This is a genomic window from Ectobacillus panaciterrae DSM 19096 (assembly GCF_000430785.1).
Lineage (GTDB): Bacteria > Bacillota > Bacilli > Bacillales > Bacillaceae_G > Ectobacillus > Ectobacillus panaciterrae.
Genome location: NZ_AUMR01000003.1, coordinates 115,344 through 230,686, shown reverse-complemented (window position 1 = coordinate 230,686; position 115,343 = coordinate 115,344). Strand labels below are relative to the sequence as shown.

General features: G+C 43.8%; 105 protein-coding genes, 4 pseudogenes and 1 riboswitch (2 of these 110 cut by a window edge). Of the genes and pseudogenes, 4 read left to right on the top strand and 105 right to left on the bottom strand.

From position 1 onward, the window contains the following. The 63 genes and pseudogenes from H540_RS0101200 to sucC all read right to left on the bottom strand — a co-directional run. Window positions 1-1,126 carry the 5' portion of a 2-oxoacid:acceptor oxidoreductase subunit alpha gene (locus H540_RS0101200; RefSeq protein WP_028399058.1) on the bottom strand. It extends 629 nt beyond the left edge of the window, so 1,126 of the gene's 1,755 nt are visible here — the first part of the coding sequence; its start codon is at window positions 1,124-1,126; its stop codon lies beyond the left edge, outside the window. Between the two features lie 259 nt (window positions 1,127-1,385). Next, a complete protein-coding gene (locus tag H540_RS0101195) occupies window positions 1,386-2,309 on the bottom strand; it encodes a dipeptidase (RefSeq protein WP_028399057.1) in 924 nt (307 codons plus the stop codon). A gap of 62 nt (window positions 2,310-2,371) precedes the next feature. Next, window positions 2,372-2,632: a stage V sporulation protein SpoVS gene (gene spoVS, locus H540_RS0101190; protein WP_028399056.1), complete on the bottom strand. Its 261-nt coding sequence runs from the start codon at window positions 2,630-2,632 to the stop codon at window positions 2,372-2,374. A 149-nt stretch (window positions 2,633-2,781) separates the two neighbouring features. Then, window positions 2,782-3,576: a TIGR00282 family metallophosphoesterase gene (locus tag H540_RS0101185; protein ID WP_028399055.1), complete on the bottom strand. Its 795-nt coding sequence runs from the start codon at window positions 3,574-3,576 to the stop codon at window positions 2,782-2,784. 74 nt (window positions 3,577-3,650) lie between these two features. After that, window positions 3,651-5,213 carry a ribonuclease Y gene (rny, locus tag H540_RS0101180; RefSeq protein WP_028399054.1) on the bottom strand — a complete coding sequence of 521 codons (1,563 nt, stop codon included), beginning with the start codon at window positions 5,211-5,213 and terminating at the stop codon, window positions 3,651-3,653. Between the two features lie 618 nt (window positions 5,214-5,831). Continuing rightward, window positions 5,832-6,875: a recombinase RecA gene (gene recA / locus H540_RS0101175; protein WP_028399053.1), complete on the bottom strand. Its 1,044-nt coding sequence runs from the start codon at window positions 6,873-6,875 to the stop codon at window positions 5,832-5,834. Window positions 6,876-7,084: 209 nt separating this feature from the next. Continuing rightward, on the bottom strand, window positions 7,085-8,320 hold the full coding sequence (locus H540_RS0101170; RefSeq protein ID WP_028399052.1) for a competence/damage-inducible protein A: 1,236 nt from the start codon (window positions 8,318-8,320) through the stop codon (window positions 7,085-7,087). A 35-nt stretch (window positions 8,321-8,355) separates the two neighbouring features. Further along, window positions 8,356-8,943 (bottom strand): CDP-diacylglycerol--glycerol-3-phosphate 3-phosphatidyltransferase, encoded by a 588-nt coding sequence (gene pgsA / locus H540_RS0101165; protein ID WP_028399051.1) that lies wholly within the window; start codon window positions 8,941-8,943, stop codon window positions 8,356-8,358. Between the two features lie 62 nt (window positions 8,944-9,005). After that, window positions 9,006-9,911: a helix-turn-helix domain-containing protein gene (locus H540_RS0101160; protein WP_028399050.1), complete on the bottom strand. Its 906-nt coding sequence runs from the start codon at window positions 9,909-9,911 to the stop codon at window positions 9,006-9,008. Between the two features lie 21 nt (window positions 9,912-9,932). Next, a complete protein-coding gene (locus H540_RS0101155; protein ID WP_028399049.1) occupies window positions 9,933-10,718 on the bottom strand; it encodes a DUF3388 domain-containing protein in 786 nt (261 codons plus the stop codon). A 145-nt stretch (window positions 10,719-10,863) separates the two neighbouring features. Next, entirely contained in the window at window positions 10,864-11,115 is a 252-nt protein-coding gene (locus tag H540_RS0101150) for a DUF3243 domain-containing protein (protein ID WP_028399048.1), read from the bottom strand. Between the two features lie 65 nt (window positions 11,116-11,180). Continuing rightward, window positions 11,181-11,897, bottom strand: a complete 717-nt coding sequence (gene ymfI, locus H540_RS0101145) for an elongation factor P 5-aminopentanone reductase (protein WP_028399047.1) — start codon at window positions 11,895-11,897, stop codon at window positions 11,181-11,183. A gap of 64 nt (window positions 11,898-11,961) precedes the next feature. Beyond that, a complete protein-coding gene (yfmH, locus tag H540_RS0101140; protein WP_028399046.1) occupies window positions 11,962-13,248 on the bottom strand; it encodes an EF-P 5-aminopentanol modification-associated protein YfmH in 1,287 nt (428 codons plus the stop codon). Between the two features lies 1 nt (window position 13,249). Beyond that, window positions 13,250-14,524: an EF-P 5-aminopentanol modification-associated protein YfmF gene (gene yfmF / locus H540_RS0101135; protein ID WP_342665999.1), complete on the bottom strand. Its 1,275-nt coding sequence runs from the start codon at window positions 14,522-14,524 to the stop codon at window positions 13,250-13,252. 226 nt (window positions 14,525-14,750) lie between these two features. Then, window positions 14,751-15,710: an ABC transporter permease gene (locus H540_RS0101130; protein ID WP_028399044.1), complete on the bottom strand. Its 960-nt coding sequence runs from the start codon at window positions 15,708-15,710 to the stop codon at window positions 14,751-14,753. After that, window positions 15,711-16,769, bottom strand: a complete 1,059-nt coding sequence (locus H540_RS0101125; RefSeq protein ID WP_028399043.1) for an ABC transporter permease — start codon at window positions 16,767-16,769, stop codon at window positions 15,711-15,713. Further along, window positions 16,762-18,294, bottom strand: coding sequence for an ABC transporter ATP-binding protein (locus H540_RS0101120; protein WP_028399042.1), 1,533 nt, complete (start codon window positions 18,292-18,294; stop codon window positions 16,762-16,764). Before H540_RS0101120 ends, H540_RS0101125 begins: the two co-directional genes overlap by 8 nt. Window positions 18,295-18,395: 101 nt before the next feature. Then, a complete protein-coding gene (locus H540_RS0101115) occupies window positions 18,396-19,469 on the bottom strand; it encodes a BMP family lipoprotein (protein WP_028399041.1) in 1,074 nt (357 codons plus the stop codon). 81 nt (window positions 19,470-19,550) lie between these two features. Then, complete coding sequence (locus H540_RS0101110; protein ID WP_028399040.1) at window positions 19,551-20,276, bottom strand: GntR family transcriptional regulator; 726 nt, start codon at window positions 20,274-20,276, stop codon at window positions 19,551-19,553. A 242-nt stretch (window positions 20,277-20,518) separates the two neighbouring features. Next, window positions 20,519-20,620: riboswitch (purine riboswitch) on the bottom strand. Between the two features lie 232 nt (window positions 20,621-20,852). Continuing rightward, entirely contained in the window at window positions 20,853-23,204 is a 2,352-nt protein-coding gene (locus tag H540_RS0101105; RefSeq protein WP_028399039.1) for a DNA translocase FtsK, read from the bottom strand. A 103-nt stretch (window positions 23,205-23,307) separates the two neighbouring features. Then, window positions 23,308-23,514 (bottom strand): YlzJ-like family protein, encoded by a 207-nt coding sequence (locus H540_RS0101100; protein WP_028399038.1) that lies wholly within the window; start codon window positions 23,512-23,514, stop codon window positions 23,308-23,310. Then, on the bottom strand, window positions 23,511-24,242 hold the full coding sequence (locus H540_RS0101095) for a ClpP family protease (protein ID WP_028399037.1): 732 nt from the start codon (window positions 24,240-24,242) through the stop codon (window positions 23,511-23,513). The genes H540_RS0101100 and H540_RS0101095 overlap by 4 nt, the downstream gene beginning before the upstream one ends. 91 nt (window positions 24,243-24,333) lie before the next feature. After that, on the bottom strand, window positions 24,334-26,004 hold the full coding sequence (locus H540_RS0101090; RefSeq protein WP_028399036.1) for a ribonuclease J: 1,671 nt from the start codon (window positions 26,002-26,004) through the stop codon (window positions 24,334-24,336). Window positions 26,005-26,375: 371 nt separating this feature from the next. Continuing rightward, window positions 26,376-27,254, bottom strand: coding sequence for a 4-hydroxy-tetrahydrodipicolinate synthase (dapA, locus tag H540_RS0101085; RefSeq protein ID WP_028399035.1), 879 nt, complete (start codon window positions 27,252-27,254; stop codon window positions 26,376-26,378). A 4-nt stretch (window positions 27,255-27,258) separates the two neighbouring features. Further along, window positions 27,259-28,491 (bottom strand): aspartate kinase, encoded by a 1,233-nt coding sequence (gene dapG, locus H540_RS0101080; RefSeq protein WP_028399034.1) that lies wholly within the window; start codon window positions 28,489-28,491, stop codon window positions 27,259-27,261. Window positions 28,492-28,510: 19 nt separating this feature from the next. Next, window positions 28,511-29,557 (bottom strand): aspartate-semialdehyde dehydrogenase, encoded by a 1,047-nt coding sequence (asd, locus tag H540_RS0101075; protein ID WP_028399033.1) that lies wholly within the window; start codon window positions 29,555-29,557, stop codon window positions 28,511-28,513. A gap of 140 nt (window positions 29,558-29,697) precedes the next feature. After that, complete coding sequence (locus tag H540_RS0101070) at window positions 29,698-30,300, bottom strand: dipicolinate synthase subunit B (protein ID WP_028399032.1); 603 nt, start codon at window positions 30,298-30,300, stop codon at window positions 29,698-29,700. Beyond that, on the bottom strand, window positions 30,297-31,196 hold the full coding sequence (gene dpaA / locus H540_RS0101065) for a dipicolinic acid synthetase subunit A (protein ID WP_028399031.1): 900 nt from the start codon (window positions 31,194-31,196) through the stop codon (window positions 30,297-30,299). Before dpaA ends, H540_RS0101070 begins: the two co-directional genes overlap by 4 nt. 154 nt (window positions 31,197-31,350) lie before the next feature. Continuing rightward, complete coding sequence (locus tag H540_RS0101060; RefSeq protein ID WP_028399030.1) at window positions 31,351-31,599, bottom strand: YlmC/YmxH family sporulation protein; 249 nt, start codon at window positions 31,597-31,599, stop codon at window positions 31,351-31,353. Window positions 31,600-31,657: 58 nt separating this feature from the next. Continuing rightward, window positions 31,658-32,902: a M16 family metallopeptidase gene (locus tag H540_RS0101055; protein ID WP_028399029.1), complete on the bottom strand. Its 1,245-nt coding sequence runs from the start codon at window positions 32,900-32,902 to the stop codon at window positions 31,658-31,660. A 155-nt stretch (window positions 32,903-33,057) separates the two neighbouring features. Beyond that, entirely contained in the window at window positions 33,058-34,011 is a 954-nt protein-coding gene (locus H540_RS0101050) for a polysaccharide deacetylase family protein (RefSeq protein WP_081414956.1), read from the bottom strand. Window positions 34,012-34,142: 131 nt separating this feature from the next. Continuing rightward, the gene (gene pnp, locus H540_RS0101045) at window positions 34,143-36,257 is read right to left on the bottom strand and encodes a polyribonucleotide nucleotidyltransferase (protein ID WP_028399027.1); all 2,115 of its coding nucleotides are present in this window, start codon (window positions 36,255-36,257) and stop codon (window positions 34,143-34,145) included. 160 nt (window positions 36,258-36,417) lie between these two features. Then, window positions 36,418-36,687 (bottom strand): 30S ribosomal protein S15, encoded by a 270-nt coding sequence (rpsO, locus tag H540_RS0101040; RefSeq protein ID WP_028399026.1) that lies wholly within the window; start codon window positions 36,685-36,687, stop codon window positions 36,418-36,420. 98 nt (window positions 36,688-36,785) lie between these two features. After that, window positions 36,786-37,758, bottom strand: a pseudogene (ribF, locus tag H540_RS0101035) (bifunctional riboflavin kinase/FAD synthetase). Between the two features lie 153 nt (window positions 37,759-37,911). Beyond that, window positions 37,912-38,835 carry a tRNA pseudouridine(55) synthase TruB gene (gene truB, locus H540_RS0101030; RefSeq protein ID WP_028399024.1) on the bottom strand — a complete coding sequence of 308 codons (924 nt, stop codon included), beginning with the start codon at window positions 38,833-38,835 and terminating at the stop codon, window positions 37,912-37,914. A 51-nt stretch (window positions 38,836-38,886) separates the two neighbouring features. Next, window positions 38,887-39,243: a 30S ribosome-binding factor RbfA gene (gene rbfA, locus H540_RS0101025; protein WP_028399023.1), complete on the bottom strand. Its 357-nt coding sequence runs from the start codon at window positions 39,241-39,243 to the stop codon at window positions 38,887-38,889. Window positions 39,244-39,256: 13 nt separating this feature from the next. Next, window positions 39,257-39,535 (bottom strand): DUF503 domain-containing protein, encoded by a 279-nt coding sequence (locus H540_RS0101020; protein ID WP_034670099.1) that lies wholly within the window; start codon window positions 39,533-39,535, stop codon window positions 39,257-39,259. Further along, window positions 39,532-41,634: a translation initiation factor IF-2 gene (gene infB / locus H540_RS0101015; protein WP_028399021.1), complete on the bottom strand. Its 2,103-nt coding sequence runs from the start codon at window positions 41,632-41,634 to the stop codon at window positions 39,532-39,534. Before infB ends, H540_RS0101020 begins: the two co-directional genes overlap by 4 nt. A gap of 4 nt (window positions 41,635-41,638) precedes the next feature. Then, window positions 41,639-41,950 (bottom strand): YlxQ family RNA-binding protein, encoded by a 312-nt coding sequence (locus tag H540_RS0101010; RefSeq protein WP_028399020.1) that lies wholly within the window; start codon window positions 41,948-41,950, stop codon window positions 41,639-41,641. Next, complete coding sequence (gene rnpM, locus H540_RS0101005) at window positions 41,947-42,213, bottom strand: RNase P modulator RnpM (protein WP_028399019.1); 267 nt, start codon at window positions 42,211-42,213, stop codon at window positions 41,947-41,949. Before rnpM ends, H540_RS0101010 begins: the two co-directional genes overlap by 4 nt. A gap of 12 nt (window positions 42,214-42,225) precedes the next feature. Then, window positions 42,226-43,314, bottom strand: coding sequence for a transcription termination factor NusA (gene nusA, locus H540_RS0101000; protein WP_028399018.1), 1,089 nt, complete (start codon window positions 43,312-43,314; stop codon window positions 42,226-42,228). Between the two features lie 15 nt (window positions 43,315-43,329). Further along, window positions 43,330-43,797, bottom strand: a complete 468-nt coding sequence (gene rimP, locus H540_RS0100995; protein WP_028399017.1) for a ribosome maturation factor RimP — start codon at window positions 43,795-43,797, stop codon at window positions 43,330-43,332. A gap of 263 nt (window positions 43,798-44,060) precedes the next feature. Continuing rightward, window positions 44,061-44,576 (bottom strand): annotated as a pseudogene (locus H540_RS0100990) (helix-hairpin-helix domain-containing protein); the annotation flags it as partial. A 115-nt stretch (window positions 44,577-44,691) separates the two neighbouring features. Further along, entirely contained in the window at window positions 44,692-46,578 is a 1,887-nt protein-coding gene (gene ltrA / locus H540_RS0100985) for a group II intron reverse transcriptase/maturase (RefSeq protein WP_245592147.1), read from the bottom strand. 802 nt (window positions 46,579-47,380) lie between these two features. Next, window positions 47,381-51,166: pseudogene (locus tag H540_RS28670) on the bottom strand (PolC-type DNA polymerase III); the annotation flags it as partial. 60 nt (window positions 51,167-51,226) lie between these two features. Next, entirely contained in the window at window positions 51,227-52,927 is a 1,701-nt protein-coding gene (locus tag H540_RS0100975; protein ID WP_028399014.1) for a proline--tRNA ligase, read from the bottom strand. Window positions 52,928-52,965: 38 nt separating this feature from the next. Beyond that, window positions 52,966-54,222 carry an RIP metalloprotease RseP gene (gene rseP, locus H540_RS0100970; RefSeq protein ID WP_028399013.1) on the bottom strand — a complete coding sequence of 419 codons (1,257 nt, stop codon included), beginning with the start codon at window positions 54,220-54,222 and terminating at the stop codon, window positions 52,966-52,968. A 17-nt stretch (window positions 54,223-54,239) separates the two neighbouring features. Beyond that, entirely contained in the window at window positions 54,240-55,379 is a 1,140-nt protein-coding gene (dxr, locus tag H540_RS0100965) for a 1-deoxy-D-xylulose-5-phosphate reductoisomerase (protein WP_028399012.1), read from the bottom strand. Window positions 55,380-55,394: 15 nt separating this feature from the next. After that, entirely contained in the window at window positions 55,395-56,213 is an 819-nt protein-coding gene (locus H540_RS0100960) for a phosphatidate cytidylyltransferase (protein ID WP_028399011.1), read from the bottom strand. Between the two features lie 18 nt (window positions 56,214-56,231). Beyond that, complete coding sequence (locus tag H540_RS0100955) at window positions 56,232-57,002, bottom strand: undecaprenyl pyrophosphate synthase (protein WP_028399010.1); 771 nt, start codon at window positions 57,000-57,002, stop codon at window positions 56,232-56,234. Window positions 57,003-57,083: 81 nt separating this feature from the next. Next, window positions 57,084-57,641 carry a ribosome recycling factor gene (gene frr, locus H540_RS0100950; RefSeq protein ID WP_028399009.1) on the bottom strand — a complete coding sequence of 186 codons (558 nt, stop codon included), beginning with the start codon at window positions 57,639-57,641 and terminating at the stop codon, window positions 57,084-57,086. A gap of 2 nt (window positions 57,642-57,643) precedes the next feature. Beyond that, window positions 57,644-58,366 (bottom strand): UMP kinase, encoded by a 723-nt coding sequence (gene pyrH / locus H540_RS0100945; RefSeq protein WP_028399008.1) that lies wholly within the window; start codon window positions 58,364-58,366, stop codon window positions 57,644-57,646. A gap of 62 nt (window positions 58,367-58,428) precedes the next feature. Beyond that, the gene (gene tsf, locus H540_RS0100940; protein ID WP_028399007.1) at window positions 58,429-59,316 is read right to left on the bottom strand and encodes a translation elongation factor Ts; all 888 of its coding nucleotides are present in this window, start codon (window positions 59,314-59,316) and stop codon (window positions 58,429-58,431) included. 253 nt (window positions 59,317-59,569) lie between these two features. After that, entirely contained in the window at window positions 59,570-60,271 is a 702-nt protein-coding gene (gene rpsB, locus H540_RS0100930) for a 30S ribosomal protein S2 (RefSeq protein WP_028399006.1), read from the bottom strand. A 284-nt stretch (window positions 60,272-60,555) separates the two neighbouring features. Beyond that, window positions 60,556-61,335, bottom strand: coding sequence for a GTP-sensing pleiotropic transcriptional regulator CodY (gene codY / locus H540_RS0100925; protein ID WP_028399005.1), 780 nt, complete (start codon window positions 61,333-61,335; stop codon window positions 60,556-60,558). Window positions 61,336-61,408: 73 nt separating this feature from the next. After that, a complete protein-coding gene (gene hslU / locus H540_RS0100920; RefSeq protein WP_028399004.1) occupies window positions 61,409-62,800 on the bottom strand; it encodes an ATP-dependent protease ATPase subunit HslU in 1,392 nt (463 codons plus the stop codon). Between the two features lie 16 nt (window positions 62,801-62,816). After that, the gene (gene hslV, locus H540_RS0100915) at window positions 62,817-63,359 is read right to left on the bottom strand and encodes an ATP-dependent protease subunit HslV (RefSeq protein ID WP_028399003.1); all 543 of its coding nucleotides are present in this window, start codon (window positions 63,357-63,359) and stop codon (window positions 62,817-62,819) included. A 70-nt stretch (window positions 63,360-63,429) separates the two neighbouring features. Continuing rightward, the gene (gene xerC / locus H540_RS0100910) at window positions 63,430-64,323 is read right to left on the bottom strand and encodes a tyrosine recombinase XerC (protein ID WP_028399002.1); all 894 of its coding nucleotides are present in this window, start codon (window positions 64,321-64,323) and stop codon (window positions 63,430-63,432) included. A gap of 66 nt (window positions 64,324-64,389) precedes the next feature. Further along, window positions 64,390-65,691: an FADH(2)-oxidizing methylenetetrahydrofolate--tRNA-(uracil(54)-C(5))-methyltransferase TrmFO gene (gene trmFO, locus H540_RS0100905; protein ID WP_028399001.1), complete on the bottom strand. Its 1,302-nt coding sequence runs from the start codon at window positions 65,689-65,691 to the stop codon at window positions 64,390-64,392. Window positions 65,692-65,741: 50 nt separating this feature from the next. Next, window positions 65,742-67,817, bottom strand: a complete 2,076-nt coding sequence (gene topA / locus H540_RS0100900) for a type I DNA topoisomerase (RefSeq protein WP_028399000.1) — start codon at window positions 67,815-67,817, stop codon at window positions 65,742-65,744. A 154-nt stretch (window positions 67,818-67,971) separates the two neighbouring features. Next, a complete protein-coding gene (gene dprA / locus H540_RS0100895; protein WP_028398999.1) occupies window positions 67,972-68,838 on the bottom strand; it encodes a DNA-processing protein DprA in 867 nt (288 codons plus the stop codon). 76 nt (window positions 68,839-68,914) lie between these two features. Then, window positions 68,915-69,817, bottom strand: a complete 903-nt coding sequence (sucD, locus tag H540_RS0100890) for a succinate--CoA ligase subunit alpha (protein ID WP_028398998.1) — start codon at window positions 69,815-69,817, stop codon at window positions 68,915-68,917. An 11-nt stretch (window positions 69,818-69,828) separates the two neighbouring features. Then, complete coding sequence (sucC, locus tag H540_RS0100885; RefSeq protein WP_028398997.1) at window positions 69,829-70,989, bottom strand: ADP-forming succinate--CoA ligase subunit beta; 1,161 nt, start codon at window positions 70,987-70,989, stop codon at window positions 69,829-69,831. A gap of 650 nt (window positions 70,990-71,639) precedes the next feature. Between sucC and H540_RS0100880 the strand changes: the two genes are divergently transcribed. Then, window positions 71,640-72,290, top strand: a complete 651-nt coding sequence (locus H540_RS0100880; protein ID WP_028398996.1) for a glycoside hydrolase domain-containing protein — start codon at window positions 71,640-71,642, stop codon at window positions 72,288-72,290. 26 nt (window positions 72,291-72,316) lie between these two features. Here H540_RS0100880 and H540_RS0100875 read toward each other — a convergent pair whose 3' ends face one another. The 23 genes from H540_RS0100875 to H540_RS0100760 form a co-directional block, all read right to left on the bottom strand. Beyond that, a complete protein-coding gene (locus H540_RS0100875) occupies window positions 72,317-73,084 on the bottom strand; it encodes a ribonuclease HII (protein ID WP_028398995.1) in 768 nt (255 codons plus the stop codon). 43 nt (window positions 73,085-73,127) lie between these two features. Beyond that, the gene (gene ylqF, locus H540_RS0100870; protein WP_028398994.1) at window positions 73,128-73,985 is read right to left on the bottom strand and encodes a ribosome biogenesis GTPase YlqF; all 858 of its coding nucleotides are present in this window, start codon (window positions 73,983-73,985) and stop codon (window positions 73,128-73,130) included. A 12-nt stretch (window positions 73,986-73,997) separates the two neighbouring features. Then, window positions 73,998-74,552: a signal peptidase I gene (lepB, locus tag H540_RS0100865; protein WP_034670095.1), complete on the bottom strand. Its 555-nt coding sequence runs from the start codon at window positions 74,550-74,552 to the stop codon at window positions 73,998-74,000. Between the two features lie 68 nt (window positions 74,553-74,620). Further along, window positions 74,621-74,965, bottom strand: a complete 345-nt coding sequence (gene rplS / locus H540_RS0100860; protein ID WP_028398992.1) for a 50S ribosomal protein L19 — start codon at window positions 74,963-74,965, stop codon at window positions 74,621-74,623. A 160-nt stretch (window positions 74,966-75,125) separates the two neighbouring features. After that, window positions 75,126-75,854 carry a tRNA (guanosine(37)-N1)-methyltransferase TrmD gene (gene trmD, locus H540_RS0100855; protein WP_028398991.1) on the bottom strand — a complete coding sequence of 243 codons (729 nt, stop codon included), beginning with the start codon at window positions 75,852-75,854 and terminating at the stop codon, window positions 75,126-75,128. Beyond that, on the bottom strand, window positions 75,854-76,369 hold the full coding sequence (gene rimM / locus H540_RS0100850) for a ribosome maturation factor RimM (protein ID WP_028398990.1): 516 nt from the start codon (window positions 76,367-76,369) through the stop codon (window positions 75,854-75,856). The genes trmD and rimM overlap by 1 nt, the downstream gene beginning before the upstream one ends. Before the next feature lie 144 nt (window positions 76,370-76,513). Beyond that, window positions 76,514-76,741 (bottom strand): KH domain-containing protein, encoded by a 228-nt coding sequence (locus H540_RS0100845; protein ID WP_028398989.1) that lies wholly within the window; start codon window positions 76,739-76,741, stop codon window positions 76,514-76,516. A 7-nt stretch (window positions 76,742-76,748) separates the two neighbouring features. After that, a complete protein-coding gene (rpsP, locus tag H540_RS0100840) occupies window positions 76,749-77,021 on the bottom strand; it encodes a 30S ribosomal protein S16 (protein ID WP_028398988.1) in 273 nt (90 codons plus the stop codon). A 141-nt stretch (window positions 77,022-77,162) separates the two neighbouring features. After that, a complete protein-coding gene (gene ffh / locus H540_RS0100835) occupies window positions 77,163-78,506 on the bottom strand; it encodes a signal recognition particle protein (RefSeq protein WP_028398987.1) in 1,344 nt (447 codons plus the stop codon). Between the two features lie 12 nt (window positions 78,507-78,518). Beyond that, the gene (locus H540_RS0100830; protein WP_028398986.1) at window positions 78,519-78,848 is read right to left on the bottom strand and encodes a putative DNA-binding protein; all 330 of its coding nucleotides are present in this window, start codon (window positions 78,846-78,848) and stop codon (window positions 78,519-78,521) included. A gap of 204 nt (window positions 78,849-79,052) precedes the next feature. Beyond that, complete coding sequence (gene ftsY, locus H540_RS0100825; RefSeq protein ID WP_028398985.1) at window positions 79,053-80,042, bottom strand: signal recognition particle-docking protein FtsY; 990 nt, start codon at window positions 80,040-80,042, stop codon at window positions 79,053-79,055. A 15-nt stretch (window positions 80,043-80,057) separates the two neighbouring features. After that, on the bottom strand, window positions 80,058-83,624 hold the full coding sequence (gene smc / locus H540_RS0100820; RefSeq protein ID WP_028398984.1) for a chromosome segregation protein SMC: 3,567 nt from the start codon (window positions 83,622-83,624) through the stop codon (window positions 80,058-80,060). A 53-nt stretch (window positions 83,625-83,677) separates the two neighbouring features. Continuing rightward, window positions 83,678-84,415 (bottom strand): ribonuclease III, encoded by a 738-nt coding sequence (rnc, locus tag H540_RS0100815; protein WP_028398983.1) that lies wholly within the window; start codon window positions 84,413-84,415, stop codon window positions 83,678-83,680. A gap of 74 nt (window positions 84,416-84,489) precedes the next feature. Next, the gene (locus tag H540_RS0100810; protein ID WP_028398982.1) at window positions 84,490-84,723 is read right to left on the bottom strand and encodes an acyl carrier protein; all 234 of its coding nucleotides are present in this window, start codon (window positions 84,721-84,723) and stop codon (window positions 84,490-84,492) included. Window positions 84,724-84,938: 215 nt separating this feature from the next. Next, a complete protein-coding gene (gene fabG / locus H540_RS0100800) occupies window positions 84,939-85,679 on the bottom strand; it encodes a 3-oxoacyl-[acyl-carrier-protein] reductase (RefSeq protein WP_028398980.1) in 741 nt (246 codons plus the stop codon). Then, window positions 85,673-86,623: an ACP S-malonyltransferase gene (fabD, locus tag H540_RS0100795; RefSeq protein ID WP_028398979.1), complete on the bottom strand. Its 951-nt coding sequence runs from the start codon at window positions 86,621-86,623 to the stop codon at window positions 85,673-85,675. The genes fabG and fabD overlap by 7 nt, the downstream gene beginning before the upstream one ends. Before the next feature lie 2 nt (window positions 86,624-86,625). Continuing rightward, complete coding sequence (gene plsX / locus H540_RS0100790) at window positions 86,626-87,630, bottom strand: phosphate acyltransferase PlsX (protein WP_028398978.1); 1,005 nt, start codon at window positions 87,628-87,630, stop codon at window positions 86,626-86,628. Next, complete coding sequence (gene fapR / locus H540_RS0100785; protein ID WP_028398977.1) at window positions 87,627-88,208, bottom strand: transcription factor FapR; 582 nt, start codon at window positions 88,206-88,208, stop codon at window positions 87,627-87,629. Before fapR ends, plsX begins: the two co-directional genes overlap by 4 nt. 95 nt (window positions 88,209-88,303) lie before the next feature. Continuing rightward, on the bottom strand, window positions 88,304-90,346 hold the full coding sequence (gene recG, locus H540_RS0100780) for an ATP-dependent DNA helicase RecG (protein WP_028398976.1): 2,043 nt from the start codon (window positions 90,344-90,346) through the stop codon (window positions 88,304-88,306). Continuing rightward, window positions 90,343-91,224, bottom strand: coding sequence for an L-serine ammonia-lyase, iron-sulfur-dependent, subunit alpha (gene sdaAA / locus H540_RS0100775; RefSeq protein ID WP_028398975.1), 882 nt, complete (start codon window positions 91,222-91,224; stop codon window positions 90,343-90,345). The genes recG and sdaAA overlap by 4 nt, the downstream gene beginning before the upstream one ends. 14 nt (window positions 91,225-91,238) lie before the next feature. Continuing rightward, window positions 91,239-91,901, bottom strand: coding sequence for an L-serine ammonia-lyase, iron-sulfur-dependent subunit beta (gene sdaAB, locus H540_RS0100770; RefSeq protein WP_028398974.1), 663 nt, complete (start codon window positions 91,899-91,901; stop codon window positions 91,239-91,241). Between the two features lie 173 nt (window positions 91,902-92,074). Further along, a complete protein-coding gene (locus H540_RS0100765; protein WP_028398973.1) occupies window positions 92,075-93,754 on the bottom strand; it encodes a DAK2 domain-containing protein in 1,680 nt (559 codons plus the stop codon). Window positions 93,755-93,777: 23 nt separating this feature from the next. Further along, on the bottom strand, window positions 93,778-94,140 hold the full coding sequence (locus H540_RS0100760) for an Asp23/Gls24 family envelope stress response protein (RefSeq protein ID WP_028398972.1): 363 nt from the start codon (window positions 94,138-94,140) through the stop codon (window positions 93,778-93,780). Window positions 94,141-94,459: 319 nt separating this feature from the next. On the opposite strand from H540_RS0100760, the gene rpmB reads away from it, so the two are divergent. Beyond that, window positions 94,460-94,648, top strand: a complete 189-nt coding sequence (rpmB, locus tag H540_RS0100755; RefSeq protein WP_028398971.1) for a 50S ribosomal protein L28 — start codon at window positions 94,460-94,462, stop codon at window positions 94,646-94,648. A 251-nt stretch (window positions 94,649-94,899) separates the two neighbouring features. Here the strand turns inward: rpmB and spoVM are convergent, their stop codons facing one another. The 17 genes from spoVM to H540_RS0100670 form a co-directional block, all read right to left on the bottom strand. After that, a complete protein-coding gene (gene spoVM, locus H540_RS28665) occupies window positions 94,900-94,980 on the bottom strand; it encodes a stage V sporulation protein SpoVM (protein WP_034670092.1) in 81 nt (26 codons plus the stop codon). A gap of 54 nt (window positions 94,981-95,034) precedes the next feature. Then, window positions 95,035-95,673: a thiamine diphosphokinase gene (locus H540_RS0100745; RefSeq protein ID WP_028398970.1), complete on the bottom strand. Its 639-nt coding sequence runs from the start codon at window positions 95,671-95,673 to the stop codon at window positions 95,035-95,037. Window positions 95,674-95,727: 54 nt separating this feature from the next. Beyond that, the gene (gene rpe, locus H540_RS0100740; protein ID WP_028398969.1) at window positions 95,728-96,372 is read right to left on the bottom strand and encodes a ribulose-phosphate 3-epimerase; all 645 of its coding nucleotides are present in this window, start codon (window positions 96,370-96,372) and stop codon (window positions 95,728-95,730) included. 2 nt (window positions 96,373-96,374) lie between these two features. Then, window positions 96,375-97,256, bottom strand: coding sequence for a ribosome small subunit-dependent GTPase A (rsgA, locus tag H540_RS0100735; protein ID WP_028398968.1), 882 nt, complete (start codon window positions 97,254-97,256; stop codon window positions 96,375-96,377). 20 nt (window positions 97,257-97,276) lie between these two features. After that, a complete protein-coding gene (gene pknB, locus H540_RS0100730) occupies window positions 97,277-99,262 on the bottom strand; it encodes a Stk1 family PASTA domain-containing Ser/Thr kinase (RefSeq protein WP_028398967.1) in 1,986 nt (661 codons plus the stop codon). Next, window positions 99,259-100,023 carry a Stp1/IreP family PP2C-type Ser/Thr phosphatase gene (locus H540_RS0100725; RefSeq protein WP_028398966.1) on the bottom strand — a complete coding sequence of 255 codons (765 nt, stop codon included), beginning with the start codon at window positions 100,021-100,023 and terminating at the stop codon, window positions 99,259-99,261. The genes pknB and H540_RS0100725 overlap by 4 nt, the downstream gene beginning before the upstream one ends. 4 nt (window positions 100,024-100,027) lie before the next feature. Further along, window positions 100,028-101,116, bottom strand: a complete 1,089-nt coding sequence (gene rlmN / locus H540_RS0100720; protein ID WP_028398965.1) for a dual-specificity RNA methyltransferase RlmN — start codon at window positions 101,114-101,116, stop codon at window positions 100,028-100,030. A 4-nt stretch (window positions 101,117-101,120) separates the two neighbouring features. Further along, window positions 101,121-102,455: a 16S rRNA (cytosine(967)-C(5))-methyltransferase RsmB gene (rsmB, locus tag H540_RS0100715; RefSeq protein ID WP_028398964.1), complete on the bottom strand. Its 1,335-nt coding sequence runs from the start codon at window positions 102,453-102,455 to the stop codon at window positions 101,121-101,123. Then, window positions 102,452-103,396 (bottom strand): methionyl-tRNA formyltransferase, encoded by a 945-nt coding sequence (gene fmt, locus H540_RS0100710; RefSeq protein WP_028398963.1) that lies wholly within the window; start codon window positions 103,394-103,396, stop codon window positions 102,452-102,454. Before fmt ends, rsmB begins: the two co-directional genes overlap by 4 nt. A gap of 14 nt (window positions 103,397-103,410) precedes the next feature. Next, entirely contained in the window at window positions 103,411-103,881 is a 471-nt protein-coding gene (gene def / locus H540_RS0100705) for a peptide deformylase (protein ID WP_028398962.1), read from the bottom strand. Window positions 103,882-103,892: 11 nt separating this feature from the next. Next, window positions 103,893-106,295: a primosomal protein N' gene (gene priA, locus H540_RS0100700; RefSeq protein ID WP_028398961.1), complete on the bottom strand. Its 2,403-nt coding sequence runs from the start codon at window positions 106,293-106,295 to the stop codon at window positions 103,893-103,895. Then, a complete protein-coding gene (gene coaBC / locus H540_RS0100695) occupies window positions 106,292-107,497 on the bottom strand; it encodes a bifunctional phosphopantothenoylcysteine decarboxylase/phosphopantothenate--cysteine ligase CoaBC (RefSeq protein ID WP_028398960.1) in 1,206 nt (401 codons plus the stop codon). The genes priA and coaBC overlap by 4 nt, the downstream gene beginning before the upstream one ends. A 119-nt stretch (window positions 107,498-107,616) precedes the next feature. Further along, window positions 107,617-107,829, bottom strand: coding sequence for a DNA-directed RNA polymerase subunit omega (gene rpoZ, locus H540_RS0100690; RefSeq protein ID WP_028398959.1), 213 nt, complete (start codon window positions 107,827-107,829; stop codon window positions 107,617-107,619). Between the two features lie 2 nt (window positions 107,830-107,831). Further along, complete coding sequence (gmk, locus tag H540_RS0100685) at window positions 107,832-108,449, bottom strand: guanylate kinase (RefSeq protein WP_028398958.1); 618 nt, start codon at window positions 108,447-108,449, stop codon at window positions 107,832-107,834. A 14-nt stretch (window positions 108,450-108,463) separates the two neighbouring features. Then, window positions 108,464-108,751, bottom strand: coding sequence for an extracellular matrix/biofilm regulator RemA (remA, locus tag H540_RS0100680; protein WP_028398957.1), 288 nt, complete (start codon window positions 108,749-108,751; stop codon window positions 108,464-108,466). A 54-nt stretch (window positions 108,752-108,805) separates the two neighbouring features. Continuing rightward, window positions 108,806-109,681, bottom strand: coding sequence for a YicC/YloC family endoribonuclease (locus H540_RS0100675; protein ID WP_028398956.1), 876 nt, complete (start codon window positions 109,679-109,681; stop codon window positions 108,806-108,808). Between the two features lie 97 nt (window positions 109,682-109,778). Then, the gene (locus tag H540_RS0100670; RefSeq protein ID WP_028398955.1) at window positions 109,779-112,499 is read right to left on the bottom strand and encodes a calcium-translocating P-type ATPase, SERCA-type; all 2,721 of its coding nucleotides are present in this window, start codon (window positions 112,497-112,499) and stop codon (window positions 109,779-109,781) included. Between the two features lie 103 nt (window positions 112,500-112,602). On the opposite strand from H540_RS0100670, the gene H540_RS0100665 reads away from it, so the two are divergent. Together H540_RS0100665 and H540_RS31660 are read left to right on the top strand one after the other, a co-directional pair. Continuing rightward, entirely contained in the window at window positions 112,603-114,312 is a 1,710-nt protein-coding gene (locus H540_RS0100665; protein ID WP_028398954.1) for an Rqc2 family fibronectin-binding protein, read from the top strand. Window positions 114,313-114,415: 103 nt separating this feature from the next. Further along, window positions 114,416-114,541, top strand: a pseudogene (locus tag H540_RS31660) (MFS transporter); the annotation flags it as partial. An 84-nt stretch (window positions 114,542-114,625) separates the two neighbouring features. Here the strand turns inward: H540_RS31660 and H540_RS0100655 are convergent. Next, the gene (locus tag H540_RS0100655; protein WP_028398953.1) at window positions 114,626-115,045 is read right to left on the bottom strand and encodes an ester cyclase; all 420 of its coding nucleotides are present in this window, start codon (window positions 115,043-115,045) and stop codon (window positions 114,626-114,628) included. Between the two features lie 107 nt (window positions 115,046-115,152). Beyond that, window positions 115,153-115,343, bottom strand: partial view of a zinc-binding alcohol dehydrogenase family protein gene (locus H540_RS0100650; RefSeq protein WP_028398952.1) — the final stretch only. 781 nt of this gene lie beyond the right edge of the window; the window shows 191 of its 972 coding nt (coding positions 782-972); its start codon lies beyond the right edge, outside the window; the stop codon is at window positions 115,153-115,155.

Below are 115,343 nucleotides of genomic sequence, written 5' to 3'. Positions count from 1 at the left end.
GCTCTACCGTTTGTTTTCCTAGAGAAAGCTGAAGGTCTGTAAGTAAGATAACCGGCACTTGATATTCTTCAGCAATGTTAAACGCTTCTGCTGCATCGTAGAATGCTTCTTCTACTGTGCTTGGCGCCATAACTACCTTTGGAATTTCACCGTGGGTGCCGTAAATCATCGCCATTAAATCAGATTGCTCTTGCTTTGTCGGAAGGCCTGTACTTGGACCGCCGCGCTGCGTGTCAATAATCACAAGCGGAGTTTCTGTAATGCCGGATAATCCGATTGCTTCCATCATAAGGGAAAGACCAGGTCCTGCTGATGCTGTCAATGTACGCACGCCACCGTAGTTAGCGCCGATCGCCATTGTACAAGCTGCGATTTCATCCTCTGTTTGAATAACCGCTCCGCCCACCTTTGGAAGCTTCTTAATTAAGTATTCCATAATCTCAGAAGCTGGTGTAATCGGATAAGCAGCCATAAAACGAGCTCCGCCGGCTAATGCGCCGAATGCGATTGCATCGTTTCCAATCATGAATAGGCGCTTTTGACCGTCCGCTTTTTCGATCTGCATCATGTTTACTTGATCGCCAAGCAAATCTTTCATGTATTGGGAACCGCGTTTGATTGCTTCCATGTTCTTTTCAACAATTTGCTGACCTTTTCTGCCGAAGATTTCTTCAACTACTTCAAGGTATACTGTTTCATCTAATCCTAATACAGCGCTGGAAGCACCAACTGCGACCATATTTTTCATTAATGAAGTGCCAAGCTCTGTTGCGATCTCTGTGAATGGAACCGCATACAAGCTAGCCTTTGTATCGTCTGAAATTGTCGGGTTAAATTTTGCATCGGCAATTACAATGCCGCCAGGACGTAACTCGTGGAAATTCACGTCGATCGTCTCTTGGTCGAATGCCACAAGTATATCTAAGTCATCAGAGATAGCACGAACTTCTGTTGTGCTTACACGAATCTTATTGTTGGTGTGACCGCCTTTAATGCGTGATGAGAAATGGCGATAGCCGTACAGGTAATACCCTAGTCTGTTTAATGCTATAGAGAAAATTTCACCTGTACTCTCAATTCCTTCACCTTGTTGTCCTCCAACTTTCCAGGAAAGTTGACTAATCATCTCCTACACCCCTTTGGTCGCATGCATTGTATTGTATTTTTTTACACTATTAGTTTACTACTTTCTAAAACAAGAAACTAAAATGAATACTAATTATACCTCTTTTGATTTGCGAGAATTGTTAACATGATGCTAATTTGCTTTCAATTCTAGACCTACTCGGCAGAAAATGCAAGAATTTGAAACAAATTCATTAACATTTTTTGAAATTTCCGTAACTCTTGTATCCCAGACGAATAAGTTTAGTATAGTAATAATTTCAGAAAGAGATATGCTCTGCAAAATTACTATACAGGAACTTGCGCACTTGCTCTTCCTTATAGTGTTTTTGGAGTTCATTTATGAGATTTTCATAGTGCGTATAGCACTCTAAATTTACAATTGTTTCAGTAATACCATCAAAGTCCGAGCCGAATCCTACGTTGTTTTCACCGCCGAGCGCACATATATGCTCCAAATGAAGCAGCACGTCTTTAATATGTACAGGCATCTGTTCTTTTACAAACGACGGCACAAATGTAATGCCGATCATTCCGTCTTTTTCCAGCAACGCTTGAATTTGTTCGTTTTTTAGATTCCTCGGGTGCTCACGCAAAACATGACAGTTAGAATGCGACGCAATCGGATGCTCAGCGTGCTCCATTACATCCCAAAAGCCTTTTTCGGACAAGTGGGAAACGTCTGTCCATAAGCTATGCTCGTTTAACCGTTCTACAACTTTTATACCGAAGGATGAAAGGCCGGCTCCTCTCGGCTCAAGCACGCCGTCCGCTACCGCATTGCTGTAATTCCAAGTCAAACCGACAGAGCGCACGCCAAGGCGATGCAGCGTGTCTAAACGCGTGATGCTTTGACCGATCGCATCGCAGCCTTCAAGCGTTAACAGCGCTCCAATCTCCCCTTCTTGCAATCGTTGTGCATCTTGCTTTGTCAAAACAAGCTTCACCTCAGAATGTTTGTCCACTATTTCTTTATAAAAAATTTCGACCATTTCCAATGCTGCATGAAAACGATGTTCATGCGGTACATGCTCCGGTATGTAAATAGCAAAACATTGTATTTTGCCGTTTGATTTTTTTAAGCCCTCAAGCGTAATATGAAGACTGCTGTCGTTTGCAAAACGTTTTTGCTTGGCTCGCCAAAGCTGCCAAAGCACGTCGCAATGCGCGTCAAATATTTTCATGCTATTCGCTCCCCTTCTAAAAATAAAAACAACCTGTTTGCGGCGCAAACAGGTTTTCAAAATTAACGAGGCTCTACAATTAGTTTAATAGCTGTGCGCTCTTCTCCATCAATCATGATGTCTGTGAATGCCGGGATGCAAATCAAGTCCACGCCGCTCGGTGCTACGAACCCTCTTGCGATTGCTACTGCCTTCACGGCTTGGTTCAATGCACCTGCTCCAATTGCCTGAATTTCCGCAGTACCGCGTTCACGGATAACTCCTGCAAGTGCACCGGCTACAGAGTTAGGGACCGAAGTTGCTTTAACTTTTAATATTTCCATTCCTCGTTTCCTCCTCGTTTCATTAAATAAGCGCTTGAATTTGAATTCACTTTACATATATTCACGAGGAGGGAATCGTATTCCTGCTTATCCATCCTAATTTTTCTAAAAAATTTCAATATATAGTCAATTCAAAAAATTGAATATAATTACTCAAAAAATGATTGATCATCGTTAATTAAAATACGCTCTATTTTCTTTGCTTTTCCTGTATTTGGATCTATATCAATGTAAACCGCACTGAGCTGTTTACGGCCGCTTGTAACTTCAAAACGCACCGGCAGTCCCGTCAAAAATTTCTTCAACACCGCTTGACGGTCCATTCCCAGAATACCGTCATAAGGACCTGTCATGCCTACATCTGTTAAGTACGCAGTGCCTTTAGGCAAAATGCGGTTGTCTGCTGTCTGTACATGCGTGTGCGTTCCAACCACCGCGGTAGCTTTTCCATCTACATACCATCCAAGCGCCTGCTTTTCGCTTGTTGCTTCTGCATGAAAATCAATAAAAATAATGTTCGTTCGTTTTTTCGCTTCTTCTATGTAAGCGTCAGCCTGACGAAACGGACACTCAAGCGGCGGAAGAAAGGTTCTTCCTTGCAAGTTGATAATGGCTACCTCTGTACCGTTGCAATTTACAAAAATCATCCCTTTTCCAGGTGCTCCCTCCGGGAAGTTACCTGGACGCACAAGATACTTTGCATCATCAATAAACTCAAACAAATCCCGGTTGTCCCATGCGTGGTTGCCCAGCGTTACGGCTTGTGCACCTACTTCTAAAAAGCTGCGATAAATCTTCTCTGTAATCCCACGTCCCGATGCGGCATTTTCACCGTTAATAATCGTAAGTGTAGGCGCATATTTCTTTTTAAGCTTTGGCACATATTCTTGAATCATTTCTCTGCCGGGCGCTCCAACAACATCTCCTATAAATAAAATTCTCATAACTGCAATCCCTTCCATGTATGTTCGCTTTTATTCTTCTCTTATACAAAAAAATAAAGTGGTACGAGACCACTTTATTTTGCATATTCAACCGCGCGTGTTTCTCGAATAACCGTCACTTTAATGTGTCCTGGATAATCGAGCTCGTTTTCAATTCGCTTGCGAATGTCACGCGCCAAACGATGGGCTTCTAAGTCGTCAATTGCATCCGGCTTCACGAGAATACGTACCTCGCGTCCAGCTTGAATTGCAAAGGATTTCTCAACCCCCTCATAAGATTCAGAAATCTCCTCTAGCTTTTCTAAGCGGCGAATGTAGTTTTCCAACGTTTCACTTCGTGCACCTGGTCTCGCTGCAGATAAAGCATCTGCAGCAGCAACAAGCACAGAGATGATAGAAGTTGGTTCTGTGTCACCATGGTGAGATGCAATCGCATTAATCACAATTGGATGTTCTTTGTATTTCGTAGCAAGCTCCACACCAATTTCGACGTGGCTGCCTTCTACCTCATGATCAATTGCTTTTCCGATATCATGCAGCAAACCTGCACGGCGGGCAAGCTTTTCGTCTTCCCCTAGCTCAGCTGCCATTAGACCTGCTAAATACGCAACCTCCATAGAGTGTTTCAAGACGTTTTGACCGTAACTTGTTCTGAATTTTAAACGGCCAAGAATTTTAATCAAATCAGGGTGCAGACCATGCACACCAACCTCAAAGGTTGTTTGCTCTCCAACCTCGCGAATATATTCATCCACTTCACGTCTTGATTTTTCAACCATTTCTTCAATACGAGCCGGGTGAATACGTCCATCCTGCACAAGCTTGTCTAAAGCAATGCGGGCTGTTTCGCGGCGGATTGGATCAAATCCTGATAAAATAACCGCCTCCGGTGTATCGTCAATAATGAGATCAATACCCGTTAATGTTTCTAGCGTACGAATATTACGGCCTTCACGGCCGATAATACGACCTTTCATTTCGTCGTTCGGAAGATTTACGACAGAAACCGTCGTTTCAGCAACGTGGTCAGCAGCGCAGCGCTGGATTGCCAAAGATAGTACTTCTTTCGCTTTCTTATCTGCCTCTTCTTTCGCACGCACTTCGCTTTCTTTAATCATCATTGCGATTTCATGAGAAAGTTCATTTTCCAACTTCGCAAGAATAATGGATTTTGCTTCCTCACGCGTTAAGCTTGAAACGCGCTCCAGTTCATCCTGTTGTTTTTGAACCAGCTCTCCCACTTTGCTTTCCAACTCTTCAATCTGCTGTTGTCTTAAAACAAGAGAATCTTCTTTCTTCTCGAGCATATGCTCGCGCTTGTCGAGCGACTCGTCCTTACGGTCAAGGTTCTCTTCTTTTTGCATTAAACGATTTTCTTGTTTTTGCAACTCACTTCTTCGGTCACGAATTTCTAATTCTGCTTCTGTACGAAGTTTATGAATTTCATCCTTTGCTTCTAACAGCACTTCCCTCTTGGAAGCTTCTCCTTGGCGTTTCGCATCTTCTATGATTTGATTCGCCGCATAGGTAGCACCGTTAATTTTCGCTTCCGCAATGGATTTTCGAACAAAAAAGCCAACAACTGCACCGACGATCGTGGCAAGCAAAATGGAGATGACTGCAACAACTAAGTTCATACTTTCACCTCCTCTTGCTATAAATGAGAAAAGACTGTCGGCATGTACATCGACTAGACAATGTACAGCAATGACCCCTCGTCCCTTTCATACAACCCTGGGGACATTTTTTCATTTCATTTTATGGTTACACAATTTTTTCGGAGTGCAGACATTTATGTCTTGTCCGAGCGTCATACTTTTTCGTACTAAGAAACATATGACGGAATGGTAAAAAAAGAATATACATTCTCATTGTATAGGTCGATATTTCCATTGTCAAGGGCTGTGTCCTTTTACAGTCGTTACTTGTCAACACATACAAAGTTTCAAATTATTACAGTTTCGTTGCAATGAGAAAAACCAGGCAAAAACCGCCCGATCCTTTTAGATGGGCATAGTGCTCCTGCCAAGTATAGCAGCGGTCAAACCCTTCGACTCTCCCTTGTGTCTTTTTACTAAACAGCTTTGTTCTTTTGTGTGTTGTATCCTGCGAACAGAAGAACGGAATGGAGAGAGCGCGGAATTTTATACTTTCTTACTTTACAAGAAAAGCGGAACCTTCGAGGCCCAGCCAGGCATCCCTCTATATTTATTCTCATACACAAAAAAGACACATCGCTGTGTCTTTTTTATTTTCTATTCATCAAGAAGACTGAGATCATCCTCTTCTTCTATTACTGTACGCGGTGCATCAGAATCGATACCGTAATGCGCACGTACTTTAAGAGCTACATCATCACGAATATGAGAATTTTCCTTTAAGAACACTTTTGAATTTTCGCGGCCTTGTCCTAGGCGTTCTTCATTGTAAGAATACCAAGCACCGCTCTTTTGCACGATGTCAAGCTCAGTCGCCATATCCAGAATTTCGCCCTCTTTGGAAATGCCTTCTCCGTACATGATATCCACCTCGGCTACACGGAACGGCGGAGCTACCTTATTTTTCACAACTTTAATTTTCGTTTTGTTACCTACGATTTCATTGCCTTGCTTCAGCTGCTCGGCACGGCGAACTTCTAAACGAACTGTAGAATAGAACTTCAGCGCACGGCCGCCTGGAGTTGTCTCTGGGTTCCCGAACATAACGCCAACTTTTTCACGAATCTGGTTAATGAAAATCGTAATCGTTTTAGATTTGTTGATTGCACCGGAAAGCTTACGAAGCGCTTGAGACATTAAACGAGCCTGCAAACCTACGTGAGAGTCTCCCATCTCGCCTTCGATTTCAGCTTTTGGCACAAGCGCCGCTACGGAGTCGATAACGATGATATCTATCGCACCGCTTCGTACCAATGCTTCCGCAATTTCCAATCCTTGCTCTCCTGTATCCGGCTGAGAAAGCAATAAACCATCTATGTTTACACCTAATTTTTGTGCATATACAGGATCCAATGCATGCTCTGCATCAATAAATGCAGCTTGTCCGCCGCGCGCTTGCACCTCTGCGATTGCGTGAAGGGCTACAGTCGTTTTACCTGAGCTTTCAGGGCCGTAAATTTCGATAATGCGTCCGCGGGGATATCCGCCGACTCCAAGCACCACGTCCAATGCTAAAGAACCGCTTGAAATTGTGGAAATTTGACGGTCAGTTTGCTCTCCAAGCTTCATGATAGAGCCCTTGCCGAACTGCTTCTCTATTTGTTTTAACGCCATGTCTAATGCTGCTTGACGATCGCTCACTCAATTTCCTCCTTTGTTTTACAACCTATATTTATTATACCTGTTTCTGTGGAAAATGCCAACAAAAAAACGAACACTTATTCGATTTTTTATTTACCATTTACAATTCTCCTATTTCTGTTTTATATAAATACAATTTATAAGTTCGACATGGATTTTGTCGAAAATTCATTTAGGATATATAGAAAAAAGAAAAAACTGAAAGAGCATTATAGCTCTTCCAGTTTTTTATAAAGGTGGTAAAATCCATATTTTACAGCGCGTTCTCGAACGAGGAGACGGCTGCCGCCAAGCTTCAGCTCAACTGCGAATGCCGTGCCGGCAACGGAGATTCCGATAAATACGGTTCCCGGCTGCTTGCCTTCTTGCAGATCCGGACCGGCGACACCTGTAAAGCTGATGCCTACGTCTGTTTTCATGAGCGTACACACGTTTTCCGCAAGATGAATTGCACATGCTTCACTGACAGCGCCTTCTGACGCGAGCACTTGCGGCGGCACTTGCAGCACATTTTGCTTGACTTCATTGCTGTAGCAAATCACGCCCCCTTTGAATAAAGAGGAAACGCCGGCAATCTCTGTTACCTTCTCTCCAAATAAACCGCCTGTTAAACTTTCTGCGCAAGAAAGAGTATATCCTTTCTTCCGCAAAGCTGCAATTGCTTTTGTATGTAAAGAATCATTATTATAACCATAGAAAAATTCTCCGACTCTCTGAAGAATGTTCTGTTCCGTCTCATCCAGCAGAGAAGATGCTTGTTCTTCTGAAGCATGCTTTGCCGTTAAACGGAGCGTTACCTCTCCTTCAGATGCCAGCGGTGCGATAGTAGGATTTGTTTGTGCATCAATGAGATCTTGAATTGTATCTTCAAGCTGTGATTCTCCGATTCCGAAAAAGCGCAGCACGCGTGAATGCAGCTTTTCTTCCGATGCAAGCTTCATCAGAAAGCTTTCTACATAACTCACATACATCGGATTCATTTCCTTTGGCGGACCCGGAAGCAAAATATATACATTGCCTTCCTTATGAAGTCCCATGCCCGGTGCCATGCCATGGTCATTTGGAAAAACAGCCGCACCTTCCAGAACGAGAGCTTGCTTCTTGTTGTTTTCTGTAAACGTCCGTCCTGTACGTTTATAATACTCTGCGATAGAATGCAGCGCTGCCTCGTCATATACGAGCTCGCTTCCGATTGATAAAGCAATGGTTTCCTTCGTTAAATCATCCTTTGTCGGACCGAGTCCCCCTGTAAAAATTAAAATGTCCGCTCTCTTTCTCGCAATCTCAATCGCCTCTCTCAAACGTCCTGCGTTATCCCCTACAACTGTTTGATAATAAACATCAACGCCGATGGCTGCTAACTTTTGAGATAGAAATTTTGCATTCGTATTTAAAATTTGTCCAAGCAGCAGTTCTGTGCCAACCGCAATAATCTCTGCGTTCACGCCCCATCCCCCCTATATTGAGTTTACAAATCATATTATTTTGAATTCGCGAATACGGTCCGATTCTTCCAGAAGTAATCCCAGCCGGAAAACACTGTGAAAATAACAGCGATCCACATGGCAACGTCCGCTACGGAAAACGGAAGCCAATGCAGCGGAACATCGTGAAGCAAATATGCTGAAATCGCTACGATTTGCGTCCATGTCTTAATTTTGCCAAGCATATTGGCAGCCACAACCTCGCCTGTTCCTGCCAAAATTAAGCGTAATCCCGTTACCGCAAACTCGCGGCTAATGATGATGATAACCATCCAAGACGCAACACGATACGGCTCCGGAACCTCAATAAGTACGATTAACGCAGCGGAAACAAGCAATTTATCCGCAAGCGGATCGAGGAACTTGCCGAGATTTGTCACAAGATTATATTTCCGAGCATAGTGTCCGTCAATCCAATCTGTCGCTGATGCCACAATAAAGATAATAGCTCCCAGCAAGTGACTTATCGTTAATCCGTTCGGTCCTATTACATCACCCGACCAGTCAAAAGGCACAAGCATAATAATCATAAATAAAGGAATTAAACAAATTCTTGATACGGTTATTTTATTAGGTACATTCACGACTATTCCTCCATCATTTCCAAAGCGGTTTGTTCATTGAAAATAGTCATCGCGTGCGATGACTATTGTTGAGCCGGCTGCTGTTGCTGTGTTCGCAAGTTGTTGATCAACAGGATTTGATGATACGCATTATTAGGATCTTGCGGATATGAAACAGCTTGTCCGTTGATTTTAATCTCCGTATTTGGAGAGCTTCCGATATTTAAGCGTACAACGTCCTCCGCTGATAAATCCTGCTGCACTGTTTCGCCCGCGTTCAAAGTTTTGCTGAGGAACAGCTTGCCTGCACCATTTTTAATATCTATATACGCTCTGCCTTTTGCGGTAATCTCTAATAGGAATGCCGTATTGTTGCGCAGCTCCATTGTAGAATTTTTACCAGACGTTCCGACAACCTTCAGCTCCTGTACTGGCTGAGCTGGCTGCGCCGGCTGAGTTTGCTGGGTTTGCTGCGCTGGCTGATCACTTTTCTTTGGCTCCTCTGCCTTCTTGTCCAAAGGAGAGTCCTGTACTTTTTCTATCTTTGCCTTTGTTGCATTTTGCTGCCCCTGATTTGTGTCCCGGCTTGCTAAAGCCTGAAAAACAAGCCAAATACCAACTCCCACCGATATAACCAGAAGTGTAATTAAAATTTTCGGCATATAATCCATAAGTTGCGCAGATGCAGCGTTTGGAACCGTTTCTCTAGAGCGCTTCACTCTTGAAAGCTGCGTCACATCATGAGCTGCGGGAGGAAGAGGCAGTTCATTTTTATGTTCCTCCAATAAAGCCTCTGGTTCCAGTTCTACTGCTTCTGCATATTGCTTAATAAATGCTCTTACATAAAACTCGCCCGGGAGCACATTTAAATTTCCTTCTTCAATGCTCACTAAATAACGCTTTTGAATTTTCGTTATATCCTGTAACTCATCCAGCGACAAACCTTTTGCCTGCCTTGCTTCTTTCAGTTTTTGTCCTAATTCTGCCAATGAAAACACCTCGATATTTCCCTAAAAGTCAAACATAGAAAAATTATTGCCCTTTTCCTGTTCAATATCATCCACTAAATCATACGTAATTTCTTCATCATAATCGTTGCGCAGCTCAATGATATAATCAAAGTCGTCAAGCGTGTATTCCGACTGCGCCACAAATATGTCAGGGTGCTCTACCACCTTTGTCGCAGGAATACGCATAATTTCACGAACTAGCTGCCAGTGCCGTTCATTCGCTCTTTTAGTAGAAACAATTCCATCTAAAATGAAAATATTGTCTTCGCTGTACTCATCTTGAATCAATTGACTGCGAATCGTTTGTTTAATGAGCGTCGAGGAAACAAACAGCCATCTTTTATTTGCACAGACGCTTGCTGCTACAATGGACTCCGTTTTTCCTACACGCGGCATCCCGCGAATGCCAATCAGCTTATGGCCTTCTTTTTTCATCAATTCTGCCATAAAATCTACAAGCAAACCTAATTCATCACGAACAAATCGAAACGTTTTTTTATCATCTGCATCCCGCTGTATGTATCTTCCGTGTCGCACTGCCAACCGATCTCTCAGTTTTGGCTGACGATACTTTGTTACCGTTATATTATCCATCGTATTCAGAATTGATTCAAGTCTCGTGATTTGTTCTTGATTTTCGCACATGAGCAATAAGCCGCGCCGTTCATTATCAACACCGTTAATTGTTACAATGTTAATACCGAGCATCCCGATTAATGAAGAAATATCACCGAGCAAGCCAGGTCGATTCTTATGTATTTCATACTCAAAATACCATTCAATCATCTTTAACACTCCCCCTGCCTACTTCACATCTATGTACTATATTATATGATTTTCTGTCAATAGAAAAGCCAAATTAACAATCCATTTTTTCGAATGTGCATATATACCGTCTGTAAAAGAAAAAGAGGGGATTCTCCCCCCTCTTCTAGCGCTGGTTCTGAACGAGCTTAACCATTAAATTAGCGATGGTGTGCTGCTCTTGCTCATCCGCCACTTTCCAAAGCTCAGCCAATACTCGCTCTTCCTCGTTGCGGGGTTCTACTTCATTCGCAAGATAGTCACCGATACGGTAAGCCATTTCAGAAACGTAGTTTCCGTCCAAACCTTTACCTCCTGCTTGGTCCATGCGCTCGCCTAAAAACGCTTTCCACTGGTCGAAGTTATCCAATACAGACATTCTTAACACCTCACTTTAATAATTGAGTCAATAATACTATGTGCGTTTTTTGTCCGTTTTATGTATCAGCAATGCCATCCGCCGTTCACACCTAAAATTTGTCCCGTAATGTAAGAAGACTCTGCAGAAAGTAAAAAGGAAGCGGCATTTGCAATTTCTTCCGCCTGCGCCAATCTTCCAAGCGGGATTTCCTCTGCTATGCTCTGCTTATCCTCTTCTGAAAACATACGCATCATTTCTGTCTCAACAGCACCTGGCGCAATTGCGTTTACGCGAATGCCGCTTGGTGCCGTTTCCTTTGCCAATGCTTTTACATATGTATTTTGTGCACCCTTCATCATAGAATAGAGCACTTCGCACGACGCGCCAATTTGTCCCCAAATCGAAGATACAACTATAATATTTCCCCTTTGCACCCGAATCATGGACGGCAATGCAAAATTGACAAGCTTATATAAATTTGTAACGTTAAGACGCGTCATATCGTCAAGCTGCTCGTTTTGTACGTCCGTCACTAAACTGAACACGCTTTTTCCGGCAGTATATACAATCGCTTCAAGGGGATGATGGATTTGACTCCACAATACTTCAGCGCCGTCTTCTTCAGCCAGATTTGCCTGAACGGGAATATACTCTTCTGTACCAAGCTGATTCATGAACTCTTCTATCTTATCTCGTCCTTGGTTGTAATGCAGATATAAAGAATAGCCGTCAGCAGCAAGCCGTTTTGCTACAGCCGAACCAATTCCTCCGCTTGCGCCTGTAATTAATGCATACTTCATCCGCTGTTCTCCTTCTCTTTTTGTCCTCACTTTATAAGAAAAAGCATCCTTGTGCAAGGATGCTCTACTGCTTCGGCACAACTTGGCAAACGCTGAGGCGCTTCTCATCGATAAAGTCTTTTGCGGCAGCCTTTAAATCACCAATGGAAATCTCTTCAAGAACTGGAAGCGCATCAAACAGGCTGGACCCGTTGAACGCATAGCGCGTAAACTGGTTCGCGATATACTCCGGAGAATTTAAGGAGCGCAAAAAGCCGCCGATTTTCTTTTTCTTCGCCCGCTCCAGCGTTTCTGCGGACATCTCATCATAATTTGTATCCAGCAAAATAGATGATAACCGTTCTGCAAGTTCATCCGGCTTCTTCGTATCACCGCCGACCATCGCAAAACCAAAGCTGCTTTCTTCGGTATAGTCATAAGAAAACGTATCATCAATGAGCCCTTCGTTATACAGCTCTTCATAGTTATTAGAGCCTCTTCCGAATAAATAATCCATAAGAAGCGTAACTGTAATTTCATACTTCAGCAATTCCCGACCGTGTTTTGCAGGAGTTTTCGCCTTCATTCCCACTAAACATTTTGGTGTTTGTACAGTCATTGGAATGACTTTCTTCTTTTCACTGACCGCTTCCGGCTCCTCCTCAAAGAAACGCTGAATTTCCGGCTGATCTGTATAATCCTTTTTTGCTTGATTATCACGAACAAGCTGCATAGTTTGCTCCGCATCTACCGGACCTACAACAAACAAAAGCATATTGCTCGGATGATAAAACGTATTGTAGCATTCATACAAAGAATCCTTTGTAATTTGACTAATAGATTCAATTGTTCCTGCAATATCAATTTTTACCGGATGCTTTTCATACAGGCTGTCAATTAATCCAAAGTATAAGCGCCAGTCTGCATTATCCTGATACATTTGAATTTCCTGACCGATGATGCCCTTTTCCTTTTCAACCGTCTTTTCTGTAAAATAAGGCGCCTGTACGAAATCAAGCAGCGTAGTCAGGTTCACATCGACATTCGATGTGCAAGAGAATAAATAGGCCGTTCTTGTAAAGGATGTGAATGCATTGGAAGAAGCGCCTTGCTTGCTGAAAAGCTGGAATGCATCATGATCTTCCTTTTCAAACAGCTTATGCTCTAAAAAGTGAGCAATACCGTCCGGCACGCGTACTTGTTCCTGCCGATCAAGCGGAACAAAGGAATTATCAATAGAACCGTACTTCGTTGTGAATGTTGCAAACGTTTTATTAAAGCCCTGCTTCGGCAAAATATACACTTCTAAGCCATTTGGCTGCTTTTCGTAAAACAATTCTTCTTTTAACTGTTCAAATGTGATTTTTTCCATGTTACGCTCCCTCCAATCCCTGCAAGAGGTATACAGTATCCAATTCTATTTTCTTCGCTACCGCCACCACTTGCTCTTTTGTTACACTGTCGATTTCTTTTTCCCATCCTTCGAGCGGTCTTTCGTATCCGGCAATTACATTATGATACAGCATTTCCACAAGACCGCGCGGCGTATCGATTGTTTCTAAAATTTGATTGTTGATGACAGCCTTTGTTTGATTGAGCTCATCGTCTGTAAAATCGCCGTTTTGCATCGCTGTCAGCTGCTCTTTAATGATGGAAACTGCTTTTTCATAGTTCTTTGCTTCAATGCCAGACATAACGAACAGCAAGCCTTTATGGCTTTCGTACCGGGAGGCTGCATAATAAGCAAGACTGTTTTTCTCACGCACATTGATGAATAATTTAGAATGAGAAAATCCTCCAAACAAACCATTAAACACTTGAAGCGGAAAATAATCCGGGTCCTTATAGGAAATATGCGTGCGGTACCCGATATTGAGCTTGCTTTGCTTCAAATCCTGCTTTTCCACAACTTCCTGCTCCTTTACTTGCTTCGGGGCAGCTGACTGCACTTGACAACTTTGTGCGCTGCGGACAGGCAAAGTAAAATACTTCTCAATAAGGGACAATGTCTCCTCTGGGAGATCGCCTACAAGGTATAAATCCATGCAATCTTCCGCTAAAACTTTCTGATAGTACTCATATAAGGACTCCGGTGTGATAGAAGCCACTTTATCTTTCAATCCGTTCGGGCTCAAGCGATATGCCTCTTCCTTACACATTTCTTCAATGAGACGTTCATTTGCATAACGCATCTTATCATCATATACAGATTCGATTCGCTGCATGAGAGAACGCTTCTCGCTTTCGACAATAGAAGCGGCAAATACGCCGTTTTCTTCCGCCGGATGCAGCAATACCTCAGCTAACACCGCAATCGTCTTTTCGAGCAGCGGAGGCGCATCCTGCAGGTATGCTTCATTTGCAACATCCATGTAGATGGAAATCACATGATCTTCCCCTTTTTTGTTCACGTCTACCGACAGCGCAGCACCGTACAGCTCTTCTAAATATTGACGAATTTCCTTTACGGTTGAAAGGTTTTTCGTTCCGCTTTGCAGTACGTATGGCAGCAACGCGCGATATGTAACGGTATCCTCCGATAGAGGCGCTTTCATTCTTAGCACTAGTGTATTCGTTTTATACTTAACAGTCGGAATCATATGTACCTTTAAGCCTGCAAGCTCATGTACTTGCTGTTTCATCTCCATTTTTACTCCTCCTTTACGGAATATTCTTCTTCAATATACAGTTTTTCTCAAGCAGTTTGCAACTTTCCATATATAGAGTTTATCGCTATTGTATGAGAAAAAATCATGTTTATTTGCTTTTGCACAAAAAAACTCGCGCTGCACGCGCGAGTTTTTTGTGTAAAAGATAAGGGAGCATAAAAGGGGCATGTCTAGCTTTGCACCTGAACAAGCCGGCTCCGCTTTCTTAACGTTTTCCCTTTTCGTACGGGGTGCCGAGTGCCTTCGGCGCCTCAGAACGCCCTACAAAGCCCACAAGAGCAAAAATCGTAAGCACATACGGCAATATAATCAAAATAACAGGAGGGATGTTCTGCAATAGCGGCAGCGTTCCGCCTGTAACACCCAGAGACTGCGCAAAACCGAAGAACAGCGCAGCGCCTAGAGCACCGATTGGATGCCATTTTCCGAAGATCATCGCTGCTAATGCCAAGAAACCTTGTCCAGCAATCGTTCCGCCGGAGAAATTGTTGGAGATAGATGTAGCGAATACTGCTCCGCCCAATCCAGCGAACATACCGGAGATGGCTACGGCTGTATAGCGCATTTTATACACGTTGATTCCCATTGTATCAGCAGCCATCGGATGCTCGCCCACTGCACGAAGACGAAGGCCGAACGGTGTTTTATAAATGATATACCAAACGACAAAAACTAAAGCAATCGCAATATAAGATGTTAATGGAATAGACGTGAAAAACAACTTGCCAAGAACCGGAATGTCAGATAAGCCCGGAATATCAATTTTATCAATACGATATTGAATTACGTCCGTCTGTCCTTTTCCAAAAATCTTTTTAATCGCAAAAACTGTTAAACCAAGGGACAGGAAGTTGATAGCTACACCGCTTACTACCTGATCCGCTTTAAACGTAATGGATGCAACGGCATGCAGCAGGGCAAATAATCCGCAGCCAATTGCAGCGATGACAAGAGAAATCCAAGGAGCAGCAGCCCCCCAAGTATCACCCATTAAAAGAGTAGTCACAATACCGATAAAAGCACCGAATAGCATTAAACCTTCCAGAGCAATATTTACAACACCGGATCTTTCACTGAATATGCCGCCAAGAGCAGTGAAAATGAGAGGAGCTGCAGTATATAATGTCCCTTGTATAATAATAGCTAAGACATCTAGGAAGCTCATTTATTTCCCCTCCTTGCTAAAACGAGTCAAAGCCCAGCGAATAACGTAGCTGCATGCCACAAAGAAAATAATACATGCCACAATTACATTAATGAGCTCAGACGGTACGTTCGCTGTAAAGTTCATTTGCGGAGCCGCGCTTTTCAGGCCGCCAAACAATAAAGCTGATAAAATAATGCCGAATGGATTGTTCATCCCTAATAAAGCGACAGCGATACCGTCAAAACCGACTCCTGTAAACGACGTCATAGCTGTCATATACTGGAACGTACCTAAACCTTCCATAGAACCTGCAATACCTGCAAAAGCACCTGCAATTGTCATAGAAAGAATAACATTGCGAGAAACTTGCATACCCGCATAATGAGAAGCATGCTGGTTATATCCAACCGCTTTTAGTTCATACCCAAGCGTTGTACGGTCCAATAAAAACCACATAAGCACGGCTGCTAACAGCACTACGATAATGCCCCAGTGAAGACGGGAGCCGCCTGTTAAAGAAGACAGCCATGAAGAAGCGAGAGAAGCGCTTTCTTTGACGTCATACGATTTTTCATTTCCTGCATGCAAGAAACGTTTAATTAAATCATACGTCACATATAGTGCAATATAGTTCATCATAATTGTTACAATAACTTCGTTCACCTTAAACTTCCCTTTTAAATAACCGGGAACGAAGCCCCAGATTCCTCCGGCAACCGCAGCTGCCAAAATAGATAAAGGAAGATGAATGATCTTTGGTAAGTCCAGTGCATAGCCGACCCATACAGATGCAAGCCATCCCACTAGCAGCTGACCTTCTACACCGATATTGAATAAGCCTGTACGAAATGCAAACGCTACAGAAAGTCCGGCTAACACAAGCGGAAGCATAGCACGAATGGTTTCGCCGACCGCACGCGGATTTCCGAACATGCCATCAAGGAGTGCACTATATCCAACAACAGGGTCGTATCCGCTGACAAGCATAACAATCGCTCCGACTAAAAGTCCAAACAAAGCGGAAAATACCGGTACTAATATATCAATCGTACGAGGCGTTAAGAAACCTTTACGCATTTGTGTTCACCTTCTCTCCTTGCGTTCCGCCGGCCATTAACAAACCAAGCTCCTGCTCGTTCGTTTCTTTTGCATTGACAATGCCGACGATTTGACCTTCATAAATAACAGCGATGCGATCGCTCACGTTTATAATCTCGTCCAGCTCTAAAGAAAGGAGCAGAACGGCTTTTCCTTTATCGCGCTGTTCCACTAGCTTTCTGTGAATGAATTCAATTGCTCCTACATCCAAGCCCCGCGTCGGCTGCGCCGCAATCAGCAGGTCTGGATCGCGGTCTACTTCACGGGCGATAATTGCTTTTTGCTGGTTTCCGCCCGAAAGAGCACGTGCTGGCGTATGTTCGCTTGGTGTACGAACGTCGAATTGCTGAATTAAAGCTTTCGCTTTTTCGTATACCTTGCCAAAGTTTAATATGCCTTTAGATGAAATCGGCGGTTTATGGTATGTCTGCAATACCATATTGTCGCCAATGGAGAAATCAAGAACAAGCCCGTGTTTATGACGGTCTTCCGGAATATGCCCCACACCTTCTTCTGTAATGCGGCGAGTCGGCCAGTTCGTCACATCTTTATCATTTAATGTAATAGAGCCTGACTCAACTTTTCGTAAACCCGTAATCGCTTCGATAAGCTCGCTTTGACCGTTTCCGTCTACGCCCGCAATCCCTACAATCTCTCCTGCACGAACAGTTAAGTCAAGTCCTTTTACAGCAGGCAAGTTGCGCGAATCATTTACAATGAGATTCGAAATTTGCAGTACATTTTGTTGAGGTTGGGCGTCTGACTTTTCAGTTTTGAAACTGACTTCACGTCCCACCATAAGCTCTGCAAGCTGCTGTTCATTCGTAGTTGCAATATCTACTGTTCCAATGCCTTTCCCTTTACGAATGATCGTACAACGATCACATACTTCCATAATTTCTTTTAATTTATGAGTAATAAGAACAATGGATTTTCCTTCTTGCACAAGACGCTTCAGGATGCCGATCAATTCATGAATTTCTTGCGGCGTCAGCACTGCTGTCGGCTCGTCGAAAATTAAAATCTCAGCGCCGCGGTATAACGTTTTTAAGATCTCTACACGCTGCTGCATACCTACAGAAATATCTTCGATTTTCGCATGTGGGTCTACTGCTAATCCGTACTGCTCAGAAAGCTTTTTGATTTCAGCAGCTGCATCCTCGATGTTGATTTTTCCGCCTTTTTTCGGCTCATTTCCTAAAATAATATTTTCAGTAACAGTAAAGTTGTGCACAAGCATAAAATGCTGATGCACCATGCCGATTCCCAATTCATTCGCAACGTTCGGGCTTGTAATCTTTACCGGTTTGCCTTGGATCTTGATTTCGCCTTCTTCCGGCTGATACAAGCCGAACAGGATATTCATCAATGTGGATTTTCCTGCACCATTCTCACCAAGCAAAGCGTGGATTTCTCCTTTTTGCACTCGCAGGGTAATATTATCGTTTGCTTTGATGCCCGGGAATACTTTTGTAATGTTATTCATCTCAATTACATATTCCATGAATTAACCTCCCTTGATGGAAGTTCCATACTTTTCTAGCTGGTTTTATATACATACAAAGGTTAGTTCAAAGAACTAACCTTTGCTATTTCTCTGCGGTCTTACTTAGGCAGAGAAGCTTCGTATGTTTTATATTCGTCCGCAGTAGCTGGAACTTTGATTGTGCCATCTAAAATTTTCTTTTTAAACTCTTCAACCTTCGCTAACGCATCTTTGCTTACGTTGTCAGTTGTCGGAGCGATATCGATACCTTTGTCTTTCAGACCGAATTCTTTAATTGAACCGCCTTTAAGCTTGCCGTCTTTCATTTCTTTCGCAACATCTTCAACCGCGATATCTACACGTTTAACCATGGAAGTTAATGTTACGTTTTCAGGCATACCTTCTTGATGCTGGTCACGGTCAACACCGATTACCCAAACTGTTTGTCCTTTTTTCTTGCGGTTTTTCGCTTCTGTGAACACGCCGTTTCCTGTTCCGCCAGCTGCATGGTAAATTACATCTACACCTTGACCATACATTGTGGAAGCCAATTGTGTACCTTTAGCGATGTTATTGAAGTCGCCTGCATATTGAGATACGATTTCAATTTTAGGGTTAACTGCTTTTGCACCTGCGATGAAGCCGTATTGGAACTTCTTGATCAAATCGCTCTCTACGCCGCCGATGAAGCCGATTTTATTTGTTTTTGTAGTCATCGCAGCAACCGCGCCGACAAGGAAAGAACCTTCATTTTCTTTGAATACGATGCTTGTTACGTTTGGCTTGTTTACTACCATATCAACGATAGCGAATTGATTTTTCTTGAATTGATCAGCTGCTTTGCCGACTGCATCAGCCATTAGGAAGCCGATACCAAACGTTAAATCGAAGTTCGATTCACCGAATTTTGTTAAGTTGGGCAGATAATCTGATTCCTTTTCGGATTGCAGATAGCGATAGCCTTCATTTTCTTTTAGGCCGTTGTCTTTTCCGAATTTCGTTAATCCTTCCCAAGCTGATTGGTTAAAGGATTTGTCGTTTACCCCGCCAGTATCTGTAACCATACCTACTTTAAAGTTTGCTGCTTTTTTCTCTCCGCCTTTGGTCTCTGTTTTGTTAGCGCTTCCGCAAGCGCCTAAAATTGTGCTTGCCGCTAAAGTTAATGATAATAACAGGCCCGCCTTTTTCTTCATACTAGAACCCCTCCTAGATTAATCTGTACATAATTGTCGATGCCCCTTTTGAACGATGTCACCTCCTCAAAATAAGGGACATTAAATACGTTTTCGCAAGACATGGAAGCTGAATTTATCAGCCCGGAAATAGTTGATAGAGTATAAAATCGGTTCGTCGCTTTGGTCATAATGCATTTGCTTAAGAACAAGAAGCGCCGTTTCCGGATCACACTCTAAAATCGGCGAAATCTTTGGATGATATCCAAGCGGCTCAATGTGTGCAACTGCATACGTAATGCGTTTGCTTGTTTTTTTATGGATGATGCTGAGCAGCGATTCTTCCTTATAATCCGACAGATCTGGCAAAATATGCTGTGGAGTTTTATCCACGCAATATACGACCGGTTCCCCATCTGCCGTTCTAACACGTTCAATCGCCAAAGCGTCCATATCTTCCATGCAGCGAAACTTTTCTTTTTCTTCTTCCGTTAAGCTTGTAAGCGAAGAGGAAAGAAAAATTGTTCCTGGTTGCTTTCCGGCATCTGTTATCATATCCGTGATGCTGTAAAGTTGCTCAATCCCAGACGAGAACAGCGGTTTAGCGTTTACAAAAGTTCCAACGCCATGACGGCGAATGACGACATTCTCCTCTTCTAAAATACGAAGAGCTTCGCGCAATGTCGCTCGGGAAACACCAAGTTCCTTCGCTAAATCAAATTCCGAGGGCAATTTTTGTTTTTCTTTATACACCCCATTTTTGATATCTTCTTTAATGCGGTCTATGACTCGTAAATAAAGATGTCGGTTATCTGACCTGATTGACATACTAATCCCCCAGTACTTCACTTATTCGACCTCTGATGTAAGACATCTTTTCTTCTTTTTCCAACCCTACTATATCACGAAATTGTAAAAATCAAAATATAAAAGTTGTCCTTTGTCGAATAAATGTTAATAATTTTTCAAATACAAATATTTGTATAGCTTCGTCCGTAAAAAAGCCCCCGAGCTTCAACATTTCTCGCATCGTGAGAAAGCTGGAGCGCAGGGGCTGTATGTACAGACCTATACGTTGCCACTCTCCTCATAGTCTAGCAATTTAAGGCTGCTAGGTAGAAACTTCTGGACCATATCTCCATAATTATATGAGGTTCCTTATTTATTCCGGGATAAATCTTATCATAGGCTCCATATGATGTCAACACGATTCGACAAAATCCTTCATTTTATAAGTTTGTGCAATCAGTTTATCCATCAAACAGGCATACTATTCTCTCTTAAAGGCGCCTTTTGGCATTTTCACGCCAAAAACTATATTTTAGATTACCGCTTAAGCTGCAGCGCTCTCCCTTAACAAACACTTTTCAAAAAAAGAAAACGAAAGGGGCCCCTTCCGTTTTTTTACGAGCTCATTTCCTGAATGTCTTTAATCAACACTTCCCTCGGCTTGCTTCCTTCATATGGACCAACAATGCCGTTCGCCTCCATTACATCAATCAGGCGTGCAGCTCTCGTATAACCAATGCGGAATCTGCGCTGCAGCATAGAAACGGATGCGGTTTGCATGTCTACTACAAGCTGTACAGCTTCTTCATACAAATCGTCCTCTGATTGCTGCATGGAGTCGGACGCCTGCGGAATCATATCCTCTTGATATTGCGCTTTTTGCTGAGAAATGACAAACTCTACTATGCTCTCAACCTCTGCATCAGATAAAAATGCTCCTTGCACGCGCACCGGCTTTGATGCCCCTACAGGAAGGAACAGCATATCTCCGCGCCCGAGCAGCTTTTCGGCTCCTCCGGAATCCAAGATTGTCCTTGAATCGGTTTGGGATGAAACGGCAAATGCAATGCGCGAAGGAATATTTGCTTTAATTAGACCTGTGATAACATCCACTGAAGGACGCTGCGTAGCGATAATCAAGTGAATGCCTGCTGCGCGAGCCATTTGTGCCAGACGCATGATAGAATCTTCCACATCAGATGAAGCGACCATCATTAAATCCGCCAACTCATCCACAATCACTACAATATAAGGCAATGTCGGCTGCTTCGCCTCTGCATTCTCATTATAGTGCTGCACGTAATCGTTATACCCTTCAATATTTCGCGTTCCGCTGTGCGCAAACAGCTCATAGCGGCGCTCCATTTCACTTACTACTTTTTTCAAGGCCTGCGACGCTTTTTTCGGATCTGTTACAACAGGAGCGAGCAAGTGCGGCACCCCGTTATATACATTGAGTTCAACCATTTTCGGATCAATCATCATCATTTTCACTTCGTGAGGCTTAGCCCGCATTAAAATGCTTGTAATAATGCCATTAATACATACGCTCTTTCCGCTTCCCGTAGCGCCGGCCACCAGTAAGTGGGGCATTTTATTCAGCATCGCCATAACCGCCTCACCCGTAATGTCACGCCCAAGTCCGATGAGAAGCGTTTCCTCCGGCCGGCTGTTGCCTTTTGACTCCAGCACCTCTCGCAACGTTACCATCGCTACCTCAGAATTCGGCACCTCAATACCGATCGCGGATTTCCCCGGAATCGGCGCCTCAATACGAATGTCTTTAGCAGCTAAAGCCAGCGCCAAATCGTCGCTTAAACTGACAATTTTGCTTACCTTTACCCCCATGTCCGGGTATACCTCATATTTTGTAACAGCCGGTCCTCTATGTACTTTTGTGACCTTTGCTTTTACGCCAAAGCTCTTGAACGTACGCTCGAGCTTGCGCGCATTTTCATAAATAAGTTCATTTTCGTCTGTTACATGGCCATTTTCCGGAAGGTACAATAATTCCACCGGCGGAAGCTTATAATCCTTATTCTCCACATTCACAAATTGCATGGGCGGCCCTGGATCAATCGGTTCCGCCCGTTTTTGGGAACGCTTTTGCTGCGGCACTTCTTCTTCAGACAGCTCTGCAGCAGGAGCGATTGGCAGTTTCTCTGCGATATCCGGTTCTGCAAGCGTGCGCTCTGCAAAGTTTGAGATAATAGGAGGCGTTACATCTACCTCTTCTTCATACTCATCTGAATCCGGACTTTCTTCTTCTTTCTTATAGCGCTCGCTTCTCGTCTTTACTGTCTTTTTCTTCTCTGTTCTTTGTGCAGCTCGGTTTTCTTTCCAATCCTTATAATCTGTCCCGAAGGCGCTCAGCTGCTTCTTAATAAGATACAGGACAGGAGCAAGCACTTCTCCGAGATGCTTGTTTGTAATACATAAGATGCCTAACAGCACAAAAATGACACCGATGATATACGCACCCGTCTCATCAAACAGAAAATAGCAGGAAGCAAACATGACCGCTCCGAGCATGCCTCCGCCTAAATTACCAGAGCCGATTTCTTTCTTCGCTTCTATAAAGAATAATTCCTTTGTGCTCAAAATAACGGACGGACTTGGAAACTGGCCGTTTTTCGTCAAAAGATTGAACAATGTAATATGGCTGAACATGAGAATCGCCATTACAATAAAATAGATGCCGATTAATCTTTTATGAAATAGATTCGGCCATTGTCTTTTCATTACAAAATAAACGGATAACACTATAGCCCCAAGCACACCGATCATGTACCACTCGCCAAAGAAAAAGCGAAAGAACAGAACAAACGCTTTCCCCACAATCCCAAGCTGCAATATGGTAATAAGAGAGAGCGCGAAAAGAGTCAAACCGATAATTTCGTAATACATAGTAGGCTGATTGGATTGTCTTTCCTTTGTTTTTTTACCTCTCTGCTTTTGCTTTGCCATTTCTTCACCTCTGTTGAACAAACGTAAGAAAGCAGCCATGCTTGGCTGCTTCATTCTTTTTCCTGTATAGTATACCATACACGCATTGGAATTTCCTTCTTTTTCAATGAATCCAGACTCTTTGCCCCGGCTGATATTGCAAGTAATGCTGCGGATCGCTGCTTAAAATGCGTATAATAGAATAGCCGCTGTCCCCGCATGCTTCAACAACCATATCAATCCCGTTGCAGTTTACAATTTTTTGTTTTGCATATACCCTATCGTCAATCGGATAGATGAGCTGCTCAGGTACAATCGTGTATAAAATCATTGCAGCATCTGCCCGCCTTCTTGCTGACGAGCTTCAATCATCTCGTTCAGCTTGCGAATCGCCTCTCCAATTCCGCCTACTTCATCAATTAAACCGTATTTTACCGCATCAGAACCGACAACGTTCGTACCAATGTCACGCGTTAAATTCCCTTTTGCAAACATCAATTCCTTAAAACGGTCTTCTGTAATGTTAGAATGCTTCGTCACAAAACGAACAACCCGCTCTTGCATTTTATCGAGGTATTCAAACGTTTGCGGTACACCAATGACAAGTCCAGTCAAGCGGATTGGATGAATGGTCATCGTGGCTGTTTCTACAATGTAAGAGTAATCGGTAGCGACTGCAATCGGAACGCCGATGCTATGCCCTCCTCCGAGTACAATGGAAACAGTGGGCTTTGAGAGAGAACCGATCATCTCTGAAATAGCAAGCCCGGCTTCCACGTCTCCTCCTACTGTATTTAATAAAATAAGCAGTCCTTCAATTTTCGGATTTTGCTCAATTGCCACAATTTGCGGAATGAGGTGCTCATACTTTGTTGTTTTATTTTGCGGCGGTAGCTGAACGTGGCCTTCAATTTGCCCAACAATCGTTAAGCAATGAATCCGAGATTCACTCATTTGAGGAACGTTCGTTTGTCCGAGCTGCTGAATTTTCTCAACGATTGAATCTTTTGTTTCCTTTTTCTCGGTATCTTCGCTTGTTATGTATTCGCGATCTGCCATGGATGATGCTCCTTTCGCTATTATATTAAGTAGTATTTGTCATGTTCCGTTTTTCATGTAGAAAAAAGAAAAAGTGCTCATCAGAGCACTTTTACACTTCCATAATAATGGGTAAAATCATAGGTTTTCGTTTTGTTTTTTCAAATAAAAATTGACTGAGTGCATCGCGGACGCTTTGTTTTAATGTAGACCATTCAATAGAATATTCTCTAATGGACTGCTCAACAATTTCTCGTACCATTTTAGCAGAGTCATCAATAAGCTTCTCAGATTCACGCACATAGACAAATCCGCGGGAGATAATTTCCGGACCGGATACGATTGTTTTTGCTTCCTTACTAAGGGTGATTACCACAACAAGAATACCGTCTTGTGATAACAGCTTGCGGTCGCGAAGCACAATATTTCCTACATCGCCAACACCCAATCCATCAATGAGGACGTTGCCGGCCGGTACCTTTGCTCCATGCTTGGCTACGCCGTTTTGAAACTCAATGACTTCTCCCTTATCCACAAGAAAAATATCATTACGGTCCATGCCGACATCTTCTCCAAGCTTCGCATGCGCTTTTTGCATACGGAACTCCCCGTGTACAGGCATAAAATATTTCGGCTTCATCAAATTGAGCATAAGCTTCAGCTCTTCCTGACTGCCGTGACCCGATACGTGAACTTTCTTTTCTCCATAATATACAACATTTGCACCTGCCCGAAACAGCAGGTCGATTGTTTTGGAAACAGATGTTTCATTTCCTGGAATCGGTGAAGCTGCAATAATTACGGTATCACCTTTGCGAATGGCTACTTGTTTATGCGCTTGCTTTGCCATGCGGGAAAGCGCCGCCATCGGCTCGCCTTGACTTCCTGTTGTTAAAATCGCCACTTTCCGCTCCGGATAGCTGTCAATATCTTGAAGCGAAATGAGCATACCGTCTGGAATATGCAAATATCCGAGGTTATAAGCGATATCCACCACCTTGACCATGCTTCTTCCGACAACCGCCACCTTGCGTCCGTGTTCATAAGCCGCATCGAATACTTGCTGAATGCGGTGCACGTTAGAAGCGAACGACGCTATCAGAATGCGTCCTTCCGCACTGTAAAATTCTTTTGAAATCTCTACTCCGACAGCTTTTTCTGATCCCGTATAGCCGGGACGCTCTGCATTTGTGCTGTCCGATAATAGACAAAGCACGCCTTCGTTGCCGAGCTGCGCCATTTTCCCAATGTCCGCGCTGTACTTGTCCACCGGCGTTTGATCAAACTTGAAGTCTCCCGTATACACAACTGCGCCTTGCGATGTGCCGAAGGCAACTCCTACTGAATCCGGGATGCTGTGGTTCGTTCTGAAAAAGGAAACGGACGTCGTTTCAAATTTGACGACAGAGTTTGCATCAATTGTTTTTAATTTAACACGGCCTAAAAGTCCCGCTTCGCTTAATTTCGCCTCCACAAGCCCCAATGTTAAACGAGTCCCGTATACAGGGATGTGCAGCTTCCTTAGTACGTATGCAATGCCTCCGATATGATCTTCGTGACCGTGTGTTAAAAACAATGCTTTTACTCGTTCTTTATTTGCTTCTAAGTATGTAATATCAGGGATTACAATATCAATTCCGAACATCTCTTCTTCCGGAAACATAAGTCCGGCATCCACTATGAAAATATCCGAATCAATTTCCACTCCATACATGTTTTTTCCGATTTCCCCTACTCCCCCTAGGGCAAATACCTTTACTGATTCTGTCTCTTTTGTCTCCACCTATCTTGCCTCCTAATTTCGCTGCGCATACCCGTACTAAGTCACTTAGAAATATTATACCTGATACAAGAATTAGAATACAAGCTAATTTCTAGGAAGGGATCATAAGACAGAACAGAAAAATAAGAATGCCTGCAGCTTGCGATTCATACTCGTAAGAAACTTATTTCTGAACTTCTCTCCATGCCGGATGAACTTTTGAACAAGCCTGTAAAAGTGAACGGCTTGTCTCATTGTCCCCGCACGGGAGCAACTTACTCTCTTTTTTACGTCATTGGAGAATTTACAGAGCACAATCGGCATCACCAAAATCAAAGCCGATTCTTTTTAACAAAAAAACAGCTCGGAATAAGCCCGAGCTGTTTTCTTATTTATCGTGGGATAGATTCTATGACTTCCTGTAAACGCTGACGCTCTCCTTCAGAAAGAGGAAGAAGCGGCAAGCGTACAGAGCCTACATTTATGTCGAGCATTTGCAATGCCGTTTTGACAGGGGTCGGGTTCGGCGCCATAAACACAGCCTTTGTTACACGCCATAAAAGCTGATGAAGCTCCTGCGCTTTTTTCATATCGCCATTTTGGAATACAGCTATCATTTCCTGTATTTCATTGCCGATGACATGAGACGCTACAGACACAACACCCTTTGCTCCGATTGCCATTGCAGGCAATGTCAATCCGTCATCACCGCTGTATACCGCGAAGTCATCATCTGTTTGTTCAATCACTTCCGTCATCGCCAACACGTCTCCACCTGCATCTTTTACTGCAACGATGTTAGGAATTTTAGAGAGACGGACAATTGTATCAACTGACATTGTGACAACAGAACGTCCTGGAATATTATAGAGCATAACCGGTAGCTTCGTGCTCTCGGCAATCGTTTTAAAATGCTGATACATTCCCTCTTGACTTGGTTTGTTATAGTACGGGGCAACGAGCATAATCGCGTCCACAGCCGCTTCCTCTGCCAGTTTTGTCAATTCGATAGAAGCTTGTGTGTTATTGCTGCCTGTGCCTGCTACGACAGGAACGCGCCCGTTTACAGCAGTCACAACATGACGGAACAATGCTGCTTTCTCTTGTGTTGTCAATGTCGGAGACTCGCCTGTTGTTCCGCATACAACAAGCGAAGTTGTTCCATTTTCAATCAAATAATTGACCAATTGCGTTGTTTTTGCGAAATCGACATTTCCTTTGCTGTCAAAAGGGGTTACCATCGCTGTTGCAACAGTTCCGAAATTGATCATATTCTCACTCCCTATCTTCTGCTTCTTTAGATAGTTCAAATGCACTGTGCAGAGCGTTCACTGCTTCAACAAGATCGCTCTCATTGACGAGCATCCAAATGGTGGTATGACTGTCGGCAGATTGCAGGATTTGAATACCAGCTTCAGATAAAGCTGTTACAATGCGTGACGTAACCCCGGGAACACCTGTCATGCCCGCTCCTACAATAGATACTTTTGCGCAATGTCTTGTAACAAACGGCTCATATCCAATTTTGCGAAGCACCTCAATGGCCAGGTCCGCTACGTCGTCGTTTACTGTATAAGCAACACCTGTCGGGGAAATGTTGATTAAATCAACGCTGATTTTTTCATTCGCCATTTCCTTAAACACTTGCGCCTGCAAGTCGTACGGGCCGTCTTTTGCCATTACTTTAATCTGCGTGACATTGGATACGTGAGCAATGCCTGTAACAGGGCGTTCCTGCACATCTTGCCCCTGCACTGCGCCTTCATATGCCGTAACTAACGTTCCTGTACCGTCAGAGTACGTAGAACGAACACGAAGAGGCACCTTCGCATGCATCGCAATTTCCACAGCACGCGGATGAATGACTTTCGCACCTTGATAAGCCATGTTGCAAATTTCATTATACGTGACAACATCCAGCGGACGAGCATCTTTTACAATGCGCGGGTCTGCTGTCATGATTCCTTCTACATCTGTAAAGATATCAATATAGTCTGCATTTAACGCAACGCCCAGTGCCGATGCAGATGTATCGCTGCCTCCGCGCCCAAGCGTAGTTGTGTCGCCGTTTTTCGTTTGCCCTTGAAAGCCTGCCACAACTACTACATCGTGCTCACGAAGTTCTTTTAATACACGTTCGCAATTCATTTCAATAATTTTAGCATTTGTAAAATCATCATTTGTAAGAAATCCCGCTTGCGCCCCTGTAAGCGCTGCAGCTTCAATTCCCGCTTCATTCAGCATATTGGAAAATACAACGGCTGAAATGAGTTCCCCGCAGGACAACAGCAAATCTTTTTCACGCTTGGAAATATGGAATTGCTTGTCATCAACGAGACTAAGCAATGTGTCCGTAGCGTAAGGCTCGCCTTTTCGTCCCATTGCAGAGACAACCGTTACGACCTTATAGCCTTCCTCTAACGCTTGCGAGATATGCTTAAAAGCATGTTTTCTGCCATTTTCGTCGCGTACGGATGTACCTCCGAATTTTTGTACAATGATTTTCATGTTTGCACCCTCTTAGAAGTTACACTAAACCTAGTTTGATTAATCGTTCTGCAATCTGAACAGAGTTCCATGCAGCTCCTTTTAATAGATTATCGGAAACAACCCAAAGGTGGAAGCCTTTATCGTTGTTTAAGTCTTTACGGATTCGACCAACAAATACTTCTTCTTTTCCTGTTGCGTAAAGTGGCATTGGATATAGCTGCTCCGCTGGATTATCTTGAAGAACGATTCCTTCTGCATCTGCAAGTAATGCGCGGATTTCGTCAACAGTTACCCCTTCTTTTTCCACTTCAACGTAAACAGATTCAGAATGCCCAGCAACTACAGGAAGGCGCACGCAAGTTGCTGCCACCTCTAACTCTGGCATATGCATAATTTTCTTAGTCTCATTAATCATTTTCATTTCTTCATACGTAAAGCCGTTTTCTTCGAACACATCGATTTGCGGAATTGCGTTAAATGCGATTTGATAATGCTTTTCACCGCTCTTTACAGGAAGAATATTTGTCTTCACTTCTTCGCCGTTTAACGCTGCTTGCGCTTGTTCATTTAATTCTTCAATTGCGGAAGCACCTGCTCCTGAAACCGCTTGGTACGTAGAAACGATTACTCGCTTCAAACCATATGCTTGACGAAGCGGCTCAAGCGCCACTACCATTTGAATTGTGGAGCAGTTCGGATTTGCAATAATTCCATTATGCTCTAACAAATCTTTTTCGTTTACTTCCGGCACTACTAGCGGAACGTTCGGATCCATACGGAACGCGCTTGTATTATCAACTACAATAGCGCCGCGCTTTGCTGCTTCTGGTGCTAACGCTTTAGAAACAGATCCGCCTGCACTAAAGAGAGCGATATCTACACCTTCAAAGCTTTCTGGTGTTGCTTCTTGTACAGTAACTTCTTCCCCTTTAAAGAGAATCGTTTTTCCTGCTGAACGTTTCGAAGATAGTAATGACAACTTGCCGATTGGGAAGTTGTGTTTTTCTAACGTATTTAACATTTGTTCTCCAACTGCGCCGGTTGCTCCAACTACAGCGACATGAAAAGATTGTTTCTTTTCCATCACTATACCCCTTTCTAGGTACACCATATACTTATAAAAAGACAGGGCACAAAGTCGTCCCCCATCTTTATTAGAACAATAATACCACATTATCGCGCAGGATTGAGTAATTTTCCGAAAAAATTATTGTGCGCTTTTGATTATTTATTCATATATTTGTATTTTTCTACAACTACAGGCTGCAGCTGTTTGCCTTCCAATGCAGCAGCCACTGTGTCTCGAAGCAGCTCCATACGCGCTACCATCGAACTTGGTTTCTTATCGGGCGCATCTTGGCCAAATGGTACAAAATACATATTTCTTGCAGCCATCAGGCGCATTAAATTTACACCATTCAAGCCGAGCGCATCATTTGTAGAGATGGCGAGCACGACAGGCTTCCAGTTGCGAAGCGTAGCTTTAGCAGCCATGAGCACAGGCGAATCTGTCAGCGCATTTGCGAGCTTGCTCATCGAATTTCCTGTAAGAGGAGCAATTACCATGCAATCAAGAGGAATTTTCGGTCCGAGCGGCTCCGCTTTGACAATGGTATCAATTACAGAATAACCTGTAATCTCTTCAATTTTTTTAATCCATTCCTCTCCTTCGCCAAAACGCGTATTCGTTGTTTTTAATGTATAAGATACGACCGGACGCACCTCTGCCCCCTCATCGATAAGCTGCTGCAAATAGGGCATAACTTCCTCGTACGTACAGTGTGAGCCTGTTAATCCAAAGCCGATCCGTTTTCCTTTTAAACTCATTTTACATTCTCCTTTCTCGCCTTATCTTCTGACAGCAAAGAAGTGAGTACATTCGCGAGAATCTGCCCGGCAGTCTTTGGCGCAACGATTCCTGGCAATCCTGGGGCCAAAAACGCCTTCACTCCTCTTTTTTCCGCATAACGGAAATCCGTTCCGCCCGGCTTAGATGCTAAATCTACTATTAAAGTGTGAGCCGGCATTTTAGATATGATACTTGCTGTTACAATGAGGTGAGGAATCGTATTAATTACGATGTCTGCATCCTGCACTTCCTGTTCTAAATCATTTAAATGAAAAGGAGCAAAAGTCATTTCTGTAATGCGAGCTAAATGTTCTGAGCGCCTTGCTCCTACCCGCACCTTTGCACCCAACGCTTGAAATGTACGGGCTACGCTCATTCCTGTCCGCCCAAATCCCAGCACCATAACCTTAGAACCGTGAATAGTGTAGTCTGTATGCTGAATCACCATCATAATAGTTCCCTCTACTGTCGGAATGGAATTGTATATCGCCACATCATCACGCTCAAACAATTTGACGAGCTTTCGGTTTGTTGATGCAGCCAATCCATCTAAGTACGCGTTGCTGATTCCGGAATAAATAGTAAAATGAGACGGGGTCTCCTCAACTTGCTCCTTTGTGAGCACAACCTTTTTATTTGAAAAAATGGTATCAATCTGCCCTTCTAAATTCGTGCCCGCTACCGGCAGTATAATAGCATCTAAGGAAGAAAAATCCAATTCTTGCATCTGCTCCTTGGCCGCTCCTGTAAAACCGTGATCAAGCTGATCAAACCCGATTAAAGAAAGCTTGGCATCGAGTTCAATCATCTTTCGGATAACCTCCAATTGTCTGGCATCCCCTCCGATCACGGCTATATGCATGTCAGTTAACATCCCCTACTTCACCTTCTTTTTGTTCTATATTCTAAGCGCCTATCTCTTTGTTTTCACAAAACATCATATGTATCGTACAAGAGCATGGTGATTGACCATTAGGAAAATCACCTATTTTCTGCATAAAAAAAACGGCCCCTCAAAAGGGACCGGCTTACACTTGCTCTGAATCCGACAAATCAAAAATAATCATATCCTGCCCAACCTTTTTAATCCGCTTCCAGGAAACACGTATTTCCTGCTGGGAACGCTTAAACGCTCCCCACTTGCCGACAGGAATAATCAGAGCATGTATGCGTCCATCCTGCTCATCGATTTCCAAATCGGCATGCCCCAATACTCCCATCCGTTCCGCGCGTTCCAAATCCACGATTTCCTTCCCGCTCAATTCGCTCAGCCTCACACATATCCCCCCTTACTTACTACGTATTCCGTGTCCCAATAAAAAATACCTACAAGTTTTACTTGTAGGCAAGTGCTTTCGGCAGCTCTCCTGTCGGGCTGATGAGAGAGACAGCAAATTCTTCTGTAAACGTTTGATGAATCAAATCATCTACATCTTCTTTTGTCACACTGTTGATGCTTTCAATCATTTCATCAAGCGAACGATGCGTGCCAAGAAGCATTTCATTTTTACCATTTCGGCTCATACGGCTGTTCGTACTTTCGAGACTGAGCATTAAACTGCCTTTTAACTGCTCTTTGCTGTTGGCAAGCTCTTTTTCTGTTATACCTGTATCCTTTAATTTATCAAGCGTTTGCTGAATTGTTTCATAGAGCGTTTCAAGCTGCTGATTGCCAGTGCCTGCGTAGATTGTCATCATTCCTGAATCTTCATAAGAGGAATGATAGGAGAATACAGAGTAGGCCAAACCGCGTTGCTCGCGTACTTCTTGAAACAAACGGCTGCTCATGCTTCCGCCTAGAACGTTGTTCAGCACAATTAAGCTGTATACTTTGTCATCTCCCACGTTCAATCCTTTGTAGCCGAGACATAAGTGCGCCTGCTCTGTTTCCTTCTTGCGAGAAACCTTATTTGGATGAAAAATAGGACTATGTATTTGTTCGCGTTTTGTTGTACCTTCATAGCTTCCGAAATAATCTTCCACCGTTTTCATGAAGGATTCATTTACATTTCCTGCAATGGAAACCACGACATTTTCAGGCGTATAGCGTTCTTTCATATATTGACGAAGTGTATCGCCTGTAAAGGTTGCCAGCGTGCCTTCTGTTCCGAGAATCGGATATCCAAGCGGATGCGTTTCATATGTAGCCTTCGTCAGCAAATCATGCACAATATCATCTGGTGTATCTTCGTACATTTTAATTTCTTCATATACGACATTCTTTTCTTTCTGCAGCTCTTCATCCACAAAAGTAGAATTAAAGAACATATCCGAAAGAACTTCTAAGGCGTACTCCGCATGCTCATCAAGCACTTTAGCATAGTAGCACGTATACTCTTTAGAAGTAAATGCATTAACTTGGCCGCCGATGCTGTCAAATGACTCTGCAATTTCACGGGCTGACCGCGTTGTTGTTCCTTTAAAGAACATATGCTCTAAAAAATGGGAAATGCCATTATTTTTTTCGTTCTCGTGACGGGAACCCGTATGAATCCATACCCCGATGGCGACAGAACGAACGGTAGGAATATGTTCAAATACAATTCTTACTCCGTTTTTGCAAGTATGTTTATTGATCAAGTGCCATCCTCCTATTACTTTGTATTTATCCCGCTCTAACCGTCCGAAAATTTCTGCATTTGCAAATAAAAGCCGGACGCTAGGAGCCCGATTAGTTCAGCTAGCGCTTATTACTCAATCATAACAATTTTGTGAACACATGTCATGCAAATCATTTAATCGATTCGCTTTTCACTCAGAAGCTCAGATACTGTGCCAATTTTGTACCCTCCTTTTTTCAACAGCTGAATGAGCGTATCCAGTGATTGCGCCGTGGGTGACGTAGGATGCATAAGCACGATTGCACCATTGTGCGCCTTTTTTGTGACGCGCTGAATCAATACGCTCGGTTCCGGCCGCTGCCAGTCAATTGTATCAACAGTCCACATAATGGTACCCATACCGAGCCTTGATGCGATGGATACGACCTCATCTCGGTAGCTGCCGCTTGGGGGAGCAAACCATTTTACCTTCTGATTTGTTGCAGCTTCAATCATTTCATTTGTTTTCACAAGTTGCTCTTCTATAGAGCCTGCAGATAATGTTTTCATATCCGGATGCGTATAAGAATGATTTCCTACTTCTTGCTTTGCGTCAACAATCATTTTTGCCAAAGATGGGTTCTCCTTTACCCAGCGTCCTTCCAAAAAAAAGGTTGCAGATACATGATGCTTTTTTAATATTTCTAACATGGTGGGGATATATTCGTTCCCCCATGCAACGTTTATCGTAAGAGCAATCATTTTTTTATCAGGATGTCCTCTGTAGATAGGCGCAGGCGGCAAATCCTGCAAATGAACCTTTGGCGATATGTCCGTATACACGAGTTTTTTTTCATTAAACTCTCCTTGCTTCTTCATATTTTCGTAAGAAGCAGGCACATCGACGGCACGTCCGTTATACCCAGGCGTAGCTTTCCAAATCTTATCCACAATCGCGTCCTGAGCCGGAATTTCATAGTCTTTCGCTTTTTCAGCAATTTCATCATATAAAGGGTCTTCCGCCTTTGATACTTGCAGAGCAGACCGTTTCACTTCATCTACATAAGCGGATGTATATGAGTTTTGCACAAGAAAAAAACTGAGCAAAACTATACAAGTACAAATGATTGCATGCTTCGTTCGGTTCATTCTATTCCCTCCTCGTAACAAAATATGTACAGCCTGTCTCTTCTAGAACACAAGAAAAGCGCAGACGGCTCGTTCAGGTGCTGGACAATAAAAAAAGAGACGAGGAAAAAATTCCCCCGTCTCCTTATATATTATTGCTGCGCTTCTTTTTCTTTTTGCTCTTTTAAAAGTACTTTCCTGGATAGGTTTACACGACCTTGCTTGTCAATTTCAATAACTTTGACAAGAATTTCATCCCCGATTGCCACAACGTCCTCTACCTTCGGAATACGTTCTTCAGCAAGCTCGGAAATGTGGACAAGTCCGTCTTTGCCGCTGAACAGCTCGACGAATGCGCCGAATTTCTCAATGCGTTTTACTTTACCTAAGTAAATTTGTCCAACCTCTACCTCACGAACAATATCTTCGATGATTTTCTTCGCTTTTTGGTTCATCTCTTCATTAGTAGAAGAAATGAAGACTGTACCGTCTTGTTCGATATCAATCTTAACACCTGTTTCTTCAATGATTTTATTGATTTGCTTACCGCTTGGTCCAATTACATCACGAATCTTATCAGGGTTAATCGTCATTGTTAAAATCTTAGGCGCATATGGAGAAAGCTCCGTGCGCGGCTGGTCAATGACAGACAGCATATGATCCAGAATTTGCATACGGCCTGCTTTCGCCTGCTGCAGCGCTTCTTCTAAGATTTCACGGGAAAGACCTTCAATCTTAATATCCATTTGCAGTGCAGTTACACCTTTAGCTGTACCCGCTACCTTAAAGTCCATATCGCCAAGGTGATCTTCCATGCCTTGGATATCTGTTAAAATCGTGTAGTGCTCGCCAGATTTCACAAGCCCCATTGCAATGCCGGCTACAGGCGCTTTAATCGGCACCCCTGCATCCATCATCGCCAGCGTGCTTGCACAAATACTAGCTTGCGAAGTAGAACCGTTGGATTCCAGTACTTCAGATACGAGACGCACTGTGTAAGGGAAGTCCTTCTCAGACGGAATAACAGGCTCCAACGCACGCTCACCGAGTGCACCGTGACCAATCTCACGGCGTCCAGGCCCCCTCATCGGTCCTGTTTCCCCAACGCTGAACAGCGGGAAGTTGTAGTGATGCATGAATCGCTTGGATTCTTCGATGCCAAGCCCATCCAAAATCTGCACATCGCCTAGCGCACCTAGTGTACAAATGCTGAGAGCCTGTGTTTGACCTCGTGTAAATAGGCCGGAACCATGCGTACGAGGCATCAATCCAACTTCGGAAGCAAGCGGACGAATTTCATCAATGCTGCGGCCGTCTGGGCGTACCTTTTCAACTGTGATTAGACGGCGTACTTCTTCTTTTACCATCTTGTACAGGATTTCGCTTACTTGCCCCATCGTTGCAGCATCTGCTTCTTGTGCTTCAAACTGCTCAATTACACGTTTTTTCACTTCGCTGATTGCCTCTTCGCGAGCATGCTTTTCATATACTTGAATCGCAGCCTTCATATCAACTTCTGCAATTTCACGAATTTGCTTTTCAAGCTCTGTATCTACTTCGTACAAGACAATTTCCCTTTTTTCTTTGCCGATTGCTTGTACAATTTTTTCTTGGAACGCAATTAAGCGTTGGATTTCTTCATGACCAAACATAATTGCTTCTAGCATGACTTCTTCCGGTACTTCTTGTGCGCCAGCCTCTACCATGTTAATCGCATCTTTTGTACCCGCTACAACAAGATGTATATCGCTTTTTTCTGCTTGCTCTACCGTCGGGTTAATTACAAATTCTCCATCAATTCGTCCGACAACTACACCTGCAATCGGACCTTCAAATGGGATATCCGATACGGATAGAGCCAATGAAGAGCCAAACATTGCTGCAACTTCAGAGGAGCAATCTTGGTCTACGCTCATCACTATGCTTACCACTTGCACTTCATTACGGAATCCGTCTGCAAACAGAGGACGAATCGGACGGTCAATTAAACGGCTTGCCAAAATCGCCTTTTCGCTTGGACGTCCTTCACGTTTAATAAAGCCTCCCGGAATTTTCCCTACTGCATATAAACGTTCTTCATAGTTTACAGTTAAAGGAAAGAAACCTACGCTTTTCGGCTCCTTAGAAGCAGTCGCTGTTGATAACACTGCTGTGTCGCCATATCGAATTAATACGGCTCCGCTTGCTTGCTTTGCAAGCTGACCTGCTTCTACAACCAGCTCGCGTCCTGCTAAATGTATAGAGAAGACTTGCTTTTCTTGACCCATTTAAGTACCCCTCTCAATTCAAAATATGTAATTGCCTCTATGTAAAAGTAAATTATATGCCAATCATATCTTTCTCTAGTATTTCCGAAAAGATAAAAAACTATTAAAGAATACCATATTTTTACCTAACAAAAAAGCGGGAATAATCCCGCTTTTTTGACTATCGACGTAAGCCAAGCTTGTTGATTAATTCACGATAACGTGTGATGTCTTTGTTGCGAAGGTAAGTAAGTAAGTTACGACGCTTACCAACCATCTTTAAAAGACCACGGCGTGAATGATGATCCTTCTTATGAGTACGTAAATGCCCGTTAAGAGTGTTAATCTGCTCAGTTAGGACAGCGATTTGGACCTCTGGAGAACCAGTGTCAGTATCATGTGTTTTATATTGAGCGATAATCTCATTTTTGCGTTCTTGTGTTAAAGCCATCCTGTTCACCTCCCTAATATCAATCCCCAATTCCCTAGCATACGTTGGTGACTCGACATGCCAAGAAATGGTTCAATTAAAGTACGTAGATTAGAATACTACGTTTTCTTAGAAAAAGCAAGTCTGTTCTTGCTGTTCCTGAAAATATTGTTCAGCCGTTTTCTTATCTTTGCTGATTTGCGTGACAAGTTCATCAATGCCATTAAATTTTTTCTCTTCTCTAATGCGCAAATGCCACTCAATCGTAACATGTTTTCCGTAAATGTCCTCCTGAAATTCAAATAAATGAACCTCTACAGACAGCTTCTTCTCATCCTTTTGGAAGGTGGGCTTGTATCCGACATTGCATACGCCATCGTGCCATGTCCCGTTTACTTTCATTCGCACAGCATATACACCTGTCGGAGGTAAGATGTACGCATCGACAGCTTCGATATTTGCCGTAGGAAAGCCGATTTGCCGGCCGCGTTTATCACCGTGAACAACAATTCCTTCTACCGTATAAAATCTGCCAAGCACAGAAGGAATATCCTTCATGCGCCCTTCTCGAATCATCTTGCGAAGCAGCGTGGAACTGACCTTTTCTTCATGAAGCTCTACTTTTTCAATCATGGTTTGTGTAAACTCTCCTCTTGCATGAAATGGTAAAGTTTCCATCGTTCCTTTTCCGAGACGTCCATATGTGAAGTCAAATCCCGCTACGACATGCTTGACATTGAGCCTAATAATATAATCGTCAACAAATTGCTGCGGCAGCAGAGAAGCAAACGCTTCATCAAATTTGACAACATATAAAGTATCAATGTCCATCTGTTCCAATATTCGGGCTTTCGCTTGAAGAGGTGTAATGTATTCTACATGCGCCTCTTTCTTGCCGAGCACAACGGACGGATGGGGGTGAAATGTCATGACGGAACTTTTAAAGCCGCAATCTGCCGCTATCTTTTTTGCTGTTTGAATAACCTTTTGATGGCCGAGATGAACACCGTCAAAGTATCCTAAAGCCATAACTGCGGGCTCTGCTTCATCTGTTTTCATTTGATGAGGATGAGTTAAATGAATGAGTTTCACGCTCGAATCCACCTTTTTTGTAAAGTAAAACTTCGTCAGCAGGATATTTCCCCCTCTGACGCTAGTTGAACTAATCGTACTCTTATCGTCCGTTATTGCTTCTTGTATGCTTTAGTTGCGGGCGATTAGAGCGAGATAAGAATTCCTCTCTCATTATAGCTTTAATTCTTGATTATTCACAAGAACTTTCGTCGGCTTCAGCCACCCGCTCTTTCCTGCATGCGGTTCATAAATTGCCAAGCATTGTTCGTTTTCATTAAAAACCATTACAAATCCCTCAGTCAGCTGAAGAACATTTGGAAGGAATGCACCGTTTTTCACCTTTTCCGATTGCTCCTCATTCACAATGATTTTCGGGAAATCCTGCAGTGTCTCGTCAATCGAACGAAAGATATTGCCTACTGTTCCATTTTGCACATTTTCTTCTATTTGTTCAAACGTTATGCAATCCTGAATTGTAAATTGACCTGATGCCGTTCGAATTAAATCAGACATATGAGCAGGAAATCCAAGTCTCTCTCCGATCATAACAGCTAGTGTTCGGACATAAGTCCCCTTGCTGCACATCACCCGGAAGCGGAATGACAGCGGAGAACCATGAAACGTTTCACGGTCGTCGAGAAGCTCGAATTCATGAATTGTAATGGTTCGGACAGGACGTTCTACCTCAATCCCCTGTCTTGCATATTCATAAAGCTTTTTTCCGTTTACCTTCACAGCCGAATACATAGGCGGCATTTGCTCAATTGTTCCTGTCAGTGATTTGAGAACATCCTCAATCTCGTTTCGCAATATCGTACGGTTCACTTCTTGTCTTTCTACTATGTCACCGGACGCGTCTTCTGTCGTAGTCGAAAAGCCGATTGTGACTTGTCCCTCATACGTTTTTGTTTCACTTGTCAAAAACTGAGCGATTTTTGTGGCTCTTCCTACGCAAATAGGCAATACTCCTGTAACATCGGGATCGAGCGTTCCTGTATGACCTACACGTTTTTCTTTTAAGATTTTTCTTATTTTAAAAACGCAATCATGAGAGGTCATTCCTTTTGGTTTGTTAAGCAGCAATACTCCTTCCATAACTTCACCTCATTTTATTTACAGAAAAAATGGATAGACAACGTCTATCCATCATTCCTCATGCTTTTCATCTTTGTTTATTTTGTGCAACAGTGTTTCAATTCTGTGGCCGTAGTCGATGGATTCATCAAATTCAAAAGAAATTTCCGGCGTTTTGCGCAGACGAATTCGCTGACCGATTTCCGAGCGAATGAATCCCTTTGCCTTCGCTAATCCTTTTAACGTGTTCTGTCTTTGTTCATCATCGCCAAGAACAGATATGTACACCTTTGCAAGCTGTAAATCCCCGCTCACTTGTACATCTGTTACAGTGACAAATCCGATGCGCGGATCTTTAATTTTGCGGCCAATGATGTCACCGAGCTCTTTTTTCATTTGCTCTCCCACGCGATTCGCACGTAGCTTCATACTATCACCTCGTTCAATACCATTCCACCGTCGTAATCGTACGTTCGATCTCTGGAAATGAGTCAATCATCTCCAACGCTTTTTGCACTTCGCGTTCACAAACCGAACGGTCAGACGAAACGGAAACGATCGCTATTTCTGTTCTTTGCCACGCATCCTGATACCCGACTTCAGCAACGGAAATATTGTACCGTTGCTTGAGACGGGTAAGGATGCGCTGCAGAACAGCTCGTTTATCCTTTAAGGAGTGGGCGTCATAGATGATGCATTCACAGTTGAGCGAAGCAATCACTTGCGCTCAATCTCCTGCATCACGTATGCTTCAATGATGTCGCCTTCCTTAATATCGTTGTATTTCTCAACAGTCACACCGCACTCATAGTTTTGTGCAACTTCTTTTACATCGTCTTTAAAACGTTTTAATGTGTCAAGCTTACCTTCGAAGACAACAACACCGTCGCGGATTACACGAACACTGCTATCACGAGTAATCTTGCCGTCCGTTACATAGCAACCAGCAATTGTTCCAACTTTGGATACCTTGAACACTTGTCGCACTTCCGCTTGACCAATTACTTTTTCCTCAAATTCAGGATCGAGCATACCCTTCATTGCGGATTCGATTTCTTCAATTACGTTATAAATAATACGGTGCAGACGAACATCAACATTTTCTACCTCTGCAGTGCGCTTCGCGTTCACATCAGGTCGTACGTTGAAGCCAATGACAATCGCATTGGAGGCGGAAGCAAGAATAATGTCAGATTCGGTAATAGCTCCTGCACCCGTGTGAATAATTTTCACTTTCACGCCTTCTACTTCAATTTTTTGAAGAGACGCTGCCAACGCTTCTACGGAACCTTGCACATCCGCTTTAACAATGAGGTTAATGTCTTTCACTTCGCCTTGCTGGATTTGCTGGAACAAGTCTTCAAGGCTTAATTTCGCCTTATCGCCGCGCTGTTCGACTAACAAACGCTGTGCTCTTGTTTCGCCGACTTGACGAGCGCGTTTTTCGTCTGCAAATACCATGAAACGGTCTCCCGCTTGCGGCACTTCATTTAGCCCTGTAATTTCAACCGGTGTGGATGGACCCGCTTCTTTCACACGGCGGCCGTGATCGTTTACCATTGCACGGACGCGACCGAAAGATGTACCGACTACAATCGGATCTCCAATGCGCAGTGTACCGTTTTGAACAAGCAGCGTTGCGATAGGACCTTTTCCTTTATCAAGCTGCGCTTCAATTACAGTACCGAGCGCTAAACGATTTGGATTTGCTTTAAATTCTTCTACTTCGCTTACAAGTAGAATCATTTCTAATAGGTTGTCGATTCCATCGCCTGTTAATGCAGAAATCGGCACAAATATTGTATCGCCGCCCCAAGCTTCAGAAACCAATCCGTGTTCTGTTAACTCCTGCATTACACGGTCTGGGTTGGCAGATGGTTTATCCATTTTATTCACTGCAACAATAATTGGAACTTCTGCTGCCTTTGCATGGTTAATCGCTTCTACAGTTTGCGGCATCACACCATCGTCTGCTGCAACAACAAGAATTGTAATGTCTGTTACTTGCGCACCGCGTGCACGCATTGTTGTGAACGCTGCGTGACCTGGTGTATCGAGGAACGTAATCTTCTTGTCATGCACGTCTACTTGATAAGCACCGATATGCTGCGTGATTCCGCCTGCTTCGCCCTCTGTAACCTTAGAGTTTCGGATGGAGTCAAGAAGCGTTGTTTTCCCGTGGTCAACGTGACCCATGATTGTAACAACCGCTGGACGCTCTACTAAATCATCAGCCTCGTCTTGCTCATCAATGAACGTTTCAAAATCTGTTTCATCCATTACAACTTCTTCTTCTACTTCAATGCCGTATTCTCCGGCAATCAATTCGATTGTATCTTTGTCCAAAGCTTGGTTAATCGTAGCCATAATTCCTAAAAGGAATAGCTTCTTAATGAGTTCAGAAGGCTCTTTACCAAGCTGCTTCGCCAGTTCACTCACTGTCAATGAACCGGAAAATGTAACTTTATCCGCTGCATCGCTTTTGGCAGGGCGAGCACCCTTTTTATTAGAAGCAGAGAAACGGTCTTGGCGTGTATCAACTTTTTTGCCTTGATCCTTCTTCTTCTTTTTGTTGCTGTTCTTTTTACCGCTGCGCACAGGGTTTTCTTTGTTTGCTTCTTCATCAAACTCTTCTACGATTGAACGTTTTGACGCTTCTTCTGTCGGATTAAAATTATGATCTAACTTTTCAACTACTTCGTCATCTAACATTGTCATATGATTGGAAACCTCAATATTCATTTCTTTTAGTTTTGTAATAATATCCTTACTGGATGTGTTCTGTTGTTTTGCATATTCATAAACTCGAATTTTACTCATACCTTCACCCCCGATAAGTTGTATCGAGCATGCTTCGCAGCTTCTTCGCAAAGCCTTCATCCAGCACTGCCACAACAACCCGTTCATCTCTCCCGATTGCATGCCCTAATTCCTGTCGGGTTTCGACTGTTTTGAGCGGGACTTTGTAGTAACTTGTTTTGTCTGTAATGCGTTTTGCTGTATTTTGTGATGCATCGCCAGCCAGCAAGACGAGCTTTGCTTTGCCGCTTCGAATCTCTTTTAATACGAGTTCCTCACCCGATATCACCTTTCGCGCGCGATTCGCCAACCCTAAAAACATTTTCCAATTGCTCATGAAGGCTCCACTAGTGCCAGCAATTCTTCGTATAAAGATGGGTCGACTTTCGCTTTTAAGTGATGTTCTAAGATGTTTTTCTTTTGCGCAAGTAAGATGGATTCTTTGTCTCTAGAGAGGTAGGCGCCACGACCGGACTTTTTGCCCGTTAAATCAATGGATACCTCTCCTTCTTTTGAACGGACAATGCGAACAAGCTCACGCTTCGATTTCATTTCCTGTGTTGCAATACATTTTCTTAAAGGAACTTTTCGATTGCTCACTCCGTATCACCTCTATTCAAATGCAGCGTCTGATTCGAAATGGTCCGCTTCGTCTAAAATCCCTGCTTTGCCTGCTTCAGATTCGCTTTTAATATCAATCTTCCAACCTGTCAGCTTAGCAGCTAAGCGTGCGTTTTGGCCTCGTTTCCCAATTGCAAGGGAAAGCTGATGATCCGGCACGATGACTGTTGTTGCTTTTTCCTCTTCGTTTACAAGCACTTTCACAACTTGTGACGGACTTAAAGCATTAGCTACGTACTCAACTGGATCGTTAGACCAGCGGACAATATCAATTTTTTCGCCTTTAAGCTCGTTTACGATGCGCTGTACACGCTGCCCTTTAGGTCCTACGCAAGAGCCGACCGGATCTACATCTGCGTTTTCGGAGTGCACAGAGATTTTAGAACGGTCTCCCGCCTCACGTGCTACAGAGCGAATTTCAACTGTGCCATCGTAAATTTCCGGAACTTCTAATTCAAACAAACGCTTTAAAAGTCCTGGATGCGTGCGGGATACGAAAATTTGCGGTCCCTTTGTCGTCTTCTCTACCTTTGTCAAGAACACGCGAATGCGGTCGTGCGGCTTATATTGCTCGTTCGGCATTTGCTCGCTTACAGGCAGAAGCGCTTCAACTTTCCCAAGACTCACATAAATAAAGCGTGCATCCTGACGCTGTACAATGCCGACCATAATATCTTCTTCACGATCGATAAATTCAGAGTAAATCACGCCTCGTTCTGCTTCGCGCACACGTTGCGTTACAACCTGCTTCGCTGTCTGCGCAGCGATGCGGCCGAAATCCTTCGGCGTTACTTCAAGCTCAACCACGTCACCTACTTGATAGTTAGGATGAATACGTCTTGCTTCTTCTTCGGAAATTTCCAAACGAGGATCAAATACGCTTTCTACCACATCTTTACGCGCAAATACTTTAATGGAGCCCACTTCTGGATTGAAGCTTACGCGTACATTTTGTGCTTGGTTGAAATTGCGCTTATAAGCAGAGATTAAAGCTGCTTCGATAGCTTCAATAATAACATCTTTGCTAATGCCCTTTTCTTTTTCTAATACGAGCAAAGCATCTAACAGTTCAGTGCTCATGAAGATCCCCCTCTTCTAAAACGTAACTGCAAGACGAGCGCTTGCAACTTTTTCCATTGGAATTTGAATTTCTTTTTTACGTGTTTTTATAATCATTGCTAAAGTGACGGTTGTGCCGTCATATGAAAGCAGCTTGCCTTCAAACTTTTTTTCGCCTTCAAACGGCTCATATGTTTTGATAGCTACTTGTTTCCCTACAGCCTTTTGAAAATCCTGCTCTTTTTTGAGGGGACGTTCCGCTCCGGGAGAAGAAACATCTAAAAAGTAAAGGTCAGGAATCGGATCCTCTTTGTCCAGCGCTTCGCTTAAACGTTCGCTCACCGCGGCGCACTCTTCAATGTCAACTCCTGCATCAGAATCGATGAAGACGCGCAGGAACCAATCTTTTCCCTCTTTTACATATTCCACGTCCACAAGCTCTAAGTTCAATTCTGCAACAATCGGCTTTGCCAGCTCTTCGACAATTTCCGTTACTTTACTCATGAGCGGCCTCCTTCCTACTACATGTACGATAACAAAAGCCCCTGCTTAAAAGCAGGGAAAGTTTGTTTTAGTATTACCGATTTCAAGCAGTAACACTTGTAGTAAATTATGTATATCAAGCGAGCGTTCGGCTCTTATACCCAAATTGAGGGATAATAACACGAAAGAGCGGGTTTCCCCACTCTTTTTTCAAAATATACATGACATGATTAACCCGCTTACTACTATAGCATATAGTACTATATTTTGCAAAGAGTTTTCACCTAAAACAAGGAGAGCTGGTTTTGGTCTGGCAGAGATTCTAAACAGCCTTGGCTGTCCAAGTATGCCACGACAGATTTAGAAATTTTTGCCCGCTGCTGCAAATCCTCTTTTGAAAGGAACTCGCCGTCTTCTCTTGCTTTTACTATGTTTAAGGCAGCGTTAGTGCCAAGTCCGTCAATTGCATTAAACGGCGGAATGAGCGTATCGCCGTCAATGATGAAATCTGTGGCGCTCGAGCGGTACAAATCCACTTTCTTAAAGGAGAAGCCGCGTTCGCACATCTCCAGCGCCATTTCCAGCACCGTCAGCAAGTTCTTCTCCTTCGGCGACGCATCAAGTCCCTTTTGGACAATTTCATCAATTTTGGCGCGAATGGCCGTTGAGCCTTTCGTCATCGCATCTACATCGAAATCGTCTGCGCGCACTGTAAAATACGCTGCATAATAAAGGAGGGAGAAATGCACTTTGAAATAAGCAATCCGCACCGCCATTAATACATAAGCAGCGGCATGGGGTAGCGATAGGTAATATTCCCCTCAGCCTTACCTGTTTGGGTTCAATTTTCCCCCGCTTCACACCGTACGTGAACCTTTCGATTCATACGGCGTTCCATCGAACAACAACCATAGATTAATTCACTAATTTTTCCCGAAATGAAAGTATCTTTTTGATTTGTTTTTGTTTATAACCTAAGTTAAGAAGCTTTATTTCATCTAATGTGAAATTGTGCAGGTCGTTATGGCATTTATCATGTAGTGACACAAGATTACTTACCCTGTTAACCTGTTCAGAAGGCAATTCAGGATTTTCGTGGTGTGTCTCAATCTCATGAGGGGCTATATCTTCCCCGTATATCCTGCACTTACCTTTATCACGATTAAATGCGTAAGCCCTGTTAAGGAAAAATTCAAAGTTGTAAAGTTTCCTACTACGCTTACTTTTGTTTCTATTCCCAAGGAGTCTTTTCGTAGCCATCGCGTCTGCTCCGAATATCCAATCAAGTCTATACAATCTTGGTTTTTTCCTTGTTCTTTTGAGATGTAACTCTCTCCCCTTTTTGGTAAAAGGAGTTTCCTCTTGATTGAACAATGAAGGGTCTACTCGTTTGATGAATGCAAGGTCTGTGACACCAATAATGTGGTCTTTATACTTAACGGCAGGTAAGGCAGTATTGTACTTTGAATGAAGTTCTGTTAGATTCGTGCATTTGTTAGCAGGAACCCAGTCAACGACTTTATTCTTGCCTTTTGCACTTTTAGCACCTAACCTCCGTCTTATTGCTCGATATGCCGCCCATCTAACTCGATAATTGTACTGTTTAAAAACTTCCGAGCCCCATGTGGTAACTTGGTAGTAGTTAACCAGTCCTCTTATTTTAGAGTTAATGAAATTGATGTCACTGATTAAGGTTTCTATGTCTTTACACTTTTTGAGGAGCTTGATGTCCCTAAGAAGCTGCGCAACCTTCTTAGTCAGCTTTTCCTCATTCGGCTTCGACCTAGTAATGTATCCTTTTTCTGCATTTCCTCTCACAAGTTTATATTTGTAACCAAGAAAACTGACTGGTGTCGTCCTAATGTCGGTTATCTTTGTCTTTTCTAAGGATAATGTTAGTTTCAACTCTTCCCGCAAGTATTTTTCATACCTGTAAACGAGGTTTTCTGCATTTTCCTTAGTGTTAGTCAGCACAACCCAGTCATCTGCATATCTTACAAGATATGCAGCCTTTAGCTTTAGGCGCGGCTTTCCAGATAATCCTCTTAATACTAAGCTTCTTTGACCAGAGCTGTAATTTTTCCTGAGAACTTTCTTCTCATATTCTCTAGTAACAAAGTTGTCAAAAGGGGTGAGATAGACATTTGCCAAAAGAGGCGAAATAATTCCTCCTTGGGGAGTACCCAATTCGTTCTTCGTAATCTCTTCCATTATTCCCGCTTTTAACATTGCTTGTATCATCATTAGAACTCGTTTATCGGTAACACCGAAACCCCAAAGTATTTTCAGCAGTTTGTTGTGATTTACGTTGTCGAAGAATTTTGATATATCACCTTCAATTACCCAGTGATGACCTGTTTTATGGGCAAGGAAACCGAGTCTGGCTAAGGCATTTTCAGTGCTTCTCCAAGGTCTGAATCCATATGAATGCTCAAAGAAATGAGCCTCGCATATGGGTTCGATACTCAAGCGAACACATTCCTGAACAATTCTATCTACAATTGCGGGAATGCCAAGTGGTCTTGTTTCACCATTGTCTTTTGGAATATGCACACGCCTTACCATTTCAGGTTGATAGTTATCAAAACTCTTTTGGACTCGTTCAAGGACTTCTTTGAAATCCTTTTGGAGAATGTTGATTCTCATCGTTTGTCCATCAACACCAGATGTTTCACTGCCTTTATTACCTTTGAGTTTATGAATCGCAGTTAAAACTACAACTTCACTTCTGGCTACTTCAATAATTCCTTGGAACTTAGGTTGCTTTTTCTCAGCGATTGCGGCTTTCGTTACCGCGTAGATTGTATCTCTGAGAGTTTGAAAATCCTCTTCCGATTTCGGTATGCTAAGTTTTATAGATGCTCGCCCCTTTCACAAGGATACTTGCATCTCGGTACTTTACTCTCAACGGAATCTCTTAGCAGTTAGTGAATGTTGGTTGCTCCTTTTCGTAAGTCCGACTATGCCCCTTCGCTCCACTTCCATTACAGAAGCTTCAACACTACTACGGGCTGCCGCCAGGTGTATTAAGAGAGTCATTTCCTACTCTCAGGGATTTCACTTGGCTCCTACCATCCATCCTACACCCTTCACACGTTCCACATGAAATTATCCCTTCTTTAGTGGTGACCTTAGGTGTCCTCTCTGACCCGACATTTAGCTTAATCTAACAGGAATTTATTGATTAAGCTGAACAACCTTTTATGGTTGAGCGCAGATATTCCCCCAAAAGATAGGTAATCCGCAAATGTTCCATCGCAAGCGATAGCCCCAGTCTCTCAACTGGGTTGTCCTAACGAGCCTTTCCATACGAGGATTCGTTGCCTCACCATAGTCACTTTTCGGGACCCCCGCCTTTACTCACGTCTACGTGTCACGCTTTTAAGACGAACCTTAGCGAGCTCTCTTACAGTTCATGTTAGGAGACACTTCCTGCAAGTCGCGGTGCTCAGGGGGGTTCACCGTATCCTGTTACGGTAGGAGGGGATTTCACGCCTCCGACTCATTCCATATAGTTCTCATGTAGATTTACTGTCTTAGTATCCACACAGGCTAGTCTTTATCCAACATTTCTGTTGGGGTTAAACCAGCAACGTGTCGCACCTTTCGGGAACATATATTTGATTTTCTTGCAAGAATCAATATACCAGTTTGGCACATTGTTATTTCTCATTTCCTCTTCCCATTCCGGCGGCACACCTTTTCCTTTACGAACGGATTCCATGATTTTAAAGGCTAAAGAAGGCTCCAGCCCTTGATAAATCAAGTACACCATAATGTCATCGCGACAGCCGATTACATCGCTCAGCGTACATGTACCGCTGTAGATTAGCTCATTGGCATTGCCGAGCCATACATCCGTTCCGTGTGACAGACCGGAGATTTGTACGAGCTCTGAGAAGGTTGTCGGCTTTGTTTCTTCAAGCATCTGACGCACGAATTTCGTACCGAATTCAGGAATTCCAAGCGTGCCTGTTTTACAATTGATTTGTTCAGATGTAACACCTAGTGATTCCGTACCAGAGAAAATCTTCATAACCTCAGGATCGTCCGTTGGAATAGTTTTCGGATCAATGCCGCTTAAATCTTGCAGCATACGAATAACCGTCGGATCATCGTGCCCTAGTATATCAAGCTTCAGTAAATTATCGTGAATGGAGTGGAAATCAAAGTGTGTTGTTTTCCATTCCGCAGACGTATCGTCTGCAGGGAACTGAATCGGCGTAAAGTCAAACACGTCCATATAATCAGGTACTACTATAATGCCGCCCGGATGCTGACCGGTTGTCCGTTTTACACCCGTACATCCCATTGCCAAGCGCTCGATTTCAGCGCCGCGTACTGTTAAGTTATGATCGGATGTATATCCTTTTACATATCCAAAAGCTGTTTTGTCCGCAACAGTGCCGATTGTTCCGGCACGATACACATTATCTTCGCCAAACAGCACCTTCGTATAATTATGGGCGCGCGGCTGATATTCACCGGAGAAATTCAAATCAATATCCGGTACCTTGTCCCCTTTAAATCCAAGGAACGTTTCAAACGGAATATCGTGCCCGTCTTTTTTATATCTCATGCCGCAATTTGGACAGTCCTTATCCGGCAAGTCAAATCCTGATCCTACGGAACCGTCATTAAAGAATTGCGAATGCTTACAGTTCGGACAAATATAATGCGGCGGCAGCGGATTTACTTCCGTAATTTCCATCATGGTCGCTACAAATGAAGATCCTACGGAACCGCGCGAGCCGACCAGATACCCATCATCCAGCGATTTTTTCACGAGCTTATGCGAAATCAGATAAATAACTGCAAACCCATGTCCGATAATGCTTTTCAATTCTTTTTCAAGACGAGCCTCTACAATCTCCGGAAGAGCATCGCCGTATATGCTGCGCGCACGTGCGTAGCTCATTTCACGCGTTTCCTCGTCCGCGCCTTCAATGCGAGGTGTATACAAATCGTCCTTGACCGGCTTTACCTCGCCAATCATGGCTGCCACTTTCTGCGTATTCATCACGACGATTTCTTTTGCCGTTTCTTCCCCTAAAAACGCAAACTCCTCCAGCATTTCATCAGTCGTACGGAAATATACGGGGGGCAGCTTGTGACGGTTCAGCGGATTCGCTCCGCCCTGCGAGCTAATTAAAATTTTTCGGTAAATGGCATCTTCCGGATCCAAATAATGAACATTTCCTGTTGCCACAACCGGTTTATCCAGTGTTTTTCCGAGATTTACAAGGTTTGTAATAATAGTTTTGAGCTGTCCTTCGTTTTGCACAAGCTCAAGTTCAATTAAATGCTTTAATACAGCCGGCGGCATGACCTCGATATAATCGTAGAACTGTGCGAGTTCCTCTACCTCTTCCGGTGCTTTCTGCATCATGGCCTCAAATACTTCACCTTTATCACAAGCTGTTCCGATTAGTAATCCTGCACGGTACTTTTTCAAAACAGATCGCGGAATACGCGGTACGCGATAATAATACTGCAGATGTGACAGCGAAACGAGCTTATACAGGTTTTTCAAACCTTCTTCAGAAGTTGCAAGCAAAGTCACGTGACTTGGACGCCCGCGTTTGTAAGAATCCCCTTGTCCCATGCTGTCATTCAACTGATCGTGATACTCCATGCCTTTTGCGATGACGTCCTTCAGCATTTTGGCAAGCAAATATCCTGTCGCTTCTGCATCGTAAATGGCTCGGTGATGCTGGACAAGCTCAATATCAAACTTCTTACAAAGCGTGTTCAACCGGTGATTTTTCATATCAGGAAGCAAGAAACGCGCGAGCTCCAGTGTATCAATGACTGGATTTGTCGTCTTTGGCAATCCGTATTTCTTGAATCCTACGTTAAGGAATCCCATATCAAACGATGCATTGTGAGCAACCAATGTGCAATCGCCCATCCACTCGGCAAACTCTTTTAACACGACATCCACATCAGGTGCGTTCTTCACCATATCATCTGTGATGCCCGTCAGCTCGATGGTCGTGGCTGAAAGCGGATGATGCGGATTTGCAAAGCGTTCAAAGCGGTCTATAATCTCACCGTTATGAATTTTTACCGCTGCAAGCTCAATAATGGTATCGTATACAGCAGATAAGCCTGTCGTCTCCACGTCAAAAACAACGTACGTTTCCTCTGCAAGCAAACGATGCGATTCATTATAGGCAATTGGAACGCCATCGTTTACAAGATTTGCCTCTACGCCGTAAATGATTTTAATTCCATTTTTTTTGCCAGCGGAATATGCCTCAGGGAAAGATTGCGCTACTGCGTGGTCTGTTACCGCAATCGCTTCATGCCCCCACTTTTTCGCTTGTGCCACAAGTTTAGATACGGGCGTAACGGCATCCATTTGGCTCATCGGCGTATGAAGATGGAGCTCTACGCGCTTTTCTCCTTCGGAAGCCTTATCCGAGCGGGACGGTGCTTTCAATTCATTCACGTCGTTTGCCATCATAATCAAATCGCGCACAAATGTGTCGTTTTGGAAGGAGCCGCGCGCTTTGACCCACATTCCTTTTTTGATTTTATTAAATGCAGGAATATCTTCTTTATCCCGTGAAAACATTTTGACCATAATGGAGTCCGTGTAGTCTGTAACCTTAAATGTTAAAAGAGTACGTCCGCTGCGAAGCTCTTTCGTTTCAACATCAAATACATATCCTTGTATTGTTTTCCGTTTTTCTTCTTCTTGAATTTCGCGAAGCGGTGTAATTTCCTCATCAGCTTTAATGAGATACCCGATTACAAGCGGCTGATCGTCAGGAATTGCTTCCTCCTGCTCCTTCTTCGCCATTTCCTCCATGGCTTGCAGCACCTTTTCACGATCCTCTTGTTCCGTTTGCTCTCTGAACTTTTGAATTTCCTCATCGTTATTCGTAACTTTGGTGTCTACGTGAAAACGCGGAAAGCCAAATATTTCATATTGATCGCTGATCGGCTTTGTCATGTTTTTCTTCACTGTTACAGACTCCAGCTCATTTTTGACGGTAAGAAGAAGCTTTACCCCATTTACTTGAGGAGCTTGTTCCTTTAAATAAGAAAACATAGGAGAAAAAGAAAGCTTTTTTGTACAAAGAGGCCAGTATGTTTGGACGTCTTGTTCTGTAAATTGTTTATCATCTATATCGAGAACAAAGGAAACATTGGCAATATGCGAAAATGTTTTATCCAGCTGGCTCTCCAGCAGCTCGTACACATTTGCCGGCAGCAAGCGCGGCAAAGCAAAATGAAAACACCAGCCTTTATTCCGCTTATCTACAAGCAGCTTTTGAATCCCTCCGTTTTGGAGATAGCTGTTTATGAAAGCTTCCGGAAGCGCAAGCTGCTCAAGCAAAATGCCGAATCGCTCTTTTTGTTCCTGTGTTAACGGCGCCATGATAACCCTCCCTCCTAAAAAAGTAAGAGAAGGTACCCAATATCTAGGTACCTTACCTCTTTATTTTAAAATATCAGCAATGTAATTGGAAAGTTCTTCGACTCTCATTTCTTGAGATTCGTTTGTTTGGCGATTTTTCACTTCTACAATGCCTTCTTCTGCCTTCTTGCCGACAGTGATGCGCACTGGGATGCCGAAAAGATCTGCATCAGCAAACTTAACACCTGCGCGCTCCTGACGGTCATCGAGCAAAACATCATAGCCTTGTTTTTTGAGCGCAGCGTAAATGTCTTCCGCCTTTTCACGCTGTACATCCGTTTTCACATTCACTGGAATGACATGAACGGCAAACGGAGCTACAGTCGCCGGCCACTTTAACCCGCCTTCGTCGTTATACTGCTCTGCAATAGCTGCAACTGTACGTGACACACCGATACCGTAGCAGCCCATAATCATCGGCTGCGTTTTTCCGTTCTCGTCCAAGTATGCCGCGCCCATTGCTTCACTATAGCGCGTGCCCAGCTTAAATACATGTCCGACTTCAATGCCTTGCGCAAAACGGATTGCACCTTCACCGTCAGGAGACGGGTCTCCTTCTTGGATAAAGCGCAAATCAGCAAATTGACTCACTGTATAATCGCGGCCGGCATTTACGTTTATATAATGATAGCCTTCTTCGTTTGCACCGCAGCAGCCGTTCACGATTGCTTCTACAGCATAATCCGCAATGATTTCCAAATCTTTCGGTGCTCCGATCGGTCCAAGCGAGCCGACCGTGCAGTTCATCAGCTCCTTCACTTCTTCTGGAGAAGCAAGTTCCACAACAGCAGCGCCGTACAGATTTTTCACTTTAATATCATTCACTTCATGATCGCCCCGCACAAGAACCATCACGAGCTTATCGTCTACTTTAAATACCATGGATTTGAAGCATTTTGCTGCCTCAAGGTTCAAGAATCGCGATACGTCTTCAATAGACTTTTGATCAGGTGTTGAAACCTTCTCTATTTCTTTTGCTGCCTCATCGCTCTTTTCATAGTTTACTGCAACAGGCGCCATCTCGATGTTTGCCGCATAGGAAGAAGTATCGGAGTATGCGATAGTATCTTCTCCAATATCAGATAACACCATAAATTCATGCGTGTCTTTTCCGCCCATTGCACCGGAATCCGCAATTACCGCACGGAAGTTTAAACCGCAGCGGGTAAATATATTAGAGTATGCCTGAAATAAACGGTCATATATTTCATCCAGACTCTCTTGAGACGCATGGAATGAATAGGCATCTTTCATTAAAAACTCTCTTCCGCGAAGCAAACCGAAGCGAGGGCGCTTCTCATCGCGGAATTTCGTTTGAATTTGATATAAAGTAAGAGGAAGCTTCTTATAAGATTTCACCTCATCGCGAACAAGCGTCGTAATTACTTCCTCGTGTGTTGCTCCCAGCGCAAATTCACGATTATGACGGTCTTTCATTCGCATAAGCTCCGGTCCATAAGAATACCAGCGCCCGGATTCCTGCCATAGTTCAGAAGGCTGTAAGGCCGGCATTAAAAGTTCCATTGCACCGGCACGTTCCATTTCCTCTCGAATAATTGTTTCAACGTTATGCAACACCTTTAGTCCTAAAGGCAAAAAGCTATATATGCCAGATGCATTCTGGCGCATAAAGCCTGCGCGAAGCAAAAGCTGATGGCTTTTGACTTCCGCATCAGCAGGCACTTCACGCAGTGTAGGACTGAACATCATACTTTGTCTCATTCATTCGCACCTCTTTACAAAAACTATTTTGTAGCATTTTATAAGAAAAATTTCTTAATGTCATTCCAAGTAACAACAAGCATAAGCAGCATAAGCAAAGCAAACCCGATAAAGTGTACCATGCCTTCTTTTTGACGATCAATCGGCTTGCCTCGCAGCGCCTCGACAAGGAAAAACATCAGCCTTCCGCCGTCCAGCGCCGGAATTGGCAGCAGATTGAAAAGTCCGAGGTTTACGCTGAGCGCTGCCGTTAATCCGAGTAAGTTCACCAGCCCCGACTTAGCTACTTCTCCCGTTAAGTTATAAATGCCTACAGGACCCGATAATGCATTAATAGAAAACTGCCCTGTCACAAGCTGCACCAACGAAACCACTACAAGTTTTGTCATCTTTACTGTTTGTTCAAAACCTAATTTGACCGAACCGAGCAGCGACTTCTCAACCGGCGGATAAACACCCAGCCTTCCCACTTCTTCATTTCCTTCTTTTTCGGCAGCAGGAGTCACTTTTATAGTAAGGTCCTTATTGCCCCGTTCCAGCTTCATCGTAATTTCGCTTCCCGGATTTTTACGGATGATGGTTGTCACATCTGTCCATGTTGCCGTTTCAGCACCATTGATAGACTGAATTACATCTCCTTCCTGCAATCCAGCCTTTTGGGCTGCACCTTCTGATACGAGCTGCCCGATAATCGGCTTATTAACCGGAATACCTTGCACAAGTCCAATTACCATAAAGAGCAAGAAAGCCAGTATAAAGTTCATCGCAGGACCTGCAAAAATTGTAAGAGCACGCTGTCCAAGAGACTTAGAAGCGAACTGGCGATGATATGGCGCAATTTGAATCTCTTCTCCGCCCGTTACGTAGTATGCTTTATCGCAAATGCGGAACGTACGAATCGCATCCTCATACTCTTCATATCCGGTGATTGTCAGAGCACGTTCCAAATCAGCATTCTCAACTTCCAATACTCTTGCGTGCGGATACTTATCCATATTGTCCAGTACGATTTTCTCCGCTTCATCCTTCTCGTTTAAGACTAACGCCACTTTCGTTCCCGGCTTTAACTCAATTGTCTCAGGATCTTCCCCAGCCATGCGGACATAGCCACCAAGCGGAAGAAGACGAATCGTGTAGACAGTCTCATTTTTCGTAAAAGAAAAAAGCTTTGGCCCGAATCCAATTGCAAACTCGCGGCAAAGAATGCCAGCACGCTTTGCAAAATACAAGTGACCGAGTTCATGGAAGAATACAAGTACACCAAACACTACAATAAAGGCAATCGCTGTGTTCAATACCATAACCACCTTTGCTAAATTTGTTCCATCACAAATCGTCTCGCTGCTTCATCAATTTCGCGAATTTCTTCTAAACTCGGATTTGGCACAACGGTATGCTGCTGCATCGCTTTTTCAATGAGCTGTTCAATCGCTAAAAAGCTGATTTTTTTCTCTAAAAAGGCAGCAACTGCTGCTTCATTGGCAGCATTCATAACCGTCGGTAAGCTTCCGCCCGTTTTTCCGGCTTCATACGCAAAATGCAGGCAGCGGAAGCGCTGTAAATCCATTTTTTGAAAATGTAAAGTCCCCATTTCCCATAAATGCAGCTGCTTCGTTGTTGAAAGCGGCAAACGATCGGGATGCGTTAATGCGTATTGAATCGGCACGCGCATATCAGGTGTACCGAGCTGCGCAATTACACTGCGGTCCTCGAACTCAACCATAGAATGAATAATACTTTCTTTATGTAATAGAACATCAATTCTGTCATAAGGAATGTCAAACAGCCAGTATGCTTCGATTACTTCAAGTCCCTTGTTCATCATTGTGGCAGAATCAATTGTAATTTTTGAACCCATCGACCAGTTCGGGTGCTTTAATGCATCCTCAACCGTAACAGTCGCTAACTCTTCACGTGTTTTATCACGAAAACTTCCGCCTGAAGCTGTCAATACGAGGCGTGAAATACGCTCTTGATTTTCACCGTTCAAGCTTTGAAAAATGGCAGAGTGCTCGCTGTCTACCGGAAGCAGAGAAACACCAAATTTTTTCGCGGCTTCCGTCACAAGATGCCCTGCTGTTACAAGCGTTTCTTTATTTGCAATGGCAATGGTTTTCTTCGCTTCAATCGCGCTCAATGTCGGGAGCAAACCTACGCTTCCCACTACGGCATTAACCACTACTTCCGCATCCTGTAAAGCGGTTTCTAACAGCCCTTCATCTCCGTAAACTATCTTTGTATTGCCTGCAACAGACCGCAAACGTTCTGCATCTTCCCGCTGTTGGACAGACACGAGCTGCGGTTTAAATTCCTTTATCATCTGTTCGGCAAAATCAATGTTTTTGCCGACTGAAAATGCAACTAACTGAAATTGCTCAGGATGCATTCGTATTACATCTATTGTCTGCGTACCAATAGATCCGCTCGCCCCTAGTAAACTAATCTTCTTCATAACTCCAGCTCCTCTTTAAATAAAGTGCAAAAAGTGTAAAAGAGGCAATACGAATAAAAGGCTGTCAAATCGATCTAAAATGCCTCCATGTCCCGGAAGAATTTTCCCGGAATCCTTTACGCCATAATGACGCTTGAAAGCAGATTCCACTAAGTCGCCAATTTGTCCAAAAATTGACACTGCAATCGTTACACCAATTAATACAGCAATACTTCCGCTTACCGGTTCAAACGCATTATATACAAAAGCTACTGCAATTGCACAAATAATGCCTCCGATTGATCCTTCCACTGTCTTATTAGGGCTGATTTCCGGCCAAAGCTTGTGCTTGCCGATTGCTTTGCCGATGAAATACGCACCGCTATCAGTAGCCCAAATAACAAACAGCGCATAAAATAGGATTCTTAATCCATCCACTTCTACTCCATTTAGCTCAGGACGCCCGATTCTTGTTTCATTCAAGTAAAAGAAGCCCATCGCGACATAAATCGTTGACATCAGCAAAAAGGACGCATCGTCAAAAGTAAATGTATTCTTAGAGAGCACCGTATATGATAATAGTAACAACACAATTACAAAAGTAACTTCCACTTTTGTTAACCGAATAGCGTCAAAAATATTTGTTGCATCGCTCGGCACTAATATGAACCATAGTAAAACGGCCGTCAAAACTGTCGGCACTGATAATACAGGAAGCTTTTTCATCCGTACAAGCTCATACAGCCCTACCGATGCCAGCACGTATATCGCAATGGTAAAAGGAGCTCCTCCGTATAACACAATCGGAATGAACAAAGCAATTGCAATTACTGCTGTAATAATTCGCTGTTTCACGAACAACACCTCACTTTTCTATACGCCCCCGAATCTGCGGCCTCTCCTCTGAAAGTTGACGATGGCTTCGAGTAGGTGTTCTTCGGTAAAGTCCGGCCAAAAAACATCTGTAAACCATAATTCCGTATAAGCAATTTGCCAAAGCATAAAGTTGCTGATTCGAATTTCGCCGCTTGTGCGAATTAAAAGATCGGGATCCGGCAAACTGCTTGTCATGAGATAAGAGGAGAATACATCTTCCGTAATTTCATGCGGCTGAATTTTGCCGCTATTACTATCTGTAACCAAATTTTGAATGGCATAAACCATTTCATCGCGACTTCCATAGTTTAAGGCGAAATTTAAAATAAGCCCTGTATTATGCTGTGTAGCTTTTATTGCTTTTTCCACAGATTCGCGGGTATGAGCAGGAAGTCCGTCCCTTTGCCCAATTAAGCGTACCTGTACATTTTCTTCGACAAGCTCAGGTAAAAACGTACCTAAAAATTCTTGCGGGAGCTTCATTAAAAAGTCGACTTCTTGCTGAGGGCGTTTCCAGTTCTCTGTGGAAAATGCATACAGCGTTAAAACCTTTACACCCATTTTATTAGCAAATTTCGTAATTTTGCGTACAACCTTCATCCCTTCATGATGTCCCGCTATGCGAGGCATCGCTCTGCGCTTCGCCCACCGGCCGTTTCCATCCATGATAATCGCAATGTGATTCGGTATGTACCCTTTTTTCGCTTCTTCTACAAGCTCATTAAACGATGAAGCCTTTTGTTTTCGAAAGGTAAATTTCTTGAACATTTTGAAACCCTCCACGAGCACAGGTATTCCTTAAAAGTGTAAAAAGACCCCCTTTAGCAGAGGGTCATGCATAGGTCAGCATTAAACTTCCAAGATTTCTTTTTCTTTTGTTTTCGTAATTTCGTCGATTTTTACAATATGTTTGTCAGTTTCTTTTTGAATTGTTTCAGTGTGACCGCGTAACTCATCTTCCGTAATGTCACCGTTTTTCTCAAGCTTTTTCAGCTCATCATTTGCATCACGGCGAACGTTTCGCACTGCCACCTTTGCATCTTCAGAGTATTTCTTCACAACCTTAACAAGCTCGCGACGGCGCTCTTCCGTTAAAGCAGGGAACGCAATGCGAATTACTGTCCCATCGTTAGAAGGATTAATGCCTAAGTCAGACTTTAAAATCGCTTTCTCAATGTCGCTGATGGAAGATTTATCATATGGCTGGATAACAAGCAGACGAGCCTCAGGTACAGTAATGTTCGCCAGCTGAATAACTGGCGTTGGCGCACCGTAATAATCCACTGTAACTTTTTCCAATACAGAAGCGCTTGCTCTGCCCGCACGCACAGTGCCAAGCTCACGAGTGTATGCAGAAACTGCTTTGTCCATCTTATCCTTCGCAGCATTTAATACTTGTTGTGCCATTATTATTTCCCCCTTACTATTGTTCCGATATTTTCACCAAGAACCGCTCGTTTAATGTTGCCTTCTTCCATAATAGAGAAGACGATCAATGGGATATCATTGTCCATGCATAAAGAAGAAGCTGTCGAATCCATTACCCCAAGCCCCTCTTTTAACACATCTAAATACGTTAATGTTTCATACTTTGTTGCTGTTTCATCTACAGTCGGATCTGCGCTGTACACGCCGTCTACATTATTTTTAGCCATTAAAATCACGTCAGCTTCAATTTCCGCAGCACGCAGCGCTGCTGTTGTATCCGTAGAGAAGTAAGGATTCCCTGTTCCTGCAGCAAAGATGACAACGCGCTTTTTCTCTAAATGACGAATTGCTTTTCGGCGTATGTAAGGCTCAGCAACCTGTCTCATTTCGATAGATGTTTGCACGCGCGTTTGGATGCCTAAATTTTCAAGGCTGTCTTGAAGGGCAAGAGAGTTCATGACCGTTGCCAACATTCCCATATAGTCAGCTGTTGCGCGATCCATGCCCATCTCGCTTCCTGTTTTCCCCCGCCAAATGTTGCCGCCGCCAACAACTACCGCCACTTCTACACCAAGCTCGGCAATTTCTTTCACCTGCTGCGCGACAGACTTGATAACAGAAGGGTTGATCCCGAAGCCGTGATTGCCAGCTAATGCCTCTCCGCTCAGCTTGAGCACTACACGATTATATTTTTCTTGCATAATGAACCTCCATTTACCACGTCTTTATTTTAAAAAAGGGAACACCATGTGTCCCCTCGCTTGTATTAGTTGTTGCCTTTTACTTGGTTCATTACTTCTTCAGCAAAGTTGTCTTGACGCTTTTCAATGCCCTCGCCTACAGCGTAGCGTACGAAAGATTTTACAGTCGCGCCTTTAGATTGTACGAACTTGCGAACTTTCATGTCCGGGTCTTTAACGAAAGCTTGGTCAAGCAAGCAAATTTCTTCGAAGTATTTGCCAAGGCGGCCTTCTACCATTTTCGCAACGATATTTTCAGGCTTGCCTTCGTTTAACGCTTGTTGTGTTAGTACTTCGCGCTCGCGAGCGATTTCTTCTTCAGTTACTGCATCGCGGTCGATGTATTTAGGGTTAACAGCTGCGATGTGCATAGATACATCTTTCGCAGCAGCTGCGTCAGTCGTTCCGCCAAGAACTGTTAATACGCCAATGCGTCCGCCCATATGAAGGTAAGCACCGAATGCATCTCCATCTTCTTTAGAAATGATTTCGTAACGGCGAAGTGTAAGCTTTTCACCGATTTTTGCAATTGCAGTATTGATGTGCTCTTCTACTACAGTACCGTTTTCCATAGTTTGCGCAAGAGCTTCTTCAACAGTAGCCGGTTTCTTAGCTAGCAAGTGAGCAGCTAATTCTTTTGTTAACGCTTGGAAACCTTCGTTTTTTGCAACGAAATCTGTTTCAGAGTTTACTTCTAAGATTACTGCGTCGTTGCCGATAACTTCGATATAAGTTAAGCCTTCAGCAGCAATGCGGTCAGCTTTTTTCGCAGCTTTTGCAATTCCTTTTTCACGAAGGAAATCAATCGCTTTTTCCATATCGCCGTTCGTTTCAGTCAACGCTTTTTTGCAATCCATCATACCCGCGCCAGTTTTTTCGCGAAGTTCTTTTACCATTTGTGCAGTAATTGCCATAGTTTTCATCCTCCTGTTTTATGTATGCTCAAGAAAAATTCACATACCTCATCCAGCTTTCTCTGAAAAGCCCGCGCCTACAAACAAAACATCCTTTGTATTCTTTACTGTTAAAGGCTTTTTTGACTTTATGCGCAAAAGGATATTTTCTGTTAAAAGGTGCAATGAGCCGGACAGCTTCTTGAGTCTTATACTTGTTTATCTCTTAAAAAAGGTGATAAAAGGCTTTACCTCTTATCACCTTTCCGCTTTCTTACGCAGTAACAGTTTCTTCCCCTTGCTTAGCTTCAAGGATTGCATCTGCCATTTTAGATGTAAGAAGTTTTACAGCGCGAATCGCATCATCGTTCGCAGGGATTACATGGTCGATCTCGTCTGGATCGCAGTTTGTATCAACGATACCAATTAGAGGGATATTTAATTTGCGTGCTTCTGCAACCGCAATACGCTCTTTACGAGGGTCAACTATGAAAATTGCATCCGGAATTTCTTTCATGTCCTTGATGCCGCCTAAGAACTTCTCAAGACGCTCTAATTCTTTCTTAAGCTGAACAACTTCTTTTTTAGGAAGTACTTCAAAAGTGCCGTCTTCTTGCATTCTTTCGATGTCTTTCAAACGTTTGATACGCTTTTGAATTGTTTGGAAGTTCGTTAAAGTGCCGCCTAACCAGCGTTGGTTTACATAGTACATGCCTGCACGAAGAGCTTCTTCTTTAATAGCTTCTTGTGCTTGCTTTTTTGTACCTACAAAAAGGATGTTGCCGCCGTTTGCAGCGATTCCCTTCATTGTGTTGTAAGCTTCTTCAACCTTCTTAACAGTTTTTTGAAGATCGATGATATAGATGCCGTTACGCTCAGTGAAGATGTAACGCTTCATCTTAGGGTTCCAGCGACGAGTTTGGTGTCCGAAATGAACACCTGCTTCAAGCAATTGCTTCATAGAAATTACTGACATGTGTTTGTTCCTCCTGAATGGTTTTTTAGTCCTCCGTTCACTTCATCTTTAAACGCAACTGCGTCTGCAGCACCAGCATTTAAATCGGTAAACGTGTGTTGTGTATTCACACCATTGACTACTATATCATAACACTATGTGACAATCAAGTCGAAACTCTACGCTTTTTTCAGCTTCCTTTATTTTTCTGACACTGTGAAAAAATGAAAAGAAATACCCTCTAAAAGTATTGCCATTCTTTTTATTTTCAAACAAAAAACCTCTCCAAAGAGGAGAGGCATAGATTAGTTTGCTTTTAGCTTAGCAAGTTCCAGCAAGAACTTATCGTTCAGCACTTTGATATATGTGCCTTTCATGCCTAAAGAGCGTGACTCAATTACGCCGGCACTTTCCAATTTGCGCAGTGCGTTTACAATTACAGAACGTGTAATGCCTACACGATCCGCAATTTTACTTGCAACAAGAAGGCCTTCTGTTCCGTTCAGTTCATCAAAAATGTGCTCAATGGCTTCTAGCTCGCTGTAAGATAAAGAGCTGATGGCCATTTGCACAACAGCCTTGCTTCTTGCTTCTTCTTCGATCTCTTCCGCTTTTTCACGCAGAATTTCCATGCCTACTACAGTAGCGCCGTATTCCGCTAAAATTAAGTCATCGTTAGAGAACGAGTCAGTTAAACGGGACAATACCAATGTGCCCAGACGCTCCCCGCCGCCGACAATCGGAACAACCGTTGTTAAGCCTGTTTGGAACAGCTCTTTGTTTTCCACAGGAAACGCTGTGTAGTCACTGTTAATATCAAGGTTAGGAGAAGTTTCCGTAACGTTGAATAAGCTCTTTGTGTACTCTTCCGGAAATTGTCGCTCTGCAAACATTTTTTTCATGCGATCGCTTTCGATTTGTTCATGAACTTGATAACCTAGTAATTTTCCGCGACGGCTTACGATAAACACGTTTGCTTCAATTACTTCACATAATGTATCCGCCATTTCTCGGAAATTAACTGGTCTTCCCGCAGCCTGCTGAAGCAAGGCATTAATTTTTCTTGTTCTGTCTAATAAAGCCATTGTACCTTTTTCCTCCTACAATTCAAATGATTTCTGTTACTTGGAAACCGGGACGAATCACCTGATTCTTGCATTACAAAATAAATTGACTTACATCTTTGTTTCTTGCTATAGTTGCCAGCTTCTCCTCAACATACTGAGGTGTAATCGTTATTTTGTCTAGTGTAATTTCAGATGCTTCAAACGATAAATCTTCCAGAAGCTTTTCCATGATTGTATGAAGTCTTCGGGCTCCGATATTGTCCGTATCTTGGTTTACTTGATAGGCAATCTCAGCAATCTTACGAATAGCATCGTCAGAAAATTCAATTTCTATACCTTCAGTTGCCAACAATGCCGTATATTGTTTCAGCAAAGCATTGTCCGGCTCAATCAAAATTTTCACAAAATCTTCTACCGACAGCTTCGTTAATTCCACTCGAATCGGAAATCTTCCTTGAAGCTCCGGAATTAAGTCCGACGGTTTGGACATATGAAAAGCACCGGCTGCAATGAATAAAATATGATCCGTCTTAATAGGACCGTATTTCGTTGCCACTGTAGATCCTTCTACAATCGGAAGAATGTCTCGCTGAACCCCCTCACGCGATACATCCACCCCGCCAGACTGCTTGCCGGCAATCTTGTCAATTTCGTCTATAAAAATAATGCCAAGCTGTTCTGTACGGTAAACAGCTTCTTGTGTAACTTCGTCCATATCAATTAAGCGCTGTGCTTCTTCATTTGTCAATACTTTTCTCGCTTCTTTTACAGAAAGTTTTCGTTTTTTCGTCCGCTTTGGCATAAAGCTGCCGAGTGCATCTTGAAAATTCATGCCCATCTGCTCCATGCCTGTTCCTTGCAGCATATCAAACATTGAGCCTTGTTGTTCCTCTACTTCTACAGTAATGATATCATCTTCAAGAAGTCCTGCCGCCAGCTTTCTTTCTATTTCTTTTCGCTTTTGTTCAAGACCTGCCTCGTCTTGGTGAGATTCCGTTTGTGAATTTGCACCTTGACCGCCAAACAGCATTTCCAATGGATTTTTGAAGGATGGCTGCTTTTGATTTCCCGGCACGAGGATTTCAACAATACGCTGATTTGCATGTTCCTTCGCTTTATCCTGCACGCTCGCCATTTTCTCTTCTTTAACGATGCGAACCGATGTTTCCGCAAGATCGCGAACCATGGATTCTACATCACGCCCTACATAGCCCACTTCCGTAAATTTTGTGGCCTCAACCTTAATGAACGGCGCGCCCACAAGCTTTGCAAGACGGCGCGCCACCTCTGTCTTGCCCACACCTGTAGGTCCGATCATTAAGATGTTTTTCGGTGCGATTTCATCTCGGATTCCTTCTTCAAGCAAACTGCGGCGGTACCGATTGCGCAAGGCAACTGCAACTGCTTTTTTTGCATTCTTTTGTCCGATAATATACTGATCGAGTTTCTCTACAATTTGACGCGGAGTAAAATGTAAATGCATTTCTGTATGCCTCCCTTTACAATTCCTCAACGATGATATTTGCATTTGTATATACACAAATGTCGCTTGCAATTTCAAGGCTTGCTTTTGCAATTTCCTTTGCCGTCAGATGCTCCCCGGCATATTGCTTAAGCGCACGTCCTGCCGACAGCGCATAATTGCCCCCGGACCCAATTGCCAAAATGCCGTCGTCCGGTTCAATCACTTCTCCCGTGCCGGATATAAGAAGCATGCTGTTTTCATCCATTACGATTAACAGCGCTTCGAGCTGACGAAGCATTTTATCGCCCCGCCATTTTTTTGCCATCTCTACTGCAGCCCGCTGCAAATTCCCATTGTATTCTTCAAGCTTTCCTTCAAACATTTCAAATAATGTGAACGCATCTGCTACAGAACCAGCAAAACCGGCAAGCACTTTGCCCCGAAACAGTCTGCGGACTTTGCGAGCAGTATGCTTCATTACAACTGCGTTTCCCATCGTTACTTGACCATCACCCGCCATGGCGCATCGGCCATTGTGGTTAATGGCAAAAATCGTTGTAGCATGAAAGGTTCCCATAGAAAAACTCCTTTATCCTTTATTCGCCTATACTCTTCATTATATGGCTGCGCCCTGCATTCTAGCATTATTATGCTCTTGGATGATGCTGTATATAAACAGAGCGCAATCTTTCTTTTGAAACGTGTGTATAAATTTGGGTGGCGGATAAGTGAGCATGCCCGAGCAGCTCTTGCACGGTGCGTAAATCAGCGCCTTCGTCCAGCATATGAGTAGCAAACGTATGCCGCAGCATATGCGGGCTCATATGCATCGTAAGGGAAGTTTTTTTAATCATGTCACTTAAAATGTAGCGAACTCCCCTGTCAGTCAAAGGACCTCCTTTTGCATTTAAAAATACCGCAGCGTTTGTTTCTTGTTTTAAAAGTTTGCTTCTTCCGTCGTGTATGTACGTTTCGAGAATTTCCTGCGCGTAACTTCCGAAAGGAATGTAGCGCTGCTTATTACCTTTCCCCGTTACAAGAATCGTTTCCATATGAAAATCAATATCCTCTAAGGTAAGTGCGCAGCATTCGCTCACGCGTATTCCTGTCGCGTATAAAAGCTCAAGCAAGGCTTGATTCCGCTGTCCAATAGGCGTTGAAAGATCAGACAGCTCAAACAGCTTCGCAAGCTCCTCTTCGTACAGAAACTTCGGAATGGCCCCTTCTTTTTTCGGAAGCGATGCGAGTACAAATGGATTTTCCTTACAATATCCTTCTCTCATGAAAAGACGATATAAGCTGCGCAGACTTGATATTTTTCTTGCAACTGACCTTCGCGCCATTTTTTTCTCGTGGAGCGTCGTTAAATATAAGCGAACGTCTGTATATGCAACGTCTTCAAAGGAAGGAATGCCTTCTGTTCCCATGAAAGCAATAAAATGAGCTATATCGTCACGATAACTTGCAATTGTATATTTTGAATAGTTTCGCTCTATTTGTAAATATTCAAAGAATATTTGTAACATTTTATTCACATTCATTTCTCTCCACCTCAACAAAGGCTACTAAATCGTAGCACAATTTAGTAGCCTTTGCAAGAAATTTGACTAAATATTTACAAAATTTCGAATCGTATCCAAAGCACGTGCTGCATATGCCTCATAGCGCTCCAGCTTCTTTTTCACCTTCACTTCAAGCGGTGCGAACAAACCGAAGTTTGCGTTCATCGGCTGGAATGTTTTTGCGTTTGTTGACGTAATATAATGCACCATGCTTCCCATTGCTGTAACAGGCGGCAGCGTCACTAATTCCTCTCCCCGCACAAGTCTAGCGGCATTTATGCCTGCAAGCAAGCCGGAAGCAGCAGATTCTACATACCCCTCTACCCCGGTCATTTGGCCAGCAAAGAATAAATCATCGCGCCCCTTATACTGATACGTCGGACGAAGCAGCTTTGGCGAATTGATAAATGTGTTGCGGTGCATAACGCCGTAGCGGACAATCTCTGCGTTTTCGAGTCCCGGGATCAATTGCAGCACTTCTTTTTGCGGCCCCCATTTCAAATGCGTTTGAAAGCCAACAATATTATATAACGTTCCTGCTGCATCGTCTTGGCGCAGCTGCACAACTGCATGCGGCGTTTTCCCTGTATGAGGATCCTCTAAACCGACCGGCTTCATCGGACCGAAAAGAAGCGTCTGTTTTCCGCGCTTTGCCATCACTTCAACCGGCATACACCCTTCAAAGAAAATCTCTTTTTCAAACTCCTTTAAAGGCACAACCTCTGCTGTAATAAGCGCTTCGTAAAAACGGTCGAATTCTTCCTCTGTCATCGGACAGTTCAAGTACGCTGCCTCTCCCTTATCATATCGGGACTTTAAGTATACCTTATTCATATCGATGCTGTCTTTTTCTATGATTGGAGCTGCGGCATCGTAAAAATAGAAATATTCCTCTCCTGTCAGTTCCTTCAGTTGCTCAGACAGCGCTTTTGATGTAAGCGGTCCTGTAGCGATAACTGTCGGACCTTCCGGGATTTCTGTCAGTTCTTCATTGATAACAGTCACGTTCGGATGGCTCTTTACATATTCCGTTACCTTTGCCGCAAATTCATGGCGGTCTACCGCAAGCGCTCCTCCTGCAGGCACAGAGCATTCATCTGCCGCTCGGATAATGACCGAATCCAGACGGCGCATTTCTTCCTTAATAACTCCCACTGCATTCGTCAAAGTGTTTGCACGAAGCGAGTTACTGCATACAAGCTCTGCAAATTTATCAGTATGATGAGCAGGCGTTTGTTTAACCGGTCTCATTTCATACAGGTTTACCTTTACGCCGCGCTTTGCGATTTGATAAGCTGCTTCACTTCCGGCAAGGCCGGCGCCAATTACGTTTACTACTTGTTCCATATATCTCACCTTTTCTATTGTCATTTCCGAAAAAAATGTGAGCTTTATGCTCACACTTGTTGTTCTTCCTCGTAATCACAGGATACGCATTGCACTTGAACACCTTTTTTCAGCTTTTTTTCTACAAGCATCCCTTCGCACTTTGGACATTTACGGCCGATCGGCTTATCCCAAGATACGAAATCACAACCTGGATACTCGCTGCATCCATAAAAAATTCGCTTTTTCTTATTGCTGCGGCGCTCAATAATCTGACCTTCCCCGCACTTGGGACAATCTACACCAATTTCTTTCACGATCGGCTTCGTGTTACGGCAATCCGGAAAATTCGAGCATGCCATAAACTTTCCGTAGCGACCCATTTTAAATACCATGGGACTTCCGCATTCTTCACAGTCTTCGCCCGCGGGCTCATCTTTGATTTCCACTTCGCGCATTTCTTTTTCGGCTTTTTCCAAGTGTTTTTCAAAGCCTTGATAGAAATTATCCACTACCTTGACCCATTCAGCTTTTCCGTCTTCAACTTCATCTAAACTGCTTTCCATATTCGCAGTGAATTCAATATTGATGACTTCAGGGAAAAATTCAAGAATAAGCTCAATGACGATTCCCCCAAGCTCTGTAGGCACGAACCGTTTATTGTCTAAAGATACATAGCCGCGTTTTTGAATCGTTTCAAGCGTCGGGACATAAGTAGACGGTCTACCGATTCCAAGCTCTTCCAGCGTTTTCACAAGCCGTGCTTCCGTATAGCGGGGAGGCGGCTGCGTAAAATGCTGCTTCGGTTCTAAATCCTTTGAGTAAACGGTTTCTCCTTCTTCCATAGGAGGCAGCATGCGATCTTTTTCTTCCACTCCGTCATCATTCGACTCTACGTATACTTTCATGAAGCCTGGAAACTTTACAACCGAGCCGTGAGCCCGAAACTGCACATCATTGTTTGTAAGCGTCGCCGTCACTGTATCCATGATAGCAGGAGCCATTTGGCTGGCAACAAATCTTTCCCAAATCAGCTTATACAGCCGATATTGATCGCGGCTCAAATATTCTTTTAAATCATCCGGCTTGCGAAGCGCAGAAGAAGGACGGATTGCTTCATGCGCATCTTGTGCATTATTTTTCGCTTCTTTTCGCTTTTCTCCTGAAACGAAGCTGCTTCCATATTTTCCTTCAATGTAGCTGCGTACTTCTGTTTGAGCCGTTTCGGAAATTCGTGTCGAGTCCGTTCTCATATATGTAATCAGACCAACTGTTCCTTCCTTCCCGATTTCAATACCTTCATAGAGCTGTTGCGCAAGCATCATGGTCTTTTTTGCGCGCATGTTCAGCTTGCGAGCTGCTTCTTGCTGAAGAGAGGATGTCGTAAAAGGCAAGGCCGGATTGCGCTTTCGCTCTTTGCGGCTGACATTTTCCACCGAGAACGCATTCGCTGCAAGCTTCTCCAGCACCTCTTTTACTTGCTCTTCGTTTTCAAGCTCCTTTTTTTGACCGTTCATGCCATAAAAGGAAGCTTCGAACACGTCTTTCCCTTTTACAAATTCTGTTTTCAGCGTCCAAAATTCTTCCGGCACAAACGCTTGAATTTCCTTCTCACGCTCAATAATTAAACGAACGGCTACTGATTGAACACGACCGGCGCTAAGTCCTTTTTTCACTTTCTTCCATAATAAAGGACTGATGTTATAACCAACTAGACGATCCAGCACACGGCGCGCCTGCTGTGCATCAACAAGATCCATATTAATGGATCTTGGTTTTTTAAACGATTCTTTAATGGCGTCTTTTGTAATCTCATTGAATACAACGCGACAATCCGATGATGTATCCACGTTCAGCGTATGAGCCAAATGCCATGCAATGGCTTCTCCTTCGCGGTCAGGGTCAGCTGCCAGATAAATTTTTTTCGCTTTTTTTGCAGCAGTTTTTAAATCCTTTAAAACCGGACCTTTTCCGCGAATTGTAATATATTTCGGCGTAAAGTTGTTTTCTATTTCAATGCCCATTTGACTTTTCGGCAAATCTCGCACATGCCCCATGGACGCTATGACTTTATATTTCTTGCCTAAGTACTTCTCTATTGTTTTCGCCTTGGCGGGCGACTCTACAATTACTAAGTAATCTGACATCCTAGTTCCTCCTTAAGAGGTGAATTCAAGTCTTCATTAATATTATGGATTCGCCTTCTTTTTGTCAATTAAGAATGAATATAAAATAACACAGGAGATGCTACACTTGTCAACCATTCTTTCATAAAAAAAGAAAAATGACCATAATATGTAATTATTGCAGCTCTTCCAAAATGTCAGCTGCCCCTGTAACCAGCTTTGCTCCCTGCTGAATAAGCCGATTTGTCCCCATGGCTGTTTCAAGATGCACAGGCCCCGGTACAGCAAACACTTCCCTGTTTTGTTCAAGAGCGCAATCCGCTGTAATAAGAGAACCGCTTCTCAATTTCGCCTCTGCAACGACAACACCAAGCGATAAACCGCTTACGATTCTGTTTCGCCTCGGGAAATACCACTTCTGCGGTTTCCAAAACGGCGGATATTCAGACAATAGTAGTACATTATTATTCCACTTTTGCAACTTTCTATAATTCTCTTTCGGGTATATATGCGAAAATCCTCCTCCCAGCACCGCAATTGTCCCTCTATTTTGCTCCAGTGCAGCAGTATGGGCAATTGTATCAATGCCATATGCCAAACCGCTCACGACGAGCCAATCGTCTTTTAAAAGGTTTACTAGAATAGATTGTATGCTGCGCACGCCATAAGATGACGGATTTCTCGTTCCGACTACCGCTATTTTTCGCGGGTGCTGCAAAAGTCCTCTATTTCCTTTGCCATATAAGACAAATGGCGGGTCAGGAATCTCAAGTAGCAAGCGAGGATAATCCTCGTCCCATACCGTTAAAAAGAAAACACCGCATTCTTGTAATTTCGTAAGAATTTCAGAAATAGAAGAAGAGTGAAGATGCGTAAAGAGCTGGAGAGCTTTATTTGAGGGTAAAGAAAGGAGAGCGGAAAACTCGGCAGGAGAAAGTGTATACAGCTTTTGTAATTCCGGATCATATTGCAGCAGCCTTGCCATCAGACGCCAATGATCCGCCAAACAAGTATGCAAGTGGAGCAGTCTTTGCTTCTTCATAAACTTTTAACCTCCTGTGTTAACAAACAAAATAGAAGGGGACTTCCTATACAGGAAGCCTCCCTTCTATATAAAATTAGTTTGCTTTGCAAGTTTCGAATAAACCTTTTTCTTTCAGCACAGAGATTAACGTTTCTCCCATTACAGAAGGAGTTTCCGCTACCTTGATGCCGCATTCTTCCATTGTTTTGATTTTTTCCGCAGCAGTTCCTTTGCCGCCGGAAATAATCGCGCCGGCATGACCCATACGCTTTCCTGGAGGTGCTGTTTGTCCGCCGATAAAGCCTACTACAGGCTTCTTCATGTTTGCACGCACCCATTCAGCCGCTTCTTCTTCAGCAGTTCCGCCGATTTCGCCGATCATGATAACCGCATGCGTGTCTTCATCTTCGTTGAATGCTTTCAATACATCGATGAAGTTCGTGCCGTTTACAGGGTCGCCGCCGATTCCTACAGCTGTAGATTGTCCAATGCCGGCTTGTGTTAATTGGTGAACCGCTTCGTATGTTAACGTACCAGAGCGGGATACGATTCCTACATGGCCTTTCATGTGAATATAGCCAGGCATGATACCGATTTTGCACTCATCCGGCGTAATTACGCCTGGACAGTTCGGTCCCACTAGGCGTGTTTTTTTGCCAGTCATGTACTTTTTCACATTTACCATATCAAGTATAGGAATGCCCTCTGTAATACATACTACTAAGTCTAACTCAGCGTCTACAGCTTCCATAATCGCGTCAGCTGCAAATGCAGGCGGAACGTAAATAACGGATGCATTTGCACCAGTTGCTCTTACCGCTTGCTCCACTGTATTGAATACAGGAACACCTGCGACTTCTGTGCCGCCTTTGCCAGGAGTTGTGCCGCCTACGATGTTCGTTCCGTACTCAATCATTTGTGTTGTATGGAAAAGTCCTTGTGAACCTGTAATCCCCTGTACAATTACCTTCGTATCTTTATTGATAAATACGCTCATCTTTTTCCCTCCTAGCCTACAAGCGAAACGATTTTTTGTGCACCGTCTGCCATAGATTCAGCAGCTGTGATGTTTAAACCGGATTCGTTCAAGATTTTCTTGCCAAGCTCTACATTCGTACCTTCCAAGCGTACAACAAGAGGCAGCTCAAGACCTACTTGCTTCGTTGCTTCCACAACACCGCTTGCAATTACGTCACATTTCATGATGCCGCCAAAGATGTTAACAAAAATGCCTTTTACGTTTTGGTCGGAAAGAATAATTTTAAACGCTTCTGTTACTTTCTCAGCTGTGGCGCCGCCCCCAACATCCAGGAAGTTTGCAGGGTCGCCGCCGTAATGCTTGATGATATCCATTGTAGCCATCGCCAAGCCGGCTCCGTTAACCATGCAGCCGATATTTCCGTCTAAAGAAATATAGTTCAAGTCATACTTGGATGCTTCGATTTCTTTTACATCCTCTTCATCAAGGTCGCGGTACGCCACGATATCTTTATGACGATATAATGCGTTGGAATCGAAGTTCAGCTTCGCGTCCAATGCCATTACTTTTCCGTCTCCCGTTGTAACAAGCGGGTTGATTTCCGCAATGGAGCAATCCTTCTCCACAAATGCGCGATATAAGCCTATCATGAATTTCACAGCTTGGTTTACAAGCTCATTCGGGATATTGATATTGAATGCCACGCGACGCGCTTGGAAGCCTTGCAAACCTACTGCAGGATCTATGTATTCTTTAAAGATTTTTTCCGGCGTTTTTTCTGCTACTTCCTCAATTTCTGTTCCGCCTTCTTCAGACGCCATCAGTACAACTTGAGAGGTAGCGCGGTCCAATACTAAACCGATGTAGTATTCTTTTTTAATATCGCAGCCTTCTTCGATAAGTAAGCGCTTTACTTCCTTACCTTCCGGCCCTGTTTGATGAGTCACAAGTGTTTTCCCTAGAATTTCCTTGGCATATGTACGAACTTCTTCTAAGTTCTTAGCCACTTTTACACCGCCGGCTTTCCCCCGTCCGCCTGCGTGAATCTGCGCTTTAACAACACATACGTCTGTTCCTAGTTCCTTCGCAGCTTCTACAGCTTCTTCTACTGTAAAAGCAACTTTTCCATTCGGAACGCTTACACCATAGTTTCTAAGGATTTCTTTTCCTTGATACTCATGGATATTCATGGTCCCATCCTCCCCGTTGTAAGAAAAATAAAAACTTTTCGTTTTCATTGTATAAAATTCGATATGGCCTGTCTAGAAAAAAAGTAATAAAAATGAAAATATTCCGATAATATTTCACAATTTAGAAAAACTTTCTTTTTCTCTCAAAACAAAAACCTTGCATCACGCAAGGGCGGTCAAAACATTTTTTAAATATTATTTTTTACATCGCAGTTACGCCGCCGAACGCGATGCCGTTTAAAACAGCGATTGTCTGCTTTGGACAAAAGTCTATCGCATTCAGCCCATCATGAGATGAGCTTTTGAATCTTTTCTCTATAGGAAAAGTTCATCTAAACACCGCCTCTTTACTAACCGGTCGGTATGTTGTCGACACAATAATTTTATATTTCGAGAAAAATAGCATTTCCTCTTCTTTAATTCTGAAAATCAAGATAATTCTTCTGGTATTTTTTTAACTCATACATACAAGCTGTGGATTCATAGAGTGGATATAAAGTAAAACTTCCATCAGTAGGGGGTTCTTTCATCCCTCACTGATGGTTAGTTGAACCAATCGAGCTTTTACGGCTTCCCCCTCTTACACTTCTTTGAATACACTACGTTTCGAAGTGGGGGCACTCATTAATGCGGGATAAAGGAGGAACGTCATGACAAATTACATATGGGGTGTACATTCCCAAAAAGCGGTCTCGGAGGAGTTTTTTGCGTGTGTCATCAAACACTTCGGTTACCCGAAGTTTTGGGGCAGATACTTGAAGGCTTCTGCAAACCACGCAGAAGGATTATCCAAAACAGAGATTGCCTGGATTCGCAGAAGAAAAATCCGGCTGCTGCCCATTCATGGAGTAGTTCGCAATGCCAACGGATATCACGAAGGCCGTATTGCTGCAACAAATGCGATATTTCAGGCGAGACAGCTTGAGATTCCAAGAGGCACTTTGTTATTTGCAGGCATAGATAAAACACATCCTGTTGACGCGCGCTGGGTTGAAGCTTGGGTGGAAACGCTCTATAAAAGTGGCTATCGCAGCGGCATATACAGCAATCCTGTATATGGGAGCTTTTCTGATGCATTCTGCCAGGCAGCACGTGAAAACGACAGAGTCGAAAAGCACTGTATATTATGGGGGACCGAGCCTGCTCACGGACCGACTGACAGTAAAACAGTTCCTCCTTTTAAAGCCTCCTCTCCTCCTCACCCATGCAATATGTGGGTATGGCGGTACGGAAAGGATACAGAAAGGTGCTCTGTCAATACGTGCTTAGCAAATACAAAGCTGCTGCCGTTTTTATGGTAAGTGAAAAAGAGCTGCAAACGCAGCCCTTATTTCATGTCTTTAATCGGCGCAAATGATTTTCGATGCTCCGGCAGCACACCGTACTTGTCCAAAGCAGCTAAATGCTCTTTTGTTCCATATCCCATATGCTTTTCAAATCCATAAGCCGGGTGCCTTACCCCGAGTTCCTTCATCATGCGGTCACGCGTTACCTTCGCTACAACAGAAGCAGCTGAAATAGAGACGCTTTTTGCATCTCCTTTAATGATAGAAGTCTGCGCAATAGAAAGAGGCAGCTCCATCGCATCAATCAGCAGATGTTCAGGCAAGAGACCAAGTCCTGAAACGGCTGTTTGCATCGCTTGTTTTGTCGCCTGGTATATATTAATTTCGTCAATGGTTTCAGCATTTACAACACCTACTCCGACAGCCAGCGCATGTTCACAGATATAATCATAAAATTGCTCGCGCTTTGCCTCGCTCAGCTTTTTCGAATCGTTTAAGCCCGGAAGATAGAAATCCTCCGGCAATATAACCGCTGCTGCTACAACAGGTCCGGCAAGCGGTCCTCTTCCCACCTCATCCACACCTGCAATTAAACGGACACCTTGTGAACGCAGCGCAGCTTCAAACTGCGACATTTGCACAAATTGCGCTCGCTCCTTGGCTTCTTGCTCTCGTTTCTTTCGCCATTGTCCAATCACCTTTTGCGCGCCCTTTCGTTCATCCTTCAGCAGCGCGACAAACCGTTCGTCCTGCTCTGAAACGATTTCCTGAAGCAGAAGCTGAATGTCTTGTATCGTACGTTTTTCCACACCGTCTCCCCCTCATATAAAAAAGGCACGCGAATGCGTACCTTTATTCTTCTTTTTGCTCCGGTTTTTCAAATGTAAAACGGCCGATTTTGCCGGCGCGCAGTTCTCTCAATACAAGTTCTGCCGTTTTATCATAATCGATCATTCCGCCGCCCATTAAGCAGCCTCTTCGTTTTCCAATTGCATCGAACAGCTCGACAATGTCCTCAGGTATATCTGATAGATTAAACCGTTCTTTTAATTGCTCCGGATAATATTCGGATAAAAAGCGTAGAGCGTATACTGCAACATCCTGCAAGTTCAGAATTGCGTCTTTAATGGCTCCCGTTGCGGCGAGACGCTGTCCGACAAGCTGGTCTTCGAACTTTGGCCACAGTACGCCCGGCGTGTCCAATAATTCGAGCTCTTTGCCGACTTTAATCCATTGCTGCGCAGTTGTGACACCTGGACGGTCTCCCGTTTTGGCAATGTTCTTTTTCGCAAGCTTGTTAATGAGCGTAGATTTTCCTACATTCGGTATGCCGACGATAAGCGCACGCACAGCACGAGGGTTTACGCCCTTCGCCGCCAGCTTATCGAACTTTTCCTTTACAAGCTCTTTTGCAGCCGCTGCAATTTCCTTCATGCCTTGTCCGGCTTGCGCATTGATGGAAATCGCTTTATAGCCTAATTGTTCAAAATGCTGAATCCATTTTCTCGTCATCGCTTCATCTGCCATGTCCGCTTTATTTAAAACAATGAGACGCGGCTTATGAGCAACAATTTCATCAATCATCGGGTTTCGTGAAGACGCTGGAAGACGGGCATCTACAAGCTCAATTACAACATCAATAAACTTGAGCTTCTCTGTAATCTGCCGTCTCGCCTTCGCCATATGCCCCGGAAACCATTGAATAGTCATGCTGTCACCTTCTTACGGTTTTTTAATAATACGTGCGTCTGAGAGAGGCCAATACACTATGTTTGTTTTTCCAATCACTTGACCCATGGAAATTGTACCGATGGTGCGGCTGTCTTTACTGAATCGGCGATTGTCTCCCAAAACGAACAGCTGCCCCTTCGGCACCGTCTGCTGCCCTGTTACTTCTTCAAGTTTAAAATCATATGTAAGAGGACCGTCTGTTGTTTGTTTTTTATAGTCATTTAAGTATGGCTCCTCATATGCCTTTCCATTTACATAGAGAACGTCATTTTTATATTCAATACGGTCTCCGGGCAAACCGATTACTCTTTTTATGTAATCTTTATCTTCTGTTGCCTTGAATACAATAATGTCGAATCTCTGAGGTTCGCCGATTCTGTATCCGATTTTGCTGACAATCATACGGTCACGATCTTGCAGAGTCGGCATCATAGATACACCGTCTACTAAAATAGGCGCAAAGAAAAAGTAACGAATTACCGCTGCAAGTCCGACTGCTATTACAATTGCTTTTATCCATTCCCATGTCTGGCTTTTCTTGGCCATGCACGTTCCCTCCACCATATGTATGATTGGAAAAAGGGAGCTTGTGACTACAAGCTCCCGTACTTATCTTATCGAATCTCTTTGATACGTGCTGCTTTACCGCGAAGGTTACGCAAGTAGTACAACTTAGCACGACGTACTTTACCGCGGCGCAATACTTCAAGCTTCGCAATTTTCGGTGTGTGGATTGGGAATGTACGCTCAACGCCTACACCGTAAGAAATCTTACGAACGATAAATGTTTCGCTGATTCCGCCTCCGCGACGCTTAATTACAACACCTTCAAATAGCTGGATTCTTTCGCGTGTTCCCTCTACTACCTTAACGTGTACACGTACAGTGTCACCAGGACGGAAAGCAGGAAGATCCGCTCTTAATTGTTCTTTCGTGATTTCTGCGATTAAGTTTTGCATGTGCAATTCTCTCCTTCCAAACGGATGCTCTTACCAGTCTTACGCTGCAGCGGAACATCGTGGTTAAACGGACTATATAAGTCACAAGTGTTATAATAGCATATATAAAAACGGCTTGCAATAGCTATCATACAAGATTATTAAAAAGTGTTAAGGTTTTTTACTTGTCTGCCTTAAACTCGTCTATCCATTTCTGCTCCTGCTTGGTCATGGAGCGTTCCGTCAATAAATCAGGACGGCGCAAATAGGTACGACGCAACGATTCTTTATGACGCCATTCATCTATTTTTTGATGATTTCCAGACATTAGAACATCGGGAACCTTCATGCCGCGAAATTCTGCAGGACGCGTATAATGAGGATGCTCCAAAAGACCTGTGCTGAATGAGTCTTTCATATGAGATTCCTCGTTTCCGAGCACTTCAGGCAATAAGCGGACTACACTGTCGGTTACGACCATTGCCGCCAACTCTCCGCCCGTCAGTACATAATCTCCGATTGAAATTTCATCCGTTACAAGATGTTCGCGAATGCGTTCGTCGTATCCCTCATAATGTCCGCATACAAAAATGAGATGCTCTTCTTTTGCAAGTTCCTCAGCTTTGCGCTGTGTAAACTGCTCTCCCTGCGGACACATTAAAATAACACGAGGCTTTACACCTTCGTTCAGCTGCTCCACCGCATCAAAAATCGGCTGCGGTGCCAGCACCATACCAGCCCCTCCTCCGTATGGATAATCGTCCACGCTGCTATGTTTGCTGGCGGAATAATCGCGAAAGTTTACTACCTCGATAGATACCGCTTCCTTTTCCTGTGCTTTTTTTAGGATGGAAGAACCAATCACTCCTGTAAACATTTCTGGAAACAACGTTAAAATATCAATTTTCATCATAGCAGTCCTTCCATTACATGGATGGTTACAAGCTGTTCTTTCGCATCAACTTTCAGTACCACCTGCTCAATATATGGGATATATGCTTCTTTTCCATTTGAAAGCTTCACAACCCACACATCATTTGCGCCAGGAGACAAAACTTCTTTAACTTTTCCAATTTCTTCTCCTTCTTCTGACACAACCGTACACCCGATAATCTCATGGTAATAGTACTCATTCTCTTCAAGCTCGTCAAGCTGCTCCTGGGGAACTTTTAATAAAGAGCCTTTAAACTGCTCGACCTCGTTCACGTTTCCGTACCCTTCAAATGTCAGCAAATCAAAGTTTTTATGTGTGCGATGAGACGTTATTTTCACTTCAATCGGCTGTTTGCTGTTTTCCTTCCAAATATATAATGTGTTGCCGGTCTTATAACGTTTCTCAGGAAAATCAGTACGGGAAATGACACGAATTTCTCCTTTAATTCCATGCGTGTTGACAATCTTCCCGACGTTAAACCATTTTGTCATCCACTCTCACTCCTGTTACTTATTATGTACATCACCCTCTTCTCTCCCTTTTGAGAGAAGAAAACAAATGTTATAAACTTAGGTTTCCCATTCCTTATTTCATTAACAAAAAAGGGAGAGGAACTGTATGTCCTCGCCCTTTTTTCACATAATCTCAAGCGTTACTTTTTCGTTTTGCTGATGCCCCGCTGCATACACAACGGTCCGAATCGCTTTTGCGATACGACCCTGCTTTCCAATGACTTTTCCCACATCCTCAGGATGTACGGTCAATCGATACGTGATGTCTCCGTTACCGGAATCCTGTGTAACCAGTACATCTTCAGGATGATCCACAAGGGCTTTTACAATCGTTTCGATTAACCCTGTCATAGCGAGCTTACTTACCTTGTTTAGATAAGTGGAACTTCTCTAAGATACCTTGCTTAGAGAACAGGTTACGAACTGTGTCAGATGGCTTCGCGCCGTTTTGTAACCATTTTAATGCAAGCTCTTCGTCGATTTTCACTTCAGCTGGTTGAGCTACTGGATTGTAGAAACCAATCTCTTCAATGAAACGTCCGTCACGAGGAGAACGAGAATCTGCAACAACTACACGATAGAAAGGAGATTTTTTAGCTCCCATACGTTTTAAACGAATTTTAACTGCCATTTATAAAGCACCTCCGAATTTGTTTCACACAGATAATAATATTAGCAAAAGTGATAACCCTTTGTAAAGTATAAATTCTTAACAGGGCATCATCTTTTTCACAAAGTTTAGTTTTAAGCGGTATTGCTGGTCCACTTTTCTTTACATAAATGGAAACTTAAATCCGCCCTTTTTCTTGCCTTTTTGCATATTCGTCATCGCTTTCATCATCTTCTTCATTTCTTCAAACTGCTTAAGCAAGCGGTTCACTTCCTGTACGGTCGTTCCGCTTCCTTTTGCGATGCGTTTTTTGCGGCTTGCGTTAATCACTTCCGGCTGCTCGCGCTCAGCTTTCGTCATAGAGCGAATAATCGCTTCTACATGGCCAAGCTGCTTTTCATCAACTTGTGCATTTTTCAAGCCTTTAATTTTGTTTGCGCCCGGAAGCATGCCTAAAATCTCATCTAATGGTCCAAGTTTGCGAACTTGCCCTAGCTGGTCAAGAAAATCATCCAGCGTAAAGGATAAGGAACGCATTTTTTGCTCAAGCTCTTTCGCTTTTTCTTCATCAACGGCAGATTGCGCTTTTTCAATAAGCGTCAGAACGTCGCCCATGCCTAAAATACGGGATGCCATACGCTCCGGATGGAACGCTTCTAACGCATCAAGCTTCTCGCCCATACCGACAAATTTAATTGGTGTATTCGTTACAGCTTTAATAGAAAGTGCCGCACCGCCGCGCGTGTCTCCGTCAAGCTTCGTTAAAACAACGCCTGTTAAACCAAGCTGATCGTGGAAGCTTTGTGCGACATTGACCGCGTCTTGTCCTGTCATAGCGTCTACAACGAGGAAGATTTCATCCGGTTTTGCAATTTCTTTTACTTGCTGCAGCTCGTCCATCAATTCTTCATCAATGTGGAGACGGCCTGCTGTATCAATGAGAACATAGTCATGGTGCTCTTCTTTCGCTTTTTGAATAGCCTGCTTTGCAATTTCTACCGGACTTACTTTGTCGCCGAGAGAAAATACAGGCATACTCAATTGCTTGCCGAGCGTTTCCAGCTGTTTGATTGCTGCCGGTCGATAAATATCGGCTGCAACAAGAAGCGGCTTACGATTATACTTTTTACGAAGCAAGTTTGCAAGCTTTCCTGTTGTCGTCGTTTTACCGGCACCTTGTAGACCTACCATCATGATAACGGTCGGCGGACGGTTTGCCACTGCAATTTTGCTTTGCTCTCCGCCCATCAGCTGTGTCAGTTCTTCCTGTACAACTTTAATAACCTGCTGTCCAGGTGTAAGGCTTTTCATGACATCTTGCCCGATTGCGCGTTCTGATACGCGCTTGACAAAATCTTTTACTACTTTAAAGTTAACGTCGGCTTCCAACAAAGCAAGGCGAACTTCGCGCATCATTTCTTTTACGTCAGCTTCGGTTACTTTCCCTTTGCCGCGAATCTTTTGCAACGTCTGTTGAAGTCGGTCGGCTAACCCTTCAAATGCCATAGTGCCGCCCTCCTACTCTAATTTTTCGATAGCTTCAACAACTTGTTTCACTTCTTCAATTACATGCTCTTTGCTGATTAAGTCTTTCAGTTTCGCAACAAGTCGCTGCCGTTCTTGAAACTTCTCTAACAGTAACAGCTTTTTTTCATACTCCTCAAGCATCGCTTCTGTCCGCTTTATATTGTCGTATACTGCTTGGCGGCTGACATTAAATTCCTCAGCAATCTCGCCCAAGGAATAATCGTCTAAATAATAAAGCGACATATAGCTTCGTTGCTTCGGCGTTAACAACGATTGATAAAAATCATACAAATAATTCATTCTCGTTGTTTTCTCGAGCATGGTTAATCATCCTTTGTTAAGTGGATTACCTTTACAAAACTAGTTTACAAGCTATACTATCCACTGTCAAGCTTTTTTCCTTTCCACAAAGAAAAGCGCAGCCGGCAGAGCTGGACACCACGAAAAGCGGAGACGGGAGCTAGACATAAACGAATCTAGAGACTTAGCTGGGCATCAAGAAAAGGAGCGGCACAGCCGCTCCTTTTACTCCGGCTGCGCTTCTACTACATCTGCGAATAAACCATATACATATTGCTCCGGATCGAATTTTTGCAAGTCATCCATTTTTTCGCCTAAACCTACAAATTTAACCGGTACATTCAGTTCATTGCGGATTGCGAGTACAATACCGCCTTTTGCAGTGCCGTCAAGCTTCGTTAGCACAATGCCTGTTACGTCTGTCGCTTCGCGGAACGTTTTTGCCTGGCTTAATCCGTTTTGTCCTGTTGTTGCGTCAATTACAAGCAGCACTTCATGAGGAGCTCCTGGAATTTCACGCTCAATCACGCGTTTTACTTTTTCCAACTCCTTCATCAAGTTGACTTTATTTTGCAATCGACCTGCTGTATCGCACAGCAAAACATCAGCATTACGTGCCTTAGCCGCTTGAATAGCGTCATACATAACAGCAGCCGGATCAGAACCGGAAGCCTGCTTGATTACGTCTACGCCGACACGCTCGCCCCATACTTCAAGCTGTTCAATAGCACCTGCACGGAACGTATCGCCTGCAGCCATAAGCACAGATTTCCCTTCTGATTTCAGCGTATGTGCAAGCTTTCCAATTGTTGTTGTTTTTCCTACGCCGTTGACGCCAACAAACAAGATGACCGTTAAGCCTGTATCCTGCATATTTAACTCATTTTCGAAATCTTCATCGCCTTGGTAAATGCCAATCAGCTTTTCGGAAATAACAGCCTGTAATTCGCGAGGATCTTGAATGTTGCGGCGCTGAACCTCTTCCTTCAGCTGGTCAATCAATTCCATAACTGTTGCAACACCGACATCGGCGCCTATTAAAATTTCTTCCAGCTCTTCAAAAAAATCTTCATCTACTTTTCGGTAACGGTAGACAAGATCGTTTACCTTTTCCGAAAACGAGTTTCTCGTCTTTTCCAATCCGCTTTTAAACTTTTCTGTTACTGCATCAGTTTGGCGTGAAATCGTTTCTTTTAACTTTTTGAAAAAACTCATGTACACCTATCCTTTCTATTCGTTTCCTACCGGTTGTTTATCATCCAATCTGACGGATACGAGCCTTGAGACCCCAGATTCCTGCATCGTTACGCCGTACAGAACGTCGCACTCCTCCATCGTACCCTTTCGATGCGTGATTACAATAAATTGCGTTTCATCACTGAACCGCCTTAAATACTGGGCAAATCTCGAAACATTCGCTTCATCCAATGCTGCTTCTACTTCGTCCAGTATACAAAACGGAACAGGTCGCACTTTTAAAATAGCAAACAGCAAGGCAATTGCAGTTAAAGCTCGTTCTCCGCCTGACAGGAGCCCGAGATTTTGCAGCTTTTTCCCCGGCGGCTGTGCCACGATATCTACACCTGTGTTCAGCAAATCCTTATCATCAGTCATAACAAGATCTGCCCGGCCGCCGCCGAACAGCTCTTGAAACACGAACTGAAATTCTGTACGGATAGCTTCAAATGTGTAAGAGAACCGTTTCTTCATCTCTTCGTCCATTTCGCCGATAACTTGATAAAGCGTCTCTTTCGCCTCTTGCAAATCATCCCGCTGTTCGAGCAAGAACGTATATCGCTCTGATACTCTTTCGTACTCGTCGATTGCTCCAAGGTTCACAGTACCAAGCTCTTCTATGGATACTTTGATAAGCCTTACTTTTTTACGCGCTTCATCCGCTGCCATTAGCATCGGATATTTTTCCTTAGCGGCTTCAAAAGAAATCGTATACACCTCTCGCAAGTGCTGCAAACGGTTTTCAAGCTCCACATCCAAACGATTCGTTTGAACCTCTTGATCCTTGATGACCTCGAGCAAATATTTATGGTTCCGCTTTTCTTCTTTTGTCTCAAGCTCCAATGCCTCAAGCGTTCCCTGCAGCCCAAAGCGCTGTTCACGGCGTGCGCTGATTAATTCTGTCGTTTGGCTGCTGTCATGCGCTTTCTTTTGAATCATAGAAGAAATTTTCTCTTCTCCACTGGAATTTGATGTCATTTCCTGCTTCAAAAACGCAAAATCTTCTTTCGTTTTAATAAGCGTTTCTTTTGCCGCATCCCGCTCCGCTTGTAATCGGTCTGCCTTTTCTCTTTGATTATACAAGCGCTGCTGCTGCTCGGCAGCTTGCACTTTTAAATCCGTAATCTCAGCCTGAAGCTTCTCTTTTGAGTCAGATTGCTCACTCTTTTGTTTTGTAAGCACAGCAATCGTTTCATCAAGCTGCGATAAAGAAGTTCGAATGGATTGCAGCATTTCTTCGAGCGTTTGCTGACGTTCTTTCGTTTTCGTCCGATCCTGCAAGAAGCCCTCCATTTCTAAATCATACATGGATAAGCGATCATTTACACGATGCTCTTCTGCTTCAATTTGGGTAATTTCAGTCGTCAGCTTCTGTTCATCCAAACGCAGCTTGTCCAGTTTATGGCGAAGCGCGCCGATTGACGCTTCCTGCTGAGCAATTTGCTGCTTCATATTCTGAACATAGCTCTCCAGCTTGCTTGTTTTCTCTTCCATCTCCTGCAGCTTTTCTGTTACGGTTTCCAGCTCGCGCTGACGTCCTAACAGAGAGGTACGGGCTTGTTTCACAGCTCCTCCTGTCATCGCGCCGCCTGGGTTTACAATATCCCCTTCAAGGGTCACTATACGATAGCGGTATTGAAGCATTCGTGCTAACTCGTTTGCACCCTTTAAATCACGTGTAACAAGGACAGTGCCAAGCAAACTGTATACAATATTTTTATATTTCGGCTCATATTGGACAAGGTCCGCTGCCACTCCAATAAAAGAAGGATGCTGTTTTGCCGCATACAGCGATTCAGCTGCAATAGATTTGCTTTTAATGACTGTAAGAGGCAGAAATGTCGCTCGCCCGTATTGGTTTTGTTTCAAAAATGCAATAGCTGCTCGCCCGTGCTCCTCCGCTTGTACAACAACGTGCTGCATCGCAGCTCCAAGAGTTGTTTCAACAGCCACCTCATATTGCTCTGGTGCGGAAATAATTTCGGCCACCGCTCCTTCAATTCCTTGCAATTTGCTCGTGCGAGCCTTTAATACTTCACGCACGCCTTGGTAAAAACCTGCGTAATCGTCCTGCATCTCCTCCAGCATTTCTTTGCGGGAACGCATCTTCTGCAAAAACTGGTACGCTTGATATAGCTTGCTTTCGTTCTCACTATATTGCTTTTTTGACTCTGCCAGTGCTGCTTCTGTCGCTCGCAAGCGTTCGAGATGAACAGCAATATTTGCCTTTAACTCTTCATATCGCACCGATAAGCTATACTTATTTTCTTGCACTTGGGCGCGCATATGTATATATTTTTCGTTTTCTTCATCAAGACGCTTATTTTTAAAATCATATTGCTTTGCTTGTTCTTCTAAAATGGCAAGCTCGTTGCGATAGCTTGCTTGTTCGTTTAGAAGCTCAATATAATCGCCTTTTAGCGTTTCAATTTGTTCTTCTATATTTTGTTCGAATGTGGATACAGCTTGCTGTTTCTCCTTTAAAAGCTTCTCAATTCCCTTCACATGCTGAGCGATTTCCTTAAGAAGCTTTGTTTCTTCTTCTATATCTCTGTCGTATTGAGAAAGCTTTACGGTAAAACTCTCAATATTTTGCTCCAGCTGTGCGGAATTGACGCTTGCATTCTTTTTCCGTTCTTTCAGCAGCTCACGCTGACCTTCCAGCTTCTCCAGCTCTTTGCTCGACAGAAGAAGTACTTCCTGCAAGGATTCGATGGATTCGTCAATCGCTTGCATTTGCACTCGAAGCTCTTCTACTTTCGCTTCGTCTTTTTGCAGCTTTGCAGAGAGATTAAGCTCTTTATCTTTATTTTGCTCCAGCATAGCAAGCAGTTGCTCCCACTTTTCATGAAGCTCTTCAATTTCGTATACGATAAGCGCGGCTTCAACCTGCTCCAGCTCTTCCTTTTTTTCGAGATAGTCTTTCGCTGCAGACGCCTGCATGCGAAGCGGCTCAATTTGACTGCTCAGCTCATGGATAATATCTTCCACGCGATTTAGGTTTTCTTGCGTTTCTTCAAGCTTTGCTTCTGCTTTTTTCTTGCGTGTTTTATATTTTAAAACGCCTGCTGCCTCTTCAAAAATCCCGCGGCGATCCTCTGCTTTACTGCTTAAAATTTGTTCCACTTTTCCTTGACTGATAATGGAGAATGCTTCACGTCCCATTCCCGAATCCATAAATAAGTCTACAATATCCTTTAAGCGGCATGATTGCTTGTTGATAAAAAAGTCGCTGTCGCCGGAACGGTACACTCTTCTTGTGACACTGACCTCGCTATACTCGACCGGCAAACGCTGGTCTTCATTATCAAGCGTCAATGTGACCTCCGCCACATTTAAGGATTTGCGGGAATCGCTTCCCGCAAAAATAATATCTTCCATTTTTGCGCCCCGAAGCGATTTCACAGACTGCTCGCCAAGCACCCAGCGAACAGCATCGGTAATATTGCTTTTGCCGCTTCCGTTTGGACCGACAACCGCTGTTACACCCGGCACGAAATCTATGGAAACTCTTTCGGCAAAGGATTTAAAGCCGACAATTTCTAATCTTTTGAGGAACATCCTATACTTTCCCCCCTATCACAAGGAATCCCCCTCTCACAAGGGGGATTCCATTATTGATGTTCTCTTAATTTTTTTAATGCTTCTTCAGCAGCATGCTGCTCTGCTTCCTTCTTCGATTTTCCGCTTCCAAGCCCTAATGCTGATCCGTTTAACGTCACACGAGATACGAATTCACGGTTATGAGCAGGACCTTTTTCCTGCAAAATTTGATACTCAATATTCCCGCTTCCATCCCGTTGAATCAACTCCTGCAGCTGACTCTTGAAATCCATCACATGAGAAAAAGCACCTTCGTTTATTTTTGGATACACAATACTCTTTAAAAAATTCCAAACTGTTTCAAGTCCCTGATCAAGGTACAGGGCGCCAATAAATGCTTCAAACACATCCGCTAAAAGGGCTGGACGTTCGCGTCCCCCCGTCATTTCTTCTCCTTTTCCGAGAAGCACGAGTTCACCGAAGGATAATTCATTTGCAAATTGCACAAGAGAAGGCTCACATACAATAGCAGCACGCAGCTTCGTCAGCTCTCCTTCGCTCATCGTCGGATATTTTTGAAACAAATATTGCGAGACAGTAAGCTCCAGTACTGCATCCCCTAAAAATTCCAAGCGCTCATTATCTTCATGAGTTTTTTTGCGATGCTCATTCACATACGATGAATGCGTGAAAGCCTGAATCAATAATTTTTCATTTTTAAATACTATGCCAACCTGCTTCTGAAACTTTCTGAAAGCTTCACGATACTTGGCTTCATTTCTTTTGTCTCTATGTCTTCTGTACGGCATAGGTCCCTCCTGAACATCCGTCCGCATATATATGCTGAGAAAGCCCCGTCAAAAAACGGGACTTGCTCAAATTCTTATACGTGGCTCTCTATGTAAGAAACAGCATCACCAACAGTAGCGATTTTTTCTGCATCTTCATCAGAAATTTCCATTTCGAACTCATCTTCTAATTGCATTACAAGCTCTACTACATCTAGGGAATCTGCACCTAAATCTTCTTTGAAGCTTGCAGAAGGTACTACTTCTGTCTCGTCTACTCCAAGACGGTCCACGACGATTTTCGTTACGCGCTCTAAAACGTCTGCCATGCTCGTTCACCTCCCCTCAAGCCATTATATTAAATATTGTACAAAAAAACCAGATGAAATCAATGAGAAATGCAAGAACACTATTGACTTTGGTGTTTTTTTATATATTTTCCGCGTTTTTGCATGCTGCTTTTCTCTGGAAGAGCCCGTTTTTAAATAGATGCGAGGCTGCTTTTCTTTATGTCCAGCTACGCCTCCTAGCTCCACTTTTCTTATTACATCGCCATTCCGCCGTCTACGTGGAGGGTTTGTCCTGTGATATAGGCGCTTTTGTCAGATGCGAGGAATGTTACCGCATGTGCGATATCCGCTCCTTCGCCTAGCTTAGCAAGCGGGATGAGCTTAAGTAACTCTTCTTTCACGCTATCTGCAAGTACGTCCGTCATATCCGTTACGATAAAGCCGGGAGCAATTGCGTTGACAGTAATATTGCGGGATGCCAGCTCCTTAGCAGCGGTTTTCGTAAAGCCGATGACCCCTGCTTTTGCCGCCACATAATTCGCTTGTCCCGGGTTTCCTGTCACACCGACTACGGATGCGATGTTGATGATTCGGCCGGAACGCTGTCTCATCATCAGACGTGATACTGCTTTTGTGCAAAGGAAAACACCTTTTAGATTCGTATTGATAACCGCATCCCACTCATCTTCCTTCATGCGCATTAATAGATTATCCTTTGTGATGCCTGCGTTGTTTACAAGAATATCAATCTTGCCAAAAGCATCTGTTGCTTTTTTTATCATTTCTGCTACTTCTTCACCGTTTGCAACATCCGCTTTTACGGCAATTGCTTCGGAGCCAAGCGCTTTAATTTCATCAACTACTTCGTTGGCTTTCGCTTCATTTCCTGCATAGTTTACTACTATTTTGGCACCGTTTTTCGCTAAATCGAGAGCGACCGCCCGTCCGATTCCGCGAGACGCACCTGTTATCAATGCTACTTTGTCTGTCAGCATATACCTTCTCCTCTCAATTTAGAAATGGTATCCTTCATTGTTTCTTCATCATATACCGCGTACGCTTTTACAGAAGGGTTAATGGATTTCATCAAACCGGCAAGCACCTTTCCGGGACCAATTTCTACAAACGTGTCTACACCAAGCTCAATCATGCGCTCGATGGAAGGATACCAAAGCACAGGCGAATACAGCTGCTCGATGAGTCTTTCTTTGATCTCTTCTTTCTTCGTTACGCAATCTGCTGTAACGTTGGCGATAACCGGAATGTTCGCATCTTCAACCGCAATCTCGTTTAGAACTGTACGGAACTTTTCCGCAGCCGGCTTCATGAGTGAAGAATGGAAAGGACCGCTTACGCGAAGCGTAATGGCGCGCTTCGCTCCGTTTTCCTTCGCTTTTTTTGATGCCAGTTCCACACCAAGCTTCGTACCTGAAATTACGATTTGCTGACGGCTGTTCATGTTCGCCACTTGCACAGCATGCCCTTCTCTTGAAACTTCTTCTGTCAAATCGCGAAGCAATGCAGCGTCCATTCCAAGAATCGCAGCCATTGCGCCTTCGCCGTTTGGCACAGCCTCTTCCATGTATTCCCCGCGCTTGCGCACAGTATACACGCCGTTTTCAAAAGATAACGAACCGGCCGCTACGAGTGCACTGTATTCTCCTAAGCTATGTCCAGCCGTATAATCGGGCGTAATGCCGTATTGCTCCATAGCTTTTAAGACAGCTGCGCTCGCCGTTAAAAGCGCTGGCTGTGCATTTGTAGTTAAAGTCAGCTCTTCTTGCGGTCCTTCAAACATAATGCGAGACAACGGAGCTTGCAAAATCTCATCTGCTTGCGCAAACATTTTCGCCACATCCTCATATTGTTCCGCTAATTGTTTCCCCATGCCGACCGCCTGCGAGCCTTGACCTGGAAATAAAAATGCCAATTTTCCCATCCTTATACCTCCTCTTTATTCAGTGACGCTTCCTCAGTCATAGAAGTAATCGTAGGCGTAACTTGCTTATCTACCATTTCTCTCGTCTGACGGATCGCGTTGAAAATAGAATTTTCATCAGAAGATCCGTGCGCCTTAATGACAGGAGCTTTCAATCCGAAAAGAGCGGCGCCGCCGTATTCAGAATAGTCCATTTGCTGCTTCAGCCCCCTCAGCTTCGGCTTTAAGACAGCTGCCGCCAGTTTACTTGTAAAAGAGCTTGTAAGTTGCGCTTTGAGCATTGAAAATAAGGAGAGTGCAGTTCCTTCAATGGATTTAAGCGCTACGTTTCCTGTAAAACCGTCGCATACCACCACATCAGCAGCACCTTGCAGTAAATCGCGAGCCTCCACGTTGCCAATAAAATTCAAATTCGAATTTTTAAGCAGATCAAAAGCTTGCTTTGTCAGCTCATTGCCTTTTCCATCTTCTGTTCCTACATTTAATAATCCGACACGAGGGCTGGAAATTCCTCTTACCTTTTCAGCGTAAATAGATCCCATAACCGCGTATTGATATAAATGTATAGGCTTGGCGTCTACGTTTGCCCCTACATCGAGCATAACAAAGCCTTTTCCGTCAATTGTAGGCAATGTCGGTGACAGCGCCGGACGCTCAATACCCGCAATGCGCCCTACTACGAATAGTCCTGCCGCCATCAATGCGCCTGTATTTCCCGCGGAGATACAAGCATCTGCTTGCCCGTCTTTTACTTGCTGCGCCATTAGCACTAAAGAAGCATTCTTCTTGCGGCGAACCGCACGTACCGGCTCATCTGTTCCTTCAATCATTTCATCTGTATGCACAATAGAAATACGCTCTTCGTTCGTCAAGTACTTACGGATTTCGTTTTCTTTTCCCACTAATGTAATATGTAAGTCCGTATATGTCTCTGCTGCCCTCATGGCACCAAGCACAACTGTTTTTGGAGCGTAATCGCCGCCCATGGCATCGATTGCGATTCTCATAAGCTGTTACCTTCCTCACTTTTGGATCTATGCATTTTGAACGTTCCGGTAAATACGATTTCGCTTCCGACAAAACTCGTTACTTTCACAACCGTTCTGCCTTCGTTATTGTCAACGTCTGTTACTTTCGCTTTAGCGACAACGCGTTCATGTAAATGAACAGGACGAACATATTGAATGTTCGCTTTAGCTGTCAGGACTATTTCTTCATCAATGACCGCTACCGCCAGCGAGTTCGCTTGTGCAAACAAATGATGTCCGCGGGCAATGCCGTTTCGCGTGAACACATGCTCCTCTTTCACATAGAAGATGGAGATTGCATGACTGTCAAGCTCTATATCAATAATTTCCCCAACAACCTCTTCAAGGGGTAATGATTTCACATCTTCTTCAAATTGCTTTGCAGCAACGTTTTTTATGCGTTCTCTTAATTCAGGAATGGATAGCTCTAATCGATCTAAGCGAACCGTTTGAATGCTGACTTGAAATTTTTCTGCCAGCTCTTCATCTGTAATAAATGGGTTTCCCTGAATTGTTTCTTGTAGTAGGCGTTGCCTCTCTTTTTTATTTCTTCTCATTCTTTCGTGCACCTTCCGATTTATGACTAGGTACTAACAGTAGTATATAAGCAATAAAAGCAGAATGCAACAAAAAATTTGCTGCCTCTGCTTTATTAATCCAGCTTCTCTCCTTGAAACACACCTGTATCATCTAAATAGCGGCGCAAGTGCGCGTATTGTGGTTCCTCCCAGAAAGCACGCGATTCAACAAGCAGCGCGGCGTCGCTTCTTGCAGTTTCCAACGCTCGATAGTCATGAACCATGTCAGCCACTTTAAATTCCGGCAAACCGCTTTGTTTGCTGCCGAAAAAATCACCCGGCCCACGCAGCTCTAAGTCTTTTTCTGAAAGTACAAATCCGTCGTTTGTTTCCGTCATAATACGCATGCGTTCTTTTCCAACCTCTGACTTCGGGTCAGCAATTAAAATGCAGTAAGATTGCTCGCTCCCCCGCCCGACGCGGCCGCGCAGCTGATGGAGCTGCGAAAGCCCAAAGCGTTCTGCATCGTATATGATCATAACAGTCGCATTCGGTACGTTCACGCCAACCTCCACAACAGTTGTAGAAACAAGAACTTGCACTTCATTGTCGCCAAACTGTCTCATCACCTCTTCTTTTTCTTGCGAGGACAGCCGCCCATGCATGAGACCGACTTGAAACTTATCCTTAAAGTGGTATGTCAGCATGCTGTGCAAATCAATTGCATTTTGCACATCGAGCTTTTCAGACTCTTCAATAAGCGGACAAATGACGTATGCCTGACGCCCTTTTTTCATTTCTTTTTCCGCAAATGAAAGCACGCGTTCAAACATATCATGCTTTGCCCAATATGTTTCAATAACCTTCCGCCCGGCAGGCATCTCATCAATTACCGATACATCCATTTCTCCAAAGGCCGTTATAGCAAGGGTACGAGGAATCGGTGTAGCTGTCATAAAGAGTACGTCAGGATTTTCGCCCTTCTCTCTTAGAACGCGACGCTGTGCAACCCCAAACCGATGCTGTTCGTCTGTGATTACGAGACCGAGCCGATGGAAGTTTACTTCATCTTGAATGAGCGCGTGCGTTCCAACAAGAATATCGACATCTCCCACTGCAAGACGCTCTAAAATGTCCCGGCGCCGTACTCCCTTTACCGAGCTTGTCAGAAGCTCTATCTTTACATCGAATGCTTCAAATATGGCTTGAAGCGACTGATAATGCTGCTCTGCCAAAATTTCAGTCGGAACCATAAGAGCGCCCTGATAACCGGAAAGCTTGGCAGCATATAAGCCAATTGCTGCTACGACTGTTTTTCCCGACCCTACATCTCCCTGTAATAAACGATTCATTCGATAGGGGGATGTAAGATCTTTTACAATCTCTGAAACGACCCGCTGCTGTGCTCCTGTCAGCGGAAACGGCAGAGATCTTGTAAACGTATCTAAATCCTGCTTTATAAAGCTTTTGACTGTACCGATGGAATGCTCCCGCTGCACTTTGCGGAGCGCCTGCATTTTCAGCTGAAACAAGAAAAACTCTTCATAAACAAAACGCCGTCTTGCTTGCTTCACATCCTCTTGTCCAAGCGGCAAATGAAGCGCGCGTAAGGCTTTAAAGCGCTGCTGCAACTTATATCGCTGCAGCAACCCTTCCGGCAAAGGGTCCTCCATTTGCGTCCCGTATTGCTGCAAAGCCTGTGAAATATACCGGCGCAGCTGCTTGACCGTCAATTTTCCTTTAACGGAATAAACAGGCTCTATTTCCTGCTGTCTGACGAACGGTCCAAAGTGCACATCGGAAACAGAAATCGTTTGCCTATGCTGATCCCATTTTCCTGTAACGGTCACTGTTTCATCCATTTTCACTTTCTCTTTGTAGTACGGCCGGTTAAAGCAAACAGCGTTAATTAAATACCGTCCAACTAATACACGAAACGTAAGGCGCGATTTCTTCTTGCCGTAATATTGCAAAACAGGAAAGCTATGAACCTTCCCCTCTACCGTTACGCGCTCCTCATGCTTGACTTCAGCTAAATCTTTCATGGAATAGTCTTCATAGCGGTACGGAAAATGCTCAAGCAAATCCTGCACAGTGAAAATTCCCATATCATTAAGCAGCAACGCTGTCTCTTCCCCAATCCCCTTAACATTTGTTACAGCTTCTTGCCAGCTCACTTATTCAGCGACACACCAAATATTTTCGCTTCAAGTTCACGCCCTGTCGGTGTAGCCGCCAATCCCCCTTGTGCTGTTTCTCGCAATGCTACAGGCATAGTTTGTCCAATTTTATACATTGCATCAATCACCTCGTCGCATGGAATTCGGCTTGTAATTCCTGCAAGCGCCATATCGGCTGCCACCATCGCGTTTGCGGCTCCCATCGCGTTTCGTTTTACGCATGGCACTTCAACAAGTCCGGCAACCGGGTCACATACAAGACCAAGCATATTTTTCAACGTAATCGCCATCGCTTCCGCCGCCTGACTCGGCGTGCCTCCAGCCATCTCTGCAATAGCCGCCGCCGCCATACCGCTTGCAGATCCTACTTCTGCTTGACATCCTCCGGCAGCGCCGGAGATGGAGGCATTGTTTGCTACGACAAATCCAAATGCCCCTGCTGTAAATAAAAATTCGATCATCTGCTCGCGCGTCGGATTCAGTTTGTTTCTTACGGCAAATAACGTTCCCGGCACGACACCGGCCGAGCCGGCTGTCGGAGTGGCACAGATGGTCCCCATTGCTGCGTTCACTTCATTTGTTGCCACAGCTTTGCTTACCGCATCTAAAATCAAATCGCCGCACAGCGCCTTGCCGCTCTGGATGTAATTTTGTAACAATACCGCATCTCCACCTGTCAATCCGGATACAGAATGAACGCCTTGAAGACCGCGCTCTACCGCTTGCTCCATGACTGTTAAATTTTGACCCATTTTGCCGATGACTGCTTCACGGGACAGGCCGGTTACTCGCATTTCTTGCTGAATCATAATCTCAGCAATTTTAACTCTTTTACTTTCCGCCAATTCTACAAGTTCTGCTACATTTCGAAACATTGCTGCGCCTCCTTTTATTCTACCATACGAGTGACTTGGATAATATTGGGCGATGATTGAATTTCACGAATAACGCCCTCTTCAATATTCTGGTCTACTTCTATTACCATAAGTGCCGTTTTTCCCACCTCTTTACGCGCCACTTCCATATGCCCGATATTAATGCGGTATTTCGCTAAAATGTTCGTTACAGAAGAGATTGCCCCGTATTTGTCATCATGAACGACTAAAATGGCAGGATGTGCACCGCTCAGCTTTAGTTCAAAACCATTTAGCTCTGTAATTTCAATTTTCCCGCCTCCGATAGAAATACCTACTACTTCTAATTGTTTTGTTCCGTCTGTCATCCAAATACGCGCCGTATTCGGGTGGTCTGTAACAGCATCTTCTTCAATAAATGTAATATCTATGCCCGCTTGTTCTGCTAATTTAATAGAATTTGGAATACGCGGGTCGTATGTGTCAAAGTCCAAAATTCCTCCGATAATCGCAACATCAGTTCCATGGCCTTTATATGTTTGGGCAAAGGAACCATAGAAAGATACGTTCACTTTTTCAGGCTGCTTCTCGAACAATGTACGTGCTACTCGGCCGATACGGGCCGCACCAGCTGTATGGGAACTTGAAGGTCCAATCATAACGGGACCGATTATATCAAATACAGATTTATATTTCATTGTTTTTCCTCCCCTGCTGTGAATGAATGTTTAGAAAATTTATACGCCTTTGAAAACGCTTTCTCCACAAAACATACTCTGAGTTCGTATATAAGTATATAGCTAAACCTTTACTTTGTTAACTGTAAAACATAAAAAAAGTCTTTCCCGTTATAGGGAAAGACCTTCTGTCATTATTCAACGGAGAAAATAAAGGAATACAACGGCTGATTTCCTTTGTAAACCTCTACTTCTACATCCTCAAACATTTCTTCTACAAAGGCTTGCAGTTCGTCTATTTCCTCATTTGCAACATCTTCGCCTTGTAAAATCGTTAAAATTTCAGAATCTTCATCAATCATTTGACGCAATAGTTTTTTCGATGCTTCCAGCTTATTTGCATCTGTCGCAACGATTTTACTTTCGGAAATACCCATGAAGTCGTCCTTTTTAATTTCAATGCCATCCATTTGCGTATCACGCACAGCGTACGTGATTTGTCCCGTTTTCACATGGGATAAAGCTTCCTTCATAGCTTCAGCATTTTCTTCAAGCCCAGCAGACGGATTAAATGCTAAGATTGCTGCCATACCTTGAGGAACCGTTTTCGATGGAACGACAACTACATCTCCATTTACAACAGATGCCGCTTGCTGCGCTGCCATCACGATATTGCTGTTGTTCGGCAAAATAATGACTTTCTCTGCATTCGCATCTTCAATCGCTTTTACAATGTCCTCCGTGCTCGGATTCATTGTTTGGCCGCCTTCAATTACTTCTGTAGCGCCGATGCTTTCAAACAATGTCTTAATGCCGGAACCCATTGCTACCGTAACGATTCCATACGGCTGTTTTTCTTTTGGCGCGCGCGTTGCTTGCTCAGCCTGCATCACTTCTTCTTCGTCATATAAAAGATGCGTGTGCTGTTCACGCATGTTTTCTACTTTAATGTTGATTAGACTTCCGTAGCGCTGTCCGTAGTTCATCGCGTCGCCAGGATGCTCGGCGTGAATATGAACCTTTACGATTTCGTCGTCAGCAACAACCAGCAAGGAATCTCCATACGCACTAATGTCATTACGAAATTTCTCTTCTGAGAACGGATTGTTTTTCAGCTTATCTTCATCAAATTTCACCATAAACTCCGTACAATAGCCGTACTGGATATCTTCTGTGCTAAGCTGGCTTTGCACGTTGCGGTGCTCCATTTTCACCAATTGCTCCATTGCAGGTTGAGGAACGTTAGATGCAATGGTTTCGCCTTTTAGATCAGCCAAAAATCCTTCATATACGACACAAAGTCCTTTACCGCCGCTGTCTACGACACCTACTTGCTTTAATACAGGAAGCAAATCCGGCGTACGGTTTAACGAAGCATTTGCTTCCTTTACGACTTCTTCCATAAACAGTACAAAGTCATCCTGCTTTTTTGCAATGACCGCCGCTCTTTTTGCTGTATCTTTTGCAACAGTTAAAATCGTTCCTTCAATCGGTTTCATAACGGCTTTATACGCTGTTTCTACACCCGCTTCTAATCCTTGTGCAAAATCCGCTGTTGTCAGCACTGCCTTTTGTTCAATGGATTTTGAAAGCCCGCGGAACAATTGGGATAAAATAACGCCTGAATTTCCACGTGCCCCCATTAGCAGTCCTTTTGCAAGACTGGCGCCCACTTTCCCAGCATGGTCGGAAATATTATTTTTTACCTCCCGTGCTCCTGAAGTCATAGACAAATTCATGTTTGTACCGGTATCGCCGTCTGGAACAGGAAAAACGTTTAGAGCATCAACTAGCTTTACGTTGTTTGTGAGATTATTCGCTCCTTGAATAATCATTTGCGCTAAACGCTTTCCATCAATTTGCTTGATTGACACTGACCTTCCTCCTTACTCGCACATCACAAGTTCGTTACTTTAACGCCTTGTACATAAATGTTTACAGAATCCACTGCAAGTCCTACAGTTTGGTCTAATGTATACTTCACCTTTGTTTGGACGTTGTGCGCCACTTCCGAGATTTTTGTACCATAGCTCACAATAATATACATGTCAATATGTACTTCATCGTTTTCATTACGAACAATTACTCCGCGTGTGAAGTTTTCTTTTCTGAGGATTTCCGTTATTCCGTCTTTCAACTGATTTTTTGAAGCCATCCCTACGATACCGTAGCAGTCTACCGCAGCGCCGCCTGCAATCGTCGCGATGACATCTGTACTAATATCAATTTGACCGTACTGCGTTTTAATTTCGATTGACATATATGTTCCCCCTTTGGTTATAGTCAAAGTGAGCTAGACTACTTATATCACTATCATATACTGTTTGCAGGGAAAATTCCATTTCCCTTAAATAAAATCAATCCCGGTAACACTTTATCCCTATGATGAACAAAATAATCCATTGTTATTATACAACATAGCACATTATGCTATGTCAAGTAATTTTTCTTGATTTCTTTTTTCAAGGCTGTTGCATTCTCCTACTACTTGTGTTAAATTATAGTAGTGTTTTCAGCATCTTTTTAGAGACTGATATGTAAAAATTGGTATGTTTCGTAGAGTTAGGAGGGAAATATAGATGGCTCGTGTATGTGCAATCACAGGTAGAAAAGCTCGCACTGGTAACTCACGTTCTCACGCTATGAACGCGAACAAGCGTAAGTGGGGTGCTAACCTTCAAAAAGTTCGCATCGTCATTAACGGTAAAGTGAAACGTGTTTACGTTTCTGCTAGAGCATTGAAATCCGGCAAAGTAGAACGCGTTTAATTATAAGAAAAGAGCCGAACAACGGCTCTTTTTTTATTTGAAGATTTGGAGGCGTGCCAGCTCTGCACCTCGAAGGTTCCGCTTTTCTTGATGTCTAGCTCCTCCGGCTAGCTCCCAACGCCAAAATAACCTTCCCCATATAAAGCCAAAAAGCGGCTTTAATGGTGAAGAACATTTTGACGAGGGAGCTGAACGAGCCGGCTCCGCTTTTCTATATCAAAACGAAAAAAGCACCGCAGATGGTGCTTTTTTCAACCCTTTTTAAAGGTATTCAGCATAGCGCGTACAAGTCCCCCAAGAAACTTAGGCAATTTAATTGTATAAAATCTCATGGTTTCCCTCCCACTCCCCGTTGCTGTCATAATGTATAGTCGAAAAGAGTTTGATTAATCAGTACTTCTTATCACCATTAATATGCCGGTCGCAAATGAAAAAGTACCTTTTTCCTCGACGAGTTCATTGCTGATGCAAAGAGTGGAGCCCCATTCAATTGTTTTTTTTAAGAGCGGATACTTAAAGCCGTTGAGAGTAATGCCTGTAACCGTTTCTGTCAGGGGCAGAAACGAAACATAAGGAAATGCATCACTTTTTGCAATAGAATACGTTCCTGCGCGTTTCAACGTAATTTCATTTTTATGATCTATCAATTGCATGTCAATCGGTTTTTGCAATCCCTTCACGAGCATTTGCACATTAGCAAGCGCATGATCCAGCCTCCCGCCAGTCGCGCCAAAAATGCGAATACACTTCGGATTTTGCGAAACCGCCCAGTTAATGGCGAGTTCTAAATCCGTTTCGTTTTTTTCTTTCGGAACGATCTGCAAATTCGTTTGCTGCTTCATCCACTGAAGTTCATCATCTGTTACGGAATCATAGTCGCCAAAAGCAGCATAAGGGCCGATCCCTTTTTGAAGCAAATGATATACCCCTCGATCTACTGCCGCCCAAACAACCTCTTCCTTTTCATAGAGCGCTAAGTCCGGATGATGATCCGTCGGCCCCCCCGCTAAAATATGAATAATCACTTCGGCATCTCCCTTCTATATAAAAAGGCAATCCGATAATCGGATTGCCCCCTGTTATCCACGAATTTCGCGGATAGCTTGCGCGCGGTCTTTTTGATTGTACACCGCTGAACCGGCTACCAGCACATTTGCGCCTGCTTCTATGCACAGTCTTGCTGTCTCGGCATTTACTCCGCCATCTACCTCAATTTCGACCTGCAAGTTTCGTTCGCGTACCATTTCGGATACTTGTTTGATTTTAGGCAATACAGAGTGAATAAACTTTTGACCGCCAAAACCTGGATTGACCGTCATCAAAAGCACCATATCTATATCGCCAAGAACATGCTCAATTACAGATACAGACGTATGCGGATTTAAAACAACTCCTGCTTTAATGCCAAATGATTTAATCAGCTGAATCGTGCGATGCAGGTGCGGACACGCTTCCGCATGTACAGTAATGATATCTGCCCCTGCCTTTACAAATTCCGGAATGTATGCATCCGGCTGTTCTATCATAAGATGAACATCAAGCGGCAAAGACGTAATAGGACGAATCGCTTCCACAATAAGGGGGCCAATCGTAATATTAGGCACAAAATGACCGTCCATCACATCGACGTGTATGTAATCTGCCCCGCCTTTTTCTACATCTTTAATCTCTTCGCCAAGTCTGGCGAAATCAGCTGACAAAATCGATGGTGCAATTTTAACCATGTTTAATACCTCGGCTTTCTATCTCTTATTTCCTGAACAAATTGTACATAATGCTCGTACCGGTAACGAGGAATAGTTCCATCCTCAACCGCTTCCTTAACAGCGCACTTCGGTTCGGAGAGATGCGTACATCCCCTGAATTTACAGGACTGCTTACGCGATTTAAACTCCGGGAAGCAATCGGTCAAATCTTCTACTTCAATATCGATGAAATCTAAAGAGCTAAAACCCGGTGTATCGGCAACAAGACCTGTTCCCACTTCAATCAGTTCCACGTGCCGCGTTGTATGCTTGCCGCGTCCCAAATGAGAGGAAATACCGCTCGTTTTCAGCTCCAGCTCCGGACGAAGAATATTTAAAAGAGAAGACTTGCCGACTCCTGATTGGCCTGCTACTACAGATACTTTATTCTGCAGGAGCGGACGCAATCGGTCGATGCTGTCCTCAATCGCTGTAGAAGTAAATAAAACCTCATACCCCATGTTTCGATAGTCGGCAGCATATTGCTTAATTTCTTGCAGCGTTCGTTCATCTGCTAAGTCAATTTTGCTGATACAAATAATCGGTTCAATATGATTAAACTCGATCAGCACTAAAAAGCGATCCAGCAAAAGCGTGCTGAAATCCGGCTCTACCGCCGAAAAAACAAGAATGGCCTGATCCACATTTGCGATAGGAGGACGAACAAGCTCATTCTTTCTCTCCCCTATCTCTAAAATATAGCCTTCGCTTTCATTATCCGCTTGAAACACAGCGTAGTCGCCCACGAGAGGCGTAATTTTATTTTTGCGAAACACACCGCGTCCACGGCATTGCGTTACGCCTCCTTCGTGCGCTACATAATAAAAGCCGCTCAACGCTTTAATGATTTTGCCTTCTGGCATATACTCACTCCTTGTTAATCTCAATCGTACGGATACGGCACTTCTTTTTCTATGAAGGTTTTGCCGTCGCGCACAATCTTATAGCGCGCCGTTTTTCCGTATGGGATGATAAGCTTGATGGAAAGGGTGGCCGGTGCCGTGATTGTTCTCGTTTCAACCGGCTTTGCCATAGTATTCTCCATATCTTCCTTATAAATTTCTATCGTTTGCGGCTGACCTGGTGTCGCCGGCTCATAAGGAACCTGGATATTGTCAGCCGATACTGTTTTAGGCGGCTTCTCCTTCGATCCCTTCGATATGACAACCGTGACTTTATCCCCCTCTTTCAAAAGAGCTCCGGGTTTAGGTACATGATATATGACTTTACCTTTTTCCACCGTATCAGAATAATCCTGATTCACGTCCACTCCGAATTTTCTCTCCTCCGCATAACTTCTTACGTCGTTTTCCGTCCATCCTGTCATATCGTTTAAAGAAAAGCGCTTCGGACCGGAGCTTACCCACACGCGTACATCGGTTTCATCCTCCACAACGGATTCCCCAGCTTTCGGCAATTGATCGATGATTTCCCCTTTGGGTTTGTCACTTTCACTCGAGTAATTAACGACATCTTTGTAGCGCTCCTTAAGCTCCGCTTCTACACTGTCGTACGATTCACCTACATAATTCTTCATTTTTGTCTTCTTTTTGCCGCCGGATTGGAAAATAGTAATCTTTGTATTTTCTTTAACAACTCTTCCCGCTTCCGGGTTTGTTTTAATTACTTTGCCTTCTTCCGTCTTATCCGTATACACTATTTCAGGAGAAGAGGCGACTTCGAATCCTTTATTAATTAAAACACTGACGGCATCTGCGTATGTTTTGCCCGATACGTCCGGTATTTTTACATCCTTTGGAATGAAAAAGCCCGGCACAACGGTTACAGCAGCGATTCCGCCAAGAATGAGAAGAAATAAGACAATGAACATGCTTCTCATAAACTTGCTTTTCGGTTTCTTCTCTTGTGTCTTCTCTTGTTTCTTTTCCTGTTTAATCGGCTGTTCTGTCTCTAATTCTATTTTTCCTGTATTAATAATGGTTTCTTCAATCCCGCTTTCCTGAAAAGCATCTTCGCGAATAACCGGTATCACTTTTGTCGCGTCCTCATCCTCAGGAATAATGAAGCGCTGCTCGTTTGCCCGCTCGGGATATAGCGCGGTCATAAGATCCATCTTCATTTCATCGACTGATTGATAGCGATGGAACGGATCCTTTGCAGTTGCCTTTAAAATGATGTTTTCCACACTTTGCGGAATATCCGGATTCCAGCGCTTCGGAGACGGTGTTTCATTCTGCAAATGCTTTAAAGCGATAGAAACAGCAGACTCTCCAGAAAACGGAGGTCTTCCCGTCAGCAGCTCAAACATCACAATGCCGAGAGAATATATATCTGATTGCTTATTGGCTACGCCGCCGCGCGCTTGTTCAGGAGACAAATAATGAACAGATCCAAGCACAGAATTTGTATGCGTAATGGTTGTAGCGGTTGTTGCTGTAGCAATGCCGAAGTCTGTAACCTTCACCACATGGTCGTCATCGCGAACCAAGATGTTTTGCGGCTTAATATCCCTGTGCACAATTTCAAAATGATGCGCGTGCGCCATCGCGGAGGTGAGCTGTTCCATAATATCAAGCGCTTCGGAAACAGGGAGCATCCCCTTTTGCTGTATGTATTGCTTTAATGTTTGTCCGGGTACATATTCCATGACAAGATAGTAAATTCCGTCCTCTTCCCCGACATCATAAATATTGACTATATTCGAATGAGACAGCGTAGTGACAGATTGTGCTTCACGGTGAAAACGCTTAATAAACTCTTCATTATTTGCATAATCCAGCCGGAGTATTTTCACGGCCACATCCCGATCCAAAATACCATCGTGAGCTAAGTAAACATTGGCCATTCCGCCGCCGCCAATCATCTTTAACAGCTTATAGCGGTCATTCAGGCGCTTTCCAATCATCACGTCTGTGCGCACCCACTTTCATTGGCTGAATCGATATAATCAACTAGAACAAGCGTAATATTATCTTCTCCGCCCATGTCGTTTGCCCTCTCAATGAGCTGTTCGCCCTTTTTTTCAAGCGTTGCGTCCGTTTGCAACATACTTTCCATTTCCTCAACAGAAACTTTATTAGACAATCCGTCAGAGCATAAAAGCAATTGGTCCCCTTGCTCTATAACCAAAGTTTTCACATCAAGCGTTACTTGCTGTTCCGTTCCAAGAGCGCGAAGCAGCACATGCTTACGAGGGTGATATTCGGCGTCTTCTTTTGAGATTTCTCCGTGACGCACAAGCTCGTTGACAAGCGAATGATCCTCTGTCACAAGAGACATATTACCTTCTGATATCATATAACAGCGGCTGTCTCCGATATGACCGATCGTCGCAAATTGCTTTGTGCAAATTGCAACGACAATTGTTGTACCCATTCCTTGGCACTCTTTGTTTTCCAACGCATACTTGTATACACGTTCATTAATGATCTCAACGTGACCGCGAAGCCATTGCTCCGCTTTTTTCGGTGTATCCATGTTATAGGTTTGCTTCCAATAATCATGAAACAATTGGATGGTCATCGAGCTGGCAACATCGCCGGCCCGGTGACCTCCCATTCCATCTGCCACAATTGCCAAAATAGCTCCGTCTAAATTCTGAAATACGCCGGCGCTGTCTTCGTTATGCTGACGAACTTTTCCCCTGTCAGACAGAAAAACAGTTTTCATAGTTTCACCTCGTCTCTTCTTTGCGCTCCTTTGCACGTAATTGACCGCAGGCCGCGTCGATATCATGACCTTGTTCGCGACGAATCGTTACGTTGATGCCGTGGTTCTTTAAAATTTTTTCGAAGCTGAAAATTTGCTCGCGCGGTGTTCTGACATAATTGCGTTCCGGCACATAGTTAACCGGAATCAAATTCACATGACACTTTAACCCTTTGAGAAGCTGCGCCAATTCCTCAGCATGCTCAACTTGGTCATTCTCCCCGCCAAACAATCCGTATTCGAACGTTACACGGCGCCCTGTTTTTTCAGTGTAATATTTTACAGATTCAATTAAATCCGGCAGCTTATACGCACGGTTAATCGGCATAAGCTTTGAACGCAATTCCGTATTTGGCGCGTGCAGGGAAATTGCAAAATTAATCTGGATATTTTCATCTGCAAACTTATAAATTTTCGGAATGATGCCGCTCGTAGATACAGTAATGTGGCGTGCGCCGATATGAATGCCCTTATCGTGGTTTATAATGCGCAAAAAGGCCATAAGATTGTCGTAATTGTCAAACGGCTCGCCGATTCCCATTACAACAACAGAGCTGACACGATCTTCTGCCTCATCAATAGCGCGCTGTACTTCTACAACTTGGGCCACAATTTCTCCGGCTTCAAGATTACGCTTTAATCCGCCAAGCGTAGAAGCGCAGAATGTACAACCGATCCGGCAGCCAACTTGTGTTGTAACACAGACAGAGTTTCCGTATTCATGGCGCATCAAAACTGTTTCAATAGAGTATCCGTCATACAATTCGAATAAAAATTTGATTGTACCATCGGAAGAAACTTGCTTTACAAGTGTTTTTAACGTGGTAATGTCAAAGGAATTCGACAATTTTTCCCGCAATCCTTTAGAAAGGTTCGTCATTTCTTCAAAAGAAGCGACGCGTTTTTTATAGAGCCAATCATAAATTTGGCCTGCGCGAAACGCCGGCTCTCCTTGTTCCTTCACCCACGCTTGCAAATCATGAAGTTCAAGTGAATAAATGGATGGCTTTCTCGTTTCAGCCTTAGACTGTTCTTGTTTAATCGTTGTTTCCATGATGTTATACCTTCTTTCGTAAACACGCAATATAAAATCCGTCTGTTAAAAAGTAGTGCGGCAAAATTTGCACCTCTCCTTTTTCCACATACGGTTCGAGTACTTTCGGCAGCCGGTCCTTTACAGACAGATCCCATTCGAACTCGGGATGAGACTGTAAAAAGGCATGAACAACCTTTTCGTTTTCCGCTTGTTCAATCGTACACGTACTGTATACGAGACGCCCACCCTTTTTCAAAAGAGGAGCGGTTTCCTCTAAAATTGCAAGCTGAATATGAGACAGCTTTTCACTGTCAGCCGCACTTTTCCCAAGCTTGATGTCCGGCTTTCTACGAATAACGCCAAAGCCTGAGCACGGAGCATCCACTAAAATTTTATCAAACGTTTCGTCTTCGAAATGCTCTCTCGCTTTTCTCGCATCGAGCGCTTTTGCTTCTACATTATGGAGATCCAGGCGCTTTACCTGTTCTTGAATTAAGCGTACCTTGTGCTGGTGCAGATCAAGAGAAATAACTTTGCCGCTCCCATGCAGACGCTCTGCGATATGAGATGTTTTTCCACCCGGGGCAGCACAGCTGTCAAGAACGGTATCTCCTTCTTCAGGACCGAGGGCGCGCGCTACAAGCATAGAGCTTTCATCCTGAATAGATAAAAAACCTTCCCGAAATGCTCGCGTATGTGCAGCATTGCCTTGTTTAATTTGTACCGCATCCTCTGAAAGATCGCCTTTTTTGGCCTCAATTCCTTCATGGTTTAGCATGTCCAAAACATCTTCTACTGTTGTTTTATCAGCATTGACCCGCGCTGTCGGAACAGGAGGAAGCAAGTTGACTTCACACATCTTTCTCGCCGTTTCAAGATCATATGCCCGGATCCATTCTTCTACAAGCCACTCGGGATGGCTTGTTTCAATGGCAAGACGTTTCGCCGGATTTTTGATTTCATCGAGTGACGGCACGCCTTGGCGCTGAATAGAACGAAGCACTCCATTGACAAGAGAGCTGATGCCTTTATGCCCCCGCTTTTTTGCAATCTCCACCGCTTCATAAATAGCGGCATGCGCCGGCACACGGTCTAAAAATACCATTTGGTACAAGGACAGCCGGAGCAGGACTCTTACCCACGGTTCAACCTTTTTGCGTAAAAATGGCTGCAAATAAAAATCGAGTATATCCCGTCTTTGGATTGTGCCATATACGATTTCAGTCAACAAACCCGTATCTTTTCCTTCCAGCTTGTTCTTTTCAATGAGGCTGTTTAACAGAAGGTTGCTGTAGGCGCCGTTTTTTTCGACCTGCAGCAAACCTTCCAGCGCAAGCTCGCGCACGTTTTTTTTCATTCTTCGACTCCTGCCTTTATGCCAGTCTTTACTTGAGTTCCGCGCAAAAATTGTCCGCCGTCCATACGCTTTTTGCCAGCGGGCTGCAAATCTGTAATTTTAATGGCAGTTTTATTGCCTGTCGCAACTACAAATCCGTCTGCTTCAAGCGCCAGTATTGTGCCTGGCTCTTGTTCAGTAAGAACCTTCACTTTCTCGCCCCACCATACTTTTACAACTTGTCCGTTTAATGTAGTGTAAGCAACAGGCCAAGGGTGCAGACCGCGAATGTGATTGTAAATTTCTTCACCGGTTTTTGTCCAATCAATCTTTTCCTGCTCCCGTTTAATATTGTATGCAAATGTTGCTTTTTCATCTTCCTGCGAAATAGGCGTTAATTTTCCTTCAAGCAATAACGGCATTGTTTGCGATAAAAGCTTTGCTCCCGCTTCGCTCAGCTTATCATGAAGCGTGCCTACCGTTTCGCGTTCGGTAATCGGAACCTCGACCTGCGTTAAAATATCGCCGGCATCCAATTTTTCAACCATATACATAATCGTGATGCCTGTCTTTTCTTTTCCTTGAATAATGGAATAATGAATCGGCGCACCTCCGCGCAGTTCCGGAAGCAGCGAGGCATGTACATTAATACATCCGTATTTCGGCGCTTCCAAAATTTCGTTTGGCAATATTTGTCCGAACGCTGCCGTCACAATTAAATCGGGCTGCAGGGAAAGCACCTTTTCATATTCCGCTTGCTCACGAATCTTTAACGGCTGCAGCACTGGAATGCCGTGCTTTTGTGCTTCCACTTTAACCGGAGGCGGTGTCAGCACTTTTTTGCGCCCGACCGGCCGGTCCGGCTGTGTAACAACACCGATTACTTCATGTCCATCTTCTATAATTTGACGAAGCACCGGTACGGAAAAATCCGGTGTTCCCATAAATACAACTTTCACCATATTAAACTCTCCTTCTACTCCAGTTCATCCGGCTCATAATATCTTGTTACCTTAGAAGTAAATAACACACCGTGCAAGTGATCAATTTCATGCTGGATTGCCCGGGCAAGAAAGCCTCTTGCTTCCATTACAAATACTTTCCCCCGCCGGTTTTGCGCACGAACCTTCACGTAATCGGCACGCTTCACTTCGCCAAAAAGGTCGGGAAAACTTAGGCAGCCTTCAGGACCTATCTGTTCTCCGCGCGCTTCTAAAATAACAGGATTAATTAGATCAATGCGACCATGCTTATCGTCTGCATCGACAACAGCAATTTGCTTGGATACGCCGACTTGCGGCGCTGCAAGCCCTACTCCGTCAGCCGTGAGCATTGTTTCGTACATATCATTCAAAAGCTTTGTCAGCTTCTTATCAAAATCCAACACGCGGTCACAAGGAGTCTCCAGTACCTCGTTCGGATGTTTCACAATTTCTAAAAATGCCATAGTTTCCTCCGCTACATTAACATAGTTGGGTTAAAATCAATAGATATTTGCAGCTGTTCTTTTGTCATGGCTGCCTGATAATGTTCATTGATAAACCGCAAGACGTGCTTTAAGTTTGGTTCCCGTTTGTATTTTATCATGCATTGATATCGATATCTATCTTTTACCCTTGCAATCGGCGATGCAACCGGACCGAGAATAATCGTTTGCGGCGAACATTTTTGTCTGAGCATTGAAACAATTTTTTCTGTAATATGTACAGTCTGCAGAAGCTCAGGATGAGAAACCGTCACTAACGTTAAATAGTAGTACGGAGGATATTGATGGAGCTTGCGTATATGCATTTCATGTTCAAAAAACGCAGCATACTGCTGTTCTCTCGCAAGCTGCACGCTGTAATGCTCCGGCGTGTACGTTTGAATCACAACCTCGCCGGGCAGCTTATGGCGCCCTGCCCGTCCGCTTACCTGGGTCAGAAGCTGATAGGTTTTTTCACTCGCCCTGAAGTCTGGCAGGTGCAGCATCGTATCTGCGGTCAGAACACCGACCAGCGTCACATTCGGGAAGTCAAGCCCCTTTGCTATCATTTGCGTACCGAGCAAAATATCCGCTTTCCCTTCTCCGAATTTGGTCAGTAGCTTTTCATGTGCGCCTTTCCTGCTTGTCGTATCTACATCCATCCGAATCACGCGTGCCTCCGGAAACAGCCTTGCCAATTCCTCCTCGACCTTTTGCGTGCCTGTGCCGAAAAAACGGATATACGAGCTGCTGCAAGCTGGACATGCACTTGGAAGCGGCTCCTCATGATTACAGTAATGGCACTTTAAGCGTTGATTCATACGGTGATATGTTAAAGAAATATCGCAATGCGGACATTGCATGACATATCCGCAATCACGGCACATCACAAACGAGGAATGACCGCGCCGATTTAAGAAGAGCACGGTTTGTTCATTTTTATCAAGCCGATCTTGAATTTTTTCATGCAGAAGCTTCGAGAACATAGAGCGATTGCCCTCACGAAGCTCCTCGCGCATATCTACAATTTCTACAGTCGGAAGCGCTTGGTCGTTCATGCGCTTTGACATAGTCAAAAGATGATATACATGTTTAGATGCCCGGGCAAACGACTCCAGGGTAGGTGTCGCGCTGCCTAAAATAACGGGACAGCCATGATATTCACCGCGATGAATAGCCACATCGCGTGCATGATAGCGGGGATTATCCTCCTGCTTGTAGCTTGATTCATGCTCCTCGTCAATAATGATGATGCCGAGATTTTCAAATGGAGCAAATACAGCCGAACGCGCTCCGACAACCACTTTTACTTCTTTACGCTGAATCTTCCGCCACTCGTCGTATTTCTCGCCTGCAGAAAGAGCGCTGTGCAACACAGCAACCTGCGAACCGAAGCGGCCTTTAAAGCGCTCTACCATTTGCGGTGTGAGCGAAATCTCCGGTACAAGCATAATCGCTTCTTTTCCTTTTTGCAGAACCGCTTCAATTGATTGTAAATATATTTCTGTCTTTCCGCTTCCTGTTACGCCGTACATCAGAAATGTACGGTGCTGTTCCTGCTCAATATCAGAGAGGATAGGTGCAATAGATGTTTTCTGCTCCTCTGTCAGCGGAAACGGCTTTGTCCGCTTGAAGCGGGTATCTTCGTACGGATCACGATATACTTCCACATACTTTTCGTAGAGCAGACCCTTTTTAACTAAAGTCTTTATCGGCGCGTCGGTAATTTGAAGCTCTTCCTTCAAAGTTTTTAACGGAATCGGCTCGTAGTTTTCAAGAAAATAGTATAAAAGATCCTGTTGCTTTTGACTCTTTAACCCAGCAGCTATCTGCTCGATTTCTTCTTGAAGCAGCACCGGATAAATGACGCGCTGTTTTTTCTTTTGAACACGATCCTTTACCTCGTATACAACCTCAATGGCCCCTGCAGCGATGCTGTTTCGAACGGATCGATACCACTTCTCGTCAATGTCTTTCCAATCTATCGTGTCGCGGCTGCCGAACAAAGCGCGAACATTCTCCTCAATCTCTTCCGGATTGCGCAGTACAAGCTGTTTGTTATAAGTGGCTTTCACAGCTGTCGGAAGCATTGCTTGGAATGCTGAAATGGTGAAACAAAGTGTTTCGTCCGTTAACCAAAAACCGAGTCCGAGCAGCTCTTCGGTTAAAACAGGCGTAACATCCAGCAGCTCATTCAATTCCTTTAGCTTTTCTCTTTCTACATCCATTGTATCTTTTACGGCAATGATAAAGCCCTGCAGCTTACGCGGACCAAATGGAACAACGACACGCATCCCGGCCTGCACGAGATCCTCCCAGCGTTTCGGAATCAGATAGTCAAACGGGCGGTCTGTTTGTCTCGCCGGCACGTCAACAATGACGCTGGCCACCTTCATGCTATAACCTCTTCTAGCATATCTTGTACCTCTGCTAAAATATGTTGTGCCACTTCTGTTTTAGAGAGAATCGGGAGGGGGATCGTTTCACCGCTTCTTTTATAGATTGTTACAATATTTGTATCCGTTCCAAAACCGGCACCTTCCGCTTTGACGTCATTTGCGACAATCATATCCAGGTTTTTCGTTTCCAGCTTTCGCCTCGCATATTCTTCTACATTTGCCGTTTCCGCTGCAAATCCAATGAGCAGCTGTTTATCTTTTTGTGCGCCAAGCGTCCGCAAAATATCAATTGTACGCTCTAATTCAATGACAAGATCACCGTCTTGCTTCTTCATCTTTTCCTCATGCGCATTTTTTGGACGATAATCCGCCACAGCTGCCGTTTTAATGACAACATCCATGCTGCTGTAACGGTCCAATACAGCTTTGAGCATATCCTGTGCAGATTCTACGCGGACAGCCTCGACCCCGTTTGGTATTTTCAAGTTTGTCGGCCCTGTCACAAGAACCACTTCAGCACCAAGCTTTGCGGCTTCCCCTGCAAGGGCATACCCCATTTTACCGGTTGAAAAATTTGTCATAAAACGAACAGGATCAATTTTTTCACGAGTCGGTCCTGCCGTTACTAAAATTCTTTTGCCTTGGAGCGGTTTAGGCGCTGTGAAAAAATCGTGCAGAAGAGAGATGATTGTTTCAGGCTCTTCTAAACGCCCCTTCGCTACGTACCCGCATGCTAAAAAGCCTTCTCCTGGTTCAATAAAACGATAGCCGAATTGTTGCAGCGTTTCCATGTTTCTTTGCACAGCCGGGTGCCCGTACATATGCACATTCATAGCTGGTGCAATCCAAACTGGCGCAGTTGCAGCCAGCAGTGTTGTTGAAATCATATCGTCTGCAATCCCATTTGCCAGCTTGCCGATCATATTGGCAGTTGCAGGCGCCACTAAAATAACATCCGCCCAATCCGCCAAGTCTATATGAGCGATTACGGATGATTCCTTCTCATCAAATGTATCTGTATACACATCGTTCCGAGATAGTGCCTGGAATGTAAGGGGCGTGACAAATTTACATGCCGATTCTGTCATCATCACCTTTACATTGGCGCCGGCCTGTGTAAGTTTGCTAGTTAAGGCAGCCGCTTTAAAGACTGCGATTCCTCCAGTTACGCAAAGCAATACTTTTTTTCCTGTTAACATACCATTCCGCCTCTTTCTTCATGAACTCAAACGACATCGTACTTCTATCGTAAAAAAATAACAACCTATTTGCAAATAGGTTGTTGTCGTTTCATATGAAGCTCGTAAAAGAGAAAGCCTTACTTTTGGCCTTTTTCCTCGAGCGGTCTGTAGCTCAAAAGCTTTCCTTCAATCTCTTCTAAAGACTTTCCGACATATTTATGAGACACAGCACGCTCAATTCGGCAGTCGCGATTCTCTTGCATTTCGCGAGCGCGTTTTGATGCTACTGTTACAAGAGTATATTTGGAATCAATTTTTTGAAGCAATGAGTCGATAGATGGATATAGCATATTTATTCAACCTCCGTCATTTGTTTATAATATTTGGCTACGCGGTCGCGGCGGCAATGTTCGCTTGTAACGATTGCTTTAATACGCTCGCACGCCAATTGTACTTCGTCATTTTCTACTACATAGTCATAAGCGTCCATCATGTCAATTTCTTCTTTCGCTATTGTCAGACGGTTTTGAATCACATCTTCCGTTTCCGTGCCTCGGCCGACAATACGGCTTTTCAACTCCGTCAAGCTTGGAGGAGCGAGGAAGATGAACACGCCTTCTGGGAACACCTTCTTCACTTGTAAAGCACCCTGCACTTCAATTTCCAAAAACACATCCTTGCCGGATTGCAGCGTCTGCTCTACATACTCAACCGGCGTGCCGTAATAATTGCCCACAAATTCCGCCCATTCGAGCAGGCCGTTGTTGCGAATCATATCTTCGAATTCTTCTCTCGTCTTGAAGAAATAATCTGTGCCGTGCACTTCTCCTTCACGCGGCTGTCTCGTAGTTGCAGAAACAGAATAATGCAATTGGATGTCTTCCTGATTGAATAATGCTTTGCGAACTGTTCCTTTTCCTACTCCGGACGGTCCGGACAGAACAATCAGCAATCCTCTTTCGCTTCTCATAATGTATGTAAACCCTACCCTTCGTCACTAATCTCTTCTTTTAAATCGTCTTTACTGCTGATGTTGCCGTTTAATCGCTGTGCGATCGTTTCCGGCTGGATCGGACTTAACACAATATGGCCGTCATCCATTATAATAACGGCTCTTGTTTTTCGGCCGTACGTTGCATCAAGCAGTATATTTTGCTCCCTTCCCTCTTGCACCAGGCGCTTGATCGGAGCAGATTCCGGACTCACGATTGCAATAATACGATGTGCGGACACAATGTTACCGTATCCGATATTTAAAAACCGCATAGCCATACCTTGTGCCTCCTAGTAAGTCTAACCGAATTCCTTATGCAATAAACTTGACAACTATTCAATATTTTGGACTTGTTCACGAATTTTTTCAAGATTATTTTTCATTTCAACCACATGTTTTGAAATCTTGATATCGTGTGCTTTTGAACCGATGGTATTAATTTCGCGATGCATTTCCTGCACAATGAAATCCAGTTTTCGGCCGACTGGCTCATCAATAAGAAGCGCCTCCCGAAATTGCTGCAGATGACTCTTTAAACGAACAAGCTCTTCATGAATATCACAGCGGTCTGCAAACAGCGTCACTTCTGCGAGCAGGCGCTGTTCATCCAATTCCTGCTTATATAGTTCCTGCAGTTTTGTTTCTAAACGCTCTCGGTATTTTTGAACAACGACAGGGGCGTATGGAGCAATTGCATCCACGCACTCCTCAATGCCATTGAGCCGTTGAACGACATCATTATGTAATTGCTCGCCTTCCTTATCCCGCATTTGCCTTAAAGCGGATACAGCGGTGCGAACCGCCTCATACAAGCTGGATTCAAAGGCTGCATGTATGTTTTCAGCTTCTTCAATCGCTGTCACTCCCGGCATTGCCAGAAGCTGTTGAACTGTTGTAGAGTTCTGCAGCTGCAATTTATTCTCTGCTTCGTTCATAATAGCCGCATATTGCGCCAGCAAATCCCAATCTACACGCAGTTTCCGTTCAAGTAATCCTTCTCCTTCCACGAGAACAGACATCTCAATACGGCCGCGGTGAATTTGCTCGCCTACAAACTTCCTTATTTTATCTTCAAATATCATCATTTGTCTCGGCAGACGTATATTCATTTCCAAAAAACGATGATTTACTGATCTTATTTCTACTGTAATTTGAAACGCGGTTTGCTCTGCTTTTGCTCGTCCGAATCCTGTCATACTCGAAATCATCTTATCACATCCAAGCTATGATATGCGCAATGAAAAAGGTAATAGAGACACACCCCCTACTACCTTTTGAAATTATATCATATTTTATTAGCATTGACTATTTTAAGTTTACTTCTCTTTTATAAAGTACAGATTTTTTCTTTTGTTTCTTTCCTGTAAGCAAGGAACCGACGAGCAAGAACGTCGGAATTGCAGATAAAGCGGCGATCAGCATCCAATCCCTGGCTTTAATCGGCATTGTATCAAAGATTGGCTGAAGCGGCGGATAGTATATCACTACAAGCATGAGAAACATTGAAATGAACACTGCGCCTACGAGATACATATTGCCGAACGGATTGCGATGATAAATGGAACGTTCGCTGCGGCAATCAAATACAAGAATGAGCTGGGATAAAACGAGCGTCGCAAACGCTACCGTCTGCGCATATTTCAGTTCGCTCGGGTTTTGATTATACGCAATGATAAACGCGAGAAGTGTGACGAGCCCGATTAAGAAACCGCGGCTCAAAATCTTCCAGCCGAGACCTCTTGAGAATACCCCTTCCTTTGGATGACGCGGCTTTCGCTTCATTACGTCGTCCTCGGGTGCATCAAGTCCAAGGGCCATTGCAGGCAAACCATCTGTTACAAGATTCACCCATAAAATTTGAATAGGAACGAGCGGAAGCGGTAAAGCCAATATCATGGCAAACAGCATAACAAGAATTTCTCCTACATTAGAAGCAAGCAAGTAGCGGATGAATTTTCTAATATTCTCGTAAATATTCCGTCCTTCTTGAATCGCTGCTTTAATTGTAGCGAAATTATCATCAAGAAGAATAAGAGATGAAGCTTCCTTTGCAACGTCTGTACCCGTAATCCCCATCGCTACCCCAATATCGGATGCTTTAATGGCCGGCGCATCATTTACACCGTCCCCCGTCATCGCTACGATATGCCCTTTATTTTGAAGAGCTTTTACAATTTTAAGCTTATGCTCCGGCGAAACGCGGGCAAATACATATGTTTCTTCCACAATATTTTCTAAATCATCTACCGCCATTTTGGAGAGCTCTGCACCTTCCACCACTTTTCCGCCCTCCGGCAAAATATCAAGCTGCTTTGCAATCGCCATCGCCGTTACTTTATGATCACCGGTAATCATAATCGTGCGGATTCCGGCTTCCCTGCATTCCTGCACTGCCTGCTTCACTTCCGGTCTTGGCGGATCGATCATCCCTTGCAGTCCGATAAACATTAAATCATTTTCGGCATCTCTCTCATTTGCATAAGAGTCTGTTTCACGAAGCGGTTTATAGGCGATCGCAATCGTCCGAAGCGCCTGACTGCCGAGTGCATGAATGGCACCTTGCACTTCATTTCGATACAGTATCGTCATCGGCTGCTGTTTTTCATTCCATAGGATTGTATTGCTGATTTGAAGCAGCACATCCGGTGCCCCTTTTGTTACTAAAAACTTCTTGCCTTGTTTATCGCGAATGATTACACTCATCATCTTGCGGGAAGAATCAAACGGAAATTCTTTGATGACTTGAAACTGATCACTCAGTAAATCTCTTGTTAATCCAGCTTTCATCGCTGCCGCCACAAGCGCGCCTTCCGTCGGATCGCCGTCCAGCACGTATTCTTTTTTCTTTTTGATAATGTTGGCATTGTTGCAAAGACAGCCGAACATCAGCAGCTGCTGCACAGGACGAGTAGCTGCTGGATTCACTTTTCTTTCATCTTGAGAAAATTCACCGGCCGGACTGTAGCCCTGTCCGTTCACATTCCATGTTTTCCCGCCTGACCAAAGATGTGTGACCATCATTTTATTTTGTGTCATCGTTCCTGTTTTATCTGAACAAATGACAGAAGCACAGCCCAGCGTTTCCACAGCAGGAAGTTTGCGTACGATGGATTTTTTCTTAATCATGCGCTGTACACCGAGTGATAAAGCGACTGTGACGATTGCCGGCAACCCTTCTGGAATTGCGGCTACTGCCAGAGAAACACCCGCCAGGAACATATGATACCCATTATTCCCTTGATACACGCCTACCAGCACAACGAGAGCCGTTAAGGAAAGCGCCACGACAATCAAGATTTTCCCCAACTGCTCCAATCGCCGCTGAAGAGGCGTTTCATTTTCCTCTGCATTTTGCAGCATGTTGGCAATTTGCCCCATTGCCGTATTCATTCCTGTTCCGACAACTGCACCTATGCCGGAGCCTCGCGTCACCATCGTTCCCATGAAAGCCATATTCGCCTGATCGCCAATACCAATATTGGCTCCTTTTATCGCTTCTATTTTTTTCTGAACCGGGACAGATTCCCCAGTAAGAGCGGATTCTTCTATGTATAAACTTGATGCTTCAATGACTCTCACATCCGCTCCGATACGGTCCCCGCTCGAAAACTTAATAATATCCCCCAGCACCAAGCCTTTGGAAGGAATCTTTACCCACTTTCTATTTCTAAGCACTGTGACCTGGGGGGCTGTCAGCTCCTTTAATGCTTCCATTGATTTCTCAGCCCTACGCTCTTGAAAGAAGCCGAGTATCCCGTTAATAATGACAATCGCTACAATAGCAACTGCATCCACCATTTCTCCAAGCAGGGCGGAGATTACAGTCGCTCCCAACAGCACAAGCACCATGAAATCTTTAAACTGTGACAAAAATACAACTAATGCAGACGGACGCTTCGCCTCCTGCAACTCATTCGGACCGAATTGCTTTAAGCGAGAGTTTACCTCTTGCTCCGTTAATCCTGCTTTGACATTTGTCTTTGTTTTTTTTTCTACTTCATGGGCACGCAGTTCATGCCAATTCATCCTCTCACCTCAACCTTCTCATGCTCTACTCACAGCTTATTCAGACTCGTCCTAAAACATGCTATAATTAAATACTAGCTGCATTTACAAAGGAGGATTTTCTATGGCCTTTGATGGATTATTTACGAGAGCCATCACACATGAATTAAAACCGCTTGTATCCGGACGGATTTCAAAAATATATCAGCCTTCCAAATATGAAATCTTGTTACATATTCGCGCGCAAGGAAAAAATCAAAAGCTTCTCTTATCCGCGCATCCTACTTATGCCCGTATGCATCTCACGGCGCAAAGCTACAGTTCTCCCGCTTTGCCTCCCATGTTCTGCATGCTGCTTCGCAAGCATTTAGAAGGCGGAATCATCGAGAACATTGAGCAAATCGAGCTCGAACGCATTGTACACATTACAGTAAGAAGCCGCAATGAAATCGGCGATGAATCTGTCAAAACACTGATTGTAGAAATTATGGGACGACACAGTAACATTATTTTAGTAGAAACTGCGACAAACGTGATTTTAGACAGCTTAAAGCATCTGTCGCCTGCTGTGAATCGACACCGCACTGTATTCCCGGGCTATGAATATATCGCTCCGCCAGCACAGCACAAAATAAATCCTCTTTCCGTTGAAACGAAAGAGCAATTTCTGATGCGCCTTGATTTTTTGGCAGGAAAAATGGATAAGCAGCTTGTTGATGCTTTTTCTGGCATTTCTCCCCTGTTCGCAAAGGAGATTACAGCAAAAGCGAAGTTCATGAATGAAAATGCTCTATCTGATGCATTCTTTGGATTGATTGCAGATGTAAAAGAGAATCGCTATACCCCTGTGATAATAACCGCAGAAACAAAAGAACATTTCTATTTGCTGCCGCTTTCCCATATAAAAGGCGAGAGTAAAATCTTTTCCACTTTTGGAGCATTGCTCGACCGCTTTTTCTTCGGCAAGGCGGAACGGGATCGCGTGAAGCAGCAAGCTCACGATCTTGAAAAATTCATGCAAAATGAATTGGCGAAAAACGAGAAAAAATTGAAAAAGCTGGCCGACACATTAAAGGATGCTGGAAAAGCGGAGCAGTATCAGTTGTATGGCGAACTCCTTACTGCAAATATGTACGCCATCAAGAAAGGCGATACAGAAGCGGAAGTCATGAACTATTATGATGAAAACGGCACTGTGATCACCATTCCGTTAAACCCATTGAAAACACCGTCTGAAAATGCGCAAAGCTACTTTTCAAAGTATCAAAAGGCGAAAAACTCTGTTGCTATCGTCGAAGAGCAAATCGAAAAAACAAAAGAGGAAATCTTGTATTTTGAAGGCCTGATGCAGCAAATGGAATCCGCTTCGCAAAAAGATATTGAAGAAATTCGCGAGGAGCTGGCAGAGGAGGGCTATATTCGGAACCGTTCTTCCAAAGCGCAGAAAAAACAGAAATCGTCCAAGCCTGTACTGGACGCTTATCAATCAAGTGAAGGCACAGAAATTTTAGTCGGAAAAAACAACAAACAAAACGACTATTTAACAAATAAGCTGGCAAGACGAGATGATATTTGGCTTCATACAAAAGATATTCCAGGCTCGCACGTTGTTATTCGTTCTACCGAACCGAGCGAACAAACCTTGCAGGAAGCAGCCATGCTTGCTGCGTATTTCAGCAAAGCAAAAAGCTCCGGCTCTGTTCCGGTTGACTTCACAAAAATCCGCTACGTGAAAAAACCGAGCGGAGCGAAGCTCGGATTCGTCACATATGATAACCAGCAAACCCTATATGTGACACCAGATGAAGATATGGTCATGAAGCTTAAAGTATAACCGCCTCTAGGCGGTTTTTTTATTGCGGCATTACTTTTCCGGAACACTCACCTTCCGCCCAGTCCGCCATATTCTGTATTACAATACAGAAAGGAAGTGGATAGATTACTTGCCAAAAGGCTTCCACGGCATTATTAACGACCTTGGCGTCGCTTTATCCCATACCGTACCTGTCAATGAAAACGTAGCGGCTGTTACACTGACAGTTGTCGGCTCTATTACAGGGCTCTTCCACTTGTTACGATATTGTTTGAGTTCAGGGGTGCGCCACAAGCGGCGCGTCCCCTAGAATGATAATTAGGCAGCAGCCCGTTTAAGCTGTCGGCACTGCGCCGATCTGCTGTAGCAAACCAAGCATATCGGGCTGTCCATATTCTTCGACGATTTTCCCGCCGGACAGTCGATAGAAATTCATAGCCTGCACCTTGATGGTCTTCATTGTTGGCGGGACCCCGAAGAAGGAGCCTTGGTGCGTGCCTCGCATAGTGAAGCGTGCAGCCACCGTGTCCCCTTCTGCAACCATCTCCTCCAGCGTCCATTGGATATCGGGGAAGCCCCCTCGCATCATTCCGATGATTGCGAGGTAGCCATCCGGACCCCGCATCGGCTCTAGGCGTCCTGGGACATGGAATATCGCATCCGGGGCGATGAGCTCTTCAGCTAGCTTCTCACTGGCAGTGTTGATAAACTCCGTAAAACGGTGCATCAAGTGTTTGTTGGCTTCTAATGGCATATTGAACTCCTTTCTCAACTCCTGTTTACAAAATTGTACTCAACAAGAGGATATCCGCTTTTTTTCGATTTATGCGTTCACGTGGAACGTTGCACATGAATACAGCTCTATAAAGAATTAACAACAACAATTTTTCCGTTTGCCACATTGCTTTCCATCAAGAGATGCGCCTTATGGATTTCATCCAATGAGAAAACTTGTGCAATAGGAACTTTAATCTTATGTTGTTCAATATGATTGAACAGTTTAGCCAGCAATTTCTCTTTAAAATTTTCTCCGCTGTCAAACTGGGTAAAAT

Bases quoted from the DNA above. Each gene is read 5' to 3' on its own strand.
- H540_RS0101195 (WP_028399057.1), bottom strand. From the start codon at position 2,309: ATGAAAATATTTGACGCGCATTGCGACGTGCTTTGGCAGCTTTGGCGA.
- spoVS (WP_028399056.1), bottom strand. From the start codon at position 2,632: ATGGAAATATTAAAAGTTAAAGCAACTTCGGTCCCTAACTCTGTAGCC.
- H540_RS0101185 (WP_028399055.1), bottom strand. From the start codon at position 3,576: ATGAGAATTTTATTTATAGGAGATGTTGTTGGAGCGCCCGGCAGAGAA.
- rny (WP_028399054.1), bottom strand. From the start codon at position 5,213: ATGAACTTAGTTGTTGCAGTCATCTCCATTTTGCTTGCCACGATCGTC.
- H540_RS0101155 (WP_028399049.1), bottom strand. From the start codon at position 10,718: ATGATTGAATGGTATTTTGAGTATGAAATACATAAGAATCGACCTGGC.
- H540_RS0101150 (WP_028399048.1), bottom strand. From the start codon at position 11,115: ATGTCTGTATTGGATAACTTCGACCAGTGGAAAGCGTTTTTAGGCGAG.
- ymfI (WP_028399047.1), bottom strand. From the start codon at position 11,897: ATGAAGTATGCATTAATTACAGGCGCAAGCGGAGGAATTGGTTCGGCT.
- yfmH (WP_028399046.1), bottom strand. From the start codon at position 13,248: ATGGAAAAAATCACATTTGAACAGTTAAAAGAAGAATTGTTTTACGAA.
- yfmF (WP_342665999.1), bottom strand. From the start codon at position 14,524: ATGGAGATGAAACAGCAAGTACATGAGCTTGCAGGCTTAAAGGTACAT.
- H540_RS0101130 (WP_028399044.1), bottom strand. From the start codon at position 15,710: ATGAGCTTCCTAGATGTCTTAGCTATTATTATACAAGGGACATTATAT.
- H540_RS0101125 (WP_028399043.1), bottom strand. From the start codon at position 16,769: ATGCGTAAAGGTTTCTTAACGCCTCGTACGATTGATATATTAGTACCG.
- H540_RS0101120 (WP_028399042.1), bottom strand. From the start codon at position 18,294: ATGGAATATGTAATTGAGATGAATAACATTACAAAAGTATTCCCGGGC.
- H540_RS0101115 (WP_028399041.1), bottom strand. From the start codon at position 19,469: ATGAAGAAAAAGGCGGGCCTGTTATTATCATTAACTTTAGCGGCAAGC.
- H540_RS0101110 (WP_028399040.1), bottom strand. From the start codon at position 20,276: ATGTCAATCAGGTCAGATAACCGACATCTTTATTTACGAGTCATAGAC.
- H540_RS0101105 (WP_028399039.1), bottom strand. From the start codon at position 23,204: ATGGCAAAGCAAAAGCAGAGAGGTAAAAAAACAAAGGAAAGACAATCC.
- H540_RS0101100 (WP_028399038.1), bottom strand. From the start codon at position 23,514: ATGATTTTATACACGATTGTACCTGAGCAGCTCATCTATCCGATTGAC.
- H540_RS0101095 (WP_028399037.1), bottom strand. From the start codon at position 24,242: ATGGCAGATCGCGAATACATAACAAGCGAAGATACCGAGAAAAAGGAA.
- dapA (WP_028399035.1), bottom strand. From the start codon at position 27,254: ATGATCAATTTCGGAACTGTTGCAACAGCGATGGTAACCCCTTTTGAC.
- dapG (WP_028399034.1), bottom strand. From the start codon at position 28,491: ATGAAAATCATTGTACAAAAATTCGGAGGTACATCCGTACGCGACGAA.
- asd (WP_028399033.1), bottom strand. From the start codon at position 29,557: ATGGAAAAGAAACAATCTTTTCATGTCGCTGTAGTTGGAGCAACCGGC.
- H540_RS0101070 (WP_028399032.1), bottom strand. From the start codon at position 30,300: ATGAGTTTAAAAGGAAAACGGATCGGCTTTGGATTAACAGGCTCACAC.
- dpaA (WP_028399031.1), bottom strand. From the start codon at position 31,196: ATGTTAACTGACATGCATATAGCCGTGATCGGAGGGGATGCCAGACAA.
- H540_RS0101050 (WP_081414956.1), bottom strand. From the start codon at position 34,011: ATGAACCGAACGAAGCATGCAATCATTTGTACTTGTATAGTTTTGCTC.
- pnp (WP_028399027.1), bottom strand. From the start codon at position 36,257: ATGGGTCAAGAAAAGCAAGTCTTCTCTATACATTTAGCAGGACGCGAG.
- rpsO (WP_028399026.1), bottom strand. From the start codon at position 36,687: ATGGCTTTAACACAAGAACGCAAAAATGAGATTATCGCTCAATATAAA.
- truB (WP_028399024.1), bottom strand. From the start codon at position 38,835: ATGGAAGGAGTATTGCTGCTTAACAAACCAAAAGGAATGACCTCTCAT.
- rbfA (WP_028399023.1), bottom strand. From the start codon at position 39,243: ATGAAGCTACGTGCGAATCGCGTGGGAGAGCAAATGAAAAAAGAGCTC.
- infB (WP_028399021.1), bottom strand. From the start codon at position 41,634: ATGAGTAAAATTCGAGTTTATGAATATGCAAAACAACAGAACACATCC.
- H540_RS0101010 (WP_028399020.1), bottom strand. From the start codon at position 41,950: ATGAGCAATTGGAAAATGTTTTTAGGGTTGGCGAATCGCGCGCGAAAG.
- nusA (WP_028399018.1), bottom strand. From the start codon at position 43,314: ATGAGCACTGAACTGTTAGATGCTTTGCTCGTATTAGAAAAAGAAAAG.
- rimP (WP_028399017.1), bottom strand. From the start codon at position 43,797: ATGAGTAAAGTAACGGAAATTGTCGAAGAGCTGGCAAAGCCGATTGTT.
- H540_RS0100975 (WP_028399014.1), bottom strand. From the start codon at position 52,927: ATGAGACAAAGTATGATGTTCAGTCCTACACTGCGTGAAGTGCCTGCT.
- dxr (WP_028399012.1), bottom strand. From the start codon at position 55,379: ATGAAGAAGATTAGTTTACTAGGGGCGAGCGGATCTATTGGTACGCAG.
- H540_RS0100955 (WP_028399010.1), bottom strand. From the start codon at position 57,002: ATGTTCAAGAAATTTACCTTTCGAAAACAAAAGGCTTCATCGTTTAAT.
- frr (WP_028399009.1), bottom strand. From the start codon at position 57,641: ATGGCACAACAAGTATTAAATGCTGCGAAGGATAAGATGGACAAAGCA.
- tsf (WP_028399007.1), bottom strand. From the start codon at position 59,316: ATGGCAATTACTGCACAAATGGTAAAAGAACTTCGCGAAAAAACTGGC.
- rpsB (WP_028399006.1), bottom strand. From the start codon at position 60,271: ATGTCAGTAATTTCTATGAAGCAATTGCTTGAAGCAGGTGTTCATTTC.
- codY (WP_028399005.1), bottom strand. From the start codon at position 61,335: ATGGCTTTATTAGACAGAACAAGAAAAATTAATGCCTTGCTTCAGCAG.
- hslU (WP_028399004.1), bottom strand. From the start codon at position 62,800: ATGCATTTACATTTTACTCCGCGTCAAATTGTAGAGAAACTCGATCAG.
- hslV (WP_028399003.1), bottom strand. From the start codon at position 63,359: ATGGGAACCTTTCATGCTACAACGATTTTTGCCATTAACCACAATGGC.
- xerC (WP_028399002.1), bottom strand. From the start codon at position 64,323: ATGAATGTGAATAAAATGTTACAAATATTCTTTGAATATTTACAAATA.
- trmFO (WP_028399001.1), bottom strand. From the start codon at position 65,691: ATGGAACAAGTAGTAAACGTAATTGGCGCCGGCCTTGCCGGAAGTGAA.
- topA (WP_028399000.1), bottom strand. From the start codon at position 67,817: ATGTCAGATTACTTAGTAATTGTAGAGTCGCCCGCCAAGGCGAAAACA.
- dprA (WP_028398999.1), bottom strand. From the start codon at position 68,838: ATGAAGAAGCAAAGACTGCTCCACTTGCATACTTGTTTGGCGGATCAT.
- sucD (WP_028398998.1), bottom strand. From the start codon at position 69,817: ATGAGCGTATTTATCAATAAAGATACGAAGGTAATTGTACAGGGGATT.
- sucC (WP_028398997.1), bottom strand. From the start codon at position 70,989: ATGAATATCCATGAGTATCAAGGAAAAGAAATCCTTAGAAACTATGGT.
- H540_RS0100880 (WP_028398996.1), top strand. From the start codon at position 71,640: ATGACAAATTACATATGGGGTGTACATTCCCAAAAAGCGGTCTCGGAG.
- ylqF (WP_028398994.1), bottom strand. From the start codon at position 73,985: ATGACTATTCAATGGTTTCCGGGGCATATGGCGAAGGCGAGACGGCAG.
- lepB (WP_034670095.1), bottom strand. From the start codon at position 74,552: ATGGCCAAGAAAAGCCAGACATGGGAATGGATAAAAGCAATTGTAATA.
- rplS (WP_028398992.1), bottom strand. From the start codon at position 74,965: ATGCAAAACTTAATCGCAGAAATCACGAAAGAACAATTAAGAGCGGAT.
- trmD (WP_028398991.1), bottom strand. From the start codon at position 75,854: ATGAAAATTGATATTTTAACGTTGTTTCCAGAAATGTTTACAGGAGTG.
- rimM (WP_028398990.1), bottom strand. From the start codon at position 76,369: ATGACAAAATGGTTTAACGTCGGGAAGATTGTCAACACGCATGGAATT.
- H540_RS0100845 (WP_028398989.1), bottom strand. From the start codon at position 76,741: ATGACAGGGTTAATCGAAACGATTGTAAAAGCCCTTGTGGATCATCCT.
- rpsP (WP_028398988.1), bottom strand. From the start codon at position 77,021: ATGGCAGTTAAAATTCGTTTAAAACGTATGGGAGCTAAAAAATCTCCT.
- ffh (WP_028398987.1), bottom strand. From the start codon at position 78,506: ATGGCATTTGAAGGGTTAGCCGACCGACTTCAACAGACGTTGCAAAAG.
- H540_RS0100830 (WP_028398986.1), bottom strand. From the start codon at position 78,848: ATGCTCGAGAAAACAACGAGAATGAATTATTTGTATGATTTTTATCAA.
- ftsY (WP_028398985.1), bottom strand. From the start codon at position 80,042: ATGAGTTTTTTCAAAAAGTTAAAAGAAACGATTTCACGCCAAACTGAT.
- smc (WP_028398984.1), bottom strand. From the start codon at position 83,624: ATGTTCCTCAAAAGATTAGAAATTGTCGGCTTTAAATCCTTTGCCGAA.
- rnc (WP_028398983.1), bottom strand. From the start codon at position 84,415: ATGCCGTACAGAAGACATAGAGACAAAAGAAATGAAGCCAAGTATCGT.
- H540_RS0100810 (WP_028398982.1), bottom strand. From the start codon at position 84,723: ATGGCAGACGTTTTAGAGCGCGTAACGAAAATCGTCGTGGACCGTCTT.
- fabG (WP_028398980.1), bottom strand. From the start codon at position 85,679: ATGCTGACAGACAAAGTAGCATTGATAACAGGTGCGTCTCGCGGAATC.
- fabD (WP_028398979.1), bottom strand. From the start codon at position 86,623: ATGGGAAAATTGGCATTTTTATTTCCAGGTCAAGGCTCGCAGGCGGTC.
- plsX (WP_028398978.1), bottom strand. From the start codon at position 87,630: ATGAGAATCGCAATCGATGCCATGGGCGGCGATTACGCTCCAAAAACA.
- fapR (WP_028398977.1), bottom strand. From the start codon at position 88,208: ATGAGAAGAAATAAAAAAGAGAGGCAACGCCTACTACAAGAAACAATT.
- sdaAA (WP_028398975.1), bottom strand. From the start codon at position 91,224: ATGTTTCGAAATGTAGCAGAACTTGTAGAATTGGCGGAAAGTAAAAGA.
- sdaAB (WP_028398974.1), bottom strand. From the start codon at position 91,901: ATGAAATATAAATCTGTATTTGATATAATCGGTCCCGTTATGATTGGA.
- H540_RS0100760 (WP_028398972.1), bottom strand. From the start codon at position 94,140: ATGTCAATCGAAATTAAAACGCAGTACGGTCAAATTGATATTAGTACA.
- rpmB (WP_028398971.1), top strand. From the start codon at position 94,460: ATGGCTCGTGTATGTGCAATCACAGGTAGAAAAGCTCGCACTGGTAAC.
- spoVM (WP_034670092.1), bottom strand. From the start codon at position 94,980: ATGAGATTTTATACAATTAAATTGCCTAAGTTTCTTGGGGGACTTGTA.
- rpe (WP_028398969.1), bottom strand. From the start codon at position 96,372: ATGGTTAAAATTGCACCATCGATTTTGTCAGCTGATTTCGCCAGACTT.
- rsgA (WP_028398968.1), bottom strand. From the start codon at position 97,256: ATGCCAGAAGGCAAAATCATTAAAGCGTTGAGCGGCTTTTATTATGTA.
- H540_RS0100725 (WP_028398966.1), bottom strand. From the start codon at position 100,023: ATGAAAACTGTTTTTCTGTCTGACAGGGGAAAAGTTCGTCAGCATAAC.
- rlmN (WP_028398965.1), bottom strand. From the start codon at position 101,116: ATGGAAACAACGATTAAACAAGAACAGTCTAAGGCTGAAACGAGAAAG.
- rsmB (WP_028398964.1), bottom strand. From the start codon at position 102,455: ATGAAAAAAAACGTGCGCGAGCTTGCGCTGGAAGGTTTGCTGCAGGTC.
- fmt (WP_028398963.1), bottom strand. From the start codon at position 103,396: ATGGTGAAAGTTGTATTTATGGGAACACCGGATTTTTCCGTACCGGTG.
- def (WP_028398962.1), bottom strand. From the start codon at position 103,881: ATGGCATTTTTAGAAATTGTGAAACATCCGAACGAGGTACTGGAGACT.
- priA (WP_028398961.1), bottom strand. From the start codon at position 106,295: ATGAAGGTGGCCAGCGTCATTGTTGACGTGCCGGCGAGACAAACAGAC.
- coaBC (WP_028398960.1), bottom strand. From the start codon at position 107,497: ATGTTAACAGGAAAAAAAGTATTGCTTTGCGTAACTGGAGGAATCGCA.
- rpoZ (WP_028398959.1), bottom strand. From the start codon at position 107,829: ATGCTATATCCATCTATCGACTCATTGCTTCAAAAAATTGATTCCAAA.
- gmk (WP_028398958.1), bottom strand. From the start codon at position 108,449: ATGAGAAGCGAAAGAGGATTGCTGATTGTTCTGTCCGGACCGTCCGGA.
- remA (WP_028398957.1), bottom strand. From the start codon at position 108,751: ATGGCTATGCGGTTTTTAAATATCGGATACGGTAACATTGTGTCCGCA.
- H540_RS0100675 (WP_028398956.1), bottom strand. From the start codon at position 109,681: ATGATTTCGAGTATGACAGGATTCGGACGAGCAAAAGCAGAGCAAACC.
- H540_RS0100670 (WP_028398955.1), bottom strand. From the start codon at position 112,499: ATGAATTGGCATGAACTGCGTGCCCATGAAGTAGAAAAAAAAACAAAG.
- H540_RS0100665 (WP_028398954.1), top strand. From the start codon at position 112,603: ATGGCCTTTGATGGATTATTTACGAGAGCCATCACACATGAATTAAAA.
- H540_RS0100655 (WP_028398953.1), bottom strand. From the start codon at position 115,045: ATGCCATTAGAAGCCAACAAACACTTGATGCACCGTTTTACGGAGTTT.